General features: G+C 48.1%; 98 protein-coding genes and 1 tRNA gene (2 of these 99 only partly in view). 54 read left to right on the forward strand and 45 right to left on the reverse strand.

The features are described 5' to 3' along the window. Window positions 1-723 carry the 3' portion of a dihydrolipoyl dehydrogenase gene (gene lpdA / locus FPG75_RS13095; RefSeq protein ID WP_143307307.1) on the forward strand. 684 nt of this gene lie to the left of the window's left edge, so 723 of the gene's 1,407 nt are visible here — the last part of the coding sequence; its start codon lies off the left edge, out of view; it ends in the stop codon at window positions 721-723. Window positions 724-901: 178 nt separating this feature from the next. Here the strand turns inward: lpdA and FPG75_RS13100 are convergent, their stop codons facing one another. Further along, window positions 902-3,715, reverse strand: coding sequence for a S8 family serine peptidase (locus FPG75_RS13100; protein WP_143307308.1), 2,814 nt, complete (start codon window positions 3,713-3,715; stop codon window positions 902-904). Between the two features lie 490 nt (window positions 3,716-4,205). Between FPG75_RS13100 and FPG75_RS13105 the strand changes: the two genes are divergently transcribed. Beyond that, window positions 4,206-5,030, forward strand: a complete 825-nt coding sequence (locus FPG75_RS13105; protein ID WP_143307309.1) for a M57 family metalloprotease — start codon at window positions 4,206-4,208, stop codon at window positions 5,028-5,030. 176 nt (window positions 5,031-5,206) lie between these two features. Here FPG75_RS13105 and FPG75_RS13110 read toward each other — a convergent pair whose 3' ends face one another. Further along, window positions 5,207-6,241 carry a sensor histidine kinase gene (locus FPG75_RS13110; RefSeq protein ID WP_161596791.1) on the reverse strand — a complete coding sequence of 345 codons (1,035 nt, stop codon included), beginning with the start codon at window positions 6,239-6,241 and terminating at the stop codon, window positions 5,207-5,209. Between the two features lie 156 nt (window positions 6,242-6,397). Between FPG75_RS13110 and FPG75_RS13115 the strand changes: the two genes are divergently transcribed. Further along, window positions 6,398-8,578, forward strand: a complete 2,181-nt coding sequence (locus tag FPG75_RS13115; protein ID WP_143307311.1) for a S46 family peptidase — start codon at window positions 6,398-6,400, stop codon at window positions 8,576-8,578. Between the two features lie 96 nt (window positions 8,579-8,674). Here the strand turns inward: FPG75_RS13115 and FPG75_RS13120 are convergent, their stop codons facing one another. Next, the gene (locus tag FPG75_RS13120; protein WP_143307312.1) at window positions 8,675-9,565 is read right to left on the reverse strand and encodes a class I SAM-dependent methyltransferase; all 891 of its coding nucleotides are present in this window, start codon (window positions 9,563-9,565) and stop codon (window positions 8,675-8,677) included. Window positions 9,566-9,709: 144 nt separating this feature from the next. Continuing rightward, window positions 9,710-11,263 (reverse strand): acyl-CoA mutase large subunit family protein, encoded by a 1,554-nt coding sequence (locus FPG75_RS13125; RefSeq protein ID WP_143307313.1) that lies wholly within the window; start codon window positions 11,261-11,263, stop codon window positions 9,710-9,712. Between the two features lie 95 nt (window positions 11,264-11,358). On the opposite strand from FPG75_RS13125, the gene FPG75_RS13130 reads away from it, so the two are divergent. Further along, entirely contained in the window at window positions 11,359-12,273 is a 915-nt protein-coding gene (locus tag FPG75_RS13130; RefSeq protein WP_143307314.1) for a M23 family metallopeptidase, read from the forward strand. A 5-nt stretch (window positions 12,274-12,278) separates the two neighbouring features. Here FPG75_RS13130 and FPG75_RS13135 read toward each other — a convergent pair whose 3' ends face one another. The 4 genes from FPG75_RS13135 to FPG75_RS13150 form a co-directional block, all read right to left on the reverse strand. After that, a complete protein-coding gene (locus FPG75_RS13135) occupies window positions 12,279-12,806 on the reverse strand; it encodes a DUF7935 family protein (protein ID WP_143307315.1) in 528 nt (175 codons plus the stop codon). A 93-nt stretch (window positions 12,807-12,899) separates the two neighbouring features. Further along, the gene (locus FPG75_RS13140; RefSeq protein WP_143307316.1) at window positions 12,900-14,093 is read right to left on the reverse strand and encodes a pyridoxal phosphate-dependent aminotransferase; all 1,194 of its coding nucleotides are present in this window, start codon (window positions 14,091-14,093) and stop codon (window positions 12,900-12,902) included. Between the two features lie 137 nt (window positions 14,094-14,230). Then, window positions 14,231-14,968 (reverse strand): DUF4397 domain-containing protein, encoded by a 738-nt coding sequence (locus FPG75_RS13145; RefSeq protein ID WP_143307317.1) that lies wholly within the window; start codon window positions 14,966-14,968, stop codon window positions 14,231-14,233. A 40-nt stretch (window positions 14,969-15,008) separates the two neighbouring features. Further along, complete coding sequence (locus FPG75_RS13150; protein ID WP_143307318.1) at window positions 15,009-16,205, reverse strand: serine hydrolase; 1,197 nt, start codon at window positions 16,203-16,205, stop codon at window positions 15,009-15,011. Window positions 16,206-16,420: 215 nt separating this feature from the next. Between FPG75_RS13150 and secDF the strand changes: the two genes are divergently transcribed. Beyond that, window positions 16,421-19,582 (forward strand): protein translocase subunit SecDF, encoded by a 3,162-nt coding sequence (gene secDF, locus FPG75_RS13155; RefSeq protein ID WP_143307319.1) that lies wholly within the window; start codon window positions 16,421-16,423, stop codon window positions 19,580-19,582. An 84-nt stretch (window positions 19,583-19,666) separates the two neighbouring features. Here secDF and FPG75_RS13160 read toward each other — a convergent pair whose 3' ends face one another. The 5 genes from FPG75_RS13160 to nusB form a co-directional block, all read right to left on the reverse strand. After that, window positions 19,667-19,951, reverse strand: a complete 285-nt coding sequence (locus tag FPG75_RS13160; protein ID WP_143307320.1) for a HesB/IscA family protein — start codon at window positions 19,949-19,951, stop codon at window positions 19,667-19,669. Window positions 19,952-20,062: 111 nt separating this feature from the next. Continuing rightward, complete coding sequence (gene coaE / locus FPG75_RS13165; protein WP_143307321.1) at window positions 20,063-20,656, reverse strand: dephospho-CoA kinase; 594 nt, start codon at window positions 20,654-20,656, stop codon at window positions 20,063-20,065. A 62-nt stretch (window positions 20,657-20,718) separates the two neighbouring features. Next, complete coding sequence (yajC, locus tag FPG75_RS13170; protein WP_236652783.1) at window positions 20,719-21,042, reverse strand: preprotein translocase subunit YajC; 324 nt, start codon at window positions 21,040-21,042, stop codon at window positions 20,719-20,721. A gap of 51 nt (window positions 21,043-21,093) precedes the next feature. Further along, the gene (locus tag FPG75_RS13175; RefSeq protein WP_143307323.1) at window positions 21,094-21,543 is read right to left on the reverse strand and encodes a DUF1573 domain-containing protein; all 450 of its coding nucleotides are present in this window, start codon (window positions 21,541-21,543) and stop codon (window positions 21,094-21,096) included. Window positions 21,544-21,584: 41 nt separating this feature from the next. After that, entirely contained in the window at window positions 21,585-22,514 is a 930-nt protein-coding gene (nusB, locus tag FPG75_RS13180) for a transcription antitermination factor NusB (protein ID WP_143307324.1), read from the reverse strand. 253 nt (window positions 22,515-22,767) lie between these two features. Between nusB and FPG75_RS13185 the strand changes: the two genes are divergently transcribed. The 7 genes from FPG75_RS13185 (at window position 22,768) to FPG75_RS13215 (ending at window position 31,418) form a co-directional block, all read left to right on the forward strand. After that, window positions 22,768-23,049 carry a co-chaperone GroES gene (locus tag FPG75_RS13185; RefSeq protein WP_143307325.1) on the forward strand — a complete coding sequence of 94 codons (282 nt, stop codon included), beginning with the start codon at window positions 22,768-22,770 and terminating at the stop codon, window positions 23,047-23,049. A gap of 58 nt (window positions 23,050-23,107) precedes the next feature. Further along, window positions 23,108-24,742, forward strand: a complete 1,635-nt coding sequence (gene groL, locus FPG75_RS13190) for a chaperonin GroEL (RefSeq protein ID WP_143307326.1) — start codon at window positions 23,108-23,110, stop codon at window positions 24,740-24,742. Window positions 24,743-24,899: 157 nt separating this feature from the next. Beyond that, window positions 24,900-25,370: an FKBP-type peptidyl-prolyl cis-trans isomerase gene (locus FPG75_RS13195; RefSeq protein WP_161596792.1), complete on the forward strand. Its 471-nt coding sequence runs from the start codon at window positions 24,900-24,902 to the stop codon at window positions 25,368-25,370. A 56-nt stretch (window positions 25,371-25,426) separates the two neighbouring features. Then, window positions 25,427-25,978, forward strand: coding sequence for an FKBP-type peptidyl-prolyl cis-trans isomerase (locus FPG75_RS13200; RefSeq protein ID WP_161596793.1), 552 nt, complete (start codon window positions 25,427-25,429; stop codon window positions 25,976-25,978). Between the two features lie 123 nt (window positions 25,979-26,101). Beyond that, a complete protein-coding gene (locus FPG75_RS13205) occupies window positions 26,102-27,364 on the forward strand; it encodes a hypothetical protein (protein ID WP_143307329.1) in 1,263 nt (420 codons plus the stop codon). Window positions 27,365-27,544: 180 nt separating this feature from the next. Beyond that, a complete protein-coding gene (locus tag FPG75_RS13210) occupies window positions 27,545-29,905 on the forward strand; it encodes an ABC transporter permease (protein WP_143307330.1) in 2,361 nt (786 codons plus the stop codon). An 85-nt stretch (window positions 29,906-29,990) separates the two neighbouring features. Continuing rightward, window positions 29,991-31,418, forward strand: coding sequence for an L-serine ammonia-lyase (locus tag FPG75_RS13215; protein ID WP_143307331.1), 1,428 nt, complete (start codon window positions 29,991-29,993; stop codon window positions 31,416-31,418). 67 nt (window positions 31,419-31,485) lie between these two features. Here FPG75_RS13215 and FPG75_RS13220 read toward each other — a convergent pair whose 3' ends face one another. Next, entirely contained in the window at window positions 31,486-31,737 is a 252-nt protein-coding gene (locus FPG75_RS13220; RefSeq protein WP_201747953.1) for a DUF3368 domain-containing protein, read from the reverse strand. A 47-nt stretch (window positions 31,738-31,784) separates the two neighbouring features. Continuing rightward, the gene (locus tag FPG75_RS13225; RefSeq protein ID WP_143307332.1) at window positions 31,785-32,012 is read right to left on the reverse strand and encodes a UPF0175 family protein; all 228 of its coding nucleotides are present in this window, start codon (window positions 32,010-32,012) and stop codon (window positions 31,785-31,787) included. Window positions 32,013-32,120: 108 nt separating this feature from the next. Here FPG75_RS13225 and FPG75_RS13230 point away from each other — a divergent pair, with 108 nt between their 5' ends. Beyond that, entirely contained in the window at window positions 32,121-34,922 is a 2,802-nt protein-coding gene (locus tag FPG75_RS13230) for a TolB-like translocation protein (protein ID WP_143307333.1), read from the forward strand. A 16-nt stretch (window positions 34,923-34,938) separates the two neighbouring features. After that, the gene (locus FPG75_RS13235) at window positions 34,939-36,084 is read left to right on the forward strand and encodes an acyltransferase family protein (RefSeq protein ID WP_143307334.1); all 1,146 of its coding nucleotides are present in this window, start codon (window positions 34,939-34,941) and stop codon (window positions 36,082-36,084) included. A 10-nt stretch (window positions 36,085-36,094) separates the two neighbouring features. Here FPG75_RS13235 and FPG75_RS13240 read toward each other — a convergent pair whose 3' ends face one another. Continuing rightward, window positions 36,095-36,580 carry a hypothetical protein gene (locus tag FPG75_RS13240; RefSeq protein WP_143307335.1) on the reverse strand — a complete coding sequence of 162 codons (486 nt, stop codon included), beginning with the start codon at window positions 36,578-36,580 and terminating at the stop codon, window positions 36,095-36,097. Window positions 36,581-36,639: 59 nt separating this feature from the next. Further along, the gene (locus FPG75_RS13245; RefSeq protein ID WP_143307336.1) at window positions 36,640-39,285 is read right to left on the reverse strand and encodes a valine--tRNA ligase; all 2,646 of its coding nucleotides are present in this window, start codon (window positions 39,283-39,285) and stop codon (window positions 36,640-36,642) included. A 206-nt stretch (window positions 39,286-39,491) separates the two neighbouring features. Here FPG75_RS13245 and FPG75_RS13250 point away from each other — a divergent pair, with 206 nt between their 5' ends. Next, complete coding sequence (locus FPG75_RS13250) at window positions 39,492-39,698, forward strand: hypothetical protein (RefSeq protein ID WP_143307337.1); 207 nt, start codon at window positions 39,492-39,494, stop codon at window positions 39,696-39,698. 161 nt (window positions 39,699-39,859) lie between these two features. On the opposite strand, the gene FPG75_RS13255 is transcribed toward FPG75_RS13250, so the two are convergent. Then, window positions 39,860-40,876, reverse strand: coding sequence for a threonine aldolase family protein (locus FPG75_RS13255; protein WP_143307338.1), 1,017 nt, complete (start codon window positions 40,874-40,876; stop codon window positions 39,860-39,862). A gap of 326 nt (window positions 40,877-41,202) precedes the next feature. Between FPG75_RS13255 and FPG75_RS13260 the strand changes: the two genes are divergently transcribed. From FPG75_RS13260 to FPG75_RS13280, 5 genes are all read left to right on the forward strand, one after another. Beyond that, window positions 41,203-42,060: a sigma-70 family RNA polymerase sigma factor gene (locus FPG75_RS13260; RefSeq protein WP_012793808.1), complete on the forward strand. Its 858-nt coding sequence runs from the start codon at window positions 41,203-41,205 to the stop codon at window positions 42,058-42,060. Window positions 42,061-42,206: 146 nt separating this feature from the next. Continuing rightward, a complete protein-coding gene (locus FPG75_RS13265; RefSeq protein ID WP_143307339.1) occupies window positions 42,207-43,088 on the forward strand; it encodes a DUF4249 domain-containing protein in 882 nt (293 codons plus the stop codon). A gap of 19 nt (window positions 43,089-43,107) precedes the next feature. Then, window positions 43,108-44,061, forward strand: a complete 954-nt coding sequence (gene trxB / locus FPG75_RS13270; RefSeq protein ID WP_143307340.1) for a thioredoxin-disulfide reductase — start codon at window positions 43,108-43,110, stop codon at window positions 44,059-44,061. Window positions 44,062-44,144: 83 nt separating this feature from the next. Then, on the forward strand, window positions 44,145-44,495 hold the full coding sequence (locus FPG75_RS13275; RefSeq protein ID WP_143307341.1) for a dihydroneopterin aldolase: 351 nt from the start codon (window positions 44,145-44,147) through the stop codon (window positions 44,493-44,495). 80 nt (window positions 44,496-44,575) lie between these two features. Then, the gene (locus tag FPG75_RS13280; RefSeq protein ID WP_143307342.1) at window positions 44,576-45,331 is read left to right on the forward strand and encodes a hypothetical protein; all 756 of its coding nucleotides are present in this window, start codon (window positions 44,576-44,578) and stop codon (window positions 45,329-45,331) included. 5 nt (window positions 45,332-45,336) lie between these two features. Here FPG75_RS13280 and FPG75_RS13285 read toward each other — a convergent pair whose 3' ends face one another. Then, window positions 45,337-46,668: an MATE family efflux transporter gene (locus FPG75_RS13285; protein WP_143307343.1), complete on the reverse strand. Its 1,332-nt coding sequence runs from the start codon at window positions 46,666-46,668 to the stop codon at window positions 45,337-45,339. A gap of 95 nt (window positions 46,669-46,763) precedes the next feature. Here FPG75_RS13285 and FPG75_RS13290 point away from each other — a divergent pair, with 95 nt between their 5' ends. Genes FPG75_RS13290 through FPG75_RS13305 form a run of 4 tightly spaced genes read left to right on the forward strand, consistent with a single transcriptional unit; the run spans window position 46,764 to window position 49,136 of the window. Beyond that, on the forward strand, window positions 46,764-47,633 hold the full coding sequence (locus FPG75_RS13290) for a DUF3822 family protein (protein WP_161596794.1): 870 nt from the start codon (window positions 46,764-46,766) through the stop codon (window positions 47,631-47,633). A gap of 44 nt (window positions 47,634-47,677) precedes the next feature. Further along, a complete protein-coding gene (locus FPG75_RS13295; RefSeq protein WP_236652784.1) occupies window positions 47,678-48,178 on the forward strand; it encodes an RsmD family RNA methyltransferase in 501 nt (166 codons plus the stop codon). A 37-nt stretch (window positions 48,179-48,215) separates the two neighbouring features. Continuing rightward, window positions 48,216-48,692 carry a pantetheine-phosphate adenylyltransferase gene (coaD, locus tag FPG75_RS13300; RefSeq protein WP_143307346.1) on the forward strand — a complete coding sequence of 159 codons (477 nt, stop codon included), beginning with the start codon at window positions 48,216-48,218 and terminating at the stop codon, window positions 48,690-48,692. 12 nt (window positions 48,693-48,704) lie between these two features. After that, window positions 48,705-49,136: a hotdog fold thioesterase gene (locus FPG75_RS13305; protein ID WP_143307347.1), complete on the forward strand. Its 432-nt coding sequence runs from the start codon at window positions 48,705-48,707 to the stop codon at window positions 49,134-49,136. A 38-nt stretch (window positions 49,137-49,174) separates the two neighbouring features. Here the strand turns inward: FPG75_RS13305 and FPG75_RS13310 are convergent, their stop codons facing one another. Further along, window positions 49,175-49,798, reverse strand: a complete 624-nt coding sequence (locus tag FPG75_RS13310) for an NUDIX hydrolase (protein WP_143307348.1) — start codon at window positions 49,796-49,798, stop codon at window positions 49,175-49,177. An 85-nt stretch (window positions 49,799-49,883) separates the two neighbouring features. Here FPG75_RS13310 and pyrE point away from each other — a divergent pair, with 85 nt between their 5' ends. The 3 genes from pyrE (at window position 49,884) to FPG75_RS13325 (ending at window position 51,545) form a co-directional block, all read left to right on the forward strand. After that, complete coding sequence (gene pyrE, locus FPG75_RS13315) at window positions 49,884-50,519, forward strand: orotate phosphoribosyltransferase (RefSeq protein ID WP_143307349.1); 636 nt, start codon at window positions 49,884-49,886, stop codon at window positions 50,517-50,519. Between the two features lie 48 nt (window positions 50,520-50,567). Next, window positions 50,568-50,942 carry a heavy-metal-associated domain-containing protein gene (locus FPG75_RS13320; protein ID WP_143307350.1) on the forward strand — a complete coding sequence of 125 codons (375 nt, stop codon included), beginning with the start codon at window positions 50,568-50,570 and terminating at the stop codon, window positions 50,940-50,942. A 171-nt stretch (window positions 50,943-51,113) separates the two neighbouring features. Beyond that, window positions 51,114-51,545: a hypothetical protein gene (locus tag FPG75_RS13325; protein ID WP_143307351.1), complete on the forward strand. Its 432-nt coding sequence runs from the start codon at window positions 51,114-51,116 to the stop codon at window positions 51,543-51,545. A 2-nt stretch (window positions 51,546-51,547) separates the two neighbouring features. Here the strand turns inward: FPG75_RS13325 and FPG75_RS13330 are convergent, their stop codons facing one another. Continuing rightward, window positions 51,548-51,937, reverse strand: a complete 390-nt coding sequence (locus FPG75_RS13330) for an LEA type 2 family protein (RefSeq protein WP_161596795.1) — start codon at window positions 51,935-51,937, stop codon at window positions 51,548-51,550. Between the two features lie 483 nt (window positions 51,938-52,420). On the opposite strand from FPG75_RS13330, the gene FPG75_RS13335 reads away from it, so the two are divergent. Both FPG75_RS13335 and FPG75_RS13340 read left to right on the forward strand, forming a co-directional pair. After that, entirely contained in the window at window positions 52,421-53,050 is a 630-nt protein-coding gene (locus FPG75_RS13335; RefSeq protein ID WP_143307353.1) for a WbqC family protein, read from the forward strand. Window positions 53,051-53,307: 257 nt separating this feature from the next. Then, on the forward strand, window positions 53,308-54,708 hold the full coding sequence (locus tag FPG75_RS13340) for a type III PLP-dependent enzyme domain-containing protein (RefSeq protein ID WP_143307354.1): 1,401 nt from the start codon (window positions 53,308-53,310) through the stop codon (window positions 54,706-54,708). A gap of 396 nt (window positions 54,709-55,104) precedes the next feature. Here the strand turns inward: FPG75_RS13340 and FPG75_RS13345 are convergent, their stop codons facing one another. Next, window positions 55,105-55,938 (reverse strand): hypothetical protein, encoded by an 834-nt coding sequence (locus FPG75_RS13345; protein WP_143307355.1) that lies wholly within the window; start codon window positions 55,936-55,938, stop codon window positions 55,105-55,107. A gap of 176 nt (window positions 55,939-56,114) precedes the next feature. Beyond that, the gene (locus FPG75_RS13350) at window positions 56,115-56,567 is read right to left on the reverse strand and encodes an Hsp20/alpha crystallin family protein (protein ID WP_143307356.1); all 453 of its coding nucleotides are present in this window, start codon (window positions 56,565-56,567) and stop codon (window positions 56,115-56,117) included. A gap of 236 nt (window positions 56,568-56,803) precedes the next feature. Here FPG75_RS13350 and FPG75_RS13355 point away from each other — a divergent pair, with 236 nt between their 5' ends. From FPG75_RS13355 to FPG75_RS13430, 16 genes are all read left to right on the forward strand, one after another. Continuing rightward, window positions 56,804-57,217, forward strand: a complete 414-nt coding sequence (locus FPG75_RS13355) for a BrxA/BrxB family bacilliredoxin (protein ID WP_143307357.1) — start codon at window positions 56,804-56,806, stop codon at window positions 57,215-57,217. 128 nt (window positions 57,218-57,345) lie between these two features. Then, window positions 57,346-58,644 carry a prolipoprotein diacylglyceryl transferase gene (locus FPG75_RS13360; protein WP_143307358.1) on the forward strand — a complete coding sequence of 433 codons (1,299 nt, stop codon included), beginning with the start codon at window positions 57,346-57,348 and terminating at the stop codon, window positions 58,642-58,644. Between the two features lie 6 nt (window positions 58,645-58,650). Beyond that, window positions 58,651-59,076, forward strand: a complete 426-nt coding sequence (locus FPG75_RS13365; RefSeq protein WP_143307359.1) for a hemerythrin domain-containing protein — start codon at window positions 58,651-58,653, stop codon at window positions 59,074-59,076. Window positions 59,077-59,123: 47 nt separating this feature from the next. Next, on the forward strand, window positions 59,124-60,635 hold the full coding sequence (locus FPG75_RS13370; protein ID WP_236652785.1) for an arylsulfatase: 1,512 nt from the start codon (window positions 59,124-59,126) through the stop codon (window positions 60,633-60,635). Window positions 60,636-60,822: 187 nt separating this feature from the next. Continuing rightward, the gene (locus FPG75_RS13375) at window positions 60,823-61,746 is read left to right on the forward strand and encodes a DUF2167 domain-containing protein (RefSeq protein ID WP_143307360.1); all 924 of its coding nucleotides are present in this window, start codon (window positions 60,823-60,825) and stop codon (window positions 61,744-61,746) included. Window positions 61,747-62,080: 334 nt separating this feature from the next. Further along, window positions 62,081-64,561 (forward strand): outer membrane beta-barrel family protein, encoded by a 2,481-nt coding sequence (locus FPG75_RS13380; protein WP_143307361.1) that lies wholly within the window; start codon window positions 62,081-62,083, stop codon window positions 64,559-64,561. 312 nt (window positions 64,562-64,873) lie between these two features. Continuing rightward, window positions 64,874-65,440, forward strand: a complete 567-nt coding sequence (locus tag FPG75_RS13385) for an RNA polymerase sigma factor (protein ID WP_143307362.1) — start codon at window positions 64,874-64,876, stop codon at window positions 65,438-65,440. Next, complete coding sequence (locus FPG75_RS13390; RefSeq protein WP_143307363.1) at window positions 65,440-66,003, forward strand: hypothetical protein; 564 nt, start codon at window positions 65,440-65,442, stop codon at window positions 66,001-66,003. Before FPG75_RS13385 ends, FPG75_RS13390 begins: the two co-directional genes overlap by 1 nt. Then, window positions 65,987-67,066, forward strand: a complete 1,080-nt coding sequence (locus tag FPG75_RS13395; protein ID WP_143307364.1) for a DUF4097 family beta strand repeat-containing protein — start codon at window positions 65,987-65,989, stop codon at window positions 67,064-67,066. The genes FPG75_RS13390 and FPG75_RS13395 overlap by 17 nt, the downstream gene beginning before the upstream one ends. Before the next feature lie 50 nt (window positions 67,067-67,116). Continuing rightward, on the forward strand, window positions 67,117-67,845 hold the full coding sequence (locus tag FPG75_RS13400; RefSeq protein ID WP_143307365.1) for a head GIN domain-containing protein: 729 nt from the start codon (window positions 67,117-67,119) through the stop codon (window positions 67,843-67,845). Between the two features lie 114 nt (window positions 67,846-67,959). Next, complete coding sequence (locus tag FPG75_RS13405; protein WP_143307366.1) at window positions 67,960-68,451, forward strand: YajQ family cyclic di-GMP-binding protein; 492 nt, start codon at window positions 67,960-67,962, stop codon at window positions 68,449-68,451. Between the two features lie 72 nt (window positions 68,452-68,523). Beyond that, window positions 68,524-68,775, forward strand: coding sequence for a type B 50S ribosomal protein L31 (locus FPG75_RS13410; RefSeq protein WP_143307367.1), 252 nt, complete (start codon window positions 68,524-68,526; stop codon window positions 68,773-68,775). A gap of 67 nt (window positions 68,776-68,842) precedes the next feature. Next, the gene (locus FPG75_RS13415) at window positions 68,843-70,024 is read left to right on the forward strand and encodes a putative sugar nucleotidyl transferase (protein ID WP_143307368.1); all 1,182 of its coding nucleotides are present in this window, start codon (window positions 68,843-68,845) and stop codon (window positions 70,022-70,024) included. A 20-nt stretch (window positions 70,025-70,044) separates the two neighbouring features. After that, complete coding sequence (gene tpiA, locus FPG75_RS13420) at window positions 70,045-70,806, forward strand: triose-phosphate isomerase (RefSeq protein WP_143307369.1); 762 nt, start codon at window positions 70,045-70,047, stop codon at window positions 70,804-70,806. Window positions 70,807-70,924: 118 nt separating this feature from the next. Then, complete coding sequence (locus tag FPG75_RS13425; RefSeq protein ID WP_143307370.1) at window positions 70,925-71,521, forward strand: 2'-5' RNA ligase family protein; 597 nt, start codon at window positions 70,925-70,927, stop codon at window positions 71,519-71,521. 336 nt (window positions 71,522-71,857) lie between these two features. After that, window positions 71,858-72,145, forward strand: a complete 288-nt coding sequence (locus FPG75_RS13430) for an acylphosphatase (RefSeq protein WP_143307371.1) — start codon at window positions 71,858-71,860, stop codon at window positions 72,143-72,145. A gap of 144 nt (window positions 72,146-72,289) precedes the next feature. On the opposite strand, the gene FPG75_RS13435 is transcribed toward FPG75_RS13430, so the two are convergent. The 7 genes from FPG75_RS13435 to FPG75_RS13465 all read right to left on the reverse strand — a co-directional run bounded on the left by FPG75_RS13435 (window position 72,290) and on the right by FPG75_RS13465 (window position 80,775). Beyond that, window positions 72,290-73,405, reverse strand: coding sequence for a C1 family peptidase (locus tag FPG75_RS13435; protein WP_143307372.1), 1,116 nt, complete (start codon window positions 73,403-73,405; stop codon window positions 72,290-72,292). A 109-nt stretch (window positions 73,406-73,514) separates the two neighbouring features. Next, the gene (locus FPG75_RS13440) at window positions 73,515-75,620 is read right to left on the reverse strand and encodes a M56 family metallopeptidase (protein WP_143307373.1); all 2,106 of its coding nucleotides are present in this window, start codon (window positions 75,618-75,620) and stop codon (window positions 73,515-73,517) included. 17 nt (window positions 75,621-75,637) lie between these two features. After that, window positions 75,638-76,021 (reverse strand): BlaI/MecI/CopY family transcriptional regulator, encoded by a 384-nt coding sequence (locus FPG75_RS13445; RefSeq protein WP_236652787.1) that lies wholly within the window; start codon window positions 76,019-76,021, stop codon window positions 75,638-75,640. A gap of 115 nt (window positions 76,022-76,136) precedes the next feature. Next, on the reverse strand, window positions 76,137-77,033 hold the full coding sequence (locus FPG75_RS13450; protein WP_143307375.1) for a sterol desaturase family protein: 897 nt from the start codon (window positions 77,031-77,033) through the stop codon (window positions 76,137-76,139). 105 nt (window positions 77,034-77,138) lie between these two features. Next, complete coding sequence (locus tag FPG75_RS13455; RefSeq protein WP_161596796.1) at window positions 77,139-78,002, reverse strand: DUF4249 domain-containing protein; 864 nt, start codon at window positions 78,000-78,002, stop codon at window positions 77,139-77,141. Window positions 78,003-78,006: 4 nt separating this feature from the next. Then, window positions 78,007-80,385, reverse strand: a complete 2,379-nt coding sequence (locus tag FPG75_RS13460; RefSeq protein WP_201747954.1) for a TonB-dependent receptor — start codon at window positions 80,383-80,385, stop codon at window positions 78,007-78,009. Between the two features lie 177 nt (window positions 80,386-80,562). Next, entirely contained in the window at window positions 80,563-80,775 is a 213-nt protein-coding gene (locus tag FPG75_RS13465; protein WP_143307377.1) for a hypothetical protein, read from the reverse strand. A 109-nt stretch (window positions 80,776-80,884) separates the two neighbouring features. On the opposite strand from FPG75_RS13465, the gene FPG75_RS13470 reads away from it, so the two are divergent. Further along, window positions 80,885-81,874 carry a helix-turn-helix transcriptional regulator gene (locus tag FPG75_RS13470; protein WP_161596797.1) on the forward strand — a complete coding sequence of 330 codons (990 nt, stop codon included), beginning with the start codon at window positions 80,885-80,887 and terminating at the stop codon, window positions 81,872-81,874. A gap of 153 nt (window positions 81,875-82,027) precedes the next feature. On the opposite strand, the gene FPG75_RS13475 is transcribed toward FPG75_RS13470, so the two are convergent. From FPG75_RS13475 to FPG75_RS13510, 8 genes are all read right to left on the reverse strand, one after another. Beyond that, window positions 82,028-82,657, reverse strand: a complete 630-nt coding sequence (locus FPG75_RS13475) for an NAD(P)-dependent oxidoreductase (protein WP_143307379.1) — start codon at window positions 82,655-82,657, stop codon at window positions 82,028-82,030. A 232-nt stretch (window positions 82,658-82,889) separates the two neighbouring features. Next, window positions 82,890-85,088, reverse strand: a complete 2,199-nt coding sequence (locus FPG75_RS13480; RefSeq protein ID WP_143307380.1) for a sodium-translocating pyrophosphatase — start codon at window positions 85,086-85,088, stop codon at window positions 82,890-82,892. 168 nt (window positions 85,089-85,256) lie between these two features. Next, on the reverse strand, window positions 85,257-86,774 hold the full coding sequence (locus FPG75_RS13485; protein WP_143307381.1) for an NAD(P)H-hydrate dehydratase: 1,518 nt from the start codon (window positions 86,772-86,774) through the stop codon (window positions 85,257-85,259). 101 nt (window positions 86,775-86,875) lie between these two features. After that, entirely contained in the window at window positions 86,876-87,400 is a 525-nt protein-coding gene (locus tag FPG75_RS13490) for a hypothetical protein (protein WP_143307382.1), read from the reverse strand. A gap of 113 nt (window positions 87,401-87,513) precedes the next feature. Continuing rightward, entirely contained in the window at window positions 87,514-88,686 is a 1,173-nt protein-coding gene (nhaA, locus tag FPG75_RS13495) for a Na+/H+ antiporter NhaA (RefSeq protein ID WP_236652788.1), read from the reverse strand. A gap of 94 nt (window positions 88,687-88,780) precedes the next feature. Then, entirely contained in the window at window positions 88,781-90,679 is a 1,899-nt protein-coding gene (locus FPG75_RS13500) for an OstA-like protein (protein ID WP_143307383.1), read from the reverse strand. 9 nt (window positions 90,680-90,688) lie between these two features. After that, complete coding sequence (locus tag FPG75_RS13505) at window positions 90,689-91,687, reverse strand: MlaD family protein (protein ID WP_143307384.1); 999 nt, start codon at window positions 91,685-91,687, stop codon at window positions 90,689-90,691. Window positions 91,688-91,812: 125 nt separating this feature from the next. Further along, on the reverse strand, window positions 91,813-93,060 hold the full coding sequence (locus FPG75_RS13510; RefSeq protein WP_161596798.1) for an N-acetylmuramoyl-L-alanine amidase family protein: 1,248 nt from the start codon (window positions 93,058-93,060) through the stop codon (window positions 91,813-91,815). Window positions 93,061-93,244: 184 nt separating this feature from the next. On the opposite strand from FPG75_RS13510, the gene FPG75_RS13515 reads away from it, so the two are divergent. Next, entirely contained in the window at window positions 93,245-96,043 is a 2,799-nt protein-coding gene (locus tag FPG75_RS13515) for a putative LPS assembly protein LptD (protein ID WP_143307386.1), read from the forward strand. 143 nt (window positions 96,044-96,186) lie between these two features. Here the strand turns inward: FPG75_RS13515 and FPG75_RS13520 are convergent, their stop codons facing one another. Continuing rightward, window positions 96,187-96,933 carry a lysophospholipid acyltransferase family protein gene (locus FPG75_RS13520; RefSeq protein WP_143307387.1) on the reverse strand — a complete coding sequence of 249 codons (747 nt, stop codon included), beginning with the start codon at window positions 96,931-96,933 and terminating at the stop codon, window positions 96,187-96,189. Between the two features lie 59 nt (window positions 96,934-96,992). Further along, on the reverse strand, window positions 96,993-97,667 hold the full coding sequence (gene ung / locus FPG75_RS13525; RefSeq protein WP_143307388.1) for a uracil-DNA glycosylase: 675 nt from the start codon (window positions 97,665-97,667) through the stop codon (window positions 96,993-96,995). A gap of 125 nt (window positions 97,668-97,792) precedes the next feature. Between ung and FPG75_RS13530 the strand changes: the two genes are divergently transcribed. Both FPG75_RS13530 and FPG75_RS13535 read left to right on the forward strand, forming a co-directional pair. Continuing rightward, a tRNA-Arg gene (locus FPG75_RS13530) sits at window positions 97,793-97,866 on the forward strand. A gap of 304 nt (window positions 97,867-98,170) precedes the next feature. Beyond that, the gene (locus tag FPG75_RS13535; RefSeq protein WP_143307389.1) at window positions 98,171-102,823 is read left to right on the forward strand and encodes a DUF3320 domain-containing protein; all 4,653 of its coding nucleotides are present in this window, start codon (window positions 98,171-98,173) and stop codon (window positions 102,821-102,823) included. Between the two features lie 48 nt (window positions 102,824-102,871). On the opposite strand, the gene ygiD is transcribed toward FPG75_RS13535, so the two are convergent. From ygiD to msrA, 5 genes are all read right to left on the reverse strand, one after another. Further along, window positions 102,872-103,750, reverse strand: coding sequence for a 4,5-DOPA-extradiol-dioxygenase (ygiD, locus tag FPG75_RS13540; RefSeq protein ID WP_201747955.1), 879 nt, complete (start codon window positions 103,748-103,750; stop codon window positions 102,872-102,874). A gap of 18 nt (window positions 103,751-103,768) precedes the next feature. Continuing rightward, the gene (locus FPG75_RS13545) at window positions 103,769-104,413 is read right to left on the reverse strand and encodes a DsbA family protein (protein WP_201747957.1); all 645 of its coding nucleotides are present in this window, start codon (window positions 104,411-104,413) and stop codon (window positions 103,769-103,771) included. Between the two features lie 53 nt (window positions 104,414-104,466). Next, window positions 104,467-104,877 carry an Rrf2 family transcriptional regulator gene (locus FPG75_RS13550; RefSeq protein WP_143307390.1) on the reverse strand — a complete coding sequence of 137 codons (411 nt, stop codon included), beginning with the start codon at window positions 104,875-104,877 and terminating at the stop codon, window positions 104,467-104,469. 57 nt (window positions 104,878-104,934) lie between these two features. Then, window positions 104,935-105,369, reverse strand: coding sequence for a hypothetical protein (locus tag FPG75_RS13555; protein WP_143307391.1), 435 nt, complete (start codon window positions 105,367-105,369; stop codon window positions 104,935-104,937). Between the two features lie 132 nt (window positions 105,370-105,501). Continuing rightward, complete coding sequence (msrA, locus tag FPG75_RS13560) at window positions 105,502-106,137, reverse strand: peptide-methionine (S)-S-oxide reductase MsrA (protein WP_143307392.1); 636 nt, start codon at window positions 106,135-106,137, stop codon at window positions 105,502-105,504. Between the two features lie 376 nt (window positions 106,138-106,513). Between msrA and FPG75_RS13565 the strand changes: the two genes are divergently transcribed. The 5 genes from FPG75_RS13565 to FPG75_RS13585 form a co-directional block, all read left to right on the forward strand. Further along, on the forward strand, window positions 106,514-108,628 hold the full coding sequence (locus FPG75_RS13565; protein ID WP_143307393.1) for an endonuclease MutS2: 2,115 nt from the start codon (window positions 106,514-106,516) through the stop codon (window positions 108,626-108,628). Between the two features lie 118 nt (window positions 108,629-108,746). Further along, window positions 108,747-109,622, forward strand: a complete 876-nt coding sequence (locus FPG75_RS13570) for a helix-turn-helix domain-containing protein (protein ID WP_143307394.1) — start codon at window positions 108,747-108,749, stop codon at window positions 109,620-109,622. 362 nt (window positions 109,623-109,984) lie between these two features. Beyond that, on the forward strand, window positions 109,985-111,163 hold the full coding sequence (locus FPG75_RS13575; RefSeq protein ID WP_143307395.1) for an efflux RND transporter periplasmic adaptor subunit: 1,179 nt from the start codon (window positions 109,985-109,987) through the stop codon (window positions 111,161-111,163). 120 nt (window positions 111,164-111,283) lie between these two features. Beyond that, window positions 111,284-114,478 carry an efflux RND transporter permease subunit gene (locus tag FPG75_RS13580; protein ID WP_143307396.1) on the forward strand — a complete coding sequence of 1,065 codons (3,195 nt, stop codon included), beginning with the start codon at window positions 111,284-111,286 and terminating at the stop codon, window positions 114,476-114,478. Between the two features lie 29 nt (window positions 114,479-114,507). Continuing rightward, window positions 114,508-115,343: the 5' portion of an efflux transporter outer membrane subunit gene (locus FPG75_RS13585; protein WP_143307397.1), read on the forward strand. 580 nt of this gene lie beyond the right edge of the window; 836 of the gene's 1,416 nt are visible here — the first part of the coding sequence; its start codon is at window positions 114,508-114,510; its stop codon lies off the right edge, out of view.

Below are 115,343 nucleotides of genomic sequence, written 5' to 3' on the forward strand. Positions count from 1 at the left end.
ATCATGACCAACGCTTCTGTTGAAGCCGTTGAAGGCAATGGTAACGGTGTGAAAGCCAAAGTGAAAACACAAACCGGCGAAATCACCCTCGAAGCTGACGTAGTACTGAGCGCTGTAGGTATCGCTGCCAATATCGAAAATATCGGCCTCGAAACACTCGGCATCAAAACCGACAAAGGCCGCGTAGTAGTGGATAAATACTACCAGACCAATGTTCCGGGCATTTACGCTATCGGCGACATGGTGCCTGGTCAGGCCTTGGCGCACGTTGCCTCCAAAGAAGGTATCGTTTGCGTGGAAGCCATTGCATACAACGAAAAGAAATATGCACACAAACCTGAAACGATCGACTACATGAACATCCCCGGCTGTACTTACTGCGCACCGGAAATTGCTTCTGTAGGTTATACCGAGAAAGCCGCCAAAGAAGCCGGCTACGAAGTGAAAGTAGGTAAATTCCCCTTCTCCGCTTCTGGTAAAGCTTCTGCCGCCGGCGCTACTGAAGGTTTCGTAAAAGTGATCTTCGACGCTAAATACGGCGAATGGCTGGGTACACACATGATCGGTGCGAACGTTACCGAGATCATCGCTGAAACAGTAGTAGCCCGCAAACTGGAAACTACTTATCAGGAAGTACTGGATTCTATCCACCCGCACCCCACTATGAGCGAATCTGTAAAAGACGCCATCGAAGTGGCTTACGGCGAAGCTATCCACCTGTAGTGGAATATTTTTTGATTTACGGATTTTTTGATTTATAAATTTAGTGGTGTCGCCCCTATGGAGCGTAATATTGGTAGATGAATCACTGTCTATCAACATTACGCTCCATAGGGGCGACACTATTTTATTTATAAATCAAAAAATCCCTAAATCAAAAAATCCGTAAATCAAGAAATCCTCACATTTTTATAAACTTCCTGGAGAAGATCCGCTTGCCGTCTGCATAGATGGTGCAATAGTATATGCCGCTGGCTAATTGCCGCACGGGAATTGTTTCCTGTGAATCTGAAAGATTGCGCAGGATCACCCGCCTGCCGCTGCCGTCAGAGATGACCAGCTGCCGCGCCTGCGGATGGGGATCGAGGATGGTAATGGCCGTGGTAGCAGGGTTCGGGAACAACAGGATGCTGTTGCCAACAATGATCTCAACGGTTACCGGATCAGATGGAATACGTATGCCATCAGTTGTTTCCAGCAATACACGATAGTACAGGAGGCCCTCCCAGGTGGAATCGTCGGTGTAATTATAATTGAGGCCGCCCGCCGCAACGGTAGACAGGGTTTGCCATTGACCATTCTGTAACCTTTGCCAGTTCACATTCTTCAGCTTATACACAGAGCCCAGCGTTAGCGACAACAATACTTTATTATCGGTCGTTTTATCGGCAAGTAAACTTTGCACATAGCAGGCAACGCCTTGCGTGGTATAGTTAATAGTATAACTGCGGAGGCCCGCCCAGCCGGCCGGCGCTACGGCGTTTACCGCATAATACAGCCCTGGCGCTTCACGCTTCGGAATAAAAACGAAAGTATCCTTTGTTTGCTGGTAAAGCGCCATAGCGCCCTGATTCAGCGTGTACAGCTGGTAACCGGCAGCGCCTGGCTGTGCGTTCCAGTAAAGCAGTGCGCTGTCGTTACAATTGAACCCGGTGTGCATGGTAAGTGCAGGAGAGATGATGAACGAAGGGCTGATGAAAGCAGTATCCGGCAAGTTGAATTTGAGCCAGGCTTTGCTGAATACATTCGGCGCTAACCAGTTGAACTGCTGTTGCACAGCGGGTACCTGTGAAATGATCGGTATCCAGGTAGTACCACTGTCAAGGCTATACGAAAGACTGCCATTACCACTGTAGGTAGTTTCCCATTGCAATGGAATACTTTGCGATGCTCTCAATATCGCTCCTGGTGCGGGATTTTGCCACTGGAAAGTATTGAGTGGCGTAAACTCATAAACGATATAAAAAGTTTGATTGGCCGTAGCCAGCTGTTTTGCCTGCACATTGATATGCAGGTTGCCGGCTGCCGGCATATTGATGCTTACCTGTTCTGTATTATTGATACTGTCTACCCCACGGCGTGCCAGGGCTTTCAGTGAATCTGCCGACGGGAAGGTGCTGAGTATCCAGGGCAGATAGGTTTGACCGCCGGCAGTTACCTGCAGGTCGAGATCATTGATCAGGGCTTTGTTTGCGTTTACGATTGCCGGGGGATCGTTCCAGCAGAGGGTCACCTTCACTTGCTGCATGCCGGGTGGCACGGTGATATCGAAAGCCGTGTTCTGGTTGCTTTGCAGCGTACCTTGCCGGAAGCGTTGTTGTTGCAGGGTTTGCAGCGCGTGCAGGGCATGCATATTACCGAAACCATAAGCGTAGGAGGGAGGTACATTGTAGGGCCTTTGCGCACTGTTGATCAACACAGCCTTGATGAGTGCTGCCGCTGCGGTATTGCCATTATGTTGCTGTCGCCATAAATCCTGCATCATGGTTACTACGCCGGTGCCGAGAGCAGAAGCGTCGGAAGTGCCATCCTGCCCGAATGCTACGATCTCCGGTTTGATGCGGCCATCAAATGCGGGGCCTTTGGATGCGATGGCAACAGCAGTGCCGGTGGCGTCCACGCCACCTACAACGATCACATTCTTGGCTTGTTTGAAATTGCCGGTCATGTTAGCATATCCTGCGAGGCCCTGATAGCGGCCACTGGTGGGGGCTTGCGTGCCAATGTTGCCGGAAGAAAAAACATGCACGATGGTATCGGCAGAAAATATTTGCTGATCATAAGCTACCGCTTCGGCGCCATAATAGTTTTCGATGTCGGTGCCGTAAGAGTGGTTCTGTACTGTAACATTATATTGCCGGTAATAGGCGCTGGTATCAGGAAGGAGGCTGATGTTGAAATCTGCGGAGCTGAGCGATGCCTGTGGTGCGGCGCCCAGTCCCAACGCCCCGCTGTTGCCTGCTCCGCCGATGAGCGTAGCCATGGTAGTGGCATGCGCGGTAATAGTGTTCGAGCTATGTGGGTTGGGAATATATCTTCCTGCGATATCAATATCTGTTGTATCAAAAAGATCTTCTTTAACGGAAACGGTTATACTTTTTCCGCGTACCGCGGGAAACTGCTGTTGTGCAATATTAATCCGGTTGATATAAGGATTGGCGGTATTGAGGATCAGTTCTGTTTTCGCATGTCTGGGAATATCAGCGAAGAGAATGGAAGGGGTGGCGATAAATGCGGGCCAGTCTTGTTTTAGCAGGTGCAGGGTGGCTACATGGTATTCGCGTTGCCAGTGGATTACCCTGACTTTCTGCGGGAATGCAATTTCATCGCTGTAAGACACTTGCAGTACGAGACTGTCGCCCGCCGGCAGACTTTCCAGTTGTTGCAGCAGGAGGTCGGAGGCTTTCCAGTTATCATTGGCGGGTACGCACCAGTTGATCTTTTTAAGCAGGGCGGTGTCGGTAGGGCAATGCTGTAATATGTAGTGGTAGCGGCTGAGCGGCTTTACCAGTCCGTAGTGGCGAAGGGTTTTTTCTGCGGGAGTTTCCTTGAAACGGATCAATTGATAATGGGCGCTGCTTCTTTCCATGTCGGTGTTGGCAGCATAGCGCAACAGAATGCTATCGGTTGCGGGAGTTTGCCTTGCCAGCAGCAGATGGCTGCATAGCAACAGGAAAGTAAGGATGGGCAAGTGTTTGAAACCGGGTATACTCATGGAAAAGGTGGCGCGAATCAATGGATTTTGGCTTTATAATATTCATTAAAACTACTGCAATTAATGCTTCATCCCAATTTTTTATCGAAAGAAAACAAAATGTTTTTTTTAAATTAAATGAAAGTCGTAATATTGGAAACATGATTTTTTGAACAGAGATAATCAACAAAATCCTGACCGAGCAAATCATCACTAAGAGATAAGCATTCTGACGAGCAAATCTTGAAATGACCGGCCACGCCGGTTTCGCTGAATCATCGCCAATCCATTAAAAACTTGCAGGCTGTGCTGAGAGGCCAGTAGCTGTGACGTCACTCAAGAACAGAGAGCATGTACTTACAAATGTTTTTTGGGGTAGAGTATCACCAGCTGGTTGCATCTGTAATGCTATGTCATTACGGTGCAGCAGACGTGTTTTTAAGATAATCCAGGCCCGTTGCATAAACGGGACGAGAGCATATTTTTTATTTTAAAACCCAAAATCTAGTCTATGAAAAGAACAACACTTGGTATTATCGGCTGCCTGATCGCCGCTTCCATGGTGGTTTCCTGTCAGAAAAGCGACCAAAACAAAGATGCTAAACCTGATCAAGTTTCAGCAGACGTGTTAGCCCAGATCAAAGCCAACGGTTTCAGCACGAACGATGTGCGTAAAGTAGAAGATGGTTACCTCGTAGAAGGTGATATTCTGTTGACCGCAGAACAATTGAGCCAGAAAGTTGGCAGTCCTACACTCCGTGTGGCCAACACAGAGCAGTACCGCACCAACAACCTGGTAACGGCATTGCCCCGCGTGATCACAGTTAAAGTAGTAAACCTGGGTACTGCATTCGTGGCTGGCGCAGATACTGCCATCGCCCGCTATAACAGGCTGGGCCTGCGTATCACGTTCAAACGTATCACCAGTGGTACGGCTACTATCACCATTCAGGGCTTCAATCAAGGGCCTAGTGGCGGCTACATCACATTGGGGTCCTCCGGTTTCCCCACCAGCTCCGGCAATCCTTATGGCACTATTAAAATGAACACTAACCAGTATGCTTATGGTTCCAATCCTAACGTACTGTATGTAGGTTCTGTTATTCAGCACGAGATCGGTCACTGCATCGGTATGCGTCATACCGACTATATGGACCGTTCCTATAGCTGCGGCGGCAGCGCTGTAAATGAAGGTGATGGCGGCGTTGGCGCTGTATACATCCCCGGCACTCCTTCCGGTCCTGATGCCAACTCCTGGATGCTGGCCTGCTCTAACGGCGGCAACCGCACTTTCAATGCTAATGATGTCATTGCACTGAACTACCTCTATCACTAATCGCTATACGATAAAAGCGTGATGTAAGAAAGGAGGTACAGCCAGCGATATTGTTACGTAGTAACATATCTGCATCAGCAAATCTTTCGGGAGCTCAGGGCTGTACCTCCCTTCTTCATCTTTCTTCCTCTCCTTTACTGGCACATGCTTCTTTGCCCCTTCAGATCAAACCCTTATTAAGTCCATATCTTCAGCGAAATGGTGTACATATCCGTTGTATGTATATCCAGCTCATATCTGCCGGGATACAGATGTTCCAGCCGCTGACGCGTATTGGCAATGCCAACGCCCGTGCGGTGCTTGTCGCGCAGCAAAGGAAAAACTTTGTTGCTGCACCGGAAGTGCAGGTGGTCATCTTCGATATCCAGTGCAATATTGATCTCTGACGGCTCGTGGTTGCTCACGCCATATTTGAAAGCATTCTCCATGAAAGGCAACAGCACCAGCGGCGCAATGCAGCGCGCGCCAGGCAGGCCTTTGATAATGAATGACGCGGTGGTTTTGCGGCTTAGCCGCAACTTCTGAAGGTCTACATAATCGCGCAGGCAATCGATCTCGCTTTGTAACAGTACAAAGTCGCGCGTTTCTTCTGTTACATAACGCAGCATGTTCGACAGTTTCATAATGCTGGGCGCCGTATACTCGTGCCGTATCATGGCCAGCGAATAGATATTGTTGAGCGTATTGAAAAGAAAATGCGGATTGATCTGCGCTTTAAGGAAAGATAATTCTGCCTGCGTTTTCTTCGTCTCGGCATAGAGAGCACGCTTCTCCGTTTGCCGCCAGCGATGAGTGGTTTCAATGGCTACGCTCAAGGCAATGGTCAACAGGAACAGGAAGATGCTGACGGGATCCAGCGGAAACCCGGATATCACCGCGGCAGCCATCGGTTTGAATTGTGGCCGCAGCGAGAACTGCAGGAACAAATGATCAAATGGCTGCATCAGGTCGATCATCAGTAACAAGATGACCACCGACAAAAAATATAAGACATACTGCTTCCTGAAATAAAGTTGAGGGAAAAGGAAGTTCGTATGAAAATAAAATAACGACGCATATGTTAATATAAACACCAGGTAGTCCGGTGAAAAAAGGATGGCCATTGTGCGCCTGTCACCAACCTGGCCGCTGATAAGTAACAACGGCAAGCTCAGACAGATCAGCCATCCGGTAATATGCGCCAGTACAACAGCAGATTTTAACCGGATCATGCTCAACATGATTTAAGAAACGCTACCGGAATTTGGTACAATCTTCCCAGAAAAAAAGCCGTCTCTCTGTAAATACCTGTATTCTATCGATGAATCGAGAGAAACACCGGCTTTATCTTTTCCAGCCTGCACGATTTGTAGTAAATTGCCGGGTCTATGAAAAGAATATCAGATACGTTGCACCAATCCGCGAAGGCAACACTATTGCTGGTACTGCTGGTACTGGCTCAACAAGCCTATGCCACGGAAGGAATGTGGCTGCCACAGCTGCTTTCAAACCTCAACGAAAAAGAGATGAAAGCAATGGGCATGAAAATCAGCGCCGCCGATATCTATAGTATCAACAAAGGCAGCCTTAAAGATGCCATCGTTAGCTTCGGCGGCTTCTGCACCGCAGAAGTGATCTCCTCCCAGGGCCTGCTGCTCACTAACCACCACTGCGGCTATGATGCCATCCAGAAACACTCTTCCCTACAAAATAACTACCTGGAAAACGGCTTCTGGGCCAGAACAGCAGCGGAAGAATTGCCCAACCCCGGTCTCACAGCCACTTTCATCGTACGCATCGACGACGTTACCAAAGCGGCCCTCGCCGATGTAAAACCCGGCATGACAGAAAGGGAACGGCAATCCGCCATCGATAAACGCCTCAACGAAATCCGCCAGAACACCCGCCGCGAAGCATGGCAGGATGTAATGATCAAACCTTTCTTTGAAGGCAACCAGTATTTCCTGTTTGTAACCGAAACGTATAAAGATGTAAGACTGGTAGGCGCACCGCCTTCCTCCATCGGTAAATTCGGCTCCGATACTGATAACTGGGTGTGGCCCCGCCATACCGGCGACTTCAGCATGTTCCGCATCTATGCCGGCAAAGATGGCCGCCCGGCGCCTTATTCACAGGATAACGTGCCCCTGAAACCGAAATATTTTCTGCCCATCTCCATGAAAGGCGTTAAACCGAACGACTTCACCATGGTGCTCGGATTCCCCGGCCGCACCAATGAATACCTGCCTTCCGAAGGTGTGAGGCAAACCGTGAATGTACTCGATGCCGCCAAAGTGGAAATGCGCGATGCCGCCCTCAAGATCATCGACGGCTACATGCGCAAGGATGAACAGATCAAAATACAATACGCCTCCAAATACGCTGTTACCGCCAACTACTGGAAAAAGTGGGGCGGTGAAATGCAAGGCATCAAACAAACCAATGGTATCGGCAAAAAGATACAGTACGAAAAGGAATATAACCAGCTCCTCAACGCCAACCCCGCGCTGCAACAGCAGTACGGCGGCGTGCTGGATACACTTAATGCACTCTATAAACAGATACAGCCCTATGCCCAGGCGCGCGACTACTACAGCGAACTCGTGAAAAATGTAGAAGTGTTCACCGCAGCCGATCGCCTCATCAACTTCCTCAACGATGTACACGAAAAAGGAGAAGGCCAGTACGAAAGCATGCGCCAGCAATTCCTCGATGGCATGCAGTCGTTCTACCAAAACTATAACGTGAACGTGGATCATGATGTGTGCGCCGCACTGGTAGGCCTCTACGCACGCAACGTGCCTAAACAGTACAGTGGCAACGACTTCGCACTGCTATGGCAGGAAAATAATAAAGACGGGCACACGCTGGCAGACAAGATCTTCGCGGTAAGCGGACTAACGTCTATGGATAAACTGAAAGCATTTGTACAACAACCTTACAATACAGTAGTGGCGCAAATGTGGAAAGATCCTTCTACCCGCCTTGTGATGGCACTCCGCAAAGGTTATGTGGATAATATTGGCAGGCCGCTCAACGACCTCCAGGCGGATATCAACAACCGTCAGCGCCTGTACATGCAGGCCCAGATGGACGTGATGGGCAATAAAAAACGCTTCTATCCCGATGCCAATAGCACATTACGCGTTACCTATGGCAAAGTAGATGGCTACAATCCCCGCGATGCCATTCATTACGACTACTACACCTATCTTGATGGCGTAATGGAAAAATATGTTCCTGGCGATTATGAATTCGACGTGCCCGCAAAGCTCATCGATCTCTATAAGAAAAAAGATTACGGCCGCTATGGCGTTAATGGCCGCATGCCTGTATGCTTCATCGCCTCCAACCACACTACCGGCGGCAATTCCGGCAGTCCGGCGCTCAATGCTTATGGCCAGCTGGTAGGTCTCAACTTCGACCGTACCTGGGAAGGCACCATGAGCGATATCAATTACGATCCGTCCATCTGCCGCAATATCATGGTGGATATCCGCTATGTGCTGTTCATCATTGATAAATACGCCGGCTGCACCCGTCTGATCGACGAAATGAAACTTATTTAGCTATTTTATTATTTGGTTATTTTGATATTTAGTTTCCACGAAAATCTTAGCGGAAACTAAATATCAAAATAACCAAATAATAAAATAATCAAATAGCTAAATGATTTTGCACTCGTATACGATAGAGCTGCAGCGGTCTACCTCTTTCAATCCTTTGCGGTAGGAGCGGAATCCGTTCAGGAAACCCGCTACCAGCCTGCTTTTGCCGGTTTTGTGTTTTTCGCTGAGCAGGCTTACATAGAAGCCGTCAAACACCATTGGATGTTTTTTTATCAGCTTGAACTGATGCTGGGAGAGTAGCAGTTCCATGGAAGAAGGGGAGAAGTGATACAGATGCCGTGGCACGTCGTAAGCTGCCCAATATGCTGCATAATGTTCCGCATCGTAGGATGTATAGTTGGGAACCGCTATCAGCAAGGAGCCGCCGGGTTTCAACAGTGTGCGGATACGTTCCAGGTAATGATGCAGCTCATGCACATGTTCCAGCACATGCCACATGGTAATGGCATCATATTGATGTGCCGGCAACGCAAACAGCTGATCTATGGGCAGCGGTTCAATTTTGTAAAGTTCTTTCGCATTACGGCGGGCGGTTTCATCGGGCTCGAGGCCGGTGATGTTCCATCCGCTGGCTTGCATGTAGTGAAGGAATGCGCCGGTGCCGCAGCCGATATCGAGCAGGGCGCCCTGTTTCAGGCCGGTGGCGGATCGCACCCAGTTCTGTTTGGAACGCAGCGTGATCTTTCTCACGCTGTGATATAAACGATTGATCAGCCCTTTGCGGGTTTCTGAATGGGAAATGTATTCCTGCGACTGATAGTAGCGACCGATATTGTCGCCATCAGGAACGTTCTGTGTAAAACGTCCGCTGCAGCCGCCACAATGCCATATGCCGAATGTTTCTTTGGATACCGTATAATCTTTAGCCTTCAGCGCTTCGCGGATCAGTGAGGAACCGCAGAGTGGACAGGTGTGATGGTAGATCAAGTGCCTTGAATTTTTGATGCCAAATTAGTTTAGATTTTCGGATTTTGGAATTTTCGGATTTTGGAATTTGCATCCTCGCCTTAAATTCCAAAATTCCAAAATTCCAAAATTCCAAAATCCGAAAATCCGAAAATTCCAAAATCCTTACATTCCTCTATATTCCCCCCATGTTTCTCGCAACGCATCTGCAATTTCTCCAAGGGTGGCAAGGTTTTCAACAGCTTCCACTACCAATGGCATGAGGTTGTCGGTGGTATTGGCTGCCGTTTTGATGCGTTGCAACAAAGCCTGTACTGCGGCGTTGTCGCGACGTGCGCGGAGATCTTTCAGCCGTTCAGACTGCACCTTGCGGATGCTGTCGTCGATACGGAACACCTCCGGTGGCGTGCCCTCTTCCACTACAAATTTATTGACACCCACGATGATCTTTTCACCGTTTTCTATTTCTTGCTGGTATTTATAAGCGCTGCGCGCGATCTCGTCCTGCACAAAGCCTTGTTCAATAGCGCTCACAGCGCCACCCATGGCGTCTATTTTGTTGATAAGCTCCCATGCTTTGCTTTCCACTTCGTTGGTGAGCGCTTCTACATAGAAGGAGCCGGCGAGCGGATCTACCGTATCGGCGATGCCGCTTTCATAACCGGCGATCTGCTGCGTGCGCAGCGCGATGCGGGCCGCCTCTTCAGTGGGCAATGACAAGGCTTCATCGTAGCCATTGGTATGCAGGGACTGTGTACCACCCAGCGTTGCTGCCAATGTTTGAATGGCTACACGTACAATGTTGTTGTGCGGCTGCTGTGCCGTCAGGGTACTGCCGCCGGTTTGTGTATGGAAACGCAGCATCTGCGCCTTCGGATCGGTAGCGCCCAGCGATTGTGTGATGTGCGCCCACATGCGGCGTGCCGCGCGGAACTTCGCCACTTCTTCAAAGAGGTGGTTGTGCGCATTGAAAAAGAAAGAAAGGCGTTTGGCAAATACATTAATATCCAGTCCTTTTTCCAGTGCCGCTTTCAGATAGGCCTTCCCGTTAGAGAGGGTGAAAGCAAGCTCCTGTACGGCATTGGCGCCCGCCTCGCGGATATGATAGCCGGAGATGGAGATAGTATTCCATTTCGGTACCTCACGGCTGCAATAATCAAAAATGTCGGTGATCAGGCGCATGGAGGGTTTGGGCGGATAAATGAAAGTGCCCCTGGCCGCATACTCCTTGAGAATATCATTCTGAATAGTGCCGGATATTTTCTTCAGATCGGCGCCCTGCTTCTTGGCCAGTGCGATGTAAAGCGCCAGCAGTATGAATCCTGTGGCATTGATGGTCATAGAGGTAGATATCTGTTCCAGTTTAATGCCGGCAAACAGGCGCTCCATATCTTCCAGCGAATCGATGGCCACACCTACTTTTCCTACTTCTCCTTCTGCCATCGCATGATCAGAATCATAACCGATCTGTGTGGGCAGGTCAAAAGCCACGCTGAGGCCCATCACACCCTGACTGAGCAGGTAGTGGTAACGTTTGTTGGATTCTTCCGCAGTGCTGAAACCTGCGTACTGGCGCATGGTCCAGAGTTTATCGCGATACATGGTGGCATGTATGCCCCGCGTAAAAGGGTATACGCCAGGTTGTTCGTGCATCGGCACTTCCTGGGTATACAACGGCGCAATCTCAATGCCCGAATCAGTTTGAATGGTCTTTTCCATGGTGTATGAACTATCCTTGCAATGTTACATAATTATTATGGTACTTCGCCGCTGTAAAAAATATTGATATCTTCCGGTAAAGTTTGGCAGGCACTATGATCATCTACACCTTATTGGGTATCACGCTGGCATTGGCTTTATATAGTCTGTATCTCATCTGGAAAGCTGGCGGGAGGCCGCTTTCAGCCGTCCTCACGTATTTGCTGGCTGGCATCTCGCTCGGTATCTTCCTCTATCTTTATGGTACCTGGGTTTATCTCAGCGTTTTCACGAAATATATTTTCGGCGGCATATTTTTATTGTTATTGATAAGATGGATACTCATCAGGCCTGTGCCGGGCACAGTGCCGCCATCACGCAGGAAACGCTTTGCCAACGTTACTTTCACCATACTGGTATCTGTCTTGAACCTGCTTTATTTCACCGGCACTACCGGTTCCGCACGAACGGTGGAGCTGTCGTTCCCTTTTCATAGAGGCCAATACTTTGTATTGCAGGGTGGTAAAGGATTGCCAACGAACCTGTTTCATTTCAGTTTGCGTGGCGCTATATATGCCATGGATATTGTGAAGCTCAATACCTGGGGAGGCCGCGCCAATAAAGTGTTTTCAAAGGATCTTCATGATTATGAAATTTTTGGCGATACCATCTACGCACCTTGCGATGGCCGTGTACTGCACGCCTATGGCGGCAACCCCGACAATACACCACCCAACATGAACCGCGGCCCCAAGAATACCAATCACGTACTGCTGGAAACAGACCGCTACTATGTTTTTATGGGACACATGAAAATGTACAGCGTTTTGGTGCATGATGGCCAGCAGGTGCTAAAAGGCCAGCCACTGGGCTGTGTGGGCAATTCGGGATTCAGCACAGAACCGCACCTGCACATACAGGCGCACCTCAAAGAGCCCGGCATCGAGTGGTACAAAAGCCGGCCACTATATATTCATTTTGATGGAAGAGGATTTTTGTTGAATGATGTTATCAACGCCAGCACCCGCTGATACGCTTACCTCATTACTTTTTTTGCTTCTGCATTGATGATCTGTGAGGCCAGCTCCGCGGGCGATTCGCCTGCCTGCATGAATACTTCGAGCAGTTGTTTGTTCAGATCGAGGGCGGTAGCATCCGGCGGTAATTGTATCGCTACCTGGTTGATCACGGAAATCGTTTGCTCCTTCAGGGTTTTCACCGCTTCCCATGTCATGGTAGATACATATATCTGCTGCGTGATATTGTGTTCAAATTCTGATTTGATGCTTTGCACCATGGATATCTGCATGTCCACTGCGCTCATACCCGGCTGGTAAATGCGGCCGATAAGGCTCTGCGGAGTGATACGGTCCACATACAAGGCCAGGCGTTCATAAGCCTGCAGCTGTAAGGGCAATATCGCCGGATTCACGGCTGCTGGCTTCTCTGGCGCCGGCGCCGCTACTTTATTTTTCTTCAGCAAGTCACGGACAGTGGTATATACGATGTACACAGCGCCTAGTCCCAGCACGATGTACAAGAGTTTCATGGAATCAATCTGCATCTGATGATGAATGTTTTATGCGCACAAATATATAATAATTTAATTATAAATGATAGCCCCGCCAGCAGCGGGGCTATCATTTATAATTAACTACTATTGTAATTTTCCTAACCATTCTTTCATTCGCTTCGCGCCTTCCTGGAGCTTGTCCATAGAAGTAGCATAGGAGAGCCGGATACAATTCGGCTGCTGGAATGCGGCGCCAGTCACCGTTGATACATGGGCTTTATGCAGGAGGTACATGCAAAGGTCATCTGCATTGCTGATGGTAGTACCCTCGTAGGACTTGTTGAAGAATGCGCTGATATCCGGGAACATGTAGAAGGCCCCTTCCGGATCGTTCACTTTCAGACCGGGAATAGCTTTGAGCGCTTCATGTATAAATGCGCGGCGTTTCCTGAACTCGTTCACCATTTCAATGGCGGTGGTGAGTTCGCCGGTAAGCGCTGTGATGGCGGCACGCTGCGTGATAGAGCAGGTAGCGGATGTGAACTGGCTCTGTATCTTGTCGCAGGCTTTGGCTACTTCCAGTGGCGCGGCGAGATAGCCGAGGCGCCAGCCTGTCATCGCAAAGCCTTTACTGAGGCCGTTGATGATGATGGTGCGGTTGATCAGATCGCCGAATTGCGCGATGCTCTCATGTTTGCCATCATAGTTGATGTATTCATAGATCTCATCGGAGATGATGAATATTTGCGGATGTTTGGCGAATACCGCTGCGAGGCCTTCCAGTTCTGCTTTTGAATAAACGGAGCCGGTAGGATTGCAGGGAGAAGAGAACATGAACAGCCTGGTTTTAGGCGTGATGGCGGCTTCCAGTTGTTGCGGCGTGATCTTGTAATTATTTTCGATGCTACAGGGAACGAATACCACTTCGCCCTGGCACAGCCTTACCTGTTCGGAATAAGTTACCCAATAAGGTGTAGGGATGATCACTTCGTCGCCGGGATTTACGATGCTGAGCACGGCGTTGGCGAGGCTTTGTTTGGCGCCGGTAGATACAACTATCTGTTCCGGCGTATAGTCAAGACCGTTATCACGTTTGAGTTTGTGCACCACTGCCTGCTTTACGTCGAGATAGCCGGCTACAGGCGTATAGTGGGTGAAACCTTCATCGATGGCCTTTTTGGCTGCCTCGCGAATGTGTTTAGGAGTATCGAAGTCGGGTTCTCCAATACTAAGGTCTACTATATCTATCCCCTGGGCCTTCAGTTCCCTGCTGAGTTTGGCCATTTTAATCGTTTGAGGCTCGGATATCCGTGACAGCCTTTCTGCAAGTTGAATCATAATGCTTAATATTGGGTTGACCGGGACAAACCTACAGAAAAAAAGAGAAATCACTTAGCGGTGGATACGAAGCGCAACAAAAAAAGGAGCAAGCGCTCCTTTTTTTGTTGGTAAGATTTTATATAAACCGGTGTTTACTAGTAGGTACCCTGCCAGCTGGGGAAGACGCCGGTAACGAGTTTGGTGGCGCCGGTGCTGCTTTTGCTGCCTGCCAGGTAAGCGGTATAAACGTTGCCAACTTGCAGCATTCGTCCCGGCAGGGAAGAAAGATTGTTGTTGGTAGCCAATACAGAATCCTTGCCAGCTACTTTGATGGTGATCACATCGGTCTGGCCAAGGTTGTCCGGCAGTTGTACAAACGACGTGGGGAAATAGCCAGCAGCAAAGGTTCTGTTGCTATCCACTTTCTGTGTGCCGATGAATACATCCACCGGGCCTGCATCTTTACTGAGGTTGAAGAAACGGAAATTTATTTTATTGTTTTGAGCGGAGGTAAGATCGTTGTATACAACAACGCCTTTTGCCGGCTCATCATAAATCAGATAAGTGTAGTAGGAAGTAGAGTCGAAGTTGTAAGTCGTTTGTGTTACTACGCTGTCTTTCTTGCCAGCGGCGGTGAACAGGTAGGTGTGGTTACCACCGAAGCCGTACCATCTTGACTGGAAGTTGAAGTTGATCGGGTTGTTGCTGGTGATCTTGGTATCGTTGTCATAGAAGTCCAGGTTCACGCCGTTGGTGGATGCATTGAGTATCCATACCCAGTACTGAGGTCTGGAAGGAGTGATGTTAGTATCATTTTTCAGACAGGAAGAAAGTCCCAGGATTCCTGCAAACAAGGCTACAATGGCCCAAGCACGATTTTTCTTTGTTAGCATCTGCTCTCAGTTTTTTGTTATGTGAGATTTAATTTTTCAATCATTCAGTTTTGAACCTGCCGAGATCTGGTTGAATGGTCTTCCGGCGTTCCAGTTCATGTTGGTAGATCATCTCTCCCAAAGCCTTCAGGAAAGGCTTCCCCGTTTCTTCGAATTCGTACTGGTCATCTCCCAGTATGCCATCTTTGTTGACGTAAATGGAGGCAGATAATAAAAACTCTATACCGTTGGAAAAGTCTACAATATAGGCTGCATCAGTTAAAAATCCATACGCCCATCCGGGTTTGTTAAAGATCCTGATATGTGATGGTATCCTGGCTGTTTTCTGTCCGCCATACATCAGGAACTTCACGTAGGCCTGCTTGTACTGGATATGGTCATACACCGGATCTTTTGATGCCGGCGGGTACTGCGACATACAACGATACAGGAAATTATAATCACTTTCATTTAAACGGAAACGTTGCGCTTTTGTTACAGCCTCCGGAAAAATTATGCTGCGTAAAATTTCATGCAGTGAAACGAGAGGGAGGCGGTTGCGGTAGGAGAAGTCCATAGGCCGCTGTTCCAGCACCCCGAGATGATTGTAATGTGCCTGGCCAACAAGATCGAGGCGTGAGGAGAAAGACAGCCGGCTGTATTGGGCGGCTTGCTGGTACAATAATCTTTTGCCATCCATGAAGCGGACCGCATTGGTATGGCGGTTGGCTTCTTCGTGCAGGGGCAGGCCTACGCGGTGCCTGATCTCGGAGCTGGTGTAGCCGGCCTCCCACAGTCGCCGGTTGAAAGCTTCCTGGCCAATGAATTCATATAGGCGGTTGAAGGCGTCATTATCACTTACGAGAAATATTTTTTTAATGTAATGCCCGATAGAAGGCAATCCGGATGCCGCGGAATGATCAGCTGTGACGCCGGTATTCACGCCTGCCAGGGGCGCGGTGAACATGGGTGTGAACAGGTCCAGGCCCGGAATATCCAGCTCCCGGAGCTTTTCCAGGGCCAGGATAGCGCCTGGCAGTTTCACCGTAGAAGCAGGGTAGAAGTAGGCCCCTGGCTTGCTGCGGTAATGAAAATCGGTAAAAACCGGGCGCTGGCGGGCATCCCGGTCAATACGGGTGTAAACAATCTGGAGACGGTAAGTTTCAGGATCGCTGAAAACCTTGCCCAGTATGCCTTTGCGGCCCTTCAGCAATGCATACGGAAAATTATCAGTTGTGCGATAATGTTGGGTTTGCATATATTTGTCGGTATTACGTGCTGTAAAGCAAAGGAATTATATTAAAATCCGGAAGAAACCAGAATCGCAATTTGGGAAATTTTTATGCCAACAGGCCCGCAAACTCAGGCATGGAGCGATTTTGCGCTTCTTTTTTCAAGGGCTTTAATATATCAATTTAAATTCTATCTTTGCAACTCTTAAAAATTTTTTATTATAAACCCGAAACAAACAATATGCAACTTAAAGGACTGGTAAGATTTTTTGCCATCGCACTGATCCTTATCTCTTTGTACCAATTGTCCTTCACGTTTTTAGTGCGGAACTATGAGAAGAAGATAGACAAGCAGGCTGAAAACGATGTGGCCAAACAATTCCCTACCGCTGAGATGAAATATCCTGGTAACAAAGAACAACAGGCGTTTTACTCAGATACACTGAAAGGGTTTATTAAACAGAGAAGACAAGAGATCGTGGACAGCACCAGCAATAAGCAGATTGCAGGGTTCCCATGGTACGTTTCCTACAACAAAGCCAAAGAGAAAGAACTGAACCTCGGTCTCGACCTCGTGGGCGGTATGAACGTAGTGCTGGAAGTAAGTGTGGAAGATGTGATCCGTGCGCTGTCCGGCCAGTCCAAAGACCCCGCCTTCAACAGAGCGCTGGACCTCGCGAAAGAACGTAGAAAAGTCAGCCAGGCCGATTTCGTTACTTTGTTCGGGCAAACTTATGCGGAAGTGGCTCCCCAGGGCAAACTGGCTACCATCTTCGCAAATGCTTACCAGAAAGATATCAACTTCAACTCCTCCAACCAGCAGGTACTGGACATGATCCGCAGGGAAGCCCGTGCGGCCATCAAAAACACCTATATCGTACTGCAAAAACGTATCGATAAATTTGGTGTGGCACAACCCAATATCAGCCTGGATGAGAATAAAGGCCTCATCTCCGTGGAACTCGCCGGTGTAGACAATGCCGAGCGCGTACGCAAATACCTGCAGGCCACCGCTAACCTGGAGTTCAGGGAAGTTTATAAAAACAACCCCGAGTTCATCCAGAATGTGCTCAGCCCGATGAACGAAGCCATCAGGAACGCCCTTGGCAACGCTCCCGTAGTTGACACCACTAAAAAAGAAACAACTGCCGCAGCCACTACTGCTAAAGGCGATTCCAGCAAAACCGGCAGCCTGACCGACTACCTCGCAAAAGACAGCGGTAAAAAAGCTAAATCTGATACCGGCCTCGCCGCCAGGGAATTGCAGATCAAAGAAGCGCAGCGTCAAAACCCGCTCTTCGCGATCCTCATCCCTAACGTAGATCCGCAATCAGGTACCATCTTCCCGGGTCCTTCCATCGGCAGGATCTTCCCGAAAGATACCGCTACCCTCCGCCGCTACCTGGAATTACCAGCTGTAAAAGCCGTACTGCCTAAAGATGCAGTATTTGCCTACGGCCCGGAAAATAAAGACGACAAACACGGCGTACTGGAACTCTACGCACTGAAAGTAAACCCTGCTAACCCGGCTCCCCGCGTTGGTGGCGCTAACGTAGTAGATGCCCGTGCAGACGTAGACCAGAACAACCAGAACGAGATCAGCATGACCATGGACGGCGAAGGCGCCCACCAATGGAAAAAGCTGACCGGCGAACTGGCGCCTGCCAACCCGAAAGACAGAGCTACTTATAACTACGTGGCAGTAGTACTCGACAACATCGTTTACTCTGCTCCATCTATCCAGGGCGAAATCGCTGGCGGCCGCTCTTCTATCACCGGTAGCTTCACCCCGGAAGAAGCCAATGACCTGGCAAACATCCTGAAATCAGGTAAAATGCCGGCTCCTGCCAAGATCGTTCAGGAACAGATCGTAGGACCCACCCTCGGCGCTGAATCTATCGCCGCCGGTGCTAAATCCTTCATGATCTCCTTCGTGATCATCTTCGTACTGATGCTGGTTTACTATAACAGCGCCGGTTGGGTAGCCAACATCGCGCTGATCCTCAACCTGCTGTTCACCTTCGGTATCCTGGCCTCCCTGGGCGCTACGCTCACCATGGCCGGTATCGCAGGTCTCGTACTCACAGTAGGTATGGCCGTAGATACCAACGTAATCATCTTCGAAAGGATCAAGGATGAACTCACACATGGCAAGTCGTACCCACAAGCCATCAGCGACGGTTACCGCCGCTCCCTGGCGCCGGTGCTCGATGGTCACGTAACCTCCTTGCTTACAGCTTTCATCCTGTTCTACTTCGGTCTCGGTCCGGTACTGGGCTTCGCAACCACACAGATCATCGGTTTGCTGCTGTCCCTGTTCTGCGGTATCCTCGTATCCCGCATGGTAACTGACTGGTGGACGAATAAGAAAAGACACTTCGAATACTTCACACCGATTTCCCGCAAAGTGTTTAAACACGCTGCCTTCGACTTCGTTGGCAAACGTAAATTCGCTTACGTGATCTCCGCTGTGGTAATGATAGCCGGTATCTCTTCTTTCTTCCACGGCTTTGACCACGGTATCGACTTCTCCGGTGGCCGCAGCTTCACCGTGCGTTTCGAACAACCCATGAAGACTGACGATGTAAGGGCCGCACTGAAAACAGAATTTGGTTCTGAACCATATGTAAAAACGATCGGTACTACCAACCAGCTCAACATCACTACTGCTTACAAGATCGAAGAACAAAGTATCGCAGTGGATAATGAAGTGGTGGAAAAACTGTTCCATGGCCTGAAGAAATACTATGATCCCAGCGTTACACAGCAGGCCTTTACAACCCGCTATATCGTAGGTTCACAAACAGTTTCGCCCACTATCTCCGACGATCTCCGTCAGGGTGCTGTAAGGGCGACTATACTGTCTATCGTAGTGATCTTCCTGTACATCCTGCTGCGATTCAGCAAATGGCAATATTCTATCGGTACTATCTTCTCCCTGCTGCACGACGTACTCGTAACATTGGCAGTATTCTCCTGGTGCAGGAGCTTCGTACCTTTCACACTGGAAATTGACCAGCACTTCATTGCTGCGATCCTGACAGTGATCGGCTTCTCCATGAACGATACCGTGATCGTGTTCGACCGTATCCGTGAATACTTCAAAACCGGTACGCATGGTAAAGACCGCAACACCGTGATCAATAAAGCGATCAACGATACGCTGAGCCGTACCATCATGACCTCGCTCACTGTGTTCCTCACCATCCTGATCCTCTTTATCTTCGGTGGTGAAGTAACCCGCGGTTTCGCCTTCGCAATGCTGATCGGTGTGATCACTGGTACTTACTCCTCTATCTTCGTAGCGGCGCCTGTACTGGTTGACTTTGACAAGAAGAACCAGCTGTCTAACGAAAGCGACGTACTGGCCGCTCCTGTTAAGAAGGAAGCAGCTACCAAGTAAGATGATTAATCCGGAAAATGTTTGATACAAATAAAAATCCCCTCTCGTTATACGGGAGGGGATTTCTTTTTTCAGTAAGTATGCTTAGCTGTTGAATACAAAGCCCTGTGTATCTGCCTCCTGGCGGTAATCTATTTCGATGCCCATGAGGTGCATGGCATGTGCTTTCTTCATAATCACGGGGATGCCGGCAATCTCGAATTGCTCATCATCCGCCTGTTTGGCGTCAAAGCCCAGCATATAGGCCATCCCTGAGCATCCGCCGCCCTTTACCCCTACACGCAGGTAGGGCGCCTCTGTACCGCCTTCCAGCAGCTTTTTCAGCACGTTTACGGCGTTATCTGTCAGCCTTATAGGTATCCCATTCATATCTTCATCAATTTTATAAATCAGCTTCGCGGAATAATTTTCGGATTTTTTGATTTACGGATGTGAGGATTTGATCAAATCCTCACATCCGTAAATCAAAAAATCCGAAAATTACGCTCCTGCTAAGGTCAATAAGGTTTGATGCAATTCCAGCACCTGTGGTATCACCATATGTTGTTCATCGTTTCTGATCACGTAATCGGCTAAACGCATTTTGATGGTTTCGTCGATTTGCTTGTACATGCGCGCCAGTACTTCATTACGGGTTACATTGTCCCGTTTCATGACGCGATGCACGCGAAGGGGCTGTGGTGCAAATACAGCGATGATTTTATCGAGATGATGGAAAGATTCCGTTTCAAATAGCAGGGCAGCCTCTTTGAGTACATAGGGCGTATTTTGCTGTTGCGCCCAATTGTCGGAATCCCGTATGGTGGCCGGGTGTACGAAGGAGTTGAGTACGTCCAGCTGGGCTTTGTCGTTGAAGACAATATTGGCGAGATGTTTACGGTTCAGGGTACCATCGGGGAAATAGACTTCCTCTCCGAAATGTGCTTTGACCTGAGCGGCGAGCGCGGCGTCTCTGACGAGAATGTCTTTAGCTCTTTCATCTGCGTAGTAGACTGGTACGCCTAGTAGTTCAAATATTTTGCTGACGGTGCTTTTTCCGGAGCCGATGCCTCCTGTGATTCCAACCTTTAACATAGCAGCACCAAGTTACAATTTTGTCAGGAAAACAAAAGGGCCGCGGTGAGCGGCCCTTTCAGTTATTTAGCTGCACCGGCAGCGGCTTTGTTCTGTTGTTGCTGGGTATATTCCATGCTGATGGCAGAGCGTTCCATTGTGAGGGTGGTGCCTGCGCTTACTTCGATTACCAGGGTATTATCGTCGTTGATCCTTTTCACTTTACCGTGGATACCGGCGATGGTGACAATTTTATCACCTTCTTTCAGGTTCTCACTAAATTGTTTTTGCAGTTTGGCCTTTTTGGTCTGGGGGCGGATCATGAAGAGCCACATGACGGCGATCATACCGCCGAAGATCAGCATTTGAGGCAGTGCGCTGCCGCCGCCGCCAGCCTGAGGTGCCATTAATAAAACGTTCAGCATGTCTATAATTGATTTAATAGTTTGATCAATAAATTATTTCACTATGATATTGCATTGGATCTTTGGGCCGATGATGTAACCACTGGCATCGTTGATCTTTACAGAGATATCTTTTTGTGTGTAACCTTGTTTGCCGTGGCTGTCGAATACTACTTTCAGGAAGCCTGATTGTCCTGGTTTGATGGGCGCTTTGGGCCATTCAGGTACAGTGCAGCCGCAGCTGGAGATGGCATCTTCGATTATGAGATCTTTGGAACCGGTATTGGTAAATTTGAAAGAGTATTCCACTTTCTCTCCCTGGGTGATTTCGCCGAAGTCATGTACTTTTTCTTCGAAAGTCATTACCGGGCCTTTGCCGGGATTGGTATTGGCTTCTACGGTGCGCATGGAGCTGCTGTCGGCAGGCGCTTTGCTTGCTGAATGATTGTTGCAGGCAGCGAGGAAGATGCTACCACAGGCAAGGAATGTGAAGAGTGTTTTCATGTCTCTTTTAATCGATTTTACCGTAAAAATAGTGCTTCCGCTTATTTTTTAGGACGATCCTGTTTTTGTACCAGTTGTTCTTTTTCCAGGTCTTTCAGGATATTGTCCAGTATGCCGTTGATGAACTGGCCGCTTTGCGGTGTGCTGTAAGCTTTGGCCAGGTCGATGTATTCGTTGATCGTCACTTTGGTAGGGATGGTAGGGAAGTAGAGAAATTCGCATACGCCCATTTCCATCAGCAGCATATCTACGGCGGCGATACGTTCCGGGTCCCAGTTCTGGAGCTTTGGTTTGATGAGTTCCAGGCAATATTCTTTTTTGTCGATGACGGTCAGCAGCAGTTCACGGGCATAGTCCAGTTTCTCTTTGCTGATGAGCTGAAGGAAATTGAACAGGTGCGGTTTGTTGAAGTAGTTGCTGATCAGGATGGCCATCATCTCTTCATCATCGCCCCAGTGGAGGAAGTTATCTTCCATGTGTTGGATGAATGCTTCATTTTTGGCCAGTATTTCTTTATAGATGTATTCGAGTATTTCTTTTTCGCCGGCTTTGCTGCGTTGTTCGTCGGCGATATAAGTTTTATAGGCATCGCTGGCAACGAGTAAATTATACAGTTTGCGGGTCAGCTCCTGATCGGCCAGGTGCTTCATTTTCCACTGTTCCAGGTTCACCTGGAAGCCTTTGTCGTTTGTAATCTGGTAAATGAATTCGTTGCCTGCAATCTTGGTGTTTACCTGCAGGTCCTCGGCAGAGGGTAAATGTTTGGAAGCACGGGTTTGCGCGTCAATTTCTGCGTATTGCGCCACCTGTACTACTGAATAAAGTAAGTAAGTAAAGATCTGGCAGGTCTGATCCAGCTTTTCATTCAAAAGTCTGGTGGCCGTGCCCGGCTTAATACTGCTTTGCTCCATCGTTTCCAGGGCGTAAAGCGTTTGCATTACTTTCACCCGGATGTTTCTTCTACTGATCATCGTATAAAAAAGAACTGGTATAAGGGCGCAAAACTAGAGAAAAATTTCGATATTTATGGATTTTCTGATAGCAGATGGCCCGGATACAGGGATGTCATGTCAAATTTTCCTGGCCCATGTCATGATTTGTCAGTGTGAAAGGCCTTCATCTTCCATGATAGCTGCAAATTTGACCCGAAACGGCCCTTGGCATAATTCTCGTGGACGCAAAACACGCAAAAAAATTCAACTACTTCTTTAAATAAAAACTACTATGGCTAAAAAATTAAGTATTAAACCTTTAGCTGACAGGGTAATTGTGAAACCTGCAGCCGCAGAAGAGAAAACAGCTGGTGGTATCATCATCCCCGATACTGCAAAAGAAAAGCCCCAGAAAGGTACCGTTGTTGCAGCCGGCCCTGGTAAAAAAGACGAACCCGTTACCGTGAAAGTTGGCGACACTGTTCTGTATGGTAAATACTCCGGTACTGAAATCAGCATCGAAGGTGATGACTACTTAATCATGCGTGAATCCGATATCCTGGCGATCGTTTAATTGACGCGTCCCTCCGATATCCGTTAATTATCTAAATCCTAAAATATTTCAAAGTATTATGGCAAAACAAATATTCTTCAACATAGACGCCCGCAACAGAATGAAGAAAGGCGTTGACACCCTGGCAGATGCCGTGAAAGTAACCCTTGGTCCTAAAGGCCGTAACGTAGTGATCGAAAAGAAATTCGGCGCTCCGGGCGTAACCAAAGATGGTGTTAGCGTTGCCAAAGAAATTGAACTGGAAGACGCCATCGAAAACATGGGCGCCCAGATGGTAAAAGAAGTAGCTTCCAAAACCGCCGACCTGGCCGGTGATGGTACTACCACCGCTACCGTACTCGCTCAGGCAGTTATCGGCGAAGGCCTCAAAAACGTAGCCGCCGGCGCTAACCCTATGGACCTGAAACGCGGTATCGACAAAGCTGTTAAAGCTGTTGTTGAAAACCTGAAAAAACAATCTGAAAAAGTTGGTAACGACAACAAAAAGATCGAACAGGTAGCTTCCATCTCTGCAAATAACGACTCCGAAATTGGTAAACTGATCGCTGAAGCGATGAGAAAAGTGACCAAAGACGGCGTTATCACCGTAGAAGAAGCAAAAGGTACCGACACTACTGTAGAAGTAGTAGAAGGTATGCAGTTCGACCGCGGTTACCTCTCTCCATACTTCATCACCAACAGCGAAAAAATGCAGGCTGAACTGCAGAACCCTTACATCCTGATCTACGATAAAAAGATCAGCACCATGAAGGATATCCTGCACATCCTGGAAAAAGTGGCCCAGCAAGGCGCTCCGCTGGTGATCATCTCTGAAGACCTGGAAGGCGAAGCACTGGCTACCCTCGTGGTAAACAAACTGCGCGGTACCCTGAAAGTAGCTGCTGTAAAAGCTCCTGGCTTCGGCGACAGAAGAAAAGATATGCTGCAAGACATCGCTACCCTCACCGGTGGTATCGTAATCAGCGAAGAACAAGGTTACAAACTGGAAAATGCAGACCTCACTTACCTCGGTAGAGCAGAGTCTGTAACCATCGACAAAGACAACACTACTGTTGTAGGTGGTAAAGGCCAGAAAAAAGATATCCAGGCACGCATCGGCCAGATCAAAGCTCAGATCGAAGTAACTACTTCTGACTACGATCGCGAGAAATTACAGGAACGTCTCGCCAAACTGAGTGGTGGTGTTGCCGTACTGTACGTAGGTGCTGCTACTGAAGTAGAAATGAAAGAAAAGAAAGACCGCGTAGACGATGCGCTGCACGCTACTCGCGCTGCCGTTGAAGAAGGTATCGTACCTGGTGGCGGTGTTGCTTACATCCGCGCCATCGAAAGCCTGGAAAAACTGAAAGGCGATAACGATGACGAACAAACCGGTATCGCGATCGTTAAACGCGCCATCGAAGAGCCGCTGCGCCAGATTACTGCCAACGCAGGTATCGAAGGTTCTATCGTAGTACAAAAAGTGAAAGAAGGCAAGGGCGACTTCGGCTTCAATGCCCGCACTGAAGTATACGAAAAAATGTTCACTGCCGGTGTTATCGACCCGACTAAAGTGACCCGCATCGCACTGGAAAACGCTGCATCCATCGCTGGTATGCTGCTGACTACAGAATGCGTGATCGCAGATAAACCAGAACCTAAATCCGCTGCTCCTGCTATGCCAGGCGGCCACGGTATGGGTATGGATTACTAATCTGTCTCATCATCAAAATAAAAAAAACTCCTCCCGCTGTCAGCAGGAGGAGTTTTTTTATGTGCAAAATTGGCAGCCACTGTAACATTCCGCGCCTACTCCCGTTAAAATATTCAAGCGAGTTAAATAACAGATGCGGATGAAACCATTCTTACAAATGATAACCCTCTTTCTGATCACAGGACTAAGCGCCTGTATGAAAGAGCAATCTTCCCTCAACGATATTATGCAGGCCGGCGAAAGATCCGATAACGCCATACTTTCTTATTTACGCGTACACAACGATACTACCGTTTCCAAAGACCCTTCCGGCCTCTTCTATAAGATCATATATCCAGGCGATTCCATCCACTACCTTTCCCTTAATTCCATTCCTACCGTGAGCTACACCTATCAGCTAACGAACGACCAGGTAGTTGTGAACTCTTTTGGGGAGACCGATTTCAATGGCCGGCGGCTGAAAGATCATATCCTTGGCTGGCAGATAGGTCTCAAGAAAATATCCAAAGGTGGCAAGATCATCCTGTATATGCCGCCATCACTGGCTTTCGGCACCGTTGGTATTCCAGGCCTCATACCACCCGAAGCCGTTGTGATATCAGAAGTGGAATTGATTGATTTCAGATAGAAATGCTTATTTTTCAATTTATATTTTTCATCACTTTAACATTAACTGCACATCGAATGAAGAAACTTTTGTTCCTGGGAGGATTATTGATGGTCTTACTTGTGGCCTGCTCCAAAAATAATAACGACGCCCCTGTATCCCGACCATTTGACACCTCCAGACCCGCGGGGAGTTTATATGCCCAATTTAAAATTGACTCGCTTAAAATAGACGCATATCTTAAGGAGAAAAATATCACTGCACAGCAAGACCCTTCGGGCATTTTTTATAGGGTGATCAATCCTGGAACAGGAACTGATGTGATTAAAGTAACGAGCTTCCCAACTGTTGGATATAAAGGTTACCTGCTGAATGGTACAGTGTTCGACGCCAGCGATTCCACCAACTTCGGATTTCAGGCTCAGATGAGAGATCTTATTCCGGGTTGGTACCTTGGATTAACCAAGATTCACAAAGGTGGGCAAATACAAATATTTCTCCCTTCCAAATTTGCATATGGTGAAAGAGCCTTTTCATTCACATACAATGGAGTTTCAGATAGCATCCGCTCAAATTCAGTATTGGTCTTTGACGTGAAATTATTTGATTTTAAAGATATTAATCAGTAAATAACTTTGCACCAACGCCGGCAATCATATGCCGGCGTTGGATTTAATGCCCCGTAACCCCGAACTTGATTTGTACTGTAACCCGATTGCTTAACCCAATTCCTGACTAATAAATATTTTACTATGAAAAGCAACTATTTTCTGTATTGGCTTTTAGGCAGTAGCCTTTTGTTTACCTGCTGTACCAAGGAACACCAACTTACGTCTGTGGAAGATGATAGAAAAGTTGACTTCGCTTCTATAGATTCTCTTGGAGTTTATCTTTCTTTTTCTGATTTAAATGCCTTTCAACAGGCTTTGATCCAGCAACATCGAAAGTTTAGCGAAGGGGCTACAGACATAGATCCATTTAAACCCGGATTTAAATCAATGTTTACTGCTTATCAGGCTTTCAATCACCGGCTGGATGAAATGGAGAAAAGGCAGGATAGTACCGGGTTTTGCAAACTTAAGGCTGATTATGCTACCGTATTGCACTGGAATGATAGCACATCTTTCAAATTGAATTGTAATGATCCGGTTATTGCTTCATTGGTGAATACAAATGGAATTGTCAAGATCGGAAACGAGATTCATCAATATTCCCGCAACAAAACGGTCGTACTTAAATCCGGCGACCGCTCAGTACTTCAGCAAGCTGCCATGATGGAAGGCAATACTGAGAACAGAATGTATAAAGTGATGATGAACAATCAGGGAACCAGCGCCAAACTGACATTCCCTAATTTTCCGAAAGAATATACCCTTGATTGTGGTAATCCGGGTAATAATGAAACCAAAAGTAACAGCACCTATGGAAACCAATTATCTATTACCAGTGGGAAATATACTTTGTACGCCTGGCTGAATATAGCCAGCATACGTAGAAATGGGGTGTTGTATGGTTTGGCCAGCATTGGTTACCGCGCTGAGGAGAAGGGTTTTCTGGGCGTTAAACGAGAAGTTAAAGTTGTTGCGCCTACAGCTGCGGGGTCGGTTATTGTTACATACCCAAGCCCGGGAGTGCCAGTAGCTAATTATAGAAGAGGATATTCATTCTATGATTTTTCCTTTACGGATACGATGTATGACAAGTATTATACAACCTGGAACGGTACGTTTATCCTTGCGATATCTGAAAAGCTGGCCAAATATCCAACCCCTGGTGATATAGTTACCCTGGGCGGATCATTGCCAGCATTGATTATGAGATATGGAGCTAGTCCTGAATGTGCTCCTTATCTTTTTAATGATATCACTCCATATGGCCTGGACATGCAAACAATGGGGAATAATTACTACTGGCAACAACTTTCTATTCTGGAAGCACAAGTTCCGGCGCGGCCTTTTGTGTTCAAAGTCCAGATTGAAGGAGTGGCCGGACAATTCACCTTCCAATGGATTTAGCATAGATTGCCCCCGTAAGGGCAGATACCGGATAAGGCAAGGGGCCGCATCTATTTGGTGATGCGGCCTTTTCTAGTTCAATATCGCACAGCACTGTATCAAAACCGGACACTCATCACTATCGATCTCCTGCATGGAAGCGGGTTCCCCCTTTGGCACCTTTTTGGCGCCCTTGCTGCCATGTCCAGTAATTATCTACTCATCGCTTATCGACGGATCAGGCGAAACCTGAGTTACGTCTTCCTGAATGTATCGGGCCTTGCCCTGAGTGTTGCTGCTTGCCTGTTGATCTTCCTCGTTGTAAAATATGAATTCGGTTACGACCGTTTCCATCACAAGGCAGATCGCATCTACCGCGTTACCTTCAATGAGCTTGATCTCAACCCGAGTGTCTCCTTTGCCATAGCGCCGGCGCTGCGCAACGATTTTCCGGAACTGGAAAACGTAACATCTGTATGGTTCCGGGAAGGTGCGCTGCTGAAAGCAGGCAACACAAAATACATGGAGAAAAATTTTGCTTTCGCAGATGAATACTTCACCAGAATGTTCGACTACGAATGGGCGCAGGGCGATCCGCATACAGCATTGAAAGAACCGAATTCCATCGTACTTACGCAATCTCTGGCAAAAAAATATTTCGGCAGCAAAGACCCCATGGGACAGATCATCCGCTTCGATAATGAGCACGACGTGAAAGTAACAGGATTGCTGAAAGATATCCCCGGTAATACCCATCTTCCATTCAATTATCTCATCTCCTTCTCAACCATCAGAAAAGATATTGAAGGGATCATGAAAGAGTTGTACGCCATCGCCGGCGGAACTACTTACATACTGCTGCCACCACATTACGATGTGGCGAAATTGCAGCAGCGTATGACAGGTTTCTTGCGCAAGAACTGGGGTGAAGATGCTGCGAAGAAAGTAAAGCTGCCCCTGCAACCCTTGACGGATATTCACTTTGACCAACGCTATATCGATGCTCCCGCCAGCCCAACCACCTCAAGGGATATCTACTGGGGATTGGCCGCCATCGCGGTATTCATCATCCTGATCGCTTGTATCAACTTTATCAATCTGGCCACGGCACAGGCCTTGAACCGGGCAAGGGAAGTGGGCGTGCGCAAAGCCTTGGGCGCCGGCCGTATACAATTGATCCGTCAGTTCCTCAGCGAAACCACCATGCTGGTAGTGTTTGCGTTGCTATCCGGATGCCTGCTGGCATGGATATTCCTGCCGGATGTGATGCAATGGATGAACCTGAAAATATCTCGTACGCAACTGTTGCAACCTGATGTGCTGTTACTGATGCTGGCATTGATCGTAGTGGTCATACTGGGGGCAGGCTTGTATCCCGCTTTTGTACAATCCGCCTTTGATCCGGTGACATCGTTGAAAGGCGCTACCAGCAGTACTTTCAAAGGAGTGACGTTGAGAAAGGCATTGGTGCTCGTACAGTTTGGCGTTTCGCAAGCCCTGATCATCGGCACCTTGATCGTGGCACATCAGATGGATTATCTCAAAAACCAGGACCTCGGTTTCAACAAGGAGGCGATGATATCTATCGATATCCCCGACTGGCATAAATCGGCTACCATTGAATCGGTGTTGGCAGCGAATCCTGGCGTGGCCGGCTATGCGTTTTCCAGCGGCTCCCCTGCCAATTCCGCGGGGTGGGCCGGCTTTACCGCACCGGATATGGGTTTGACGGATAATAATGTGACAGAACTTAAATTTATAGATGAGAAATATACTGATCTTTTTGAGCTGAAGATGTTGGCAGGAGAGAAGATCGCCAGGATAGCGCCGGGTGATACCGTTGCTAATGCTGTAGTGAACGAGAGCATGATCCATAAACTGGGTATCACCTCACCGGCAGCGGCTATCGGTAAAAGGATCAACGTGAGGAAACCGGTGATTATCGCCGGTGTGGTGGCGGATTTCCAGAGTGAGTCGAGGCATAAGAAACGTCGTCCCTGTGTGATCTTGTACGAGCCATCAAGACTTTCTACGGCAAACATAAAAATTCAACCAGGTCAGTTGCATAAGGTCATCGACCAGCTGAATCATTTGTGGACCAGGCTTTTCCCGGATGAGATATTCGGATATGAATTTGTAGATGATCACATTGCCGCCATGTATCAACAGGAAGAGAAGACCTATACGGCCTTCCGGCTGTTTTCATCACTGGCTATACTCATCGGCTGTCTTGGCTTATACGGCCTGGTGGCGTTTGCGGCGGTGCAGCGTACCCGGGAAGTAGGTATTCGCAAAGTATTGGGCGCTTCTACATCGGATATCATTGTGCTCTTTGCCCGTGAGTTTGTGGTGTTGATCGCTCTGGCTTTTGTGCTGGCGGCGCCGCTGGCTTATTTCGCAATGCAGCAGTGGTTGTCGGGATTCGCTTACCAGGTGCATATCGGCGGCAGCACCTTCCTGCTGGCGATCATCACCTCGCTGGCCATCGCTTTGATCACCATCGCACATCAATCACTGAAGGCAGCGATTGCCAATCCGCTGAAGAGCCTTAAAACTGAATAAAGACATCGCAATGTCATAAGCTCACAACACATTTTGGGTATGTCAGCTGCTTTCGCTTAATTTTACAGATAAATCAAGAAAAGCAGTGCCACACGAATGTATTTCCGTATTCGATATTTTTAAGATCGGCGTAGGCCCCTCGAGCTCTCATACGCTCGGTCCCTGGCGCGCAGCCCTGCGCTTTTTGCAGGATATTGACAATGCCGGCCGACTGGCAGATGTTACCAAATTGCAGGTATTGCTGTATGGCTCCCTCGCCAAAACAGGGCATGGACACGGCACCGATATCGCTGTACAGCTGGGACTTTGCGGCGATGATCCCGTTACCTTCGACGTGAACAAGATCAACTCCAAGATCGATGATATCCGCCGCCAGCGCAAGATGCTGGTAGCCGGTAAATATGAAATTGACTTTGACCCGCTGGAAGATATTTCTTTTCTCTTCGAAGAATCCCTGCCGTTCCATCCCAATGCACTTACCTTCCTCGTTACTTTCAAAGATGGCGAACAACGCGCAGCTACCTACTATTCTATCGGTGGCGGCTTTGTTGTACAGGAAGGAGAAGGCAACAGCAGCGCATCGCAGGTAGATTTGCCGTTTCCCATCGATACCGCCCGCCAATTGCTGCAGTGGTGCATCAAAACAGGCTACAGCATTTCTGAAGTGGTAATGGAGAATGAACAGGCTTGGCGTTCAGAAGAAGCCACCCGCAAGGGCGTGCTCAATATCTGGCGCGTGATGCAGGAATGTACTTACCGCGGATGTCATACTACCGGCGAACTGCCCGGAGGCTTGAAAGTAGCCCGCCGCGCCGCCGCGCTCAACAAAAAATTATTACAGGGCCGCACCTATACCGACTACGCCTCCTGGATCGACGCTATCCGCGCAGGTGGACAGCATTTCACCTATACGCTCGACTGGGTAAGCTGTTTCGCCCTGGCGGTAAATGAAGAAAATGCCTCCTTCGGCAGAGTGGTAACGGCGCCCACCAATGGCGCCGCCGGCGTGATACCCGCCGTATTGCAGTATTTCATCGCCTTCTGCGATGGCCTTCATGATGATAAGATATTACAGTTCCTGCTCACCGCCTCCGAGATAGGCAGCATCTTCAAGAAGCGCTCTACCATCTCCGCAGCCATGGGTGGATGCCAGGCCGAGATTGGCGTATCGTCAGCCATGGCAGCAGCAGCACTGACCGAATGCCTGGGCGGCTCCCAGCGCCAGGTGCTGATGGCAGCAGAAATTGCCATGGAACACCACCTTGGCCTCACCTGCGACCCGATAGGCGGCCTCGTACAGGTACCCTGCATCGAACGTAATACCATGGGCGCTATCAAAGCCATCACCGCATCGCAGCTCGCATTGCAAAGCAACCCGGAACTCGCTAAAGTATCCCTCGATGCCGTCGTGAAAACCATGTGGGATACTGCACTCGATATGAACTCCAAGTATAAAGAAACCTCCGACGGCGGCCTGGCAGTGAATATCCCGATCAGCCTCAGTGAGTGTTAGAAGATGAAGATATAAAACGTGATATTGACGCCGCCCTGATAAAGGGCGGCGTTGTTTTTTTGGAGCATTATTCTCCTGCTATTTTGAGTAGTTCTTCAAAAACATTTTTTGAGAACCTGAAGTTTGTTGCCTGGATACGTTCTAATAAAGGTCTGAGCGCCTTCAGCAAGCCGGACTGTTTGGCTTTCAATAATATTCCTAATGTCCCTGTGTAGTTAAGGTGAAGTTTGTTAGCAACCTTTCTTGCTTTTAAATCATCAAGAATAAGTGTCAGTGGTAGTAATGGAGTTAAACAACTGGCGCAATAGATCCAGCGCACCTATTTTGTCCAAAAGAATGAAGCAGCTGGTGTCCGCAATAACTACGTTATATTCTTGAGGCATCTCTTTGAATATCTGAAGGAGGGTAGTTGATTAATGAAACATCATAGTCGCCAAGTATTTCGGCAAAGGCCGTTTTGGACAAGCCTGCCAATTCCGCCGCCTGACCTAGCGACAGACGACCTACTTCATATAGTTTCGCCGCCAGAAAACGGGCGGTCTCTTTCGGGTCCAGTTCCACTTTTTCCGGTACTTGTAAGGTGATCGTACTCATAATACACGCGATGCTTTTGTCTCTTCCAAATTTAATTAAAAAAGCCGGGGTTCTTAAAAGAATCCCAAAACTATCCCTATATTCGTCTAATCACTATTCTCAACTCCTATGCGTTTCATCACCGCCTTATTGTTACTTTCATCTTTATCCTTGTCAGCGCAACAGTTTGGTGGTAATCCGCCTTCCGTGAAATGGCAGCAGATCAATACCGATACCGTGCGGGTGCTGTTTCCAAAAGGATTGGCGAAACAAGGGGAACGTGTAGCCAATATCGTTACTTATCTCAACAGGAATACACGCAGTTCTATCGGCGACATGCAACGCAAAGTGAATATTGTATTGCAGGACCAGACCATGCAATCCAACGGCTACGTGCAGTTAGGACCTTTCCGGTCGGAATTTTATCTTGCTCCATCTCCTACCTCTTACGACCTGGGTTCACTGAACTGGGTGGAACAATTGTCCCTGCACGAATATCGCCACGTATTACAGAATATGAATTTCAGGCAGGGCGCCTCTAAAGTAGTGTCTTATCTTTTCGGGCAATTGGGACAGGCCGCCGCTACTAGCATCGCGGTGCCTAACTGGTTCTGGGAAGGAGATGCCGTTACCATGGAAACTGCGCTGAGCCAGCAAGGGCGCGGCCGCCTGCCTGCATTCTTCGATGGCTTCCGCGCATTGACACTGGCGCACAAAGACTATAGCTACATGAAGATCCGCAACGGCTCCTATAAAGATTTCGTTCCGGATCATTATCCATTGGGATACCTGATGAGCACTTATGGCCGTGAACATTATGGCCAAACCTTCTGGAAAGATATTACTTCTGATGCGGTGCGCTACCGCGGCCTTTTCTACCCGCTGTCGCACAGCCTGAAGAAAAATACGCAGATGAATGTTACCGGCTTCTATCATGCGATGATGAAAGAATACCAGCCACTTTGGCTGAGCTATGCAAATCGTCCGGATACCACGCCAGCAAAGCCTTTGCTGGATGTTGCCAAAACAGTCGCCAACTATAAATATGTTTTCAGCGCAGGTAAGGATGAGTGGATCGTTTTGAAAGATGCCTGGAATAAAGTACCTGGTATCTACCGGCTGGATGCCGCCGGCAGAGAGCATTTGCTGCTGAGGCCCGGTATTGTTTATGATGATTTCTTCAGCTACCGTAATAAACGTGTGGTATGGGCCGCCGCCAGGTTCGATGCGCGCTGGGGCTGGAAAAACTTCTCCGTGATCCGGGTGTATGATGAAAGTAATAGCCATGCCCGCACGGTTTCTCCCAGAGGTAAATATTTTTCTCCCGATATCAGCGCAGACGGCCGATATGTAATCGCGGCAGCAATCACGCCGGATCAGCATTACAGCGTGCACCTCATCAACGTGCAAACAGGCCGCATAGAAAAAGTGCTGCCTAACCCCGACAACTGGTATTACACTTTCCCCCGCTTCACCAGCGATGATAAAGCATTGATCAGCGCTGTACGGAGCGAGAAAGGGGAGATGGCTATCATCCGGCAGTCGCTGGCTACCGGCAAAACGGAAATACTCACACCATTTAGTTTCAATGTGATCGGCACGCCGGTAGTGCAGGCAGATACCGTATATTTTATCGCCAGCAATAAAGATGTGAACGACGTATATGCGCTTACGTTAGCCGATCAGAAAACGTTCCAGGTAACTGACAGAGGTAATAGCGCCGTGCACGCTGCCATTAGTGGCGACAGCCTCGTATTCAGCGAGTTCACCGCCAAAGGATATAAGCTTTACCAGAGCGCCCTAAGGCCCGCCGCCTGGAAGCAGGTGGATATTACCCAACAGCAGCACAGCAATTGGCTGTCGCCACATTTTGCAGAAGGAGGCAATGTACTCGAAAAGGTACCACAGGATTCTTTCCGTGTGAGAAAATATCCAAAAGGCACAAGGCTGTTCAACTTCCACAGCTGGGTGCCGTCCTTCCTTGATCCGGACTATGGTATCTCTCTCATCGGTGAAAATATTCTCAACACATCGTCTACCAGTATCGGCTATACGTACAATCGCAATGAAGGCAGTTCCGATCTCAGTGCCAGCTTCCTTTATGGCGCATGGTTCCCTTACCTCAACACCGGTGTAGACTATACGCTGAACAGAAGCGCGCTGTTAAGCAGCTACCAGCGCCTCTACTGGAATGAACTGAGCTGGCATGCGGGCCTCAGCGTTCCGCTGAATTTTTCATCCGGCCTGTACACACGCACGTTATCGGTAGGTTCCAATTACAATATCCTGAAACGCTATCCCAACGGCAATTTCAAGTTCCGGGTGGATAACCTGCAATACCTCAGCAATACCCTTATCTTCAACAATATGCGGATCAAGGGGAAACAAAATATTTACAGCCATTTCGGGCAATACCTGGCCTTGCAGTATAATCACTCGCTCGGAACACCTTATGCAGCGCAGTTTTACGGCCGCTTCGATCTATATCTGCCGGGCTTCTTCCGTAATCATAACATCGTATTACAAGCGGCTTACCAGCAGAAAGATACCGTGCAGAATTACGGCTTCACCGATAATTTTGTATATGCAAGAGGGTATAACACACCGTTCTATGATCATGTATACAAGCTGGGCGCCAACTATCATTTGCCGGTAGCTTACCCCGATTGGGGCTTTGCGCACCTGCTGTATTTCAGCCGCATCAGGGCTAACCTGTTCTATGATTACAGTGTAGCGCACGATTACAAGGCACAACAGAATAACCGCTATACTTCCACCGGCGGAGAACTGTTCTTCGATACTAAGATCGGCAACACGCTGCCTTTCACGTTCGGCCTGCGTTTCAGCCACCTGCTAGATAGAGATCCGTCGGATAATGCCACGAACAGGATCGAGTTTATTGTACCCTTCCAGCAACTATTTAATTATTAAGAAAGACCTTACGTAAATGGAAACACCGACTGTCCAACGTTATTACCGCCCGGAATTAGATGTACTGCGCCTGTGTGCATTTCTTTTTGTGTTTTTTGTGCACCGCCTGGATTTAGCGCCCGTTGATAGTAGTAAATATTTTTGGGGTTACCACATAAGTTTGGTGGGTAACTATGGCGTACCGCTATTTTTCTTTTTAAGTGCTTTTCTGATTACAGAATTACTGATAAGAGAACAGGACCAATTTGGTAAGATCAGCGTTAAATCTTTTTATATCAGAAGAATACTGCGTATCTGGCCATTATACCTTACTTTCTTTTATCTGATAGTTTTGCTGACATCCGTCACGCCTCATTTTGGAGGGAAGATACCGCCAAAAGCGCAGCTGGCCTTTACTTTATTTTCCGGTAACTGGTACATAACATTTAACCAATGGCAGTCTTATTGCATCAACCCATTATGGAGCGTATCGGTAGAAGAACAACTCTACATCTTACTACCATTGATCATCTATTTTACAGGAAAAAGAGGGTTGAAGATAGCTTCATTTCTTGCAATGGTGGTTTCCTATATAACCATCATCTATTACGCCCAAAGACCCACGGAAGGATTTAGCGGCCAATGGACCAACAGCTTTGTGCAATTCCAGTTTTTTGCAGCCGGGATTTTGACAGCTGTTTATTTAAAAGGAAGACAGCCCGCATGGAATTTTGCAACCCGCATTTTATTGTTTGTCTTGGGCTATGCTTGCTGGCTAACGGCATCTATGGTTTGCGAGGTCAATGCAGATTCTCCGCATCTCGCCACGGTGGCGCAATCCATGAGCGGTTGGTTTTTGATACTGCTGGGTGTGATGTCTTTCTTCTTTTCTTTCTTTGGATCATCTCCCAAGCGCATGCCATCCGGATTAGCCTATCTTGGGCGCATATCGTACGGGATGTACGTGGTCCATATAACGATCTACTGGATCGTATACAATATTTTCAAGACCGAATTATCGACATTCAGCCATCAAATAGGTTTGCAGGAATGGAAAAATGAAATAGGTCAATTGATAGCATTTCTTCTAACCGCATCCATAGCATTCTTATCCTACAATTATTTTGAAAAGCCATTTTTACGCTTGAAGAAACGCTTTACGTTTGTCCCGTCCAGGGATTGATTGAGCGCTTTTACCGTACGGTGATCTTCAATGATGGCGCCTTGTATAATTTATCCTCCGTGTATTTGATGATGATCTCATCGAAGTAAAGTACATCTCCTTGTGCGAGGCTTTCTTTCAGTCTGCTGCTCCATAACACAGGCAGGGCGGCCGATTTGAAGTTGTCGCCGGTGAAGTCTTTGTAAACAGCAGGCTGGCCGGTAGTATCGTTCAGGTAAGGTTCATGGTGTTCATAAGTAAACGCAAACGATACAATAGGGTAGCGGTTGTTCTTCTCATCCCGCACGGTGATAGCGGAATCCAGCAATTTCACAATTTCATTTTTGGGTAAGGTATCACTGAGAAAGATGCCCCAGGTGCTCACGAGCCTCTTTGGTTTCTTGTTGCTGACAGCCGCAGGTTTGGCGGGCACAGGTTTCTTTTTCGCAGTTTGTGCGAGGGCAGGAGTGAAAGCAGTTCCAAGGATAATAATAAAAGAGAACAGGTGTTTTTGCATGACAGTGAGGGGATAAAAGAAATCGCCCGGTCTTATTAACGGCCGGGCGATTGTAAAAATTATAAGGATTTTAAACTTTCCTCTATCACTCTGATCTTCGCTTCGGCGTCTTCTTTCTTTCTGCGCTCTGCCTCTACTACTTCAGGTTTCGCGTTCTGTACAAAGCGCTCGTTGGAGAGTTTCTTTTCTACAGAGATCAGGAACCCTTTTTGATATTCCAGGTCCTTGAGCAGACTGTCCTTCTGCGCGGCGGTATCCAGTTCTGTTTCAGTACCAAGATAGAATTTATCTTTCTGTACCACCAGTGTGATGCAGCCAGGAACCGCTTCCTGTACATAGTTCACGGCTTTGGCGTTCACCTGTTTGGCGAGGATGCTTTCAATCTGTTTGAAGGCATTCTCATGTTTGGTTTCTATATGCAGTACGATTGGATCTTTCGGTTTGATCTGATTCTTCTGACGTGCGTCGCGGATGCTGGTGATCACTTCCTTGGCCAGCGCGCCTTCTGTGAGGGTAGCGTGCGAAGGGGCTTCCGGTGTGCTGAACTGTTTCATCATCAGTGAACCGTCCTGGTATTTCACCAGCTGGTAAATTTCTTCCGTGATGAAAGGCATATACGGATGCAGCAATTGCATCAGCTGTTCAAAGAAATGTACCGTTTTCTTGTACACAGATACCGGGATCGGTTGTTCAAATCCAGGTTTTACCCACTCGAGGTACCAGCTGCAGAAATCGTCCCAGATGAGGCTGTAGATGGCTTTGAGGCCTTCGCTGAGGCGGAAGTCCCTGTGCAGGTCAGCCACTTCCTGTTGTACCTGGCGCAGCCTGTTGTCGAACCATTTAATGGCAAAGTGTGTATCGGCTACATTGTGCTGGCTATCGTCTTCCTGGCGCGGCTCCCACATCTTCACGAGTTTGAGCGCATTCCAGATCTTATTGCAAAAGTTACGGCCTTGCTCACAGCTGGCATCATCATAAAGGAGATCATTACCGGCGGGAGAAGAGATCATGATACCAAAACGTACGGCATCAGCGCCATAGCTGTGGATGAGTTCCAGCAGATCGGGTGAGTTGCCGAGTGATTTACTCATCTTGCGGCCTTGCTTGTCGCGCACCATACCGGTAAAGTATACATCGCTGAAAGGCTTCACCTGCTTGTATTCCAGGCCGGCCATGATCATACGCGCTACCCAAAAGAAAATGATATCCTGTCCGGTTACGAGCACCGAAGTAGGGTAGTAGTAATTGATATCTGCATTATCCGGTTGGGAGATACCGTTGAAAACCTCCATGGGCCAGAGCCAGGAAGAGAACCAGGTATCAAGGCAATCCTCATCCTGCCGCAGTTCCGCAGCAGTGATCGTGATCTGCCTCTTCGCAAACTGTTGTACAGCTGCTTCCGCGGTGGCAGCTACTTCGAAAGTGCCGTCCGGCGCATACCAGGCAGGGATTTGCTGTCCCCACCAGAGCTGACGGGAGATACACCAGTCTTTCACATTTTCCATCCAGTATTTGTAGGTCGCGAGGAAGCGGTCGCCGGGATGGATGTTCACATCACCGTTCACAACAGCGTCCAGTGCGGGTTTGGCCAGTTCGGCCATTTTCACGAACCACTGGGTGGAGATGCGGGGTTCCACTACGGTGTCGGGGTTACGTTGACTGTAACCCAGGCGGGTAGTGTATTCCTGTTCTTTGATAAGCAGGCCTTGTTCCTGGAGCGCGGCCACTACTTTTTTGCGGGCTACGAAGCGATCCTCGCCAACGAATACTACTGCAGCAGCGCTGAGGGTACCGTCGTCGTTGAGCGTGTCCACTACTTCCAGGTTGTGTTTGAGGCCGAGGTTATAGTCGTTGATATCGTGTGCTGGCGTCACTTTCAGGGCGCCGGTACCAAATTCTTTATCTACATAAGTATCGAAGATGATGGGTACACGACGGTTCACCAATGGCACAGTGGCGTAGTGTCCTTTCAGGTGTGTATAGCGTTCATCATCGGGGTTCACGCAGATGGCGGTATCGCCCATGATGGTTTCCGGACGCTGTGTAGCGATGGTGATATATTCACCGGTGGCTTTACCTTCTCCGTCAGTGATAGCATATTTCACATGATAGAGTTTACCCTGAAGGTCTTTGTATTCCACTTCTTCATCACTGAGCGCTGTTTTGGCTTTCGGGTCCCAGTTGATCATGCGTGCGCCGCGATAGATCAGTCCTTTATTATAGAGGTCTACGAACACCTTGATAACGGCGGCGTAGTAGTGGTCGTCCATAGTAAAGGTAACTCGGTCCCAATCGCAGGAGCAGCCGAGCTTTTTGATCTGGTGGTAGATGATACCGCCATATTTATCTTTCCATTCAAACGCATATTTGAGGAACTCTTCGCGGGTGAGCTGAGATTTTTCGATGCCTTTTTCACGTTTGAGCATGTCTACCACTTTCGCTTCCGTAGCGATGGAAGCGTGGTCAGAACCCGGTACCCAGCAGGCGTTGAACCCGCTCATACGGGCGCGGCGCACGAGGATATCCTGTACGGTTTCATTGAGAGTATGGCCCAGATGCAATACCCCGGTAACGTTCGGCGGGGGGATGACGACAGTAAAGGGTTGGCGTTGATCCGGGGTAGACCGGAAATAGCCTTTTTCCATCCAGTGTTGATACCATTTTTCTTCAACCGTTGCAGGCAGGTAGTTTTTAGAAAGTTCCATGCTGTTCATAATATAAGTCTGCAAAAATAAAGGAGATTAAGGAGAGATGGAAATTAAAGAAAGTGCCGGAAATAAGAATCTCTTTATCAAAACACTAATCTGTATATAATGTTGATTATCATACATTTATAATGATAGATTTTGCTAAAAAATTTGGCAAAGCCGGGAAAATGCATCAAATTCGTGGTACATCAAAACCATAAACTATGATGACACAAAAAGAATTCGACATGATTATGGACGCGCTCATGGAGCAGCGCCGCGAACTGATTGCTTCAAAAGAAAAGAGGGATGCATTTCTTGCCCCAGTGCGGCACTTGATGGTTCCCATGACACCGGAAAGGCTGGCGGAAAGAGCTAAAAGACATCCAAACTGGCCGGAGATTTCCTTTGAACCGATCAAGCGTAATTGAACCTTATCTTTTAACTGAAAAACTGTATTTGCGTATGTACCTGATAAATCTTACCCTCTCCTTTACTTCCCGTCTTTCGTACTCCCGCTACCGTTAGGAATCAATCGATAATTAGTGGCATCATAAAAAAGGCCGGTAATTATTACCGGCCTTCTATTTTATTATGGCATTTCCATAATGATCTTACAAGTGCGCTCCACCATCTCCGGTGTGATATCCAGGTGCAGTACCATTCTTACCTGTGTGGCAGAAATGGGCATTACGAGGATGCCTTCCCGTTTCATGTAATCTGCAAAGAGTTGTGGTGTCCATTGTCCTTTGAGTTCAAAGATGAGGATATTGGTTTCTACCGGCAGCATATGGCCGGTAAAGCTTTTCTCCAACAAGGTTTGCGCAATCAGTTTAGCGTGCTGGTGATCTTCTTCCAGCCGGGCGATATTGTTCTCCATGGCATAGATGCCGGTGGTCGCCATGTAACCGGCTTGCCGCATGCCGCCACCCAGTTTTTTACGGATACGTCTGGCGGATTTAATGAAGTCATGACTGCCCAGCAATACAGAGCCCATGGGGCATCCCATGCCTTTATTCAGGCAAACCGAGATGCTGTCGAATGCAGCGCCATAGGCTTTCGCATCCTGTCCGGTGGCTACCAGCGCGTTGAAGAGACGGGCGCCGTCGAGGTGCAGGGCAAGGTTATGCTGGCTGCATACCTGTTTAATTTTAAGGATCTCTTCCCACTCGTAGCAGCATCCGCCGCCACGGTTGGAAGTGTTCTCCAGGCAAACGAGGCTGGTCCGGGCTTTATGTACGTCATCGGGATTGATGGCTGCCTGTACCTGCTCTGCTGTGATCATGCCGCGGTCGCCGGTGATGGCATGTACCTGTGCGGAAGAGTTAAAAGCGATGCCGCCTCCTTCATAAATATAAACATGTGCAAGATTACTGCAAACCACTTCATCGCCTGGTATCGTATGTACTTTGATGGCGATCTGGTTACTCATCGTGCCGGAAGGACAGTAAAGGGCTGCCTCTTTGCCAAAATAGGCTGCCATCATGGCTTCCAGTTTGTTTACGCTTGGGTCCTCTCCAAATACGTCGTCGCCGGTTTCTGCCTGTAGCATCGCCTGTAACATGCCAGGGCCCGGCCGGGTAAAGGTGTCGCTTCTGAAGTCAATCATCGTGTTGAAAAATTTGCAATGTCCCTTGTGATAAATTAGTTAAGTTATTAATTTAATAATGATTACTTATCAATTGTTAAAATTTGGCTAAAGCTAAGAAAATCGAGAACTAAAGCACTATGAAAATTCGTTATTAAAACGTATTTTGTTATAAGGCAGGCAAAATAAGAAGTATTTGGTAGAGTGATTCGTTAGCACGATCTTTGCAGGCTAATTCAAACAAAACGATAAGGAGTGGGAAACTTTGTAAGTTAAATAATTTTAGTTTTTCAAACAAAATATTTCTTCCTCTGTTATCTTATTTATAAACCAATACAATTTTTCATATGAGGCAACTTAAAATTGCCACCCAGATCACCAACCGTGATTCGCAGGCGGTAGAAAAGTACCTGCAGGAAATCTCGAAGATCCCTTTGTTAACACCTGAGGAAGAGACCGTTTTGGCGCAGCGTATAAAAATGGGCGATCAAAAGGCTCTTGAAAGATTGACTACAGGAAACCTTCGTTTCGTTGTTTCTGTGGCAAAACAATATCAGCACCAGGGGCTTAGCCTCAGCGACCTTATCAATGAAGGTAATTTAGGTCTGATCAAAGCTGCACAACGTTTCGATGAAACCAAAGGTTTCAAATTCATCTCTTATGCTGTATGGTGGATTCGCCAATCCATTTTACAGGCGTTAGCCGAACAAGGTCGCCTTGTACGTCTGCCGCAGAACAAAATTGGCACTTATAACAAAGCGAACAAAGCTTACATGGCATTTGAACAGGAAAACGAACGCGAACCTTCTACCGAAGAACTCGCAGAAATCCTGGAAATGTCTGAATCGGAAATCAACAACATTTTTCAAAGTAATACCCGACATATGTCACTGGACGCACCAGTACATGAAGCAGAAGATGTAGCGATGGGTGACTTGCTCGAAGGTGGTGATATTACCGATGATGATGTAATGCGCGACTCACTGCGTGAAGAGATCCGCCGGGTGCTGAAATCACTCAGCCCGCGTGAAGCAGAGATAGTGAACGCTTATTTCGGTCTGGATGGTGAAAATGGAGCAACAATCGAACAAATCGGCCAGAAATATGATCTGACCAAAGAAAGAATCAGGCAAATCAAGGAACGCGCTATCAAAAGGCTGCAAAAAGCCCGCTATAGTGGCGCCCTGAAATCCTACCTCGGATAATCTGTGTTTGAAGTTTTTTGATTTTCAGGACCTCTACCTTCTAAATCAGGAAATCTATATATCCTCTTTATTCTATAAGAACACCGGCCTTGTAAATACATGGCCGGTGTTCTTATTATTATCTACACCCTTTATTTTTGCATGCCATGAGAGTCGCTATTTTGTTATGCTTAGTTGCAATAGCCTTTGCCTCCTGCGAAAAGGATGTCAGCGTAAACCTGCAACAACAAAACCCACAACTGGTAGTGGAAGGAAAAATCGAGAACGGAAAATATCCAATGGTGATACTCACCCATAGCCTGAGCTATTTTTCAAAAATCGATGCGGATAAACTCCTCGGCTCTTTCGTTCATAACGCCATAGTAACCGTATCCGACGGCAGCCAAACCATCACCCTGAAGGAACAAACCATCGATACCACCTTCGGCGCAAAAGTATACATATACGGCGTAGATGAATCCCAACCCGGCAACGCCTTTAAAGGAAAGATCGGTACCAGCTATACTTTAAAGATCACTGCTGACAAGAAGTCATACTCTGCTGTCACGAAGATACCCACTTATGGCATGAAGCTAGACTCAGTTTGGTGGCATCGCGCATCCGTCAATAAAGACACCATGAAGGCGCACCTCTACGTGCGAATCACCGATGCGCCTGAATTTGGCAACTATGCCCGCTACTTTACCAAACGTAATCACGAAGCTTTTCTGCCCGGATTGAACTCCACCATGGATGATCAGATCGTGAACGGCACCACATTTGAATTACCCCTCGACGCTGGCGTAGATAAAAACCAGTCAGTAAACCTGGAGACTTTCAGCTTCTTCAACAGAGGCGATACGGTTATCGTAAAATTTTGTAATATCGATAAAGGTACCTGGGACTTCTGGCGTACGGTGGATTTTGCCTATAACAGCAATGGCAATCCGTTCTCTTCGCCCACGACCATCATCGGGAACATTCCCGGCGCATTGGGCTACTGGGGCGGATATGCAGCCACCTTTGATACCGTCTATATCAAGAAATAATTATACCGTAAAAACAAGTATGGAAAACAAGAACCAACAAGAACATGTGCATTTATTGATCATCGGTTCAGGCCCTGCCGGATATACCGCTGCCATTTATGCCGCCAGAGCAAATCTTAAACCCGTATTGTACCAGGGTATACAACCCGGCGGGCAACTCACCATCACCACAGAAGTAGAAAACTATCCCGGCTACCCCGAAGGTATTCAAGGCCCGGAAATGATGGTGGATTTTGAGAAACAAGCTACCCGCATGGGCGCCGATATCCGCTATGGTATGGCCTCTTCTGTAGATTTCAGTCAACAGCCTTATAAAGTAACGATCGATGAGGATAAAGTGATCTCCGCAGATGCAGTGATCATCGCCACCGGCGCTTCTGCCAAATGGCTCGGTATCCCGTCAGAACAACGTCTCAACGGTAGCGGTGTTTCCGCCTGCGCCGTTTGCGACGGTTTCTTCTTCCGTGGTAAAGAAGTCGCCATCGTTGGCGCCGGCGATACCGCCGCAGAAGAAGCGCTCTATCTCTCAAAAATGTGCAGCACCGTGCATATGCTGGTACGCCGTCATGAAATGCGCGCGTCTAAAGTAATGCAGGACCGCGTACTCAAAACTTCCAATATCATCGTTTACTGGAACAGCGAAACGGAAGAAGTGCTCGGCGAAAACAAAGTGGAAGCAGTAAAGATCCGTAACAACAAAACCAACGAGATCAAAACTGTTCCCATCAGCGCATTTTTCGTGGCAATAGGCCACCAGCCTAATTCCGCCATCTTCAAAGATTACCTGGAACTCGATGATCAGGATTATATCAAAACAGTTCCCGGCTCTACGCGCACCAGCATCGAAGGCGTTTTTGCCTGCGGCGATGTGCAGGACAAGATCTACCGCCAGGCTGTAACTGCCGCCGGTAGCGGATGTATGGCCGCGCTGGATGCAGAAAGATATCTCTCTGCTAAAGAACATCAACAATAATAATTACAAATTAAGAAGGCCAGCCCTTGATGTGCGCAAAGCGCATCAAGGGCTTCCTCCCTTATTAATGCAGCGCTTTTTTTATGTTGACGATCGCCCTTGAACAGGCCCGCTTTCACGCGTTTCACGGTTATTATCCAGAGGAAACGATTATCGGCAACGAGTTTCTGCTGGATATCATTGTTCGTATATCCGGCGCCGTGCCCGTAGATGATCTTTCCGAAACAGTCAATTACCAGGGCATCTACGAAGTGGCGAAAGCTGCAATGGCCATGCCCAAACCCTTACTGGAAGAGGTGGTGTATGAAATCACCGCCGCACTCAAACAACGTTATCCTGTTATCCGGCACAGTATCGTCACCCTGCGCAAATTGAATCCGCCAATGGGCGCTCCTATCCGCAATTCCATGGTATCGCTGGAGAAAGACTACTGATTTTTCTTGTTTACTGCTGAGGTTCCAATTGCTTATTTTCGTAGATTTATGCCTATTAGTTAATCAACAAAACCTGTCCTATGTTGAAACGGATAATGGCCTTTTCCTTTTTATTGCTGGCAGCTTTTACTGTCAAAGCACAAAGTGTAGACGAAATGGTGGAGCAAGCAAAACAACTGGAAAAACAGATGAAAGAAGAAAGCGCCTATGATAAAGACAGGGAAGTGCTCAAGATACAACCCAATCAGCTCAGCGCGTTGATACATGCCAGTGAAATGGCCTCCCGCATTGGTAACCGCCAGAAAAGCAAAGACGATAAATCAAATTATTTCAATCAGGCTAAGAACTACGCCCAACAAGCGCTGAAGATAGATCCTAACAGCGCCGATGCCAATTACGCCATGGCTGTAGCTATGGGACGGATGGCACTCATCTCTGGCGCAAAAGACAAAGTAGCCGCCTCCAAAGATGTAAAAAAATATGCCGAACTGGCCATCAAATTCAATCCCAACCTCGGCCCCGCCTATCATGTGCTCGGCAAATGGAACTACGAAGTAGCCACGCTGAATGTATTCGAACGCAGCGCCGCTAAAATGCTCTTCGGCGGATTGCCGGATGGCTCCATCGCCAAAGCGATCGCCAATTATGAAAAATGCCGCCAGCTCGATCCGGGCTTCATCCTGAATTATTATGAACTGGCCCGCGCTTATAAATACAACGACCAGCAAGACAAGGCCATCGAGGTGCTGAAAAAAGCGCTGACATTACGCAGCGTCGCGCAGGATGATAATAGCATCAAGGCCGATTGCAAAAAAATGCTGGACGATCTGCAATAATCAATCTATATCTCTTTCCCCTTCCACCTGCCACTGCGCAGGTACCAAAAGCTCAGGCTGAAAATAATGATCCAGTACACGAAATCCGCGCCCCAGGCCAGTTTCAGCGGACTTTGCATGCGCTCTATCACAATATCGCAATAGACCAGGTAGCCAATTACCGCGATGATCTCCGTGAAGAGGTTCATACGGGTATTGCCGGTGCCTGTTACGCCGCTCAGCGTTACCGCCGCAATGGCCATCAGCAGGGTGCTGAGTGTGATCACACGGATAGAAGGAATGGCGGCGGTGATCAGCGTAGCATCACTGGTATAGATGTGCAGCAGGGTATGCGGGAAAAGATTCACCAGGATACATACGGTGGTGGCGCATCCCAGGCTGATCAGCACGATCTTCCGGATGGCGGTGGGCACCAGGTCTGACCGTCCCTGGCCGATCACATTGCTCACCATCGTGTTACAGGTGGCTGCCAGCGCCCAGGTGAAGATGCCAAAGAACCCGAAGACGCTGCGCAACATATTGGAAATGGCCAGGGGCCGCTCTCCCAGGTGTTCAATGAAAATGAAGAAGATAAACCAGCTGCCAATACTGAACAGGAATTGCACAATGATCGGCGCCGATACGTCCAGGATACCCTTCATAATTGCCCACTGCGGTCGTAGATAACGGAAAAGGCTATACTTTTTTTGATAACCGTTGATAAAGAGAAAACCAAATGCTACCAGGAAACCGGTGGCCTCGGCGATCACTGATGCCGTGGCAGCGCCATTGAGCCCAAGCGCCGGCATCCCGAACTTTCCGAAGATGAGGGTATAATCAAAGAAGATGTTCACCGCTTCCTGGCAAAGGGATATCGGGACTAATATCTTCGTATGGCCGCTACCGATATAAAAGGCATCCGCCATGTTGAGCAGCATCAGCAGAGGAAGTCCCCAGATACGGATACGGATAAACGAAACTGCCGCCGCGCAGATATGCGGGTCGTGCAGACTTTTGGAGAAGAACCAGGGCGCCGCAGCGAGCGTAAGCACGATCGCCAGCAGGGAAAAGAAAAGGCCTACCTGCAGGCCATTGGTAAACAACTGCCCGATGCCACTGTGCTGCCGCTGCCCCGCACGCCGGGCAATCAGCACCTGCAAGCCATTGTTAAGGCCATAGGCAATCATATACATCACGAGATAGTAGATACCGGCGATGCCATTGGCCGCCAGCTCAAACTCCCCCAGGCGCCCGAGGAAGGCGGTATTGGTCATATGATTGATCTGGGGAATGATCAAGGCCAGGCAAATAGGGGCTCCAATCCTGATGATCTGTCTGTTGCTTACTTCCAGTTGCATATGTTCGGTTCGTAGTACGCAAAGGTAAATTTACTAACAGGTATTTAACACGAAATAGTTATTATTGTATCTCATTTGAAATGTAAAACATGCCCGTGGCTTACAACATCCATCCTGCATTTACAGTAGACGATGAAACGTTGCTGGAAACCGACCTCACGGCCTGTCACCTCCTGGTGCTGGTAGGTAGCGGTACGTTCAGTTATGTAGTATACGAACCTGCGGAGAAGAAGTTCCTGGCCTTGAAGTCTTATCATTTCCAGCCACAAAAGCTGGCCCTCGCCGATCTGGAAATGATAGAAGAAGTGTTTGAGATGGACAAACTGTTGTTTACCGCCTTCAAATCCACACTGCTGGCCTTTGACACGGGGGCGGGCGTGCTGGTGCCACAGGAAATTTACAACGCCTCACTGAAAAAAGATTACCTGCACCTGTCGCAACCCGCCAGGATACAGGAAGCCATACTGGCCGATCAGCTGCCAGGCGCGCCGGCCGTGAATGTGTACGGGCTTGATAAAGACCTGTTAGGCTTCCTGCGGAAAGAGTTTTCCACCGACCTGGTAATGCATGCCAATACTGCCTTGCTGCAGGCATATCCGCTGGATCTCGATTATCATCATGCCGACGGTGTGGCCTTTGTAGAAGTACAGCGCAATACCGTCACTTTTACAATATATGTTGCCGGTAAATTATTGATACAGCAGGAAAATGAGTACCAGAGCGGCCTCGACGTAGTATATGCGTTGGTGAGCACCCTGCGGCAGCTGAACGTCAACGAACAACAGATAAAAGTAAAACTTTCCGGAGCGCTCGATAAAGACAGTGCAGTATACCGCGAGATGTATAAATTCATACCCCGCCTGGAATGGGCGCAACGTTTACCGGGTTTCCGCTATATCACCAGGATGCAGGAGATTCCCGGCTATTATTTTCACAACCTGTATGCGTTAGCATTATGCGTATAATCGGAGGAGCGAGTGGAGGCAGAAGATTTCAACCACCTGCAAAAATGCCTAATACCAGGCCTACTACAGACATCGCAAAGGGCGGCCTGTTCAATATCATCGAAAACAACCTGGACATTCCATCTTTAAAAACATTGGACCTGTTTGGCGGCACCGGCAGCATCAGCTATGAGCTGGCATCGCGCGGCGCTACCAATATGACCATCGTGGAAAAAGATCCGTCTATGGCAGAATATATCCGTAAAACAGCCAAAGCGCTTGATATCGACACGCTCAACATCGTGAAGATGGACGCATTCCGCTACCTGCAGCAATGCACCGAAAAATTCGATTTCATCTTCGCCGATCCGCCCTACGCCATGGATGCCATGGCGCAGCTGCCTTTGCTCGTTTTTGAACGGGAACTGCTGCATCCCGAAGGATGGCTCGTGATAGAACATACCCATCACAATAATTTCAAACAATATTCATATTACCGGTCGGAAAGAAGTTATGGGGGCACCACCTTTTCCATCTTCATCAACAGGGAAGAGCTGAAACGCTGACCCGTAGCAGATTCCGTCATATATAAAACAATAACTTATGAGAACATGCCTGTTTCCGGGAACTTTCGACCCCATCACCCTCGGTCATACCGACGTGATCAACAGGGGCCTCGATCTGTTCGACAAACTAGTGATCGGCATTGGCTACAACAGCAACAAGAAACCCATGTTCCCGCTGGAAGAACGTATTGCCTGGATCAGGGAAATCTATAAAGATGACCACCGGGTAGAAGTGGCAGCGTATGAAGGGCTGACGATAGATTTTTGTAAGAAGATTGACGCGCGCTACATCTTACGCGGCATCCGCTATGTGAGCGACTTTGAGTACGAAAAAGCCATCGCTGATGTAAATCGCACCATCGCGCCCGGCATCGAAACCATTTTCCTTACCTGCGTACCTGAATATTCCAGTATTGCCTCTACATTGGTGAGAGATATCTACCGCAATGGCGGCGATGTTTCGTCTTTTGTGCCGGCGGCTGTATTGGAGGGAATTAAAAAGGTCAACATCTAAAAAGATAAAATTATGAAAGCGATCTGGCATTCACTGGATGTATCACTGGATCAGTTAAATGAGATGGGGGCCAATACCATGGCGGCTTACCTGGGAATGGAGTTTACAGAGATCGGCCCTGATTACCTAAAAATAATGATGCCCGTAAACCATAAAACCGTACAACCCTATGGTCTGTTGCACGGAGGCGCTTCTGCCGCCCTGGCTGAAACCGTTGGCAGCGTGGCATCTGCGCTGATCATCGATCCTGCCAAGCAAATCTGTGTGGGCATGGAGATCAATGCCAACCATATCCGTGGCGTGAGAGAAGGATATGTGCATGCCGTTGCCAAACCGCTGCACATCGGCTCTGCGAGCCATGTGTGGGATATCCGTATTACCGACGACCACCACAAACTGGTTTGCGCCAGCCGCCTCACGGTAGCCATCCTCGCAAAACGATAATATAATCGTAGCTGCACCGGGCATACCGGTGCAGCTATTTATATCATGTTCGCTTCCCTGAATACTTCCCTGATATTTTCATAAGAGAATTGCAGGTACTTGTTCACATTTTCTTTCCTGATCCACTGGATATCGAGAATATCTTCCTCGATTTGCGGTACCGTTAACTCTTTTCCGGTGAATAACATGCGGTACCAATAGGTATGCTTCAGTACCTTTTTGTTTTTCATGGGGTAGTAGTGGAAGGTTTCGTTGATCTTGGTTAGCAGGGTAACGTTATGTAATCCTGTTTCTTCCGCAACTTCGCGCAGGGCGCAGCTTTCCAGGTCTTCACCGGGGTCCTGTTTGCCTTTGGGCAGATCCCATTTGCCGCGGCGGAACATCATCAGTACGTCGCCTGCATCATTGGTAACCAATCCGCCGGCCGCTACCAGCACGGTAAAGTGAAGGGATACTTTTTTCAGCAACTGCTTCACATCTTCACGAATAAAAACAGCGGCGTGTCTTTCTCCTTCTTCCAGTTGCAATAATATATGATCGATCTGTTCTGTGTCAGGATCATGGAATATTTCAGCGTCTGCATACCCGGCCGGGATGGCTGTTTCCCCGGCGCACAGCAGCAATGGGCGCTCATTCAGATAAATAGTGACGTTTGCTTGCATGCGTGCAAAAGTAATAAGGATGATTTAATTGAAAGGAGAGGTAATGTAAAATAATTACGATTAAATCGATAATTTTGGCGCTTGTATGACTAAAGTAAGCGAAAAACAAGTTGCAGAAAGACTGCTGCAGGTGCAGGCAGTGAAGTTAAGCCCGGCGCAGCCCTTCACATGGGCTTCCGGCTGGAAATCTCCTATCTATTGCGATAACAGGAAGATACTGTCTTACCCTTATGTACGTGACTATATCAAATCCGAGTTATGCAATGTGGTATTTGAAACATTTCCTGATGCAGCCGTGATCGCGGGCGTAGCCACTGCGGGTATCCCGCATGGCGCGCTGGTAGCGGATCAGCTGAAACTGCCTTTCATTTATGTGCGTTCCAAACCCAAGGAACACGGCATGGGCAACCAGATCGAAGGCGTATTGCAGCCTGGTCAGCCGGTAGTGGTGATAGAAGATCTGATCTCCACCGGCAAAAGTAGCCTGGAAGCCGTACAGGCGATCCGTGCTGCCGGCGGTGAAGTGATCGGCATGGTATCGATCTTCAACTATGGCTTCGATATAGCCGTGAAAGCTTTTGAAGCAGCTGGCGTACCTTTTCATTCGCTGAGCAATTACAACGCCATGATCGCGCTGGCAGAAGAAAAGGGCATCGTCTCCTCCGATGATATCGCTACGCTGCAAGCCTGGAGAAGCGCTCCTGATCAATGGGGCAAGTAACAGCTACATGATGTTTTTTCTGTATATTCGATTGACAAAATCAATTATATGCGTATCCTGAAATTAGTGATGTTGATGCTGGTGGTTACCGTTGCTACAGCCATGGCTCAACAGAAACAGAAATCCCTGCTGACAGCCAAGATCAGCACACCTACCGTTCAATGTGAATCCTGCAAGAACCGCATTGAAAGATATATGGCGCAGGAAGAAGGTGTTCAATCTGTAAAGGTGGATTACAAGAAACACACTGCTACAGTGAAATACTGGTCTGACCGTACCAACATCGAAAATATCAAAACAGGCATCGCCAATGCAGGATATGATGCAGACAACGTAACTGCCAATCCTGAATCATATGCCAAATTGCCTACATGCTGCAAAAAGCCGGAAGACGGCGGGGGCATGCCGGACAAGAAACATTAATAAGCTATTCCTGCTCCCGGTGCTTCCACACCGGGAGTTTTTTTAAAGCCCTGTGCTATCACTTCTTCCTCCACATACCCGGTACTTTTCAATCCGCTGAAACATCATCTGGGCAGCATCCGGCAGTTTGTTGCCACCTGTACGCTGGCAGAGTTAACTTCACAGCTCAGCGTGATCGGCGCGTCACAGATGGACCTCTACTGCGGCGCTTTGACGCTGCCAGCCCTTTTCGAAGAAACCATGCAGGCGCTACATCGCCTCGGTGCTACCAGCCAGGCTGCTTATGAAAAGCTGCTGGTTGCCTCAGGCCATTACCTTGAAATCCATCTATCGGATGGTTCCCGCTGGGTGCTGCGGTATGCGGCCAACCGCGATCATTACATTCATCTGCATCCGGGGCGCTATGCTGCGCATACTATCCGCGTGAAAGCCGCAGTGTTGAAAACGGCCATTGCCTGGAAGGTGTATCACCGCCATGACAGGTTTACCACTATTGATTTATCCAATATCAATCAATTAAGAAAAGAAATAGGGCTGCCGCCAGTAAAAACACTGGAGGAAAGCCGGCATTTAACCGGCATACTATCATTGCTGGAAAATTGAGATCAGAAGAAGTTAAGCGCCTGCTTTGTTTCACATTTGATCGGGAAGGGAAGATAAACGCCGCCTTTACCCACTTTACAGTTGCCGGTAGCTTTGATGGTTACTTCTTTCTTGGAGAAAGCGCTCCAGGCGTTCTGTAATACATTGCCCATATTCACCTCCAGTTTTACCGGAAAATAAAAAGTGTCCCTGGCCGGGATGTAGATCATCGTATCCTGGATGGAATGGCCAACCGGGGTATCGTCAAAGAAAAGGTCAAAGTTGGCGTCCTTTAATTGCAGCTTAAAATTATTGGGATTATAATATGCCAAGGTCATCCGTACGATACTTTTGGACATTCCCAGTTCGCTCATGGTCATGCCAGCTACTCTCACAAATTGGAGATCCTTCATTTTTTCACAGGAACTCGCCATTCCCCAAATCACAAAAACAACTAATATAAGACGGATGAATTTCATGGTAAAATCAGCGGTTGAATTTTTTTCAAACCTACGGTAAAGGTTTTATTTCTCAAAAAAGGGTGCTTGAATTAGGAAAGATTTAACGGCGCAATTTCCCCCGAAAGGGGAGAGCCTGGTTTTTAAATAATGTAATTAACAAATATGAAAAAATACATTTTTTAAGTATTTCTGTTATCTTTGCATTTCCTCATCAGGCCGCTAAAAATCTCTTCAAAGCCACTAATATCTTTAGTATTTTTGCATCTACCTGGAATTTTACTTCAAACTTGAAAAAACTAATTTCATTAGCATTTTTAAAAGTTTTCTATGAATTGTTATCCAGTTACTTAAAGTTAATTGTTAAGTGGTAAATTATAAATAGTTCACCTGGTGAATGAATAGATTTTCAGGTCTGCAATTTTAAATGTTGACATTATGACAGAGCATGCAAAAAATAGTGTATTGTTGATTGAATTACAATATTTTCCGCCCATTAATTTTTATAAAACTTTAATTGAACACGACATATTGCAGATTGAGAGATATGAACACTACCAAAAGGTGAGTTACAGGAACCGTTGTTACCTCGCCGGTCCAAACGGGCGAATGATTTTAAGCGTGCCGCTTACCAAAGGAAAGAATCAGCGGACAGTTATGAAAGATGTCAGGATCAGCAATGAGGAGAAATGGCAGGCGCTGCATTGGAAAACGCTCGTGTCTGCTTACAGGCGCTCTCCCTGGTTCGAATATTATGAGGCCGAGCTCGAAATGCTGTTCGAAAAAAAGTTCGATTTTTTACTCGACTGGAACCTCTCCTGTTTCGAATGGGTTAGCAACAAACTCAACCTTCTGCCAGAAATTACGTTTACCAATAGTTATGAGAAAGAAGTGAACGGTGTTACTGATGCCCGTGGTACCATTTTGCCAGGCGAAACAGATGAGTCCGGTATTGCCTATACGCAAGTGTTCCAGGACCGCACCGGCTTCATTCCCGGGCTAAGTATCCTGGACCTGCTTTTCTGCGAAGGAAAACAAGCGCTGGAAGTAATCCGTTCGTCCAAATAAAATATTAAATAAAATTATATAATAAGCTCATTTGTAATAGTTTGTATATTTGCGCCGGTAATCGTTCATTTTTATTCGTACCCTCGGTAAAAAAATTACTGCAGCAATCAACAAAATATTTAGATTTGCAACCAATTTTGCTGGGTTTCGAACTGACGTAGGTGTGTAAACCAGGAGTTTTCCAGCGAGGGGAAAGGAACATTTATCCTGAAGTTTAAATTTTATTGCTAATTCCTAAAATTCATTCTCAGCATTAAATGAATAGCACCTACACAGACCTCGTTAACCAGACCTTTGAATTTCCCCAGGAGGGCTTTGATGTTAAAGACAACTACCTGCAATTCAATGGTTTGGATATTAAGGCGTTGATTGACAAGTACGGAACACCCTTTAAGTTGACTTACCTGCCTAAAATAGGCATGCAGATCAACAAGGCGAAAAAGATGTTCCAGGATGCCATTAAGAAGAACAGGTACGACGGGAATTATTATTATTGCTACTGCACCAAGAGCTCACACTTCTCCTTTATCATGGAGGAAACGCTCAAGCACGGCATCCACATCGAAACTTCGTTCGCTTATGACATCGACATTATCAACAAGCTGTATGAGCGTAAGAAGATCAACAAAGAAACCTTTGTGATCTGTAACGGGTACAAAACTAAAGCCTACACCAGAGCGATCTCGAAGCTCATCAACAGTGGCTTTAAAAATGTAATCCCCGTTCTGGATAATAAAGAAGAGCTGGAAGATTATCAGAAGAATATCCGTTCGAAAGATAAGGTGAAACTCGGCCTCCGCATTGCGGCTGAAGAAGAACCTACCTTTGATTTCTATACCTCCAGGCTGGGTATACGCTCCAGGGACATCCTTGAGTTTTATGTGGACAAGCTGAAAGGTAATGAGAAGTTCGAGCTGAAAATGCTGCACTTCTTTATGAATAAGGGTATCAAAGATGATATCTACTACTGGAGCCAGTTTAACCGGGTGCTCAACCTCTATTGCCAACTGAAAAAGATCTGTCCGGAACTGGATAGTATCAACATCGGCGGCGGTTTCCCGATTAAGCACTCCCTCGGTTTTGATTACGATTACAATTACATCGTAAATGAGATCGTGGCGAATATCAAAAGTATGTGTAAGAAGAACAAGGTACCTGTACCAGACATCTACACAGAATTTGGTTCCTTTACCGTGGGTGAGAGCGGCGCAGTAATTTACAGCGTAGTGGGTGAGAAGATGCAGAACGACCGTGAGATCTGGTATATGATCGATAGCTCGTTCATCACTACACTGCCGGATACCTGGGGGATAGGTGAGAAGTTCCTCATGTTGCCGATCAACAAGTGGGACCAGGAGTATCAGGAAGTACATCTTGGAGGCCTCACCTGCGATGGTTACGACTTTTATACATCTGAGGAGCATATAAATGCCGTGTTCCTGCCCAAACAAGGCAATAGTAGCGAGCCTTTGTATATTGGATTTTTCCATACCGGCGCCTATCAGGATCAATTGAGCGGCTATGGAGGTATCAAGCACTGTCTGATCCCCTCGCCGAAACATGTGATCGTAGGACAGGACAAGAATGGTCAGTTGAAAGACTGGCTGTATGCAAAAGAACAAACTGCTCAAAGCATGTTAAAGATATTGGGTTATTAAAAAAATGGGTTAGTAATCCTACTGAAAGCCCCCCGATTTTTCGGGGGGCTTATTTTTTATCTGTATTTTTTATGATATAGTGAGAAATAGCTATAAATAAAAAAGGCCTTCATTTTACTGAAAGGCCCTGTCATGGCATAGGTTATATGATATTCATCAGCATAAGGACAATAGGATCGATGAATTTGATAGTGCAAAGATAGAGCACTCCCACAAGGCGGATAAGCCCTAAAAGTTGTAATTTTTATTACCTTTTTGTGAACTGGAAATATTACCTCTTATGCCAGAGATGGCAGCAGATGCCCAACTGTATTGATGGTATTATTTACTTGTTTCCCGGGCTGTGTAAAAACAGGGGATGAAAAAAGAAAATATGTCACACAGACGTAGTATTTATCAATCTTCCTGTGCCTCATTTAAAAAGTCGATCGCCGATCCGCACTGTTTTTCTATCTCTGTAAAACAGGCCTCCAGCAATTCCAGCTCCCCGTTTACGAAAGCAGCTTTACCGGAACGTGAAAATCCTTTTACTAGCAGGAACTGTTTAGTGAGGTTTTGATTGATGAGAGAAAGATGTTGCTGTTGCTTTTCCTTCGTCCGTCTCTTTTCCATCGAGATGATATTGCGGTAGTATTGGCCCAGCGCGCGTATGACAAACAGGATGTAAATGGCCACCACCAAGGGATTGGACAGGTATTGGAAAGCGTTGGAATATCCGGGGGATACGTATACGGGAATGGCGTTCAGCTTGATATAGGCCACCATGGCGAGGTACGAACAAAGGATCAGGCTCCAGGCGAGCGCTGTGGCCAGGTTAACAGTGATGTAGCAAAGCAATATGCTCACCATCCAGATGATGGCATATTTAGGCGAAACATCCTGGTTATTAAAATAGGAGGAGAGGATAGGCATTGCCAGTGTAGTCAAGGAGGTTAGCGAACCAACGATAGAAATGCTGACACCTTTTTTCAATAAAAAAAGACAGATGCCGGTCATGCCATATACAAAAGGAATGATAATAAGATTCACTTCGTTTTGTGTAAGCATGGCGAGGAAGAGCACTGGTAAGAGTGCACTGCAATAAAAAAAGATATAGTCGAAGATCAGTTTGATCTTGGCCTGCTCATACGTGTCCTGTGTGTGTTGCAATACGTTTCCGATTACAGCGCTTTCTGCGCTGAGATAAGTATTTCTGATGAATAGCCAGGCACCCCTGAACATCTTTGCCATTACTGCGTGCTTAGAAACAGCAAATTATTGCATAAATCGGCAACGGAGGATTAAACGTTTGTGTGAATTATACACGATCAATGTTAAACAAAAAAGAAAGGGAACACCTGAAAGGCGTTCCCTCTTCAACCCCCATGTTACGGGTCATTTCCGGGTGGAGATGACCTTCGTATCCCTTATTCCACTACTATTTCCTTGGGTGCATCCTGTTTGTTTTCCTTTTTGGGAAGGGTTACTTTCAGGATACCGTTGTCATATTTTGCGCTGGTTTTACTACCATCAACGTTTTCGCTGATAGAGAAAGAGCGTTTGAAAGATTTGAAAGTAAATTCACGACGTACCTGTTTGTCGTTTTCATCTTTCGTTTCAGTTTTTCTTTCGGCGCTGATGGTAATGGCTTTCTCATCTGCGCTGATCTTGAAATCTTCTTTGCTGAAGCCCGGGGCTACCACATCCAGCAGAAATGCATCTTTGGTTTCTACGATGTTTACCGGCGGGTGAGTACTGAAGAAATCGTTGGTCAGGAAATCATCTTTAATGATCCTGCTCCATCCACCATTAAAGATGTCGTCAACGATGCCATTGAAGGTTCTTGGGTGCGCGTTGTTGTGAAATTTTACGAGTGTCATAGTTTATAGTTTTTTTGTGTTAAATCATTTTTTTGTTCAACACTCCTTGCAGATCAAATGGGATACCATGCCAGAAAAACTGCTATTTTGTTAGTAAAAACATTACAGATTGTGACATTTTGTCTTTATGATTGTTTGAATTGTGTCAAAAAGTCGTCTTGCTCATCCATTTTTTTACTTTTTGCTTCCTTATATTTAACTTTGTCGAAACTTCAACTAAAAAAAACTATAATTATATGTATCCAGCGGAATTAGTAATGCCCATGAAGGCAGAATTGACGGATAATGGATTTGAAGAATTACTGACGGTAGAATCAGTGGATGATACATTGAAAAAAGAAGGTACAACCCTGGTGGTGATCAACTCTGTATGCGGCTGCTCAGCAGGCACTGCCCGTCCGGGCGTACTGATGGCGGTAGCGCACAGCGAAAAGAAACCAGACAGGCTCACAACCAGCTTCGCCGGTTTCGATGGCGCTGCCGTGCAGCAGATCCGTACCCACTTGTTGCCTTATCCTCCATCTTCTCCTTCTATAGCATTGTTTAAAGATGGCCAGTTAGTGCATTTCATTGAACGTCATATGATCGAAGGCCGTTCAGCCCAGATGATTGCTGCTAACCTCGCAGACGCTTTTGAACAATATTGCTAAAACTTTAAAACTCTAAATTTGAATTTCTAAATTCAAATTTGCTACGTACTTTGGTGGTTTGATTTTCCTTGTGATTAATTCGGCTTTGTTCATAGGAAAACTCAGATCACCAAATTTTTTTTAAGGCTATGTATCCTAATTTATATTACGCGTTTAAGGACCTGTTTGGCTTAGAAATCCCTGTACTCAAGATATTTCAGACATTTGGCTTTTTTGTAGCAGTTGCATTCCTGGCAGCTGCATATGTGTTGACCAACGAACTAAAACGCCGTGAAAAATTAGGATGGTTACAAGGCGTGCCTGAAAAAGTGATCATCGGACAAGGCGCTTCACAGAGCGAGATCATCGCCAACGCCCTGTTGGGTTTCCTTTTAGGTTTCAAAATACTCGGACTGTTCTTCCAATGGAGCACTGCCTCGCAGGATCTGCAAGGGTATATCATGTCTACCCAGGGCAGCTTGCTTGCAGGCGTGATCCTGGGCGTTGCAATGGGATGGTATAAATACAATTCAAAGAAGAAAACAGCGAAAGCCAAGCCTGAAGAGAAGATCATACAGGTAATGCCACACCAGCGCGTGCCTGATTTCACCGTGATGGCCGCAGTGGCTGGTCTTATCGGCGCCAAGATATTCCATAACCTGGAGAACTGGAACGACTTTGTACAAGACCCGATCGGTTCGCTGATTTCCTTCAGTGGCCTCACTTTCTACGGAGGCCTCATTGTAGCGTCGATCGTTATTATTAATTACGCCCGCAAGAAAAAGATCAATATCAAACACCTGGTGGATAGCGCCGCACCCGCGTTGATGCTGGCTTACGGCATCGGCAGGATGGGATGCCACTTTGCAGGGGATGGCGACTGGGGTATCTACAACAGTGCGTATGCATCCGACAGCACCGGTAAAGTGGTGAAAGTAGCCCCGGCAGCTTTCAATAGCGTTGTACAGAAAAATGCTAATTTCTTCCTGCAACAATATCCGAGCGTGGACCATATACCGCATGCCGCCTTTGAAAAGCCGGCTGCACTGGGCTTTCTGCCCGATTGGTTTTTTGCATATGGTTATCCGCACAATGTAGTGAAAGAAGGAGTGCAGATGACGGGCTGTGATGGCCAATATTGTAAAGTGTTGCCTGTGGCCGTATATCCGACACCGTTATATGAGATCATTGCCTGCATTGGCCTCTTCCTGGTGCTTTGGGCGATCCGCAAAAAAATAACCGTACCTGGAGTGATCTTCGGCATCTACCTTATATTAAATGGCCTGGAACGATTCTTTATTGAGAAAATAAGAGTAAACACCAAATACGATATCTTCGGTTTCCATCCCACGCAGGCGGAGATCATTTCCGCACTGATGGTGATCGGCGGATTCGTATTCATCTGGTATTGCCGCAAAAACAATACAACCGCAACGGCTGTCTCCTGATTTTATATGCAACGTCACACTACTTTAGTGCCTTTATCGCATGAGCATAAGCGCCTGCTTTTTGTATGCCGGTATCTGAAAAAGGATGCTGCCCCATATGAAGGGTTTCCCCTTGAAACACAGGCCAGGTTTGAATATATCGTGAAAGTGTTCCAGGAACTGATGGTGCCGCATATCCAGAAGGAAGAGTACCTGTTCGAAAAATGCAAAGGCCATCATGCCGGCATCGATACCATGATACAGGAACTGGAAGCAGAGCACCGCCAGATATCCCGGATGTACAGCGCACTCACAGAAAGCGTGGACCTGGACGATGCCATGGACCTGCTGGCCAATAGCCTGGAAGCGCATATCCGCAAGGAGGAGCGTGTGTTCTTTGAACTCATTCAACAGGAATTACCAACATTGCTCAACAATATTAAGCTGGAATAATCCACTCTTTTTCATATCTTGTCTGAACATCACATTTCGGACGAACAATGAAAGTATTACCACGCATCAGCAGGTATATGTTATGGCTATTGGCGGTAACGCCACTGCTGGCTTCCGCGCAACGTAAGCAGTCTTCTACAAGGAAACCCAATATCATCTATATCTATGCAGATGACCTGGGTTATGGTGAACTGGGTTGCTATGGCCAGCAGAAGATCCGCACGCCGCATCTCGACCAGATGGCCAAAGAGGGGATACGTTTTACGCAGCACTATACCAGTACGCCGGTGTGCGCGCCAGCCCGTTGTATGCTGATGACCGGCCGCCATGGCGGCCATTCCTATATCCGCGGTAATTATGAATTTGGCGGCTTCGCAGATAGTACCGAAGGCGGGCAGATGCCGTTGCCGGAAAATACCATGACCATTGCCCGCATGCTCAAACAGGCGGGGTATACTACAGGAGCCATTGGCAAATGGGGCCTGGGAATGCCTTATAATACCGGAAGCCCTAACCAGCAAGGGTTTGACTACTTTTATGGATACATGGATCAGAAGCAGGCGCACAACTTTTACCCCACGCATTTATGGGAGAATGATCAAAAGGTGATGCTGAATAATCCTGTGATCAACGTGCACCAACGCCTGCGGCCAGATGAGACGGATGCTGCCGCCTACAATAAATTCAAGGGTAGTGAATATTCTATGGATAAGATGGGAGAGAAGGCCGCAGCATTTATTCGCGAGCACAGCAAGGCGCCTTTCTTCCTGTATCTTCCTTTCACCGGGCCGCACGTATCGTTGCAGGCGCCCGATTCTGCAGTGAAGGCTTATATCGGCCAGTTCCCTGAAACGCCTTACCGCGGCGAAAAAGGATATGCGTCAACGTTATACCCGCGCTCCACTTATGCAGCGATGATCACGTATCTCGACTCAGAAGTGGGCAAGGTAATGGAGCTGATCAAATCTTTGGGGCTCGATGACAATACCATCATTATGTTTTCCAGTGATAACGGTGCCACTTTCTCTGTTGGCGGCGCAGACGTGGAGTTCTTTAACAGCAATGGCGGCCTGCGGGGAGCCAAGCAAGATCTTTATGAAGGCGGCATCCGGGAACCTTTTATTGCCCGCTGGCCCGGCCATTTCCCTGCCGGCGCCGTAAGTGACCTGATATGCGTACAATATGATATGATGGCTACATTGGCTGCCATGGCCAATATCAGCGCACCGCACAATGACGGTATTTCTATGCTGCCGACAATGTTGGGTAATAAAAAGGCCCAACAACAACACGACTATCTCTATTTTGAATTTCCTGAGAAAGGTGGCCAGGTGGCCATCCGCAAGGGCGACTGGAAAGGCGTGAAGAGCCATATGAGCAAAGACCGCAATGCTCCATGGGAAATCTATAACCTTCGCGATGATCCATCTGAAACAAAAGATGTAGCTGCTGCGCACCCTGAAATGGCAAAAGAATTTGAAGCGATCATGAAAAAGGAGCATCGATGGGCGCATATCACTGATTGGGAGTTCATTGATCCCAAGTTGACTAAAAAATAAAATGCAGCCGCAGTAGGGGTAGTGCCCGCTTGGGCTTTCGTGGAAATGATGATAACGTGTTATTTCCCCACATCGCCAATTTATCTACTTTGCAATGTAACAACAGTTGACAACACTAATTTTGTACTAGCCGAAAACCCGCTATGAAGTTTTCTCCATTTTTGTTGAGCTGTAATTACCTTGAGCAATGTGTACTTTTTTTAGCAGCTTGTTAATGATCTGCCTGTCCGGTCCCCTTAAAATGTTTGCCTGTAATGAGGACAGCTTAAGTAAATACGACAGGCTTGATCCGGCCGATTCAATAGTGGCCTCTTTTACCTATCATGCCGGCGAGCAGGTTTTGCCGGGTGGTACTTTATTGCAGGTGCCGCATGGCTATCGTTTTCTGGATGCCGCACAAAGCAAGGTGCTGGTGGCCCGGCTATGGGGGAACCGTGAGAACCCTGATATGGTGGGGATGCTGTTACCTGACGGGGTAGGCCCCATGGATGAAGACGTGTGGGGATTTGAAGTTTCTTTCGAATCAACCGGTTATGTTAGTGAGAAAGGATTGAGCGATATTAATTACGATGAGCTATTGCGTAGAATGAAACAGGCGCTGAAGGAAGATAACAAGTTGCTGATACAACAGGGGCTTGGGCCTGTAACCGGTATCAACTGGGCGTTTGCTCCCTACTATGATAAAGAGGCCAGGGCCTTGCATTGGCCGCGCGTGCTGGAATTTGACGAGGGGCGACAGGCCATGCTCAATTATGAGATCCGGGTGCCCGGGCGTAAAGGCGTGCTCTGTTTCACAGCAGTAGGAGATATTTCCCAATTGCCCGTTATCCGCCGCCAGATACCGATCATACTGAATAGTATCCATTTTATGAAAGGCTACAGCTATGGCGACTTTAACCCGCACACCGACCAATTTGCCATGTTGGTGCCCGAAGCAGTAATGGTAGGACGTATCTTTTCTCCACAAAATTTCTGGATATTCCTGAGAAACAGCTGGCTGCTGTTGCTGGTTTCCTGCGGGATGGCGCTGTTCGTATATGCGATGCAGTTATATCACCACCGGAGGAGATCTATCCGCAATGTGATGCGGATTGATGAAAGTCTTAATTAGATTAGTAATATGTCTTGTTTTTCTTGCCAGCGGCACTCCTTAATATAAGGGTGCCGTTTTTTATCTCTCCCCAAAAACCGTTTATCCCGTTTTTTGGCCGTTGTTTAATAATCACCCCGCCCTCTGCAACTAATCTTCTGACGGGTCGTCTTCCTAATGTTCTTTTCAATTTCGCCGATCGTCACTATCTATTGACCGTTTGTGTAAAGTTATGTACTATGCAATGCATAATACCTACCTTTACATTGTAGTTGTTAAACTACTGTAGTAGATAAACCAAGGTTCTTGATAGAAGACATATATCTAAAAAACTAAAAAGTCTAAATCCCCTTATATGAAACCGAATTTTAAAGCGTTTACCTTAACATTGAGTGTTTTAAGCGCTGCATTGATGGCTCAGGCACAGAATGGCCCTAAAGTATCCGGCCAGATCATGCAAGCCGGCAATAAACCCGTAGAATTTGCAACAGTAACTTTATTAAAAGCTAAAGACTCTTCACTGGTAAAAGGCGCTATCGCAGACATCAGTGGCAAGTATGAATTTGAGCAGGTAAAACAAGGTAAGTATCTCATCGCTGCCGCTTATGTAGGCATGAGTAAAAAATATAGCCAGGTATTTGACGTGAACGGCGCCACCCTGCAGCTGCCGGCACTTACACTGGAAACCAGCACCAAAACCCTCACCGGGGTAGATGTAACCGCCCGCAAACCTTTTGTAGAACAGAAAGCCGATAAAATGGTGGTGAATGTAGAGAACAGCATTACCGCTGCTGGTGGTACCGCTATGGAAGTACTGGAAAAATCGCCCACTATCACCGTAGATAAAGACGGTAATATCTCTATGAAAGGAAAAAGCGGGGTGATGATCATGATAGATGGCAAGCTAACCAATATGAACTCCCAGGATGTTGCCGAATTGCTGAAAAGCATGCCCAGCTCCAATGTTGAACAGATCGAGCTGATTGCCAACCCATCAGCCAGGTATGATGCAGCGGGCAACGCAGGGATCATCAACATCAAACTAAAAAAGAACCGTAACTATGGTACCAACGGAAACCTGACTGTAGGTGGCGCTTATGGCACATGGCCCCGGTGGAACGGCTCCCTCAACCTGAATAACCGTTCCGAGAAATTCAACGTGTATGGTTCTTATAACTATAATCACCGCGAACAGCAGCAGGATCTCAGGCTTTTCCGCTCCATGTATGATAACAATGGCAGATACCAGGTGTTTGATCAGTCAACTTCCATTCACCAGCAATCCAATTACAATGGTGGAAAAATAGGGGCAGACTATTTCATCAACAAGAATAACACAATAGGCGTGATGGTGGACCTGTCTACACGCAGCCACGACAACCCGAACAGAGGCGCTACCTATATCGGCAACGGGAAAGCCCTGGATTCTATCCTGTACACCAATAACGATAACAATTCCACCTGGAAAAGAGGGGCGTATAATATTAACTATCGCGGCATCCTGGATACTACAGGTAAGGAACTGAACATCGACCTGGACTATGCACGCAACTCTAATAAAGAAACATCCCAGATCTACGCGCTGACGAGGGATGGCAGCAACAAAGGTCTGCTGGGCAGCGATACCTCACGTAGCAACCAGCCGTCCAGCATCGATATTAAAACAGCGAAGATCGATTACATACATCCGTTGAAAAAGCAGGCAAAACTGGAGATGGGTGTTAAAGTGAGCTTTGTAAAAACAGATAACAACGCCCTCTTTGATTCACTTCGCCTCAACAACTGGATCGCAGATACGGCCCGCTCCAACCATTTTATCTATAAAGAAAATATCAATGCTGCCTATGTGAATTTCAACAAACAATTCAAAAAGTTCGGTGTGCAATTGGGCCTCCGTGCAGAACAGACGCATATTAACGGTCGTTCAACATATATCAGGAATGGCGGTACTCAAACAGTAGAGAATGATACCACTTACCTGAACCTGTTTCCCAGCGCGGCTTTCACATGGCAGGCTAATAAAAATAACAGTTTCGGATTAACGTATAGCCGTCGTATCCAGCGTCCGAGCTACGAAGACCTGAACCCCTTCGATTACTACCTGGACAGATATACGAAAATATCCGGTAACCCTTATCTGAAGCCGCAGTATTCCAACAACTTCGAAATCACACATACATTCAAGGAGTTCCTGATCACGTCTCTCGGATACGCGCATTCCAAAGATATGATCACCCGTATCCTGGAGGCTGACAGGAACCCTGTTACCGGCGATACAACGGTCGTAAGGTATAAATACCTCAACGTGGCCAAGTCTGACAACTTCAACCTGAGCATGTCTGCACCGGCGCCAATCACCAAATGGTGGAACAGCTTCACAACTGCGTCATTGTCTTACAACATGTATGAAACGGTGGTGAATAACAACCCGGTGAAACTGAATGCAGTGGGCTTTTTCGGCCGCACGCAACATACCTTCACGATTAACAAGAAACTGTCGGCAGAAGCAGTGGTCTTCTATGTATCACCACAGATAGCAGATGAAGGTTTGTTCAGGATGAAATCTATCTGGAGCCTGGACCTGGGCGCGCAGTACAAGATACTGGCAGGCAAGGGCATACTGAAGTTCAACGTGACCGATGTTTTCAGAACGAACTACTTCCGTGGCACTTTCGATAATGCAGGCAGATACACCGCCGTAACCGCCAGGAACGATGCGCAGCAGGTGCGTGTTGCCTTCACCTACCGCTTCGGTAATGCGAATGTGAAGGCCGCCCGTAACCGCCAGACCGGGCTGGAGGCAGAACAGAGCCGCGTGAAACAGGCTGGTAACTAATCCTTATCTCGATTCAAGATGGTTTTTTAGGTATATAAGGATGGAGTAACGCGGCCTCTCGTCAGGCCGCGTTTTCTTTCATTTCGTCACAAAAAACACGCGTTTGGTGGAATTTAAAGATCAGGGACTCTCATTCTTTCTACATTTGAAAAAAATATTTTTTAACAGATATATTAATCATCTTTCTGTATAAATAATTAAAAGATAATTAAATATGTCTTGGTAAAACTGAAATTTCCCTGACTCTTCCCACCAATCGCCCGGAAAATTGTTCCGGCCCGTGCAACCTTTTTTACAATCATTGTCTTTATAATGAAAGCATCAGCCAGTAACTTGAATCAATCGCAATTAACAGAGCATGTAGTAGACCGCTGCAAGAAAGGGGATGTTCGCGCATTCCGGGAACTGTACGATGCCTATGCGGGAGCTATGTATAATATCTGTTTGCGGATGACGGGTAACACCAGTGATGCAGAAGACACCTTGCAGGAGGCATTTTTACAGATCCACCGCAACATCGGCAAGCTGGAGAACGATACCAGCCTTACAGCGTGGATCAAAAGAATAGTGGTGAACCACTGTTTGAATAGTCTCCGTAAAAAAAAGGTGTATTTTGAAGAGGTAGAAGAAGTAGAGATGCCGGAAGAAGCGGCAGTAGATGAAGACCAGTTCACCTGGACGGTAAGCGCTATCAAGTCGGCCATCACAACGTTGCCGCATGGTTATCGTACCGTTTTGAACCTCTACCTTTTTGAAGAATATTCTCACCGCGAGATCGCAGAAATGCTGGGCATTTCTGAATCGACTGCCAAAACGCAGTACATGCGGGCTAAGGAGAAAGTAAGACAGATTGTAAATCAGCAAAATTATATTCGTTAATGCCGGACAATTTTGAAAGTTTTATACAGCAGCACCGGGAGGAGTTTGAAGAGCGCGGGCCTTCGCCCCGAATTTGGGATGCGCTGGAAAAGGAGCTGGGTAAGAACAGCCAGGGCAAAGTGGTACGGCTTCTCGCAAAGAACTGGTTCAAAGCCGCCGTGATAGCCGTATTGCTGATCAACGCCGCTGCAATTTTCTTCTTCACCAACCGCAGCAGGCAACACCATAACACCACGGAACTCGCGATGATCGCGCCTGAAATGGTGGAAGCAAAAAATTTCTACACCAACCGCATAGAAGAAAAACTGGAAGTGATCAAATCCTATCCGGCCGCAGAGTTGGGGCTGGACAGCAGCGCCCTCCACGAATTGGAACTTCGCAACGATACCTACAAAATGCTGGAACGAGAGCTAAAAAATAACCCAGGCAATGAAAGGATCCGCGCAGCGATAGTAAAGTATTACCAACTCAAACTTGATCTTCTCGATAAAATTTTGGAAGAGTTGCAATCCAAACACGCAACCCCAAAGCAATCAAAAAAACAATATGAAGCTGAAATTTAACCTGCTTTTGTGCCTGGTGTTTCCCGTGCTGGCGATGGCCCGCCCCGGCGATATCTCGTACAAAAAGACTGTCACGAAGGAATTTAATGTGTCTGATGGCGCAGTGCTCGGCATCTCCAACAAATATGGAAAGATCGTTTTCCATAGCTGGGATAAGAATGTGATCAAGGCTACTGTATTGATTACCGGCTTCGGTAAAAATGAAGACGATGCACAAAAAATCGCCGACATGGTAGATATCAATGCCGAAGGCGGCAGCTCGTCTGTGCAGCTGCGCACGGTATACACGCCAGGTAAAGGCGGCAGCTGGTTTTCCTGGGGCAGCAAGATCGACTCAAAGGACTTTGTGAATATCGACTATGATGTGTACATACCGAGATCATTACGAAAGATGATGATAGAGAATAATTTCGGAGATGTGATCGCGGACAAATTCAACTTCCCCGTTACGCTTTCCATGAATTATTGTACCTATGATATTCGTGAGGCTGCGGATGTAACCTTGCGCATCAATTACTGCGATAAGGGAAAGATCGGTAAAGCCGGCAACGTAAATGTAAACGGGAATTACTCCAGCCTGCGCAGCGAGCAGCTGGATGGATTGACCACCCATTCCAACTACAGTAGTTACGTGGTGACCTATGTTAACGATCTTAAAGTACATGGTACATATGATGATTACAAAATGGAACGTGTGGGTACGATCGATGCACATACTACCTATACAGATCTGCGCCTGGGGGAACTGTCGACCGAGGCATCTGTACGCATGACTTACGGCGACTTCTCTGCGAAGAGGATGGGCAGCGCCTTTAAAGGAGGAGAGTTTAATCTCACCTTTGCCGATCTCAAACTGAATTTTCCGCGGAAGCTGTCTTTGCAGCTGGACATCAACCTGGTATTCGGCGATTTGAAAACCGGCGGGCTGGAGCTGAAAAATGTAACATCCAACAAGAAAGCATCTTCATTGGCATATACAGCGCAAACAGCCGCCGGCAGCGAGCAATCGCCGACGCTGAAGATAAAAGGCACCAATGCTGATATACACCTGGATGCGATGTAATAAATAACTTAATAAAACGCCATTCTAAAATCTGAAAAATTTTGTACGCTATGAAAATACTCCGTAAACAACTATTAATTGCTTTGCCATTTGTACTGGCAGCCTTCCTGCTTTCTTCGTTTATCCGTTACAGTGAGATCACCGGCAACGGCGTTGTTAAACAGGAAGAGCGGAAAGCATCTCCCTTCAAGAAAATCAGCACATCGGGTCCTTACAAAGTGGTGATCCGCCAGGGTAATGACCACACCATAAAAGTAGAGGCGGAAGAGAACCTGCTGCCCTACATTGTTACAGAGATCAGCGGCAGCAAGCTGGAGATCTATACTAAAAAAGGAGAACATATCCGTACCACCAAACCGGTGACCGTGTATGTGACCATGAAAGAGGTATCCGGCCTCGAATCCAGCGGGGCGAGCGGTTTCCGCAGTGAAGGGCAGTTGCGTACCGACCATTTGAGCCTGGGTACCAGCGGTGCATCAGAGTGTAATCTGAATATCGATGCCGATGAAGTGTCTGTAGGTACTTCCGGCGCCAGCAAGATACATCTGCAAGGCCGTGCCAATGATGCTAGTTATGGTACATCCGGCGCCTCTGATATTGATGCCGTTGACTTGCAATCGCAGGATGTGAAGATCGGTATTTCCGGTTCCGGCAATGCCAAGGTGAACGCCGTTAAAACGCTGAGTGTGACCGTTTCCGGCAATGGTAATGTGCAGTATAAAGGCTGCCCTGCCATTCAGCAGTCCGTTTCCGGCAGAGGTAACATTTCCAAATTGTGATTCAGATTTAGGTTATAAGGTGTTTTTCCCAAAAAAGCAGGTAGTTCACTACCTGCTTTTTCTTTTTATATTTGTGGCCGGAACAAGCAGCTTATACATTAAATTTTATCAGTTATGCCGTCCTTTGATATTGTTAGCAAAGTAGATTTACAGACACTGGATAATGCCGTGAATACTGTAAAAAAGGAGATCACCAACCGGTTTGATTTTAAGGACTCACACGTAAACATAGAACTGAACAAGAAGGATATGGTGTTGAACCTGGAGGTGGAGAGTGATATGAAGCTGGGGCAGGTGCTGGATGTGCTGGTCAGCAGAACGATGCGCCAGGGCCTGGATGCAGCCATCTACGACCAGAGTAAGGAACCTTACCAGAGTGGTAAGGTATATAAGAAGGAGATACCGGTGCGGAATGGTATTAAACAGGAAGATGCCAAGAAGATCGTGAAATTGATCAAAGATTCCGGTTTGAAGGTACAGGCGGCCATTATGGACGATATTGTACGGGTTACCGGTAAGAAGATCGATGATTTACAGGAGGTTATACAGACGATGAAGACATCGAACCTGGGTATTCCCCTGCAATATGTGAATATGAAATCCTGATTTTTTTAGAAATTAGTTTGAGTGTAATGGAAAATAGCTTACCTTTGCACTCTGCATTTACAAAATTTTGATATGAAACAGGGAATCCATCCAGAAAGTTACAGATTTGTGGTATTTAAAGATATGTCAAACGGACACAGCTTTTTAAGCCGTTCCACTGCTCCTTCCAAAGAAACTGTAAAGTGGGAAGATGGCAATGAGTATCCGTTGATCAAGTTGGAGATTTCCAATACTTCTCACCCATTCTATACTGGTAAGAACGTATTGGTGGATACTGCAGGACGTATTGATAAATTCAACAAACGTTACGCTAAGAAAGCTTAGTCGTTTAGAAAAATATTTTTAAAGAATCCCATCGGCTTCTCGATGGGATTCTTTATTTTTAGCGCTTATGGAGCGTAATTATATTCTTTTCGACACGCCCGTACGTGACTTGTTATACCCCTTTACACATACAAGGCCCATCGCCGCTTGCCGGGTAGGTATACTTACCATCCAGGAGAAATGGGAGCGTTGGTTAGGTACGGGCATCAGCCATTTTACTATCCCTCATCTACAGGAAAAATATCCTTTACATAAAGGTGATGAGCAGGCATCCAATGTGCTCATCAGTGGTCATATTCTGCCAGATGCCGCACTGGTGGCTGCTATACAGGAGCTGAAGCCGGACGAGGAACTATATGCCAGCAATCAACTTGTGGCCAAAGTGATACGGGGCAGGGAGGTACATCTCTTGCCCGCCGGTGCGCGAAAAAATTATCCGGGCAAGGTATTGGGTATTCATATGCCATGGGATATTTTTGCGCTCAACGACAAAGCTATCCGCGATGATTTTGCATTGTTGACGAAGGGCCGTGTTAGTGCGCCTTTATCTTCTTCAAACCAGGTGATCGCGCCGGAACATATCTTCCTGGAACCCGGCGCCAGCGTGGAATGTAGCATATTGAACGCAAGCGCAGGGCCTATCTATATTGGTAAAGACGCGCAGGTGATGGAAGGTTGTATGATCCGCGGGGCCTTTGCCATGGGAGAGAAGGCGGTATTGAAAATGGGCACGAAGATATATGGCGCTACCACATTAGGGCCTCATTGCACGGGTGGTGGAGAGATCAAGAACAGCGTGTTCTTTGGCTATTCTAACAAAGGGCATGACGGATATATCGGAGATGCAGTGATCGGAGAGTGGTGTAACCTGGGCGCCAATACTTCCTGTTCTAACCTGAAGAATAATGCATCGGACGTGCGCGTGTGGCTGGAAGCCAGGCGGGAAGCGGTTTCCGCGGGAAAGAAATGCGGCGTGCTGATGGGAGATTACAGCCGTTGCGGCATCAATACCATGTTGAATACAGGCACCGTGATCGGCGTATCCTGTAATATTTTCGGCGGGAATTTTCCACCGAAATTCCTGCGTTCTTTCAGTTGGGGCAATGAAGACAGTACCGGAAATTACCGGCTGGAAACGGCATTGCGCGATGCGAAGGCATGGATGGTGATGAAAGGGCGTGAGTGGGGCCATGCAGAACAACGGATACTGGAAGCAGTGCATGCGGGCAATCAGCAGCAAGACCTTTAAAACTTAATATCACTTTTACTATGAGAAAAAAAATTGTTGCAGCGAACTGGAAAATGAACCTTACGCTGGCACAGGGCGAGCAGCTGATCAACGATATCCTTCAGTCGGGATTGAAGCTGGGAGAAGGACAGGAAGTGGTGATCTCAACGCCGTTTCCGTACCTGACCAAGGCCAAGCAGCTGCTGAAAAGCTATCCTGGTTTTTTTGTAGGGGCGCAGAACTGCTACAGTGAAAAATCAGGTGCTTATACCGGCGAGGTATCGGCGGAGATGCTGCAATCAGTTGGTGTTGATTACGTGATCCTGGGCCATTCCGAGCGCAGGGAATATTTCAATGAGAGCAATGCCATGCTGGCCAGGAAGATAGACCTGGCGCTGGCAAATGGTTTGAAGCCGATCTTTTGCTGTGGCGAACCGCTGGCGATCAGACAGGCCGAAACACAGAATGAATATGTAGCGAAGCAGTTGGAAGAGAGTTTATATCATCTGAGTGCGGAGCAATTGAAAAATGTAGTTATTGCTTATGAGCCGATCTGGGCTATTGGTACGGGTTTGACGGCGAGCGCAGCGCAGGCGCAGGATATGCATGCGTTTATCCGTTCGCAGGTAGCGGCGAAATATGGCCGTGAAGCGGCATTGCATCTGTCTATCCTGTATGGCGGCAGCGCTAAACCGGGTAATGCGGCGGAATTGTTTGCCTGTCCGGATGTAGACGGCGGGTTGATTGGCGGCGCTTCTTTAGTGGCGGCTGATTTCGTAGCGATCGTAGAAAAATTATCCTAAGTATATGAGAATGTGCAGTTTCGTAAAGCTGCACATTTTTTTAGCAAAAAAATGCTAAAAAAATTAGTATTTCTGAAAAAAGGTTGTATATTCGTGTTGTCAATTAAAATATCTGGTTATGAATACGAATATTGACATAGCAGAAACATCATTTGATTATCTGGTGGTAGTTAACCCGGATGTGCTGGTAACGAAGGATATTTCCCGCATCAGGCAGTATATGGCCACTACTTTAGAGGATGCAGCGATCACTGCTGCGCCGGTGCACATTGCTTTGTTCCGTTCTGTTTTCCCCGAGCGTTTCCAGGATGATTTTATCACGATGCTGGAAGATGTGGCGAAGCGGCAGGCAGGATTTGCGGTGTACACTTCCAAACTGGATACTTTCCAGCATGCGGATGAGCGAAGCAGCATCTTTATCAATGTGGCGAATCCCAAGCCATTGGTAGAGTTGCAACGGAATTTGCTACATGAATTTGAGTTGAAGCCTTCTTCTTTCAAGCCGCATATATTGGTAGCGGGCCGTGTGCCACAGGCCAGGATAGGGCAGTTGATGCCGAGGTTGTCCCAGCAGTTGTTTGTGCGGAGTTTTAACTGTCATTGTTTTTCTTTGTTGAGAAAACCGGTGAATGGTGGCAAGTTCGAGAAGGTTAAAGATTTTGTCTTTGGAGATATCGAGCATATGGTAGGTTCGCTGTTTAATTACGCAGCATAAAATATTGACCGGATTGCAGGATCAGCAGGCAACATGCGTCGATCGATGGATACTGATAATGTAATACTTTGCCATGCACATGCCCGTGTATGTGGAATATTTAACCCCTATATCAGTTTTCATCCGTGTTTGTTTTCCCCCTGCGTTGACCATTTAAAGCTTCCCTTGATTTGTCCCCGACCATGCATGGAATGTTTTGAGTGCTATGGTTATAAGTGTTAAATTAGCGGAATCAATCAAAATTCGTCGCTATTGTAGCTCGATCGGGTAGGCCGATGGGCGCTTGTTGATCCTGTTTTTCAGTTTTTAATATTGTCCGGTTAATAAAAAGCATCCATGACAACCAATTCAATCGTACACAAAGAGATCATAGTAAGAGGTCGCGTGCAAGGTGTTGGATTTAGAGCAAATGCTAAACATATGGCCGACTTGTTGGGTGTGCAAGGGCAGATCAAGAATATGCCTGATGAGAGTGTGTGGATAGTGGCAGAGGCGGAAGAAGAGCTGCTGGAGCAGTTTCTGGCATGGTGCAGGAAAGGGCCGGCATTTTCACAAGTGAAGGAGCTTGAAATCACAACAGGGCCGGTACAGCATATCAAAGAATTTACTATCCTTCATTCATAAACCCCTACAACAGGTGGCAGGTGTTTCATACTTATGCCAACTAAGCTAGTGCATAGCTGCCTGATTGAGAAAGCGTAAAGTCCTATAGATACGGTGCATTTTCAGCCATCGCCGTATATATGGGACTTTACGCTTTCGTGCTATTTACTGTTTGCTGATCGCGGCCTTGAGATTCTTGTCCAGCGCAGCTTTCGGAACGATGATCGTAATTGTATTGATAGCGAAGTAAGGTTCGGAAACATTTATATAGCCATCAAAAGGGCCAGCCTTTTTGCCCCAGGAGTTTTTAACGATGAAGAACGTTTTACCGCCCGGTGTTTTCTCGATGCCGGTAATGTGCATGAGATGATCGTCTTGTGTAACCAGTTCTTCGTACAGGCGTTGACGTGACTCCTGCGAGTAAACTGCTTCTTTCATTTCGGGGTTAACATTCATGGTAGCCAATATGCTGTCGTTTGGCATCAGCATGGCGTAACCCTTGTTGCTGGCCCAGCCGCGGTTACTGGCGTCGGCGTCCCACATCACCGTGTAGCCTTTTTCGAGGGCGCTTTTAGTGATGGATTTCAGTTGTTCCAGTGGAACATTGTAGTAGGAGCCATTAGAGAAATTGTCCGGTACCTCCACTACGAAGCGCTGGCCAAAAGGATGGTGGGTGAAAGAAGTGAAAGTAGCGTAATCGTCGGCATCAAACTTCACTACTTCTTTGGCGAAGGAGATGGGCGTATAGGTTTTACCGTTATACTCGAAAGTAGCTGGAGGTTTGCCCATGTATTCGTCCAGGATAGCGGTGAAACCGGCTTCCCAGTTGTCGGGAATAGGCGGTTTGCTTTTGATGATGCTGTCGAGGTATTTTTTGAGCGTGCCGGTCATGACGGAATGATTGTAAGCAGTGGCGCCATTCACAAGGCCGGAGTATACGCTTTCAGGCACGATGCCATAGGTGGCAATTGCGCGGATCACATCGTGGCCGAGGCCCCCTTCATCGAAACGGGCGTTTCCCTGACGGAGGACATAGTTCCGGGCTTTCTCGATATAAATGTTACGAACGGTAAACATTTCAGAGAGATCCAGTTCGGCCTGGCCTTTACGAAGACATTCAGATTCTACCAGCGAGGTGGTGGAGAAGCACCAGCAGGTGCCTGTCATAGCCTGATTCTTTACAGATGTGGCTTTGTTGTTTTTTTCCACGATCAGGCTACTGTTTTGCGCATAGGCAGTAGCAGTACCGATCATGGTTAGTGCGAGGAAAAAAGCTCTCATAATTGATATTGAAATTGTCGAAAGCTAAGATAAGGCAATGAACTGCAAAAAAAACCACTACCTGATGAATGGTAGTGGCTTTAAGATAGTTTGCGGAAGGAAAGGGAGATCAGTCTTCAACGTTGACATTGAAGTTGCTGTTCCCATTAACGTCTATCTCAACATATTTTTTGTTGAAATAGGATTTATATTTTTCGAGTACGCTGGCGGGTTGTTTGGCGCCGTTGATATAGAGGCCATCTGCATTTTTCTTGATGGTAAAGCCTTTGGAAGGATCAACAAGTTTATCCTCGGCGAGCTTGTTGATGAGTTCCTGGTATTGTTTGCGCACCTCTGCAGCTTTTAGACGTGCCCGGTCTGCTGCTACACGGGCGTGTGTGGCGTTTTCGCGGGCCTTTGCTTCGGCGTCGGTTTTGCGGGCATTGGCTTCATCTCTCAGGGCGTTGGCTTTGTTCATGCGGGCATTGACATCACCTGCCAGGGCTTGGGCATCTGCTGCATGTGCAGCAGCTTCCCTTCTATGTGCATCGGCATATTGCGCGCGCTGTTTTACGAATTCATCATGGGCAGCTTTGAAGGCCTTTTCCATCAGTACCTTGTTTTCAGCAAGCTGTTTGTGAATCTCTTCCGACATTGCTTTAAAATCAATTTTGGAAGTGGCATCCTGTACATCGCGGCGCATTTTTTCCCAGTCCACATTCTTCATGGCTTGCATGGCTTCATGCTGTGCCTGTTGTGCCTGGGCGCTGATGGCTTGCCAGTCGATCTTGTCCATTGCGGCGTTGGTTTCGGCTTGCAGGCGTTTCATGTCAACATTCTTCAGTTTGCGCATGGCTTCATTCACACTTCTTTGTGCTTCGGCGATCTGCTTTTTCAGCATCTTTTCGTCGACCAGCTCATTGTCGGCATGATCGCGCCTGATTTTTTCCTCGACCCTTTTGTCAATCATTTCCTCTTCTGTAGTGGAGGTCACAGGTTCAATGGTGGTGTCGGAGTTAAGATCCAAAGTCATGGCAAAGGACTTGGGCACTATGGAGGAGTCGGGACATCCTGTATGCGGGGCAGGCGCGGCAGCTGGAGTAAGTGCCGGTATCGGCGCAGGTACTGGCGCCGGCGCAGCAATGCTGATATGATTGGTAGCCACGTTTTGAGTAAGTACCAGTTTACTTTCGTTAATGGCGGCTTTTACCTTGGAAGGATTGATCCATGCGATGGCGATAAGGCCCACTGCAATGATCATGACTGCCAATAATTTTTGACTATAGTTGAGATTTTTAGTTTTCATTTCCATGATACGTTTGATACGGTGAAGCAGATGTTGTTTATTGTCTGCAGCAGCCATGGCCATCGGGTTGGCGGTTAACCGGTATTCTTCCAGCGCAACAAGGGCACGGGCGTAATGCAGCGGCTGCGTATTGCTGGCAATCACCAGGTCATCGCAACAGTGTTCTCTTTCCAGGCGTATCGTTTTGGAGATCAGCCATACGAAAGGATTGAAGAAGAGGATGGTTTCAACAATAGATTGGAAGATATTCAACAGATAATCATTACGTTTTATGTGCGCCAGTTCATGGAGCAAAATGGCTTCCAGCTGCTCTTCGGAGAGATTGTTGACCATCGCAATGGGCAGCAGGATCACCGGTTTGAAAAAACCGAGCATCACAGGCACCTGTATGTATTGTGATACCAGCAGCTTTACTTTCTTTGGTATTTCAAGACGGGCAGCGAGTTTGCCGAGATGTTTTTCCCAGGCTTCCCCCATAGGTTGTACCTGGTGGGTTCTGATCTGATGTAACTGCATGAGGTCAGATACCAGCTTGATGACCATTACGGCCATACCGGCGATATACAATCCTACCAATATAGGAAAGCAGAGTTCCAGTTGGGGGAACAGCCATACCAGCTGATCCTGGCTCCTGTACACGGCATGTACGGGAGGAAGGTCTGCGGCATTAAACTGCAAATGCAGGGTGGTGGCGGTATTCCTGGCTGTGCTTACCGCGTCCAGTTGTTGGAAGAGTGTAACGAGGAACCAGACAAAAATTCCGGAAAGGGAGAGCACCGAAAGATTGTATTTGATCCGCGCACTGGCCAGGGGCCATAGTTTGAGCACTACTTTCAGGCATGCATATACGAGAAAGGCCTGCCAAACGGAATGCAGTATGGTCCACCCAAAGGCGCGTACCAGATCGCTGGTAAGAGGTAATAAGTTCATAGCAGTAGTTTTACCTGTTATCTCTTTTGCTGTTTTTCGATGTCTGCCAAATATTGACGGATTTTTTCCAATTCTTCGTCTGATGATTTATGATGTCCGAGGGCCTGCATCACCAGCTGGGTAGCAGAGCCGCCGAAAACAGTATCTATCATCTTGTTCAGCAATTGCTGCTGTGTTTTGTGCTGTGAAACGGCCGCTGTATACACATGTGTCTTACTGCTTGCGTCACGGTGTAACAGGTCTTTTTCATACATGATCTGCATCAGCTTGAGCGTAGTGGTATAACCTGCGTCTTTGGTTTGGGAGAGGATATCATGCACCTCGCGCACAGTGCTGGCGCCTCTTTCCCATAAGATGCTTAAAATTTCCAATTCGCTTTCTGTAGGCCTGATCTGTTTCACAACAAAAATTTTACTATGATAAAAATGATGATCTTCCGGTAATGATAATTAATGTACGAATATCTTCGTAAACAAATGTACGATTGTTTTCGTAATTGCAAAATCTCTTTTTGAATTATGGGATGAGCGGAGGATTTGTGGGATCGGCGGACTTCATCTCAGCGCGGAGTTGCCGGGTGGTTTTACGGCTGCCATCGGCGCTCCAGCCGGGGGCGTCGAAGATATAGTGCCAGGCATCGCGGAAGGAACGGGCATGCCGCACATCTTTCCAGATATCCACCCACTCGTGGGTAGCAATGCGCAGAGGATTATAGGTATGAATATTTTTAGTGAGCCCATACACCGGCCGCGGGCCTTCTTCAATGAAAGTACCGAAGAGACGGTCCCAGATGATGAGGATACCGCCGTGGTTACGGTCGAGATAATCGATATCGGAACCGTGATGCACCCGGTGATGTGAAGGAGTGTTGAAGATGAACTCCAACGGTGCAGGCAGCCTGTTGATCACTTCCGTGTGTATCCAGAACTGGTAAATAAGGCTGATGGCCTGCATGCTCATCACCATAACGGGATGGAAGCCTGCCAGCGGCATCCAGATCCAGAAAATAAAGGTGCCGGTGAGATTGCCGGTCCAGGTCTGGCGCAGGGCAGTGGCGAGATTATATTTTTCGGACGAATGATGTATGACGTGCGAAGCCCAGAAAAACCTTACCGTGTGGCTGATGCGGTGGAACCAGTAATAGCTGAAATCGTCTGCAAAAAAGCAGAGTATCCATACCCACCATTCAAAACCCAGCGTGAAAAGCCTGAATTTGTAAGCAAGGGTATAGGCGCCGAGGATGACAACTTTGGTGAAGATACCAATGAACACATTGCCAAGGCCCATAGCGATACTACTGGCGGCATCTTTCGGCTCATACATGTTTTTTTGATCGATGGCAGTGAAAATGATCTCCAGCAGTATCAACAGCACAAATCCGGGAATGGCATATATGATCAGGTTAGGGGCCATATCGTTGTAACTTTCTTTTCAAGTTACGATTTTTTTCTGCGGCACGGGTAAAATAAAGAGCGCCCGGATAGCCTCCGGACGCTCTTTCGCCTATGTGTTTCCGTTTTACTTCGCGGTTTTCTCGGCGCGACTTACCGCTGATGTGCCGAAGCGGCCAAGGATTTTTATCTTCCCGTTAGGGGTAGTGTTCAATACGTTGCTTCTCACATTTTCGAGCACCTTGGCAAACAGGCCACCAGCGTGTACCTGATCATTTACCTGGGTGAGGAAATCGTAGTTGCCATGTGTAATGGAGAATATTTTAACGATCACAGTTTCATTCAGCAGAAATGGGTGATCATTATCAGTGATGCCTTGCGCAATCGGCAGGATGAAAGAGGCGCCATCGGAGAGGCCTTCATCATAAGTACCGTCGATGGAAAAAACATCTGACACTTTTTTGGTGGTGTCATTGCGGTAAGACCGGATCCAGTAATAGTCGGTAGCACCGGAGAGGTCTTTGGCGTGAAACTTCGCATAGTAACCCTCTTTGCCGCTCAGCGCTTCGTCTTTGGTCTTGTATTCGAAGGTAATGGAATCGATAGGCGGCACGCGGCGCAGGGTATCGAGGGCTTCGAATATCTCGCCCTTGTAGGCTACATGCAGCTTGTAAGCATGGCCTATTATACCTATCGGCTTGTTACCTGCATCATAAGTATACATATCGTTCTTGAAAGTGAACGGATAGTTGGCACCGGAAGTGAGATCATACAAGGTGATGGTGGCATCGTTGATGATGGGAGCCGGAGCCTGGTCTGTGTAGGGCACTGACATAGTGAACCTGATCTTCTGCAAACCGGTTTCGTTGGTGATCCAGGCATCCATTACGGGAAATGATTGTCCCTTGGGCACATCCAGGTTGATGGAGTCTTCGCAGGCAGTTAAAAAAGCAAGCGCAGCGAAGGATATGAATAGCAATATCTTTCTCATGTGATCAGAATTTAAAGTTATAGGTGATGCCTGGGATGATAGAGCCGATGATGGACAAGCGCACGGCTTCTTTCTTGGATGGATCATCCGGGTTCTGTCTGAAGTACACGGTATAAGCATTTCTGCGCGCATACACATTGTACAGAGAGAACACCCATTCTCCTTTCCAGCGGTGCAGTTGTTTGCCTTTCAGCGTAAACGACAGGTCAAGGCGGTGGAAAGGGCTGAGGCGGTAGTTGTTACGTTTCTCGGTGCTGTTGTAAGGAATATCCCAGTCCTGGAACTCCAGCCTGTTATCGGCGAAAGTAGCAGGCGTGCCGGAAGCATATACCCAGTTGGCAGAGAGTGATGTACGTTTAGTGAAAGTATGTGTTACCACGATGTTCACATTGTGGGTACGATCATAGCGATTCAGGAACCACTCATCCATGCTGATGCCAGGCGTTTTCCTTTCGGAGCGGGAGAGTGTATAGCTGATCCATCCGGTGGTTTTACCGATATCTTTTTTAGCATACAATTCGATACCGTAAGCGCGGCCCTGTGAAGGCAGCAGATCGGCTTCGATCAAGGGATTCAGCTGAAGATTGGCATTGTCGATGTAATCCAGCTGGTGATCGGTGGTTTTATAGAAAGCCTCTGCTGAAAATTCGTAGGCATCATTAGGCGAATTGTAAAAATATCCCAGGGTATATTGGTCTGATACCATCGGTTCGATATTGTTGGTGCTGGGGGTCCAGATATCGAGCGGCGTAGGGGATGCAGTGTTAGACAGCTGGTGCATGAACTGGGAAGTCCGGCTGTAGGCCACTTTCACGGCATGCTGATCGTTGAAGGCGTAGCGTGCGCTGATCCTGGGTTCAAAGTAGTAATAACCTTTGATCCGTTCATTGGCGCCGTATTCTTTCATACCGATGAGCGTTTTACGTATGCCAGGTGTGGTATCGTTGAAGTAGTACGCAGTACCCTTGCCAAGCAGCTGGTATGCGGAAAGGCGCAAGCCATATTGCACGCCGAATTTTTTGCTGGGCTTAAATTCGTGATCGATGTACACGGCTGATTCCAGTGCGTGCTTGTCGGGCAATTGCTTGAGGCGGATGGTATCTCCCTCTGTGCCTTTACCAGTGCCCGGTTTGAAGGTATAATAAACGCCCTGCACACCAAAATGTACGCTGTTGGCAGCATTGATGTAGTAGGTGAAAGATGGCTTCAGGCCGTAGTTGATGATGTTGGAGGTCCAGTCATAAGTCTGGGTGGCCTCGCCGGCTGATTTGTGTGTGTTATTGCTGAAGCTCAGACTATAATCGTATTTGCTGTAATACGTGGTGAGGTTGAGGAACAGCCGGTTGGTGAATACGTGGTTCCAGCGAACGGTGGCCGTGCTGTTGCCCCAGTTCATATTGACGTCTTTACCAAATCCGAATACATCTCTGCCGAAATAACCACTTACAAAGAGCGTATTGTTTTTGTTGAACTTGTAATTGGCTTTAGCGGTGATGTCGTAGAAGTTCAGTTTGGTATCTTTCATATCTCCCTTTAAAAATGGCTTCATCATCACGTCGATGTAGGATCGGCGTGCCGCCACGATAAAGGACGATTTATCTTTTACCAGCGGGCCTTCTGCAGAGAGGCGGCTGAAGATATTACCGATACCGCCGTTAAGGTTGAACTGCTGGTTGTTACCGTCCTTCATACGGATGTCGAGCACGGAAGAAGTGCGTCCGCCGTATTCCGCCGGGAATCCGCCTTTGATCAGGTCGAGGCTTTTTACGGCATCGGGGTTGAACACGGAGAAAAAGCCGAGCATGTGCGTGGAGTTGTATACCGGCGCTTCATCCAGCAGTATCAGGTTTTCATCGCTGTTACCACCGCGTACGTTGAAGCCGTTGGCGCCTTCTCCTACAGTGGTTACACCGGGCAAGGTCTGGATCGAGCGCAACACATCTACCTCACCCATAAAGGTGGGCATCTTCTTCATTTGTTGTATATCCAGTTTATTGATGCTGGTGTTGAGCGTGTTGATAGTCCTTTCCTGTTTGTTGCCGCTGATCGTTACTTCGTTCAGCTGGCTGCTGGAGGCTTCCAGCTTTACATCGAGCGTTTTGCTGCTGGTAAGGTTCACCGTTGTTTTAAAAGGGGCATAACCGATATAGCTGAATTGCAGCTCATGGTCGCCTGCTGGCAGCGTAAGGGAATAAAAGCCATACTGGTTGGTCACGGTGCCGATACCCGTACCCGGCTTGCTGATGGTGATGCCTACCAGGCTTTCACCGTTTTGTTTGTCCTTCACATAACCGCTAATGGTGTAGCGCTGTTGTGCATAGGTGGCGTTTCCAGCCAGCAATAGGCATAACAGGGACAGGAGCATGATCGCCTTCGTTTTCATAAAAGGTAAGTACAATTTTGATGAGATGTTTTCCAGTTTTGTAACACGCATATATGACGATATACAGCGGTGCTACCCCTACGGCAGGCAAAAATAAATACGGACCTGCCAGAAAGATGTACCGCTTGTAATATTGTGCATCTTTTCCGGAAGGCCCGTATGAAGAAATAATGAAGACTAGTCGAGGGTGTCACATTTGTAACCCAGCCGGGTCACAAAGTCGATAATGGATTGCTCACCAAGGCTTTGCGGGCAGATCACCCGAAGTACTTTATCGCAATCCTCAATATCTACGCTACAGGCATTTACTTTGAAATGATCGAAGATGGCCTTTATTACATTATTTTTATCCTGTATGGTATTAATATTTGTACGGAATATTCCAATCATGGCATATGTTATTTGAGTTATTCGGAATATTTTTATGCAAATTTGCAACTGTTCTCCCTACCGACTGTTACACGAAAAGGATAAAACATTACACGAAACGGATTTTTTTATGGCCGTAACGATCACTAATGATTCCAGGGATGTACTGCTGAAAGAAGAGCAGCTGGAAATGGGGCCCAAGCTGAATTCATCCACCATCATCGAAGAGAACCATTCCATGCGCTACGCTTTTGGAGAGGCAGATATGAGCGGGCTGTACTTCGACGGCTATCATATGGCCTTTGGTAAAGCAGAAGTGTATGAGAACCTGCATATCGAACATGTATCCCGTCAGCCCCTGGTGGGTATGCTTTTCCTGCATCGGGGAGATATCTGTGCCCGCATCGAAGGGCTTTCCAATTCATTTCGTTTTTCTACCGCGGAACATAACCTGATGTTCTCGCCACAGGAGCATGAATCTGCCGATGTGGCCAAGCAGCAAGGTATTTCCATATTCACCCTGAGCTTCACACAGGAACGTTTTCTGCAACTGGCAGAGAATAATGGGGAGATATTGGAGAAACTGGCTAATCGTATAGTCGACAATAAATCGGTGATGCTGGATGTCAAGAAGAACCGGATGATCACGCCACGCATGAATATGGTGATAGAGGATATCCGCCGCTGTGGCTTCCAAGGAGGGCTCAAGAAGTTATTTCTGCAATCCAAGGCTACGGAATTGCTGGCATTGCAATGTGATCAGGTGGCGATGGAAAAGACAACGCGCATGGCTACACGAAAAATCACCGGTAGCGATGTGGAAAGGCTGCATCACGCCCGCACCTTGCTGTTGAAGGATCTGCAAAACCCGCCCTCGCTGGCGCAGCTGGCGCGTTTGTCGGGCCTGAATGAATTTAAATTGAAAACGGGCTTCAGGGAAGTCTTTCATAATACGGTATTCGGCTGCCTGAGCGATCACCGCCTGGAACTCGCCAGGGACCTGATCCAGTCGGGAACCAAAACCATGACAATGATCGCCGATGAGGCAGGATACTCTTCTGTACAGCATTTCAGCAATGCCTTCCGAAAGAAATATGGAATAAGCCCGAGTAAAATTTGAGGATGGGAGGATTTACGGATGTGAGAATTTACGGATGTGAGGATTTACGAATGTAAGAATTTGATGGGAACTTCAGTTCGCCTAAATTCTCACATTCGTAAATCCTCACATCCGTAAATTCTCACATCCGTAAATCCTCCCATTCTCAAATCCTTAATATGCTACTGTGAAACGTTGTTTCTTGAACTGTGGTTTTTCCAGTTCATCTACCAACGCGATGGCATAGTCGGCACTGGAAATTTTACTGTGACCATTGGCATCTGTCAGCAGCTGATCCTTGCCAGTGCGGTATTTGCCGGTGCGTTCGCCGGGGAAGATCTCTGCGGCCGGACTTAAAGCTGTCCAATCCAATTCTTTTTCTTGTCTTAATACATTGAGTGCATCGCGGGTAGCCGTGGCGCCTGCTTTCCATTGTTCAGGGAATTCAGGCGTGTCCAGTATTTGTACGCCAGGAGCAACTTCCAGGCTGCCGGCGCCACTCACTGCCAGCAGGCGTGTAACGCCCGCTTTCTTGGCGCCGTTGATAATTGCATGGATCGCTTTTACATAAGTAGCGCTGTCATGTGCATTGAATGCGCTGATCACCGCGTCATTGCCGCTCACCAGTTTGGCCACGGTATCTTCATTGGTTACGTCGCCTTGTTTCACGGTCAGGTGAGGATCTTTCAAACTTATTTTTTCAGGATTACGTACGATGGCCGTTACTGTATGGCCGCGTTGTAAGGCCTCTTTCAATATTTCAGTACCGATGAATCCAGATGCGCCGATGATAGCTACTTTCATGTGTGTTAATTTTAGTAGTGATATAAATTACAGCCATAATGGCCAATTTGTTTAATTGTTATAATTATTATTACAGTTATGGAGATAAAAAAAACAGATCGTTTTGATCTGTAATAAAAATAATTACAGTACAAATGTAGGAAAGAAAATTTATCTGGCAAATATTTTTTCAATGATAGAAAAAAATAAGGCCACACGGTAACGTGTGGCCTTACTGCTTATGTTCAGGACTTTATTTGAATGCAACGGTATTATTGCTGGCAACCGTTTTCGGAGCATCGGCGTGGATCACTTTAGCCACGGGCGTTTCATGCGTTTTAGTCTGGAACCTTTCGGCCAGGGTAGGCGCGATCACCAATGAAACGATCGACATCAGTTTGATGAGGATGTTCATAGACGGACCAGAAGTATCTTTGAAAGGATCGCCAACGGTATCGCCGGTTACAGAGGCTTTATGCGGCTCTGATTTTTTGTAATAGGTTTCGCCATTGATCTCTACGCCTTTCTCGAAAGATTTCTTCGCATTATCCCAGGCGCCACCAGCATTGTTCTGGAAGATGCCCATCAATACGCCACTCACAGTAGCGCCGGCAAGGAAACCGCCCAATACTTCAGGCCCTGCGATAAATCCGATCAGCAGCGGAGAGATCAGCGCAATAGCGCCAGGGAGCAGCATTTCGCGGATAGAAGCCTGTGTGGAGATGGCTACGCACTTGTCGTACTCCGGCTTGCCCGTGCCTTCCATAATGCCTGGTATCTCGCGGAACTGACGGCGCACTTCTTCTACCATCGCCATGGCAGCGCGGCCTACAGCCGCAATCGCCAGCGAAGAGAATATAAATGGTATCATACCACCGATGAACAAGCCGGCTAATACATCTGCTTTATAAATATCGATCCCCTTGATACCGGCTACTCCTACGAATGCGGCAAACAGCGCCAGTGCAGTGAGCGCTGCGGAAGCAATCGCGAAACCCTTACCGGTGGCGGCTGTGGTGTTACCTACTGCATCCAGTATATCTGTTTTTTCACGCACATCTTTAGGCAGTTCGCTCATCTCGGCGATACCGCCGGCATTGTCCGCGATCGGACCAAATGCATCGATCGCGAGCTGCATAGCAGTAGTGGCCATCATACCGGCTGCCGCAATGGCCACGCCATAGAGGCCTGCAAAGGCATAAGAACCATAAATACCGCCCGCCAGCACCAGGATTGGCAGCATGGTGGATTCCATACCGACAGACAAACCACCGATGATATTGGTAGCATGCCCTGTAGCAGACTGACGGATGATAGAACGCACCGGGCGTTTACCCATCGCGGTATAATATTCAGTGATGATGCTCATCAGCGTACCTACTACAAGGCCCACTACGATGGCGCCAAATACTTGTCCTTTCGTGAATTCGTGCTGGCGCAGTGTCATGGTGCCATCAGGCAGTATCCAGTTTACCAGGAAATACGATGCGATCAGGGTAAGTACGATAGAGCCCCAGTTACCCATGTTGAGGGCTTTCTGTACCACGCCGGTATTAAGTCCTGCCGCATCGCTGATGCGCACAAAGAAGGTACCGATGATAGAGAAGATGATACCTGTGCCGGCGATCATCATGGGGAGCAGGATAGGAGCGATGCCGCCAAAAGCGTCCTGGGAGCTGGTTTCAGAGCCCAACACCATGGTTGCGAGCACGGTGGCTACATAAGAACCGAAAAGGTCTGCGCCCATACCGGCTACGTCGCCTACGTTGTCTCCCACGTTATCCGCGATGGTAGCGGGGTTGCGGGGATCGTCTTCAGGGATGCCTGCTTCCACTTTACCTACGAGGTCAGCGCCTACGTCGGCAGCTTTGGTATAGATACCGCCGCCTACGCGCGCAAACAGTGCAATACTTTCTGCGCCAAGGGAGAAGCCGGTCAATACTTCTATCGTTCTCATCATCTCAGCGCTGCCTGCGGCGGCGCCAAAGCATGATTTTAATATGATAAAGAGGGAACCTAATCCGAGTACGGCCAGGCCGGCAACGCCCATGCCCATTACAGAACCGCCGGTAAAGGATACCTGCAGCGCTTTGGCGAGGCTGGTGCGTGCTGCTTGCGCAGTGCGCACATTGGCTTTGGTGGCGATCTTCATACCAATAAAGCCGGCAGTAGCGGAAAAGATAGCGCCCACGATAAATGCCAGTGCAATCGTCCAGTGAGAGTTAGTATGGGATGCACCCATATAACCTAACAACAGAGCGGCGATAATAACAAAATAGGTGAGGATTTTATACTCTGCTTTCAGAAATGCCATAGCGCCTTCAGCAATGTGCTGGGCTATTTCTTTCATCTTTTCATTGCCGGCATCCTGGCGGGTAACCCAGGCGCTGCGCAACGCGGTAAATAACAAAGCCAGTAATCCAAAACATGGAACGAGGTAAACTATACTCATATTAGCGAATTTAAAATATGCCTGGTTGACAAAAATCTATAAAATCAAAAGATACCAAAAAGTGTTTCAAATAAAAATAAAACATAAATCAATAATAGTACATACAATAAAATAATTATTAGGGAAACCTGCTGTGACCGGGCTTTCAGGGGGAGAAAAATATTTTCGTCAGATACCTTCCCGGAAGGCCTGGCCGAGGAAGGCAGTGATATCAGCCGCAGTCATGGCTTCCTGCGACAGATGGGCCGCTGCCAGGTCGCCGGCAAAGCCATGCAGCCAGGCGCCCAGCAGCACAGCGGCTTTGGGCGTATATTGCTGCGCCAGCAGCCCTGTGAGGATACCTGTCAGCACATCGCCGCTACCGCCAGTGGCCATACCAGGATTGCCGGTGGGGTTAAAGTAGACTGCGCCATCAGGGCAGGCAATGGCAGAGTAGCGGCCCTTTAGCAGGATGTATAGCTGAAGCTTCACCGCCTGCGCCGACAGCAATTCCAAACGGTCAAAGTCGTTATCACTGTGGCCAAACAGTCGTTCAAACTCTTTGGGATGCGGGGTAAGGATAGAACCGGCCGGCACCTTATATAACAGGTACGGATATACGGAAAGCAGGTTGAGGGCGTCCGCATCTATCACCATCGGGCGCTGGTAGCTTTCCAGCAGCTTTTCGAATGCCAGGGCCGTGGCATTGTGCGTGCCAAGGCCGGGGCCAATACCCACAGCGGCATAGCTGGTTTGTGCTACCGCCTCATGAAAGCGGCTGCTGTAGCGCTCTTCTTCATCGGTGAGGCACATGGCGCATGGCTCGCTGAGCTGCATGATCTGGTAACCGCTATGCGGCACGTAACAGGTGAGCAGACCTACGCCCGCGCGCAGGCAGGCGCCTGCGCTGAGCACGGCAGCGCCCATCTTGCCATAGCTGCCGGCTATCAACAGGGCATGCCCGTAAGTGCCTTTGTGCGAAAACGGTGCCCGCGGCTGGTAGATGGTCTGTATCATGTCCCGGTCGGTCACATGAAAGCGTACAGGCGTTTGCGTTAGGTAACCGGGATGCAGGCGTATGGGCAGGATATCCACGGCGCCGGTGCTGGCGGCATTCTCCGGCAGCAGGAATGCCAGTTTGTAACACTCGAAGCTGAGGGTATGATGAGCCTGTATCACTGGCATATGTCGGGAGCTGCTATCGGCCATCAGCCCGGAGGGTATATCTATCGCTATGATATTGTGACGATGGTAATGGTCATTGATCTGGTGGATGATGCCCGCTATCCAGCCATCGACGGGCTTATTCAGCCCGGTGCCGAAAATGGCATCCACAATAACGGCGCCGGCAGGCAATTCCGGAAAGTCGGCTACTGCGCCAATTTCGTATAGGCATGAGGGGTAGTGCTCCCTGAGCAGTTGCAGGTTGGCGGCATTGTCGGGGCTGCGTTGGCCGCCCGGTTGCAACAGGCATACTATGGCGGTATAACCCGCGCCCAGCAGCATCCGGGCGATCACGAGGCCATCGCCGCCATTATTGCCTTTACCGCAGAAAATGTAAAAGGAGTGTTCCGGGGTAAAGTGCTCTTCCAGCCATACTGCGCATGCTCCGGCGGCGCGCTCCATTAATTGGAGGCTGCTTACAGGTTCATGTTGTATCGTGTAGGCGTCGGCCTCGCGGACCTGCGCAGCACTGAAGATTTTCATAGCCTGGATATTGAATATCTAAAATTAGGCATTTCAACACATAAAAAAACGGATCATGGCATCTCCCATGATCCGTTTAAAAAATTAATACAGTAAAGCTCTTAGAACGTAAAGCGCGCAGATACACCGCCCATCTCTTCTCCGATATAATTGGTCGGGCCTACAAACTGTACGAAAGGTTTCAGGTCGGCGCTCAGGTTCAGCGGTATCTTCTTGAAAGTATATTCAATACCGATGATACCATCCAGGCCTGGCGTTGCATAAGTGCCATTGCCTTTGTTTACGTAACGGTCCCAGTCGTAATCACGACGGTCCAGGATACTCAGGTGTACGCCGCCGCCACCGAACATGTTCAGTCCTTGCAGGCCTACATTCCAGTGGTATTCATACAAACCAGTGAAGGTTACATTGGTTCTTTTGTCGAAATTAGTGCTTACAATACCTTCAATGGCGTGAGGGCCCTGGATAAAATGCTTGATAGTGAAACCTGCCAGCCAGGGGTTCAGGCGGATACCCAATGCAGTGCTGTAGTTGTCTACGCTGTAACTACGGCTGCTTCTTTTTTGCGCGTTAGCCTGGATAGCGAGTACTGCAAACAGGCTGAGTAATAACACGACTTTTTTCATAAATGATTGCTTGTTTGATAAAAAATATTTGCGCTAGTAAACGTGATCTCCGTTCTCTAAAGTATAATACTGGCAAAAAAATTCACAAATGATTAACAATAACAGTGCCAGCATTATCTTCTGATCAGGCGCAAATAAATGAACCCCGCTGCACCTGCTACCACAGAGGCAACGATCACCGACATGATCGCGATGATCTGCAAGTTTCTATCCGTATATGCCAGGGAGGAAATAAAAATAGACATCGTGAAACCAATGCCGGCAATGAGGCCAATGCCCAGAAGCTGCCACCAGTTTGATTTTGCAGGCAGTGTACCCAGTTTCATCTTCACTGCTATAAATGATAAAACGAAAATGCCCAGCGGTTTACCGATCACCAGCCCGGTAATCACGCCATAGCTGATATCATGATGCAAAGCCTGCATCACGTCGGAAGGTAGCAGTATCGCAGTGTTCGCGAGCGCAAACAAAGGCATCACTATAAAATTCACCGGGTCATGCAGGCCATGTACCAGCTCCGAAATTTTATCCTGCGGGATACAGAATGCCAGCAACACACCCGCGATCGTAGCATGTACGCCGGAGTTGAAAAGGCAATACCAGAGCACCAATCCGGGGATGAAGTAAAAGATCAGGCGCTCTACTTTCATAAAATTCAGCAACAACGGTATCAGGAAAACAGCGGCGCCTATCAGTAAATATTTTATTTCAAGATGAGGAGTATAAAAGATGGCGATGGTGAGAATGGCGCCCAGATCATCGATGATGGCCAGCGCCATCAGGAATATCTTGAGACTCACCGGCACACGCTTACCCAACAGCGACAGGATACCAAGTGAAAAAGCAATGTCTGTAGCCATCGGAATGCCCCATCCATGGGCATATTCAGTACCATTGTTAAATAACGTGAATATCAATGCAGGAAACAACATTCCGCCGATAGCCGCCAGCACCGGAAGTATCGACTGCCTGATGGACGACAGCTCACCTACCGTTAATTCACGTTTGATCTCCATTCCTACCATAAAAAAGAACAGCACCATCATGCCATCGTTTATCCATAACAGATAGGAGTTGGGGAGATGAAGAGAACGGTATTGATAGTGATGACCGCCTGCCGGATCGAAGAGATCATTCCAGAAACCGATATACCCGGGTCCCGCGCCGGAATTGGCCAGTATCATGGATATCAGCGTACATGCGATGAGTACAATACCCACGGCGCGACTGTCTTTCAAAAACATGTAAAGCGGGGACAATAGCGATTTCCTGATAGATTTGATCACGATACAATAGTTTGAGTTATTGCAAATATAAAGTCTTTAAATGGGAAGAGCCATTCTACCAAGGCAGAATGGCTCTTCCAGCATATCTGATCGCTTATTGCATCAACTCATATTTTGATTTGGGCTTGCGTTTTACATCCCATTTGAAATTTTCCAGTTTCAGCTGGTCCATCGGTCTCTGTGTAAACGGATAGGTGGTGGTTTCCGGTTGCGTGTAAAACCGCACCTGTTCAAGGTCTCCGGACTTGAAAAATAAATTGATCGTAGCAGACATGGCATGTGTTACGTTCATGAATGCGCCGTCTTTATCCGTGGCGTAAGTGATCGTTTCGGCATTACCTTCCACATGCATCCAGTCGAGTGTTTCTTTCACCACATAACCGGTGATCACGTTGCCTTTGATCTGGTTATACATATCCGGTCCGGCTTCATTCACGATCATGGCATGTTGTTTCAATATCATTTTATCTGCCGTTTGATTTTTGGTGTATAGATAGATGGTATCGCCACTGAGCTGGGTTTTGTTATTGGCCCATAGCACGGGATCGCGGAAGAAGCGGAAGATGGAATCTTTGGTGCTGTAATATACGCTGTCGGCCACGCCCTGCAAGGAATCCGAAAAGATACGCACATGGTGGTAAGCGAGGATATAGCGCTGTTCGGTGGTGTCGGCGGGCGTTTTGGCGGCGATGCTATCTTTATGATGTTTGATGCCGGGCAGCGAGTCGCGTGGCGGCACAGGCGCTATCGGCGCTATCTTTACGGTTTTGACGGCATTGCTATCCAGTTTGTTGCGGGTTTTGGCGAGGGCGCTATCGGCGGCCTTCATCATAACGGTGCCGGATACACTATCTTTTTGTTTCGCCAGCAGGGAATCGCCTTTTGCGATGAATGGAATACTGTCTGATAGCGGCCTGGCGGGCGTTTGTCTGCCTGGCGGCTGCTTTGTTTTTACGGTATCTGTTTTAGCTTTCGTGGTTTTCTTCAGGCCTTCCGCAGAAGGGATGGAGAGGCTGTCGTTGGGTTTGATCACACCGGAGAAAAGCGTGTCTGACGCCAGGTACATGGTATCCTTGTTCTTCTCCATAATGAGCAAAGGCTTTTGTGTGGCGAGGATCGTTTTCTGTATCTGGTTCACTACGCCGCGATTGGCCAGCAGCGACATTTTCCGGGCTGTATCCCGGTATACCATGTTGCCGGTGGCATAGGCAAATCCGGTAATCTTGTCCATCTCGATATTATCCGCGGTAATGGTAGCGGTACTATCTTCGATGGTAGGGCGGTTGCCGAAATTGCCATATCCTTTATCGGTATCATAATAGCCGGTGGTAACGTACATGATGCGTTTGCCTTCATTGATGGTAGTGGGCGCGATAATGTTGGCCACTTTTGTTTCCGTGTTATAGAGGAGGGCATCGGTGGTGAGCGTGTAGTCCGGATCTACCAGCAATACATTGCGCTGGAAATGCATCTCTTTGGTATCTGCATAGTAAAACCCTTCGTCGCTGGTCAATACGCTTTTGCCATTCACCAGTTTACCGGTTTTTACATAGCTGCCTATTTTGGCGTTCATATCATATTGCAGTTCGGGGCCGGTGATAGTTACTTTGCCATCGGTGAGCCTGGCGTCCTGTTTTAGTGTAGCCATGCGCGTGTTAGCATCGTAGTTGAGGAAATTCCCGTAGATGTGGATACTGTCGGCCTGGTTGATATGAATATGCCCGAAGGCGTCGATGATATTGGTTTTATTATTTTTGATGGCACTGTCGCAATAGAACAGGGTATTGCCCTGTTTGAAAATGGCGCTGCCAATGAATTTGGTGACGTTGATACTATCTTTTTCGATGGTATTCAGTACATCGGCTTGTATGATCTCCACTACTGTTCCTTGTTTGGGAGCAGGTTGTTTGGCCGGGAACTGTGCTTTGGCCGGCAGTATAGCGGCGAGGCAGATCGCGGCGAGTAGAAGCCCTGATTTTATTTTTAAACGCATTGAATAGTTTTATTGAGCCGTTGCTGTATCTGAAGGTAAGGGCTTTACTTTATCTTTTTTGCCAAACAGGGAGAAATGCACATACCGTTTCGGGTTTACGCGCAGATCTTCCAGCAGTTTGTTGAGATTGCCGAGAGAATATTGCAGGTTGTTGTATACCTTTTTGTCATTCATGAGCAGGCCAACGGTACCGTCGTTGTTGTTCAGTTTGGCCATGGTGGCATTCAGCTTGGTAACGGTTTCCTGAAGTTCGTGCAAGGTTTTGTCGATATTGCCATTGGCCAGTGCGCCGGTAGCTTTGTGGGCATTGTCGAGGATGCCGGTGATCTTGTCGTTATTATTTTTCAGATTACCGGTAACAGCTGCGAGGTTGTTAAAGGTAGCCTGTATATTGCCTTTGTTGGGATCGAGCATACCATTGAGGGAGGCAGAGGTTTGCGAGAGGTTATGCATCGTATGGTTCAGGCCACGGATAGCGTCGCGCAGGTTGCCTTTGGTGGTGGTATCGAGGATGTTATTGACGGTGAGCAGTACAGAGTCGATGTTACTGAGCGTGCCTTCCAGTTTTTTCACGAGGGGGGTGAGCTGTTCTTTCAGTGCATCGGTCATGGAGCCATCTACTGAGGCATACACGGTGTCGCCACTTTTCAGATAGTCGCTGGCGTTACCCAGGTCCACCTGCACAGTTTTGGTGCCCAGCAGGTCGCTGCTGATGCGGGCTACAGAGTTACGGGGTATTTCTATTTTTTTGTTGATGGTAAGCGTTACGAGGATCTTGCCTGGGTTGTGTTCCATTACGTCCAGGTTGGTCACATTGCCGACAACGAGTCCATTGACCTGAACAGCGTTGGAGGGCTGTAGTCCATTTACCTGTTTATAAACGGCGTAGATAGTTTTATTGTGGGAGAACAGGCTTTTTCCTTTCAGTAAATTAAATCCCAGTACAAGCAAGGTGATACCCAATACGGTAAGTATGCCTACTTTGGTTTCATTAGATAACTTGAGCATGATAATCGTATACGTTCACGCAAAAATAATCAAAAAGCGAGTGCGGGGAGTGGTCGTAAAAAAATGTTGGGAATAAAAAAGAAGAAAAGGGGGGCGTAGGTTATGCAGTGGGGCGGGGCGGGAGATCAGTAGTTGATAACGAAAGCGTCTTTAAATCCAAGCTTGCGGGCTTTCCGTAGCGCGGTGCTGGCCAGTTGTTCTGTTTTGAAATGGCCCCAGGTGTATTTGTGCATTTTTTTTTTATTGATAACAACTTGTTCTCTTGCTACATCACCGTGGAGCTTCCTGAAAATGGAAGCTCCCGGTGTATAAAGTTTATCAGAAACGAGCAACTGGATGCCGTAGCTGTCATCCTGCTGTGGTGCGGCAGGTGGGCGTTTGCCGCCTTTTCCCTTGTGGAGGTTGGAGGCTTGCGGGCGTGTGGCGCCAGTAGTGGCTTCGTCTGTAGAAGGTTGTGTATTGCGGCTGTTGGTGAAGCGGTCCAGTTCATCGCGGTAACGCTTGATGGCTTTGTAGATGCACTGTGCCAGCTCCTGTTGGCCGCTGTTGGAGTTGAGGTATTCCTCTTCTTCCGGGTTACTGATGAAGCCCAGTTCCACCAGTACGCTTGGCATAGCCGTTGCCGATAGTACCCAGATACCTTTTTCGTTCCTTTGTCTGGCGCCACGGCTGATGCGGCCTACCTTTGTAAATTCATCTTCGATGAGGGTAGAGAGGCGGAGGCTCTGGTCGAAATAGGCGTTGCGCAAGGTGTTGAGGAGAATAAAGGTTTCAGGATCGGTATCATCCATCAATGCTTTTGACTCTTCAGAGTTGGCATCCAGCACGATCACGGAATTTTGTTTGAGGGATTCCATTTTCGCATTGTTTTTACTGGTGGCCCAGATATAGGTTTCGGTACCTTTGGCATTGCTTGGGAAAGTGGCGTAGATGGCCTGTTTTACAGGCACCTTGTGACGGCCTTTCTTGTGGTATACGGTTTTATAGCCTACTACTTTATGGATCTTTCCGGTAGAATTACAGTGGATAGATACGAATAGTTCGCCTTTGGCATCGTTGGCGATCTGGGCTTTTTTTCTCGGATCGTCGAAGCGGTCAGATTTTCGTGTATACACCACCTTTACATCGGGCATATTTTCTTCCAGGATTTTTCCCAGCTTCAGCGCCACTTCCAGGGTCACTTGTTTCTCTGTGGAGTAGCTGCCTTTGGCGCCCGGGTCTTCGCCGCCGTGGCCGGCATCAATGACAATGGTTTTGATAGGCTTCCCCTGTTTTCCCGGTTTGTCTGAAATTGGAGAGTTTTTTGCCTGAATAAAAAAGGTACAGGTGAGTAATGTTCCCAGTCCTAAAATCCAAGATCGGTTCCAGCGCATGATTCTCATTTTAATGGGTGCTGTAATCACAAAAAATAAAAAAATACGTTTATCTGTTAAATTAATAATTTACTTGCTCCATGCGTGTTTTAAGTCCTTTTCCTGCGCCGGCCGGTCAAACTTTACAAGTTATCAATTGTAATAAATTGTATAAAATCTTGTAGGTTTGTGCCCGCCTTAACACATGAGCTCTAGCTACAAAAATAATTATAAAAAGTTTTTACGGCAGTCATACCTGGCTTTTGCAGGTGTGGTGATCGCCGTTCCCTTTATTATAGATGCAACTGCAGGCAACAGGCCACACGGATTAGCAGGATTTAACAAAAATTTGGCAGATACCGTTCCTGTTACCCGGAAACAGGCCCCTGCCAAGCCTCCCGCTGCCAAAACCGGCAAACCGGCCGATTCCGCTACTATCTCCAAAGATACTTCGATCGTATCAAAAGATACAGATACTACCGGTAAAACAGTAAGATTAGATACCATCTATATCCCGAAAGTTTCCAAAGATACGCTGGATGCAGTGGTTACCGCCAAAGCACAGGACTCTATGGTGCTGATGGTAACGGAAAAGAAATTCTATCTCTACGGCACCGCCAATGTGAAATATAAAACCATCGACCTCACCGCAGCGAAAGTGAACTTCGACCAGAACAGCGGCGTGCTGGAAGCTACCAACACCAAGGATACCGCCGGCAAGATCACCGGCAGGCCCGTGATGAATGATGGCGGACAGAGCTTCGAATCCGACACGCTGAAATATAATTTCACTTCCCAGAAGGCCATGATCTTCAATACCCGCTCCCAATACGGAGAAGGGTTCGTTCATAGCGAAAAAACCAAACGCGAAGCGGACAATACCATCTTTGGCTTCAAGAACGGCTACACGACCTGTAACCTGGATACGCCGCACTTCAGCTTCCGCGCACGCAAAATAAAGGTTATCCCCGACAAACTGATCGTATCAGGGCCGGCAAACCTCGAAATAGAAGGCATTCCCACTCCGCTGTTCATTCCCTTCGCCATCTTCCCCATCACACAGGGGCAGCGCTCAGGTATCCTGCCACCGCAGTATGTAGTGAACCAGCAGAAAGGGATGGGCCTTGAAAATGGCGGATATTATTTCGGGCTCGGCGAACATGTAGACCTCACCCTGCGCGGCGACGTATACTCCTACGGTAGCTGGAGCCTCACGGCCAGTCCTACCTACCGGAAACGATACAAGTACAACGGCGGTTTCAACCTGAGCCTCGCCAATACCCGTTTCGGCGATCCTTCCGTGCCATCAGAGTTCACCTCCTCCCGCGACTTCCGCGTGACATGGAACCACAGCATGGACAGCAAAGCCAGGCCAGGCGTGAACTTCGGAGCGAGTGTAAACTTCGGGACATCCAGCTATAACCGGTATAATGTATTTGATTACAGCACCCGTGTAAACAATAACATCGGATCATCTATCAGCTTTTCAAAAACCTGGCAGGGCAAGCCTTACAACCTCACCGTAGGCCTCACGCACTCCCAGAACCTCAGCACCCGCGATATCTCTATCTCCTTCCCGGATGCGAACTTCACGGTGAATACGATCTATCCGTTCCAGCCAAAGGAACTGGTAGGCACGCCGAAATGGTATGAAAAGATTGGTATCTCCTATAACGTGCAGCTGCGCAACTCCGCTACCTTCAAGGATTCTGCCTTTGGTAAAAAGGCCATGTTCGACGCCTTACAGACGGGTATGCAGCATAGCATCCCGATCTCTTTCTCGGTGCCCATCTTCAAATCATTCACCTTGTCGCCCGGCATCAACGTGAATGAATACTGGTACACCAAACAGGTGAAACGCAGCTGGAACCCGAATAAATATAATTATTCCACCGATACCCTCGGCGCTATTGATACAACCTACATCCCTGGCTTTTTTGCAGCGCATGAGGTGAACTTCAATATGGCACTGGCAACGGCGCTATATGGCATGTATCAATTCCGCAAAGGCTCGAAGATCAAGGCTATCCGGCACGTGATGCGGCCTACGCTCAGCGCCTCTTACCGCCCCGATCTCACCAATGGCATCTACTATAATCTCCAATACTCCAAGAACCCCGCAGATATTCAGCGTACCTCGCTGTATACCGGCTCGGTGATCGGCGTGCCATCGGAAGGTACTTTCGGCGGCCTGAACTTCGCGCTCGACAATAACCTTGAGATGAAAGTGTTTTCGAGGAAAGACACGAGTGGTAACCATGAGAAGAAGGTGAAGCTGCTGGATGGTTTCGGTATCACCACCAGTTACAACCTGGTGGCCGATTCGTTCAAACTCTCGCCCTTCGGCATTTACGCGCGTACCAACCTCTTTGATAAACTGAATATTTCGGCGAGCGGTAACATCGATCCTTACCAGGTCAATGAGCGCGGCCATCGCCTCGACAAATACGTTTGGCAGCAGGGCAAGCTCAGCCTGGGACGCCTCACGAATGCAACGATCTCTATGAGCACTTCGTTCCAGTCGAAGGACAAGAAATCAAAAAATAAAGAACAGAAACTTGATTCCATCGCCAATGCACAGAACACCGATGCTGCCTTTGCGGCGCAGCAGCGGCAATTGCAGATGATGAGGAACAACCCCGGTGAATATGTGGATTTCGATATTCCCTGGCGCGTGGATCTCTCGTATAGCTTGTCGTATACCAATACCGTCATTCCTGATTCCGGTGGCGTTGTAAAGCGTGTAACCCAGTACGTTAGTTTCAATGGCGACTTCAGTCTTACGCCCAAATGGAAGATCGGTTTGAACAGCGGCTTCGACTTTACGAATATGCAGGTGGCCTATACGAACATGTATATCTCCCGCGATCTGCACTGCTGGCAGATGTCGATCAACCTGATACCGTTTGGTACTTTCCGTCAGTTTAGTATTACTATCAACCCGAAAGCGGGTATCCTGCGGGATTTGCGGATTAACCGATCGCGGCAATTCTATAGTTTTTGACCAGGATTAAACGGATTAAAAAGATTCACCTGATTTAACGCGAAGATTAACGAGGTTCCAGCCCTTGAAGCGCTTTGAGCGCTTCAAGGGCTTCTTTGTTTAAATGATCTTCGCGTTAAATCAGGTGAATCTTTTTAATCCGTTCAATCCTGGTTCTGACTATAATAATCCCACATTATCTTAAACACTTTCTCTTTCAGCGCTGGCAGGTCTTCCCGTGTAAGGCCTTTGGTGGGTATGGGTTCGAGGAAGTGGTAGTCGATGTGGTGCGGCAGGGCGTAAAAGAATTTTGCTGCCGGCAATATTTTTTTAGTGTGAAACAGGAGTGAAGGAATGATCGGTAGCTGCGTATCGATGGCTAAGGCGAAAGCCCCGTCGTAGAAGGCTTTGAGCGGTTGATCGGTGCGGTTGCGCGTGCCTTCGGGATAGAGCAGCATGTGCAAACCGAGGCTCAGCGCGTGTTTCATGTCTTCGACGCTTTTTTTCCTGCTCGCTTCGCTGCTGCGGTCTACCAGGATGCCGCCGATGCGGTATAGTACGCCGAAGAGCGGGATTTTGCCGAGAGAGGCCTTTGCCAGTGTTTTGTTACCACCGGGCACGCCGGGTGTGGTAACTGGCACATCGATGAGGGAATTGTGATTGCAGACAACTACGTAGGTCTGTCCCCGTTGGAAGTGTTCCAGGCCTTTACGCCTTACGGGGCATCCGATGAGCGGCATATATATTTTCATCCATACACGGCCGATGGCCACGAAAGCGCGCGTTTTGCGGGGATCAGGCTGAAAGGAATATATCCAGATGGGAATAAATACGATCAGCATCGTGCCCGCGAACAGGAGCAAGGCATATAGGGCGAAGATTCTGCCGAAAATATTTTTTAACAGGTTCATGATAGCGATGGCATTTGCGCACTGCTTTAGCCGGGCTAATATATTAAAATAATTGATTTCTATTGCAGGCGCCAGTCGACCGGCTCAATACCCGCTTTGCTCAGTATTTCATTTGTTTTGGAAAAGTGCTTACATCCGAAAAATCCTTTATCGGCGCTGAAAGGCGAGGGGTGGGCCGCTTTCAGGATATGATGTTTCGTAGCGTCGATGAGGATTTGTTTGTCTTGCGCAAAGCGGCCCCAGAGCAGGAATACCACATCATGTTTGAGGTCTGATATTTTGCGGATCACGGCGTCGGTGAAGTTTTCCCAGCCGATCTTGCTATGGGAAGCAGCTTCGCCGGCACGTACGGTGAGGATTGCGTTGAGCAACAGTACGCCGTGTTCGGCCCATTTGGTAAGATTGCCGCTGGCAGGCGGTTGCAGGCCGAGGTCAGTTTGCATTTCCTTGTAGATATTCACCAGTGATGGCGGTGGTTTCACGCCATCCTGTACAGAAAAACAAAGGCCATGTGCCTGTCCTTCCCCATGATAGGGATCTTGCCCGAGAATCACTACTTTTACTTTGTCGAAAGGTGTTTTATCGAAGGCGTTGAAGATGAGATTGCCGGGCGGATAGATCACACGGCCCAGCGCTTTTTCATGTTTGAGGAACATGACAATCTGCTCAAAATACGATTTCTGAAACTCGTCTTTCAATACTTCCTTCCAGCTTGATTCAATTTTAACATCCATAGTAACACAACGTTATCGAAAAAAAACAAAAATAATTTGAATGTTTATAGGAAATTTATATACATTTGCACTCCCAAAATGAAAGTTAAATATAACCATTTATTTGATATCATCAAGGGAGATAAGTCTCGGTAGCTCAGCTGGATAGAGCAACTGCCTTCTAAGCAGTAGGCCATTGGTTCGAATCCAATCCGGGACACAAAAAGGACAAATCGAATACGCATCGGTTTGTCCTTTTTTCTTTTCTCCGGTTTCTCTCCAGAAAGGCTAAGCATAAATGGTGTTGCGCAAATACATTGCGCATGCCTGTACTAATTTCCGCCAGGATCATAGCCGGCTAACGTAATGGTATATACGAAGCAGCATTTGCTGCCAGGATACTCCCTGTATAAAGCCAGTTTCAAGCCTGTATAAAGGCAGTATACTTACGGGCTGAGTTTATCGTTTATAAGCTATATTTTTACAGTTTTATATTCTCCAATTATCACAGTCGCGTTGCTATTATGAATGCATCCATATTAACCAGGCTGGAGGCTTCCCGGAAAGAGCTGTTGGACCTTGGCCTCAGGAACCCCTTGCTGAATTATAAACTGCCCGCCAGTAAAGGCTTGCACATGGTGCAGGAGCAGTCTGCCGCCATTTATGAGATACTGGTGAAAGAAAACAAAACCATGTCGTTCCTGGGCCGTGCCGTAAAAGCTGGAGAAGATCAGGAGGTAGTATATACGGAGCCTTCGGAAGCCGCGCTGAAAGAGGGTTACACCGATACGCGGCTGCAAACCGACGAACAGAATACTAACTTGCAAACCAGGTTGCTCAATACTTACTACGCCGCGCGTATGAGCATTGAAGAGCAGGGGGTGAACATATTGTATATCTCGCTGGGCATGCTGCAATGGTATGAAACCGGCAGTGATGAAATGCGGCAGGCGCCACTGATACTGGTACCGGTGGCCCTGGAAAGATCCAGCGCCCGTGAGCGTTTCAGCCTGAGATATACCCTCGAGGAAGTAGGGGAGAACATCTCCTTACAGGCAAAGATGAAAGCAGATTTCAACATCACCATACCGGAGATGCCGGATACGGAAGATGTGGATATCAATGCCTACTTCGCGGCAGTAAGCGCCGCAGTGGCCGATATGCCCAAATGGAAAGTGGAAGCTGATGCGATTGAACTGGGCTTTTTCTCTTTCGGGAAATTCATGATCTATAATGATCTGGACGCTGCCAAATGGAAAGAGGGTCATACGCCGGATGAACATCCGGTGATCCAATGCCTCTTTGGCGGCGGCTTTCAGGACGACCGGCCGCCCATTCCGGAAGATGCTTTCATTGATACGGAAACACAGGCAGGAGAGCTGTTCCAGGTAGTAGATGCCGACAGCTCACAGATCATGGCCATGCTGGCCGTACAGGAAGGCCGCAACCTTGTGATACAAGGCCCTCCAGGTACCGGTAAGTCGCAAACTATCACCAACGTGATCGCCGATGCGATTGGCAGAGGTAAAAAAGTACTGTTCGTAGCAGAGAAAATGGCCGCCCTGGAAGTGGTGAAACGCAGGCTGGACAACATTCACCTGGGAGAGGCCTGCCTCGAGTTGCACAGCCACAAAGCCAACAAAAAAGAATTGCACCAGGAGCTGCGCCGCGTAATGGAGCTCGGACGCCCCACCATACAGAAGTTACAGGACGAAGTGCAGCTCCTGCACAATTATCAACAGGAGCTCAATGATTATTGCCTTGGCGTGAACGCTGCTATCGCTGCCAGCGGCCTCTCTGCGCAGCAAGTGATAGGCCACCTGTTGCAGTTGCATACAGTTATCGGCGATACCATCTTACCACGGATCAATATCCCGGAAATAGCATCCTGGGGCGCTGTAGAGATGAATAAAGCCACTGCTATGGCTCAACGACTGCAAGCCTGCCTGCAGGATACCGGCATCCCTTCACAGTCGCCATTCTGGGGCAGCCGGCTAACGGTGTTGTTGCCGCATGAACAAACGAAAGTACAGGGTACGCTGAAAGTGGCGCTGGAAGCGCTGCAGCAGCTGTGCGCCACTACGCGCAATATCGCCGCAAAGATGGGCATTGCCGCGCCAACAGATACCGCCACCGCTTTGCAACTGGCGGAACACTGCGCACTCATAGCCCGGCAGCCCGATCTGCAAGGTATGGACACCGGCCATGCGGCATGGCTGCGCCAAAAGCAGGATATCGCTGAAACGCTGTCTGCCGGCGCCCGCGCAGCGGAGATCAGGCAAACATATCAGGATGTGCTGATCCCTGAAGCCTGGGAACAGGACCTGATCACCGTGCGGCAGGATCTCCTCGCACATGGCCACAAATGGTATAAATTCCTGATCGGCGCCTATAACCGCAGCAACAGGCGGCTGGCGGCACTTTGCAGGAATGGCCTGCCCAAAGCGAATACCGATAAACTACAGTATGTAGATGATATCATGGAATATCGCCGGCAAGAGGCCGTATTGAAAGAACACGCCGACCTCGCCAGTAATGTGTTTGGTTCCCGCTGGGAGAAACTGCCATCTAACTGGGAAGTATTATCCAGGGCGAGCGCCTACCTAACGGACATCCATATACGTATTGCGGAGAACAAATGCCCGGCCGCGCTGCTGGCTTATTTGCAGCAATATCCTGATCCTGCTGCGGCCAGTGCGGATGAACAAGCTATCCGCCAGCAAACGACTGCGCAGCAAGGGCTGGCAGCCACCGTGATCCGGGAACTGGATATGGATGAAGAGGTTCGTTTTCCCGGGCAGCCCTTTACCCGTCAGTCATTTGAGGCGCAGCTGCAACAGCTGGAAAACTGGTCGTCTCATCTTCCCCGCATCTCCCATCTGCTCTCCTGGAATAACCTGACGGAAACTGCTATCCAGGAAAAGCTGGAATGCCTGATCACGCCTGCATTGCATTGGCCGGATGCCGCCAGGTACCTGAAAATCGCCTTGCAAAAAACATGGTATGAATACCTGGTAGAAACGGCTGTGAAATCGCAGCCGGCACTCCGCAAATTCGACCGTGCCAGCCATGAGGAGCTGGTACAACAGTTCCGCCGCCTCGATATGCTGAACCTGCAATACAACCGCGTGCGCGCCGCATTGCAGCATTGGGAGCAGATACCGCGCGTGGAAGCTGGCGGACAGGTCAACATCATCAAAACAGAATTTAACAAGAAGGCGCGCCACATGCCTATCCGCAAACTTATGCAGGCGGCAGGCCATGCAATACAGGCTATCAAACCTGTGTTCATGATGAGCCCTCTGTCTATCGCTAATTTTTTACCACCAGATGCCCTGGAATTTGATCTCGTCATATTTGACGAGGCCAGCCAGGTGAGGCCGGTAGAAGCCCTGGGCGCGATTCTTCGCGGAAAGCAGTTGGTAGTAGTGGGCGATACGAAACAGCTGCCGCCCACCAGTTTCTTTGATTCTCTCACTAAAGAAACAGATGATGAAGAAAACGTGACCGCAGACATGCAAAGCATATTGGGCCTCTGCGATGCGCAAGGCGCGCCGCAACGCATGCTGCGCTGGCATTACAGGAGCCGCCACGAGTCGCTCATTACTTTGTCAAATCATGAATTTTATGAAAATAAATTGGTGATATTTCCCAGTCCGGGCGCGAAAGAACAAACAGGCCTGGTATTTCACCACTTGAAAGATACGGCTTACGACCGTGGTAAAACCCGCACCAATCCTAAGGAAGCGGAGATCGTGGCAGATGCGGTGATCGCGCATGCGCGCAATCATCCGCAGCAAAGCCTGGGCGTGGTGGCGTTCAGTACCTCGCAGCGGCAAGCCATCAGCGATGCCCTGGAAACGAGAAGAAGGAAATCGCCGGAGCTGGAGCCTTTTTTCAATGGCCATGCCAATGAACCGTTTTTTGTGAAGAACCTCGAGAACGTACAAGGAGATGAGAGAGACGTGATCTTTATCTCTATCGGTTACGGGCGTACGGAGGAGGGCTATGTGGCCATGTCTTTCGGACCACTGAACAATGAGGGCGGCGAGCGTCGTCTCAACGTACTCATCACGCGTGCCAAGTTGCGTTGCGAAGTATTTACCAATATCACTGCAGATGATATTGATCTGAACAGAACCAAGAGCTATGGCATCCAGGCGCTGAAAAATTTCCTTTACTTCGCTCAACACGGAAAGCTGTACATGACAGCAGAAACGGGCCTTCCGGCGGACAGCCCCTTCGAGGAGAACGTTGCCGCCAAGCTCGAAGCACTGGGTTATATTGTACGTAAACAAGTTGGCTCCAAAGGCTTTTATATCGACCTCGCCATAGTAGATGCGGCCAATCCGGGCCGTTACCTGCTGGGCATCGAGTGTGATGGCGCGGCTTATCATTCGGCGCGCTCCGCCCGTGATCGCGACCGGCTGCGGCAGCAGGTATTGGAAGCCATCGGCTGGAAGATACACCGCATCTGGAGCACCGACTGGTTCCATAATCCCGGGAAAGAATTGCAGCGCGTAGTGGCGGCCATCGAACAGGCGAAAACCGCGATCAATATTGAAGATACGGTGATAGCAGATGCCCGCGCAGATATGCCGCTCACCCGCGAACAGGTAGATACCAAAGAAGAGGAAACGCCGCTTTATGCGATGGCTTCCCTGCCGGAAGATATCAAGGATCAGGAATTTCACCAGGCGCCTATCGGGCAATTATGCAGCTGGATACAGCAGGTAGTGGAGGTGGAGAGCCCTGTGCATTTTGATGAAGTAGCACGCCGCATGGTAGAAGCAGCAGGCATTACAAGGGTAGGACCGCGTATCCGTGAAGTGTTACGTCATGCTGTGCGACATGCCGACGCAGGCAAGCGCATTAAAATAAAAGGGCAGTTCCTCTGGCATAAAGATATGCCTGCCCCGCAGGTGCGCGACCGTAGCGAGTTACCGCCCAGTGCCCGCAAGATCAATTACATTGCAGTAGAAGAGGTAGGGGTAGCCTTGGAAAAAGTGGTGAAAGATGCGGTGGCCATACAACCGGAAGCCGCAGTGCCGTTCATCGCGCGTATGTTCGGTTTCAGCCGGGTAACAGAAGAAATGAAAACCGAATTACTGAAAGCGATCGATATTAATGTAGAGAACAAGATCGTGCAGCGGGATGGAGAGCTGCTGAAATTATAATATGCATAGCCCCTGAGGCGCATTGAGGGCCTCAAGGGCTATATGCTATCAAGCCGTCTGGAAGCAGCGCATACTGATGCTGCCATTCTGTATTTCTTCGTACGTGAATTTTATATCTTCTCCCTTATTCACTAACCCTAACGTATATATCATCGGGAGATAATGGTCGTTGGTGGGGATAGACAATTGTGCTTCCCTGCCCAGTGTATGATAGTTGACAAGATCGTTGAAAGCGCCTTGCTCCAGTTTTCGTTTCACCGTTTCATCAAAGGAGATGGCCCAGTCGTAAGGTTTGGCGTTGTCGGAGAACACAATCTGGTAGAGGTTGTGCACGATGTTGCCGCTGCCCATGATCAGCACGCCTTTCTTGCGCAGCGCTTTTAATTCTGCTGCCAGTTTATAGTGATACTCCGGCGACTGGTGATAGTCGATGCTGAGTTGATACACCGGGATATCGGCCATAGGGTACATGTGTTTCAGTACTGTCCAGGCGCCGTGATCGAGGCCCCAGTGGTCATCTTCCACTACCTGCGTGCTGGTAATGAGTTGACCGGTTTCGCGTGCCAGTTCCGGAGCGCCGGGCGCCGGGTACTGTACCTGGTACAGCGGTTCCGGAAATCCGCCGAAATCGTGGATGGTTTTGGGTTGCGGCGCTACCAACACATGTGTGCCTTTGGTGAGCCAGTGCGCGGAAATAACGAGAATGGCCCTGGGCTTGTGTGGCAAGGAAGCGCCCATATGCCCCAGCGCCCTGGTAAAGGCATTGTCGCTGATACCATTCATCGGGTTACCATGCCCGATGAACATCACAGGCATTTCGTCTGTGCCGTGATAGTTGTCAGTAATATTTTTCAGGTCGGTCAGTTGCATGGATAATCCTCCAAGTGGCGCGAGGGCCATTAGTTTTAAAAAATTTTTGCGCTCCATAAAATTACGGATTCAGCATCAGTTCAGGTGGATGTCAAAGGCCTCATGGAGGCGTTTGTCGATAGCATCTACCAGCTGAGGGAAGGCGCTGTAGCCGTTTTCGATGGTGTAGAGCATATTTTCCTTTTGCAGCAGCAAGGTAGGATAGCTGTGCGCATAGGCGGAAGCCTCCGCAAATGTTTGCAGGGTAAGCATCTTCATCTCATTGCTGTGAAAATGTTCGAGGAAAGTATCCACCGGAATGCCCAGTTTTTCTGCGATGTTGCGGTAGGTATCCTCGTTGTTGAGGTCTTTCCCTTCCACGAAGCGGGCATGCTGCACGGCGGCGGTGAAATCCAGCGCCAGTGCGGGCCATTTATCCTGTGTTGCTACGATGGCGCGTGCGGGCACTTCGCTATCGAGGATGCGGTCAGTATCATTGAGTGTATGAAAATAGACAGCAGAAAAAGCGGTGCCGGTGCGGGCAGCTACCTGCTCATCATGTGATTTGATGAAACGTGCCAGCTGCGGCGTTTGGCGGCGGGCATTCTCCCCTGACCACATGCCGGCCGGTAGTATTTCCAGTTCCAGCTGGCCTTCGTAGTGTTCGGTGAGACGTTGGAGGTTCTCACTGTTGCCGTAACACCAGCCACAATAAGCGTCCATGATATAAATCAGTTTCATATGATATGCTTTAAATGTAATTTTAATAGTTACAGTTTTGAGTAAAAAATTTTCTAATCGAACTGGCGGCTGAAATCTGCCAGGGTAAGTTTGTCCAGTTTGCGTACCAGCGCGCTTTCTATCTCTGCATATAAACTTTCCAGATGAGCGTTAATTTGCTTGCCTACGGCGCAATCCGGGTTGGGCGTATTACGGCTGTTGCCCAACAGTGAGGCTTGTTGCACGGCATGATACACTTCTGATAACTGGATATGGTTGGCCGGTTTGGCCAGGGTAGCTCCGCCGTTCTTGCCTTCTTTGCTTTCTACCAGGCCGCGGTTGCGCAGGTTACTGATTTCTTTGCGCACCAGCACCGGGTTGCAGTTGATACTGCCGGCGATATAATCGGAAGAAAGCAGTTCCCCGTTCGCCCTGGCCAGCAGGGTGAGTATATGCAGTGATATGGGGAATCTTCCGTTGTTCATTCTGTAATTTAGTTTATTACAGTACAAAAATACTGCAATTACTATTCATGGAAAAATTTATCTGTGGGTCAGGAAATACACCAGGCTGGCGATCACCAGCAGGATCACGATGAGCACGATCACACAGCCGTTCTTGTTCGGCTTTTTAACAGCGTTGGTAAGTCCTCTTGATGCAATGATATCCTCTACATCCTTCTTGGCCTGGAAAAGTTCCACTTCTTCGCCACCGAGTTTATTCATCTCAGTCATATAATATTTGATACTGTGGATCAGGCCATTGCTGAGCGCGAGCTCCACCACCTGATCGGCGATGGCCTTTTTGTTGCGGGCATTGGGCGGGAGAGGAGCATCTGCCGCAGCAGACACCACACGCTGGCACTGGTTACAGAGCAGCAGCACATCAAATGGCTTTTTTTCAGGTACAACGCGGATAATATCTGTACTGCCGCAATAAGGACATGCGACAGCGTTAGGATTTTGTGCAGTGCTCATTAATGGTCAATCAGTTTTTATAACAGCAGTAATATAATAAAACATTTTGGGATTTACGGATTTATGGATTTTGGAATTTAGGGCCCGGGGCTTCAAATCCCAAAATCCGTAAATCAAGAAATCCCAAAATATTTACTGCTTTTTCAGATGGTCTTTGAACACCTTCTTGAATTTCTCCAGTTTAGGCTGGATCACGAAATGGCAATAAGGCTGGGAACCGTTCTGGTTGTAGTAATTCTGGTGGTAGTCTTCCGCTTTATAGAAAACCTTGAACGGCGCAATTTCTGTTACAACGGGTTTGTCGTAAGCGCCTGACTCCTGTAATTTCTTCTTATAAAATTCCGCTTTCTCTTTCTGCTCTTCATTATGGTAGAAGATCACAGAGCGGTATTGCGTGCCCACATCATTGCCTTGCCTGTTCAGCTGGGTAGGATCGTGGCTGGTCCAGAATGCCTTCAACAGCTCTTCATAGCTGACCTTTGCCGGATCGTAGGTTACCTGGATCACTTCCGCATGGCCGGTAGTGCCTGTGCACACCTGCTCATAGCTGGGGTTGGCTACCGATCCGCCGGAATAACCGGATTCTACTTTGATCACCCCTTCCAGTTCCTGGAACTGCGCCTCTGTGCACCAGAAGCAACCACCTCCAAAGGTGGCTTTCTCTGTTTTGATATTGTTACTTACTTCCATATCGTCGGGTACTTTATTCTGCGCACAGGCATTGAATGCCAATGATATCAGAAAAATGAATATTGAGTATTTTCGCATAAAATCTGTTTGAATGTGAGCCTTGCTTTATCTGCTTATTAGACGAAGAAAACAGCCCTTCCTTACATCTTAAAATATAATTTACGCAGTAAATGATGCAAGAGAACGACAAGTTAAGTAACTTTAACATTCTTTTGACCCTGTTTTTCAGGTAAAGAACATTAGCAGCAGGAGCCAGATATATAAGCCGGGCAACCGGATTTCGTAGATTGAATAATGATAATGAAGATGAAATAATTCCCGATAAACCCGAACTACCACCGGGCCAACAACTTCCGCCAAACATGCGCCGCTTCCCGAAGCGGCCGGTCTTAATTTTATTAACAGCGTCACCCGTATCAGCGGTGGGGCTATATGATCAATAAACAATATCAACTTGAAATATTTTCCTGAATCTGCGTTGATGCAGTTGGAATTTGATAAAGTGCAGGCTTTACTGCAAGAACATTGTAAAACGGAGCTGGGCAAGCAAATGGCTGAAGAGCTCCGGCTGCATACGCACATAGATTATGTTAGAACCGCCTTACAACAGGCACACGAATATAAACAGCTGACACTCCTCCAGGAGCATTTTCCGAACGACTTTGTGCTGAACCTCAAAATGGAGCTGCGCCTGCTTTCCATACAGGGAGCGGTGCTCACCGGCGAACAGGCCATGCTGCTGCGTAAGCTCGCAGAGAGCATGCACAGTATCACGCGCTTCTTTGACCACGACCGCAAAATACAATACGCCGGCCTTCATGAGGTGATCCAGCATACGCATTACGAAAAAAAGATCACTGCACTGATCGACGAAGTGCTGGATGAAAGCGGCCAGGTGCGCGATAATGCGAGCCCTGAGCTGGCAAAGATCCGCATGTCGCTGTTCCGCAAGCGCACAGACCTGCGCCGCGTGTTCGACCGCATCCTGCAAAAGCTGCAAAAGCTCAACTACCTGGCCGACCAGGAGGAAGCCTTCCTCAATGGCCGCCGGGTAGTAGCCATCTACGCAGAGAACAAACGCATGGTGAAAGGTATCATCCACGGCGAATCGGATACCCGCAAAACTGCTTTCCTCGAACCCGATGAAACGATTGAACTCAATAATGATATTCAATCGCTCGAAAGGGAAGAAGGGCGTGAGGTGTACCGCATCCTGCGGCAGCTCACCGCTTCGCTGAGCGGCTATGCAGAACTGCTCAACGGCTATCATGAGATACTTGGGGTATATGATTTCATCCGCGCCAAAGCCAGGCTGGCATTGGATATGGACGCTAACTTTCCCATGCTGGTGCCGCATGCGCAGGTACACCTGGTGCAGGCATACCATCCGCTACTGTTGTTATACAACCGCAAGAACAACAAACCTACGATCCCGATGAGCGTGACGTTGGACAAAGATGCGCACATACTGGTGATCAGTGGTCCTAACGCTGGTGGTAAAACCGTTACACTGAAAACGGTAGGCCTGTTACAGCTCATGCTGCAATCGGGTTTGCTGGTGCCGGTGCACCCCACCTCGCAGATGGGCATCTTCAAACAACTGATGATCCACATCGGTGATACGCAGTCGCTCGAATTTGAATTGAGCACTTACAGTTCTCATCTCAAGAACATGAAATATTTCATGGAGAATGCCAACGGCAGAACCCTGTTCTTCATCGATGAACTGGGTAGCGGCTCCGATCCCAATCTGGGCGGGGCTTTCGCGGAGGTGATCATGGAGGAGCTGGCGAAAAAACATGCCTTTGGTATTGTGACTACGCACTATCTCAACCTGAAAGTGATGGCCAACAAAGTGAAGGGCATCATCAACGGCGCCATGGGCTTCGATGAAGAGAACCTGCTGCCTATGTATAAATTGATGGTGGGCAAGCCCGGCAGCTCTTATACTTTTTCCATTGCGCAGCGTATCGGCCTTAATCCGGCGCTGATCGCAAGGGCCAAGAAGCTTGTGGACGAGGGCCACTTCCAGCTGGATAAGCTGCTGAACAAGGCCGAGCAGGATTTACAGAAGATCGAATCGAAGGAGAAAGAGTTGCAGAAACTGCTCAAAGAAAACGAGCGTTTAAAGAAAGAATACGAGATACTGGCAGACAAGGAGAAGAAACACCAGCAGATCACGTTCATGAAATTGCAGAACAAGATCAAGGAAGATGACCTGCAATACCTGAAGGATATGGAGCGTAAGCTGAAGCAGATTGTGGTAGAGTGGAAACGTGCCGATGCCAAGGACGATAAAGAGAAGGTGATGAAACAAGCAGAGATATTGCTGTTCCGTCGCCGTGAGAAACAGATTAATGAGAAGCTGGATAAAAAGGTGCAGGACAAATTCCAGGAGATCGGTGGTGAAGTACAGGTGGGCGACCAGGTGAAGATACTGAGCAACCGCCAGGTAGGCCGACTGCTGGAAATCCGCGACAAGCGCGCCATTGTGCAACTCGGCAAAATCCCGATCAATGTGAAGCTGAGCGATCTGGTGGTGGTGCAGGAGAAACAGGCCACCGACTGATCTATACGGCGTATAAATATTATCTATCGGCTCATCGGTTCGGTAACTTGATTTTATCATTTACCTTCGATGAGCCATTTCGATAAACATTACCATAAACCATTAAATCATAAACCACATGGAAGTAGCTAGCATGGCCCGTATCCCGGTGTACCGCCTTGAAGATTGTGTGGAAGGTTCGCCTTTTCTCATCCACCGGATGGAAGGGAGTGAGCGTATGGTAAAAGATTTCAGTACTCCTCACCGTCATAACGGTTATAGCATAGATATATTAGTCAAGGGAAGTGTGCGGCAATCGATCGATTTCCGCCAGTACCAGGTAACGGCGCCTGCGATTATGCTGATGGAGCCCGACCAGGTGCACCAGCACGAGCTGGATGATGATTGTGAGATGATCAACATTTACTTTACGCCGGATTTTCTGGTGCCCGAGATACAGGGGGTAGTAAGTTGTTGGCGTTGTATATTCGGCTCCGGTGTGATATCGCTGAATGAGGAGCAGATGGATGAGGTGATGTCTTATGCAAACCTGATCATGCGGGAGTTTGAGAGCGACCGGCTGCGCAAGGACGCAGTGATCCGTAATTTGCTCAATGCCTTCATCATTGCCTGCGGCAGGATCTCAGAGCCACAGGGCATCTGGCTGCATGCGGAGAACTCACAATATAATATGGCCCGCCAGTTCAAGGTACTTGTAGATAAACATTTCCATGAAAAACCACAGGTGTCAGATTACGCAGAGATGCTATATGTTACGCCTGGTCACCTGAATGATACTGTGAAGGCATTACTGGGACGGAACGCCAAATATGTGATTGACGAGAAGCGTATCATGGAAGCAAAGCGGCTACTGTATTGGGGAGAACACTCTATCAAGCAGATTGCGGCGCGCCTGAATTTCGAGGATGATGCTTATTTTAACCGCTTTTTCAAGAAACATACCGGGCTCACGCCGGCATCCTTTCAAAGAGAAAGCCGTGAAAAGTACAATTAAACCCGTAATAATTTAAGTACTAGGCATTTTTTATTTTCTATTTTTGCATCGTGATTAATAAATGATGTTGCCCGTACATCATTCTAAATCTGAAAGCCATGAAAATTTGTTAGCAGAAAGATTCTGCCCGTCTTCTTTATTGCTTAAAAATTTTATTTACAGTAGTAACAATTTGCTGCGCTCATACGTATAACGTCGCTGTGTTGTTATGCGTTTGCCCGTGAATGAGCGGTAGCGTGATTCTACCTGTATCTTCTACACCCATTGCTGTCACTAAAGCTAATTTGCTGCAAAGCGAGATGAGTTGTATTGTCTTTGCACAAAGAAAGATCTTTAGTAAGCATCACAAAAAACAAAAAAGTATGAAACCATTGAGAACAATTTTTGCAAACTTGCCGGGAGGCTTATTCTATAGTGTGCTCATCATCTCGGCCATGTATGGCTGCGGTACATCACAGGCCAAGACCGAAGGCGGTCCGCAGGCGATGCCGCTGCCAGTGCTGAAAGTAGGTACGCTTCCTGCCACCACTTACCGCGAGTACAGCGCTACGCTGGAAGGCCGCGTGAACGTAGAAATACGCCCACAGGTAGAAGGTATCCTCGACAAGATCTTTGTGGATGAAGGTGCTTATGTAAAAGCCGGTCAGCCACTTTTCAAGATCAACGACCGTATATATAATGAACAGCTGAGCAATGCTACTGCCACCTTACAGGCTGCACAAGCCAACCTGCAAAAGGCACAGGTGGAAGTAGACAGGATCACGCCGCTGGTAAATAATAATGTTGTTTCCGATGTGCAGCTCAAAACCGCACAATCCGCGTACCAGGCCGCCAAAGCCGCTGTGGCACAGGCCCAGGCAATGGTAGGTAACGCAAAGATCAATGTAGGTTATACCCTGATCACTGCTCCCGCCAGCGGATATATCGGCAGGATTCCTTACAAAACAGGCGCGCTGGTAGGCAGGGCAGAACCGCAACCACTTACCTTGCTGTCGGACGTAAGCCAGGTGTATGCTTACTTCTCCATGAGCGAGCCCGACTTCCTGAAATTCAAGAACAGCACCAGCGGCAACACCATCGCAGATAAAGTGAAACAACTGCCTGCGGTAGAACTGCAATTGGCCGACAACAGCATCTATCCTGAAAAAGGAAAGATCGAAACCATGGAAGGCCAGTTTGATAAAACCATGGGCGCCGTAAGTTTCCGCGCCACCTTCCCGAACGGTGCAGGCCTGCTGCGTTCCGGTAATACCGGCAAGATCAGGATTCCTGAGCAGTTCAGCGATGCAGTAGTAGTGCCCGCAGAAGCCACCTACGAATTGCAGGATAAAGTGATGGTGTTTGTAGTAGCCGACAGCAACAAAGTAGCTGGTATTCCCATCAACATAGCCGGTAAAAGCGGTAACTATTACTTTGTAGACAAAGGCGTGAAAGCTGGTCAGCGTATCGTGTATTCGGGCCTCGACCGCCTGCATGATGGCGCAGTGGTTGCTCCGCAGATGATGTCGCTGGACAGCCTGCTCAAAGTAAAACCCTTGTAGTTTCTTCACACATGCGGCAACAGCCGGATAGCTTGTTGCTTAAATTTCGTATAGCCGTTGCCGTGTGAATGTGTCATTTTTCATCATCTCTATTGATGAAGCCTAAACTCTTTTGCTCTTATGTTAAGAAAATTTATTGAACGGCCTGTATTAGCAACCGTTATATCCATCATACTGGTGTTATTGGGGATACTTTCCCTGCTGACACTGCCCATGAGCCAGTTCCCGGAGATCGCGCCTCCCAGCGTGGCCGTAACGGCTTCCTACCCCGGCGCCAACGCCGAAGTAGTGGCCCGCTCCGTAGCCACGCCCATCGAAGAAGCGGTGAACGGTGTAGAGAACATGACCTACATGACCTCCACCTCCAACAACGACGGCTCCATGACGCTCACGGTATACTTCAAGCTGGGCACCGACCCCGATAAAGCTGCCGTAAACGTGCAAAACCGTGTAGCCAAAGCCACTCCGCTGCTGCCTGTTGAAGTAGTGCAATCCGGCGTAACCACCCAGAAACAGCAGAACAGTATGATCATGGTGGTGAACCTGATGAGTGATAAGGAAGAATACAATGAAACCTTCCTGCAGAACTACGCCAAGATCAACATCATCCCGGAAATACAACGTGTAACCGGGGTAGGACAAGCCATGGTGTTCGGTGCGAAAGATTACTCCATGCGTATCTGGCTGAGGCCCGACAGGCTTACTGCTTATAATATGTCGCCGCAGGAAGTACTGGCCGCCATCCACGACCAGAACCTGGAAGCCGCCCCTGGCCGCTTTGGTGAAGGCAGTAAGGAGTCTTTCGAATATGTGATCAAATACAAAGGTAAACTCAACAAGAACCAGCAGTATGAAGATATCATCCTGCGCGCCAATGCGGACGGTTCTGTGCTGCGCCTCAAAGACGTTGCCCGCATTGAGTTTGGCTCCTTCAGCTATGGTAGCGATACCAAAGTGAATGGTAAATATGGTATCGGTATTGCCATCTTCCAGACGGCGGGATCCAATGCCAACGAGATACAGGAGAACATCAACAAGCTGATGAAAAAAGCTACGGCTTCTTTCCCTACCGGTATCGAGTATTTCAATATCTATAGCACCAAAGAATACCTTGATGAATCCATCGATCAGGTGAAACATACGCTGATAGAGGCTTTCATACTGGTGTTTATTGTGGTGTTCATCTTCCTGCAAGATCTCCGTTCTACACTGATCCCCGCTATCGCGGTGCCGGTGGCGATCATCGGTACTTTCTTCTTCATGCAGTTGTTCGGCTTCTCTATCAACCTGCTCACCCTCTTCGCACTGATCCTCGCGATCGGTATCGTAGTGGATGATGCCATCGTGGTGGTGGAAGCGGTACACGCCAAGATGGAGAAGGGAAGTACGCCGCGGTCGGCAACGATATCTTCTATGCAGGAGATCTCCGGGGCCATCATCTCCATTACCCTGGTGATGTCGGCGGTGTTCCTGCCGGTAGGGTTCATGCAAGGCCCTGTGGGCGTGTTCTACAGGCAGTTCGCCTTCACGCTGGCCATCGCGATCCTTATCTCTGCCTTGAATGCGTTAACGCTGAGCCCTGCCTTGTGTGCCTTGTTCCTCAAGAACACCCATGCCGGCAGTAATCATAATGGTCATCAATTACAAGGCCATGGCCAGGCGCATGCAATGCAGCAGAAAGGTTTTGGCAAACGTTTCTTTGCCGCATTCAATACCGGTTTCAATGCCATGACCAGCAAATACCAACGCAGCCTCCAGTTCCTGATCAAACATAAATGGGTGGCGATCGGCGGTTTGCTGATCATTAGCCTGGCTACCGTATGGCTCATGCGCAAAACGCCGTCAGGCTTCATTCCTACGGAAGACCAGGGCTTCGCCGTATATGCGGTAACGATGCCTCCCGGCTCTTCACTGGAGCGTACCCGCCAGGTGGTGGATAAGGTAGAGAAGATCATGAAGAACATGGAAGCAACACATGCTTACCTGAGCGTGTCTGGTTTCAACTTCCTCTCCAATTCCAGCAGCGCTACGTCCGGCGTAGGTTTCGTGAAACTGAAAGAGCACGACAAGCGCGGTAAGGTGAAGGATATGGATGATATCATGAAACTGATGCAACAGCAGCTCTTCGGTATTCCGGAAGCCAGCGTGTTTGTGTTCAATATGCCAACAGTACCGGGCTTCAGTAACGTGGCGGGTTTTGAGGTGATCCTGCAAGACCGCACCGGTGGCCCGCTTGATAAACTTGGTAATACCGCTTATGGTTTCATCGGCGAGTTGATGAAACGTAAAGAGATCGCCTTTGCCTTCACCACCTTCAATACCGGTCACCCGCAATATGAAGTGGAAGTAGACGACCGCAAAGCGAAACAATTGGGTGTAGCCGTGAGCGATATCCTGCAAACCATGCAGGTGTACTATGGTAGTATGTTTGCGTCCGACTTCAACCGCTTCGGCAAATACTACCGCGTGATTGTACAGGCCGACGCCGAGCTGCGCAAAGAGCCGTCTTCCCTGGATGGCATCTTCGTAAAAAATGCACATGGCGAGATGGTGCCTATCAACACCGTGGTATCACTGAAACGTGTATACGGACCAGAAACCGTAACCCGTAACAACCTCTTTAACGCCGTTACCATCAACGGTCAGGCTAAACCTGGCTACAGTAGCGGCGATGCCATCAAGGCCGTACAAGAGGTAGCAGATCATTACCTGCCAAGAGGCTTTGCGTATGAATGGGTAGGTATGACCAAAGAAGAGATTGCGGCGGGCAACCAGGTAACGGTGATCTTCACCCTCTGCCTGATCTTCGTATACTTCCTGCTGGCCGCACAATATGAAAGCTACATCCTGCCACTGGCGGTGGTATTGTCTATCCCGCTGGGTATTTTCGGGGTGTTTGTGTTCATCAATCTCTTTGGTATCGACAACAACATTTATGTACAGGTAGGTTTGATCATGTTGATAGGGTTGTTGGCGAAGAATGCGATCCTGATCGTAGAATACGCCGTGCAGCGGCGACGCAATGGTATGGGATTGGTACAATCGGCCATCCGTGCAGCCAGCTTGCGTTTGCGCCCGATCCTGATGACGTCGTTCGCCTTTATTGCGGGGCTGTTGCCGCTGATGCGCGCCAATGGATCTTCCGCGTTGGGTAACCGTTCTATCAGTACCGGTGCTGCGGGCGGTATGCTCACCGGGGTGATACTGGGTGTATTTGTAATACCTGTATTATATGTCATCTTCCAGTACCTGCAGGAGAAGATCAGCCGCAAACCTGTGCCTGTAGAGGTACAGGAGGAAGAGCTGGTACACTAACAACATTATCGGACCAAGAATTAAAAAAGATGAAAAGAAGATATAGCACATTTTATTTCATGATGTTGTCCTTAGTTGTAGGGTTAGCAGCATGCCGGGCAGGCCGCAATTATCAGCGGCCCCCGGTGGCGCTGCCCCAGCAGTTTGCCTATGCAACGGCGCCTTCCGACAGCAGCATCGCCGAGATGGAGTGGAAGAAATTTTTTACGGACGCCACTTTGCAGCAGCTGATCGACACTGCTTTAAAAGGCAATTACGATATGCAGCTGGCATTGAAACGCGTAGAAACGGCGCAAGCCTATCTTAAACAGGCGAAAGCGGCGTGGTTGCCGGCTTTCACGGCTACGGCATCTTCCTCTATCAACTATCCTTCCAAGAACAGTGTGAATGGTTTGAATATGGGACAGTTTGGATTAGATCATATTGAAGATTATAATCTGAATGTGGGGATGTCGTGGGAGATAGATGTATGGGGCAAGATACGCCGCCAGCGGGAAGCCGCACAAGCCAGTTACCTGCAATCCTATGAAGGCGCGCGTGCCGTACAAACCGGGCTGGTAGCAGCGATCGCCAACAGTTACTTCAACCTGCTCATGCTCGACAACCAGCTGCTCATTGCGCGCAGCAATGTACAGTTGAGCGATACAATTGTGCAGATGATGCAGCTGCAAAAGACAGCCGGTGAAGTGACCGAGCTGGCGGTGCAGCAGGCCATCGCGCAGCGCCAGTCGCAGGAACTGCTGCTGCCGCAGCTGGAACAAGGCATTGCCATCCAGGAGAACGCTTTGCGCATCCTTACCGGCAATCTACCGGGAACGGTTACACGTAGTGCGCACCTGCACGATTTCACCGTGAGCGATGCACT

Source organism: Chitinophaga vietnamensis, from assembly GCF_902167635.1.
Lineage (GTDB): Bacteria > Bacteroidota > Bacteroidia > Chitinophagales > Chitinophagaceae > Chitinophaga > Chitinophaga vietnamensis.

What these genes read in the sequence shown, in the direction of transcription:
- FPG75_RS13110 (WP_161596791.1), bottom strand. Translation starts at nt 6,241, where the DNA reads ATGATCCGGTTAAAATCTGCTGTTGTACTGGCGCATATTACCGGATGG.
- FPG75_RS13230 (WP_143307333.1), top strand. Translation starts at nt 32,121, where the DNA reads ATGCGTTTCATCACCGCCTTATTGTTACTTTCATCTTTATCCTTGTCA.
- FPG75_RS13440 (WP_143307373.1), bottom strand. Translation starts at nt 75,620, where the DNA reads ATGAACTTATTACCTCTTACCAGCGATCTGGTACGCGCCTTTGGGTGG.
- FPG75_RS13295 (WP_236652784.1), top strand. Translation starts at nt 47,678, where the DNA reads ATGCCTAATACCAGGCCTACTACAGACATCGCAAAGGGCGGCCTGTTC.
- FPG75_RS13520 (WP_143307387.1), bottom strand. Translation starts at nt 96,933, where the DNA reads ATGAACCTGTTAAAAAATATTTTCGGCAGAATCTTCGCCCTATATGCC.
- FPG75_RS13480 (WP_143307380.1), bottom strand. Translation starts at nt 85,088, where the DNA reads ATGAGTATAGTTTACCTCGTTCCATGTTTTGGATTACTGGCTTTGTTA.
- FPG75_RS13485 (WP_143307381.1), bottom strand. Translation starts at nt 86,774, where the DNA reads ATGAAAATCTTCAGTGCTGCGCAGGTCCGCGAGGCCGACGCCTACACG.
- FPG75_RS13490 (WP_143307382.1), bottom strand. Translation starts at nt 87,400, where the DNA reads ATGAAAAAAGTCGTGTTATTACTCAGCCTGTTTGCAGTACTCGCTATC.
- FPG75_RS13115 (WP_143307311.1), top strand. Translation starts at nt 6,398, where the DNA reads ATGAAAAGAATATCAGATACGTTGCACCAATCCGCGAAGGCAACACTA.
- FPG75_RS13345 (WP_143307355.1), bottom strand. Translation starts at nt 55,938, where the DNA reads ATGGCAAAGATGTTCAGGGGTGCCTGGCTATTCATCAGAAATACTTAT.
- FPG75_RS13130 (WP_143307314.1), top strand. Translation starts at nt 11,359, where the DNA reads ATGATCATCTACACCTTATTGGGTATCACGCTGGCATTGGCTTTATAT.
- FPG75_RS13320 (WP_143307350.1), top strand. Translation starts at nt 50,568, where the DNA reads ATGCGTATCCTGAAATTAGTGATGTTGATGCTGGTGGTTACCGTTGCT.
- FPG75_RS13205 (WP_143307329.1), top strand. Translation starts at nt 26,102, where the DNA reads ATGAAAAGCAACTATTTTCTGTATTGGCTTTTAGGCAGTAGCCTTTTG.
- coaD (WP_143307346.1), top strand. Translation starts at nt 48,216, where the DNA reads ATGAGAACATGCCTGTTTCCGGGAACTTTCGACCCCATCACCCTCGGT.
- FPG75_RS13545 (WP_201747957.1), bottom strand. Translation starts at nt 104,413, where the DNA reads ATGAAACTGATTTATATCATGGACGCTTATTGTGGCTGGTGTTACGGC.
- FPG75_RS13500 (WP_143307383.1), bottom strand. Translation starts at nt 90,679, where the DNA reads ATGCGTTTAAAAATAAAATCAGGGCTTCTACTCGCCGCGATCTGCCTC.
- FPG75_RS13410 (WP_143307367.1), top strand. Translation starts at nt 68,524, where the DNA reads ATGAAACAGGGAATCCATCCAGAAAGTTACAGATTTGTGGTATTTAAA.
- FPG75_RS13125 (WP_143307313.1), bottom strand. Translation starts at nt 11,263, where the DNA reads ATGGAAAAGACCATTCAAACTGATTCGGGCATTGAGATTGCGCCGTTG.
- FPG75_RS13375 (WP_143307360.1), top strand. Translation starts at nt 60,823, where the DNA reads ATGTGTACTTTTTTTAGCAGCTTGTTAATGATCTGCCTGTCCGGTCCC.
- FPG75_RS13385 (WP_143307362.1), top strand. Translation starts at nt 64,874, where the DNA reads ATGAAAGCATCAGCCAGTAACTTGAATCAATCGCAATTAACAGAGCAT.
- FPG75_RS13390 (WP_143307363.1), top strand. Translation starts at nt 65,440, where the DNA reads ATGCCGGACAATTTTGAAAGTTTTATACAGCAGCACCGGGAGGAGTTT.
- FPG75_RS13365 (WP_143307359.1), top strand. Translation starts at nt 58,651, where the DNA reads ATGCAACGTCACACTACTTTAGTGCCTTTATCGCATGAGCATAAGCGC.
- FPG75_RS13395 (WP_143307364.1), top strand. Translation starts at nt 65,987, where the DNA reads ATGAAGCTGAAATTTAACCTGCTTTTGTGCCTGGTGTTTCCCGTGCTG.
- FPG75_RS13400 (WP_143307365.1), top strand. Translation starts at nt 67,117, where the DNA reads ATGAAAATACTCCGTAAACAACTATTAATTGCTTTGCCATTTGTACTG.
- FPG75_RS13140 (WP_143307316.1), bottom strand. Translation starts at nt 14,093, where the DNA reads ATGATTCAACTTGCAGAAAGGCTGTCACGGATATCCGAGCCTCAAACG.
- FPG75_RS13435 (WP_143307372.1), bottom strand. Translation starts at nt 73,405, where the DNA reads ATGAGAGCTTTTTTCCTCGCACTAACCATGATCGGTACTGCTACTGCC.
- FPG75_RS13465 (WP_143307377.1), bottom strand. Translation starts at nt 80,775, where the DNA reads ATGATTGGAATATTCCGTACAAATATTAATACCATACAGGATAAAAAT.
- FPG75_RS13580 (WP_143307396.1), top strand. Translation starts at nt 111,284, where the DNA reads ATGTTAAGAAAATTTATTGAACGGCCTGTATTAGCAACCGTTATATCC.
- FPG75_RS13330 (WP_161596795.1), bottom strand. Translation starts at nt 51,937, where the DNA reads ATGAAGGATCTCCAATTTGTGAGAGTAGCTGGCATGACCATGAGCGAA.
- FPG75_RS13305 (WP_143307347.1), top strand. Translation starts at nt 48,705, where the DNA reads ATGAAAGCGATCTGGCATTCACTGGATGTATCACTGGATCAGTTAAAT.
- yajC (WP_236652783.1), bottom strand. Translation starts at nt 21,042, where the DNA reads ATGGCACCTCAGGCTGGCGGCGGCGGCAGCGCACTGCCTCAAATGCTG.
- FPG75_RS13310 (WP_143307348.1), bottom strand. Translation starts at nt 49,798, where the DNA reads ATGCAAGCAAACGTCACTATTTATCTGAATGAGCGCCCATTGCTGCTG.
- nusB (WP_143307324.1), bottom strand. Translation starts at nt 22,514, where the DNA reads ATGATCAGTAGAAGAAACATCCGGGTGAAAGTAATGCAAACGCTTTAC.
- FPG75_RS13210 (WP_143307330.1), top strand. Translation starts at nt 27,545, where the DNA reads ATGTCCAGTAATTATCTACTCATCGCTTATCGACGGATCAGGCGAAAC.
- ygiD (WP_201747955.1), bottom strand. Translation starts at nt 103,750, where the DNA reads ATGGAGCGCAAAAATTTTTTAAAACTAATGGCCCTCGCGCCACTTGGA.
- FPG75_RS13265 (WP_143307339.1), top strand. Translation starts at nt 42,207, where the DNA reads ATGAGAGTCGCTATTTTGTTATGCTTAGTTGCAATAGCCTTTGCCTCC.
- coaE (WP_143307321.1), bottom strand. Translation starts at nt 20,656, where the DNA reads ATGTTAAAGGTTGGAATCACAGGAGGCATCGGCTCCGGAAAAAGCACC.
- FPG75_RS13350 (WP_143307356.1), bottom strand. Translation starts at nt 56,567, where the DNA reads ATGACACTCGTAAAATTTCACAACAACGCGCACCCAAGAACCTTCAAT.
- FPG75_RS13135 (WP_143307315.1), bottom strand. Translation starts at nt 12,806, where the DNA reads ATGCAGATTGATTCCATGAAACTCTTGTACATCGTGCTGGGACTAGGC.
- trxB (WP_143307340.1), top strand. Translation starts at nt 43,108, where the DNA reads ATGGAAAACAAGAACCAACAAGAACATGTGCATTTATTGATCATCGGT.
- FPG75_RS13455 (WP_161596796.1), bottom strand. Translation starts at nt 78,002, where the DNA reads ATGAGAAAGATATTGCTATTCATATCCTTCGCTGCGCTTGCTTTTTTA.
- FPG75_RS13510 (WP_161596798.1), bottom strand. Translation starts at nt 93,060, where the DNA reads ATGCGCTGGAACCGATCTTGGATTTTAGGACTGGGAACATTACTCACC.
- FPG75_RS13515 (WP_143307386.1), top strand. Translation starts at nt 93,245, where the DNA reads ATGAGCTCTAGCTACAAAAATAATTATAAAAAGTTTTTACGGCAGTCA.
- FPG75_RS13185 (WP_143307325.1), top strand. Translation starts at nt 22,768, where the DNA reads ATGGCTAAAAAATTAAGTATTAAACCTTTAGCTGACAGGGTAATTGTG.
- FPG75_RS13460 (WP_201747954.1), bottom strand. Translation starts at nt 80,385, where the DNA reads ATGAAAACGAAGGCGATCATGCTCCTGTCCCTGTTATGCCTATTGCTG.
- FPG75_RS13225 (WP_143307332.1), bottom strand. Translation starts at nt 32,012, where the DNA reads ATGAGTACGATCACCTTACAAGTACCGGAAAAAGTGGAACTGGACCCG.
- FPG75_RS13145 (WP_143307317.1), bottom strand. Translation starts at nt 14,968, where the DNA reads ATGCTAACAAAGAAAAATCGTGCTTGGGCCATTGTAGCCTTGTTTGCA.
- FPG75_RS13570 (WP_143307394.1), top strand. Translation starts at nt 108,747, where the DNA reads ATGGAAGTAGCTAGCATGGCCCGTATCCCGGTGTACCGCCTTGAAGAT.
- FPG75_RS13555 (WP_143307391.1), bottom strand. Translation starts at nt 105,369, where the DNA reads ATGAGCACTGCACAAAATCCTAACGCTGTCGCATGTCCTTATTGCGGC.
- FPG75_RS13575 (WP_143307395.1), top strand. Translation starts at nt 109,985, where the DNA reads ATGAAACCATTGAGAACAATTTTTGCAAACTTGCCGGGAGGCTTATTC.
- FPG75_RS13550 (WP_143307390.1), bottom strand. Translation starts at nt 104,877, where the DNA reads ATGAACAACGGAAGATTCCCCATATCACTGCATATACTCACCCTGCTG.
- FPG75_RS13260 (WP_012793808.1), top strand. Translation starts at nt 41,203, where the DNA reads ATGAGGCAACTTAAAATTGCCACCCAGATCACCAACCGTGATTCGCAG.
- pyrE (WP_143307349.1), top strand. Translation starts at nt 49,884, where the DNA reads ATGACTAAAGTAAGCGAAAAACAAGTTGCAGAAAGACTGCTGCAGGTG.
- FPG75_RS13475 (WP_143307379.1), bottom strand. Translation starts at nt 82,657, where the DNA reads ATGAAAGTAGCTATCATCGGCGCATCTGGATTCATCGGTACTGAAATA.
- FPG75_RS13240 (WP_143307335.1), bottom strand. Translation starts at nt 36,580, where the DNA reads ATGCAAAAACACCTGTTCTCTTTTATTATTATCCTTGGAACTGCTTTC.
- FPG75_RS13235 (WP_143307334.1), top strand. Translation starts at nt 34,939, where the DNA reads ATGGAAACACCGACTGTCCAACGTTATTACCGCCCGGAATTAGATGTA.
- FPG75_RS13200 (WP_161596793.1), top strand. Translation starts at nt 25,427, where the DNA reads ATGAAGAAACTTTTGTTCCTGGGAGGATTATTGATGGTCTTACTTGTG.
- FPG75_RS13340 (WP_143307354.1), top strand. Translation starts at nt 53,308, where the DNA reads ATGAATAGCACCTACACAGACCTCGTTAACCAGACCTTTGAATTTCCC.
- FPG75_RS13285 (WP_143307343.1), bottom strand. Translation starts at nt 46,668, where the DNA reads ATGCAACTGGAAGTAAGCAACAGACAGATCATCAGGATTGGAGCCCCT.
- secDF (WP_143307319.1), top strand. Translation starts at nt 16,421, where the DNA reads ATGCAACTTAAAGGACTGGTAAGATTTTTTGCCATCGCACTGATCCTT.
- FPG75_RS13505 (WP_143307384.1), bottom strand. Translation starts at nt 91,687, where the DNA reads ATGCTCAAGTTATCTAATGAAACCAAAGTAGGCATACTTACCGTATTG.
- FPG75_RS13245 (WP_143307336.1), bottom strand. Translation starts at nt 39,285, where the DNA reads ATGGAACTTTCTAAAAACTACCTGCCTGCAACGGTTGAAGAAAAATGG.
- FPG75_RS13355 (WP_143307357.1), top strand. Translation starts at nt 56,804, where the DNA reads ATGTATCCAGCGGAATTAGTAATGCCCATGAAGGCAGAATTGACGGAT.
- FPG75_RS13255 (WP_143307338.1), bottom strand. Translation starts at nt 40,876, where the DNA reads ATGATTGACTTCAGAAGCGACACCTTTACCCGGCCGGGCCCTGGCATG.
- FPG75_RS13150 (WP_143307318.1), bottom strand. Translation starts at nt 16,205, where the DNA reads ATGCAAACCCAACATTATCGCACAACTGATAATTTTCCGTATGCATTG.
- msrA (WP_143307392.1), bottom strand. Translation starts at nt 106,137, where the DNA reads ATGCGAAAATACTCAATATTCATTTTTCTGATATCATTGGCATTCAAT.
- FPG75_RS13535 (WP_143307389.1), top strand. Translation starts at nt 98,171, where the DNA reads ATGAATGCATCCATATTAACCAGGCTGGAGGCTTCCCGGAAAGAGCTG.
- ung (WP_143307388.1), bottom strand. Translation starts at nt 97,667, where the DNA reads ATGGATGTTAAAATTGAATCAAGCTGGAAGGAAGTATTGAAAGACGAG.
- FPG75_RS13470 (WP_161596797.1), top strand. Translation starts at nt 80,885, where the DNA reads ATGGCCGTAACGATCACTAATGATTCCAGGGATGTACTGCTGAAAGAA.
- FPG75_RS13415 (WP_143307368.1), top strand. Translation starts at nt 68,843, where the DNA reads ATGGAGCGTAATTATATTCTTTTCGACACGCCCGTACGTGACTTGTTA.
- FPG75_RS13360 (WP_143307358.1), top strand. Translation starts at nt 57,346, where the DNA reads ATGTATCCTAATTTATATTACGCGTTTAAGGACCTGTTTGGCTTAGAA.
- FPG75_RS13450 (WP_143307375.1), bottom strand. Translation starts at nt 77,033, where the DNA reads ATGGCCCCTAACCTGATCATATATGCCATTCCCGGATTTGTGCTGTTG.
- groL (WP_143307326.1), top strand. Translation starts at nt 23,108, where the DNA reads ATGGCAAAACAAATATTCTTCAACATAGACGCCCGCAACAGAATGAAG.
- FPG75_RS13430 (WP_143307371.1), top strand. Translation starts at nt 71,858, where the DNA reads ATGACAACCAATTCAATCGTACACAAAGAGATCATAGTAAGAGGTCGC.
- FPG75_RS13100 (WP_143307308.1), bottom strand. Translation starts at nt 3,715, where the DNA reads ATGAGTATACCCGGTTTCAAACACTTGCCCATCCTTACTTTCCTGTTG.
- FPG75_RS13195 (WP_161596792.1), top strand. Translation starts at nt 24,900, where the DNA reads ATGATAACCCTCTTTCTGATCACAGGACTAAGCGCCTGTATGAAAGAG.
- FPG75_RS13175 (WP_143307323.1), bottom strand. Translation starts at nt 21,543, where the DNA reads ATGAAAACACTCTTCACATTCCTTGCCTGTGGTAGCATCTTCCTCGCT.
- FPG75_RS13250 (WP_143307337.1), top strand. Translation starts at nt 39,492, where the DNA reads ATGATGACACAAAAAGAATTCGACATGATTATGGACGCGCTCATGGAG.
- FPG75_RS13380 (WP_143307361.1), top strand. Translation starts at nt 62,081, where the DNA reads ATGAAACCGAATTTTAAAGCGTTTACCTTAACATTGAGTGTTTTAAGC.
- FPG75_RS13275 (WP_143307341.1), top strand. Translation starts at nt 44,145, where the DNA reads ATGTTGACGATCGCCCTTGAACAGGCCCGCTTTCACGCGTTTCACGGT.
- tpiA (WP_143307369.1), top strand. Translation starts at nt 70,045, where the DNA reads ATGAGAAAAAAAATTGTTGCAGCGAACTGGAAAATGAACCTTACGCTG.
- FPG75_RS13280 (WP_143307342.1), top strand. Translation starts at nt 44,576, where the DNA reads ATGTTGAAACGGATAATGGCCTTTTCCTTTTTATTGCTGGCAGCTTTT.
- FPG75_RS13405 (WP_143307366.1), top strand. Translation starts at nt 67,960, where the DNA reads ATGCCGTCCTTTGATATTGTTAGCAAAGTAGATTTACAGACACTGGAT.
- FPG75_RS13105 (WP_143307309.1), top strand. Translation starts at nt 4,206, where the DNA reads ATGAAAAGAACAACACTTGGTATTATCGGCTGCCTGATCGCCGCTTCC.
- FPG75_RS13425 (WP_143307370.1), top strand. Translation starts at nt 70,925, where the DNA reads ATGAATACGAATATTGACATAGCAGAAACATCATTTGATTATCTGGTG.
- FPG75_RS13370 (WP_236652785.1), top strand. Translation starts at nt 59,124, where the DNA reads ATGAAAGTATTACCACGCATCAGCAGGTATATGTTATGGCTATTGGCG.
- FPG75_RS13335 (WP_143307353.1), top strand. Translation starts at nt 52,421, where the DNA reads ATGACAGAGCATGCAAAAAATAGTGTATTGTTGATTGAATTACAATAT.
- FPG75_RS13160 (WP_143307320.1), bottom strand. Translation starts at nt 19,951, where the DNA reads ATGAATGGGATACCTATAAGGCTGACAGATAACGCCGTAAACGTGCTG.